The organism is Pseudothermotoga sp., from assembly GCA_025060105.1.
Taxonomy (GTDB): Bacteria; Thermotogota; Thermotogae; order Thermotogales; family DSM-5069; genus Pseudothermotoga_A.
The window spans coordinates 157624-272966 of record JANXCS010000001.1 but is presented as its reverse complement, the minus strand read 5'-3'; the positions used below and the strand labels follow the sequence as shown (position 1 = coordinate 272966).

Below are 115343 nucleotides of genomic sequence, written 5' to 3'. Positions count from 1 at the left end.
TGGTTTCTATGTGGGTTTCACGGGACATTTCATCAACGCTATAGAAAAGCACGTCAGAAGAATGCGAATGATGGGAAGTGCCGTGTTGGCAGCTTCTTATGTTGCATGTGGACGCTTCGATTTTTTCGTTGCAAAGCGTGCAAACGCGTGGGACGTAGCACCAGTTCTACTGATAGTTCCCGAAGCTGGAGGATGTGTAACCGATCTGAAGGGTAAACCTGCGAACCTGTCGAGTGGAGGATACCTCTTCAGCAACGGTAAAGTTCATTCCGAAGTTTTAAAAATGATAGAGAAAGCTGAAGAAAGTGCAAGATGAGAAAGTTTCTTGGCTGTTTTGATGAAAAAACGTTTGCCAAATTCGCACAAATATTCTCATCCTTTGTTCGACCAGGTATGGTGGTCTTACTCATCGGGGAACTTGGAACCGGTAAAACCACCTTCGTGAAACAGTGCGCGACTGGCTTGGGAATAGATCCAAATCGAGTGAGGAGTCCAACCTTCTCATTGATCAACGTTTATGAAGGTGACGTTAAAATTTTTCACGTTGATCTATATCGATTGAACAAAGATTTAGAAGTTGTAATGGAAATCGAAGAAATTATCGAACGCAAAGATAGCGTGATCTTCGTTGAATGGGCTGACAGACTCCAAAGTTTCTGGATTGGTTGGGAAATCAAATTGATGTTCGATTTCTGCGACGCAGGGAGAACCATCACAATTGAGTCAGAAAACGAACAGCTTATATCACAGTTGCAGGAGAGGTGGTCAGAATTTGCGCAAGTTTGAAAAGCTTGAAAAATTGGCAAGAGAAACCGCAGAAGAAAAATCCATCCCCACAACAATGCCTCTCATCAAGCTCGTCAATGGTCCTGTCATATTCCCACAAACGATGGTACCAGTTCATATCACTTCCGATGAAATTTTGACGGCACTCGAAGCTTCTGTTGAGTCTTATGACAAATACATCTTTGCAATTTTTCACGACGAAAATTTCGCAAACGACCAGAAGGCATCGTTGAATATAGGTACAGTATGTAACATCCTGCAAGCCGTTCAACTCCCAGACGGGAGTTTCAGGGTGTTGCTTGAAGGTAAAATACGCGCGAGAATAAAAAATCTCATTCAAGGACAATCAACTCTGGTTGAAGTGAACCTGCTGAAATCCAAATACAAAAAGACTAAGAAGATCGAAGCACTCATGAGAACCGTTCGTGACAATTTCCTTAAATACGCTCACTATACACAGAGATATTCTCCTGAGATGATAGAAAGCATTCTACGCGTAGACGATGCAGATAAGTTCTCAGATTTGGTAGCTTCTCTCATAATGATCACTAACGAGCAAAAACAGCAGCTACTGGATGAAACCCATCCTTCCAAAAGGCTTGAAAAAATCTTGGAGATCTTGATACGAGAAAATGAGCTTCTCGAAATAGAACGAGAGCTCGACAGTAAAGTCAGAAAAAGAATAGAAGAAACTCAAAAAGAGTTCTTCCTGAGAGAAAAATTGAAAGCCATAAGTGAAGAGCTAGGTGAGAAAGAAAATGAAGCAGTACAATTTAGGCAAAAGATAGCTTCACTCAAACTTCCCCCACACGTCGAGCAGAAGGCTCTCATTGAAATTCAAAGGCTGGAAAGAATGTCACCTTATTCAGCCGAAGCAACGGTAGTGAGGACTTACTTGGACTGGATCCTGAACCTCCCATGGCAAACCACGACTGAGGAAAGTGACGATCTATCCCATGCCAAACTCGTGCTTGAGAAGAGTCATTTTGGCTTGAAGGAAGCAAAGCAAAGAATTCTTGAATTTCTCGCAGTCAGAAAACGAAGCAAAAATATCAGAGCACCGATACTGTGTTTGATTGGTCCACCTGGAGTTGGCAAAACTTCTCTTGCTCGTGCCGTAGCACAAGCACTCAACAGAAGGTTCGTTAGAATGTCTCTAGGAGGATTGAGAGACGAAGCAGAGATCAAAGGGCACAGAAGAACGTACATTGGGGCAATGCCTGGTAGGATCATGCAACTCATTAGATCTGCACAATGTAAAAACCCTGTCATGCTCCTGGATGAAATAGACAAACTCGCCGTGAGTTTTCAAGGCGATCCAGCAGCTGCACTGTTAGAAGTTCTCGATCCTGAGCAGAATAAAGAATTTGTCGATCACTACATAGAACTTCCTTTTGATCTTTCACAAGTTCTCTTTATAACGACAGCAAACGTCGCTCACACGATTCCACCAGCACTCTTAGATAGAATGGAGGTCATAGAAATAGAAAGCTACACTGAACAGGAAAAATTCATTATAGCGAAGAATCATATCTTACCAAAGATTCTGAAAGAGCACGCACTCGATAATGATGTTTTCTCCATCAGTGATACCGCGATAGTGAAGATCATAAGATCATACACACGAGAGGCTGGTGTTAGACAATTAACAAGGAATTTAGAGAAAATAATTCGTTCAGCCATACTCAGTCTCGAAGAAAGGCAAAAAAAGTTTTCTGTGGGTGTTCGCACGTTAAAAAACATACTTGGTCCTGAGAGGAACGGAAATTTTGAACTGCTCCTCGAACCAGAGGTAGGGGCCGTTCAAGGTTTGGCTTGGACGGAGTACGGAGGAACCGTTGTTCTAGTGGAATGTGCTTTACTACCAGGTAAAGGGGAACTGATACTCACTGGTAGGCTTGGAGAAACTATGAGAGAGTCCGCTAGAATAGCGCTGAGTGTGGCGAGAGCCTTTTGTGGTTGGGAAAAGAAAGATTCGTTCGAGCTCAACGACATTCACATAAATGTACCCGAGGGGGCCGTTCCAAAGGATGGTCCGTCGGCTGGCGTGACGATGGCAGTCGCCATCATCTCAAGCGCGCTTGGAAAGAAAGTAAGGAACGACACTGCCATGACTGGAGAAATCACCCTGCGTGGCAAGGTATTGACCGTCGGTGGTATTAAAGAAAAAATCCTTGCGGCTCACAGATACCACATCAAACGAATTTTGATACCAAAAACCAACGAGAAAGAATTGCTAAAACTTCCAAAGGAAGTGTTGAATGACCTTGAAATATTGCTGATAGACAACATAGAACAAGCGGTGAGAGAATCATGTTTATAAAAGACGTTCGCTTTTTATTGAGCGTTCACAGAATCGAGCAATTTCCAGAGCCTCTTCAAGGTGAAGTTTGCTTCGCTGGAAGATCCAACGTGGGCAAATCGACACTTTTGAACGTTTTGTCCAGAAAGAAACTCGCTAGAGTGAGTAAAATGCCGGGCAAAACGAGGACCATCAATTTCTACGTGGTGAATGAAAAATACTACTTTGTGGACCTTCCTGGTTATGGATTTGCTCTGGTTTCGAGGCACGAAAGACAACAGTGGAAGAAACTCATTGAAAGTTATTTTTCACTCAGAAAAGATTACATCAAGCTGAGCGTACTTCTCGTTGACAGTCGACTTCCCGTTCAAGAAAGTGATAAAATCTTCGTTGAATATTGCAAGTATTACGGTTTGAAATCACTCATTGTTCTAAGTAAAACTGACAAGTTGAGCGATCACATGGTGAAAAAAGTGGTACAATACTTTTCAGATGAATTTAGGAGCGAAGTCATAGCCTATTCAGCTGTAACAAAAAGGGGAGTCAACGAAATCGTTGAAAAAATAGCGAATGCTTTAGAGTGAAGAAAACACCTGCCGGGGCTACCCCCTTAGCGGAGGATTAGCGGAGCCAGTCGATATAAAAAGACTGGGATGAGGGGGGATAGCCATGAAAAAATTGTGGAAAGTGTTACTCATCGCCGGTAGTTTCTTGGCAATGTTGATCTCCGCAGTTGGTAACATCGAAGTTTGGTGAGGCAATGGTAGGCGGGTTGAAACCCCGGCAGGAACGAGCGGAGTTGATCAGGTGAGAAGATCTTTTCTCATATATTCGTTGTTGCTTTTTGCACTCTATTTGATCTTCCTGATAGTTCTGTTTCGAGTGAGCTCCACAAGATTGAATTGGACCTTCTTTTTGTTCCTCGCTACAGGTCTTGCTTCTGAAGTTATTGGCTTTAGAGTGCAGACTAACACGAAACCTCAAGTGAGACTGACTGGTGGCATGCTTGTGAATGTATTCGCAGCGGTGGTTCTTCGTAATATCCTTGCCGTCATTATTGCCTCCTTCTCCGTGATTTTTTCTGGGTTGTTCTTAGTGAAAAGCAAGCGTTTTACGAGTTATCTTTTCAATGTATCACAGATAGGATTGAGCACGTCTCTAGTGGTATGGATGTACAATGTTTTTAAGACAGAGAACATTGTTGCTAACATGTGGCTCGTTCTTCTTTTGGGATTTTTTTACATGCTTTTGAACGCTGTTCAATCAACATTTGCAATATATTTCAATGCCAACACCAGCATCCTTGGGAGCCTCAAACTCGCGATTCGTTCTCCACTCTTGAGCGCGACTCTCATGCTCCCACTCGCTGCCGTTTCTTATTTACTTTATGAGTTAGCCGGAATTTCTGCGATACCTTTGGTTTTTGCAATACTCGCTGCCGTGCAGATCGGAAATATGTTTAGAAACGAGTATGAGCAATCAAAGCTGGATAAGCTTAAACTCATGGTGAAGAGCCTTGAAATGAGAGATTCATACACCAGTGGTCACAGCGAGAGAGCCTCCCAACTCGCTTATGATATAGGAAAAACTCTGGGGCTCAGTGAAAGACTGTGCGAGAGAATCAAAATGGCATGCATGCTACACGATGTCGGTAAGATTGGCATACCTGATTACATACTCGGAAAGCCTGAAAAACTTTCAGATGTCGAATTCGATATCATCAAAACACACTCGGTGAAGTCTGAAGAGTTACTCAAAAGCGTGAAGGGTTTGAAAGAGGAAGCCAAATGGGTGAGACACCATCATGAAAGATGGGATGGTTTAGGTTATCCAGACAATTTAGCTGGGGAGGAAATCCCATTACCTTCCAGGATCATCGCTATAGCGGATATATACGAAGCTCTCACGAGTGACAGACCTTACCGGAAGGCTTATACGAAACAGGAAGCAATTGAGATGATCAAACAAATGAGTGGAACTGTTCTCGATCCAAAAGTGGTGGATGCTTTCCTCAAAGTTATTGATGCAGACCATTCCGGAAGCGGAAGAGAGAAAGTACAAGGTTAACTTCACCTACACCGATGTTTAGCTCCTTCGCGATCTGTTGCTCACTTTTACCTTCTTGATACATCAATAAAATTTTTCTCTCTATTGATGTTTCGGATGTTTCTGCATCCTCCTGATTGTTTTTCACAAGTTCAACCGTCTTTTGAAGTTCCTCCGTTTGATCTTGTGATGCTTGCCGAACGCTTTGAACTTCATCCTTTTCAGTTTCACTGAAAGAATTCATCAATTCCGTCTCACGAACGCACAATTGACTGTAAAGAGAGTTGGCTTGCTTGATGAGCTTTCTCAGTTCTTCCATTTTCCTGTCCAGCATCTGCAACCTGACCGCAGACATATGCCGGAACTGGCCCATAAGTTCCAATATTCTCTCTTCAAACTTTTCATATTCTTCATCCAAACGAGTCTTTCTACGCAGCATCTGACTCAAGAATATCCCCCAGGCAAAAGCGAGAGTGGCTACTGTGGACAACACAACTAACCAATAAACAACGTCAAACAAAGCTTCACCTCCAGCATGTTTTAACTTTACACCTTGATTGTATACTTTAATTGTACGATTCTTTGATTCTAAAAAGTGAGGAGGTTTTTGCATGGAATACAGGAAAGTTGGAAAATGGGGGCTGAAAATCAGTGAACTTTCCTTGGGAAGCTGGATCACGTTCGGAAACCAGCTCGATCTCGAATCAGCGAAGACTCTTGTCAAGAAGGCTTTCGATAGTGGTGTGAATTTCTTCGATACGGCGGAAGCATACGCTGGCGGTATAGCAGAATCCATGCTCGGAGAGATATTCAAATCTTTCAGAAGATCCGATTTGGTTATATCAACAAAAATTTTCTGGGGTGGCAATGGCCCTAACGATAGAGGACTCTCCAGGAAACATCTTTTGGAAGGTACCTGGGCGTCATTGAAGCGCCTTCAACTCAATTACGTTGATATACTGTACTGTCACAGGCCTGATCCTGAAGTACCCATGGAAGAAATTGTCTGGACAATGGATCAGATACTCAGAGCAGGCCTCGCGCTGTATTGGGGTACATCCGAATGGAGTGCAGAGCAAATAGAATCGGCACAAGAAACAGCAAAAAGGCTCAACTGTATTCCTCCGATCGTTGAGCAACCACAATACAATCTGTTGGTGAGAAACAGGGTGGAAAAAGAATACGCACCTCTTTACGAAAAATATGGTATGGGCCTAACAACTTTTAGTCCCCTCGCATCGGGGTTACTGAGTGGTAAGTATCTAGAGGGTATCCCAGTTGATTCTCGCCTCGCAAAATACGAATTTTTGAAAAAAAGATTCGAAGAGACCGGTTTACTGAGTGAGAAAACGTTCTCGAAACTGCTGAAGCTCAGAGATTTGGCAAAAGAACTTGGTTGCACACTCGCTCAACTCTCAATCGCGTGGATTTTGAAAAATAAGAACGTTTCTAGCGTCATATTGGGTGTTTCAAAACCAGAACAGTTCGACGAAAACATCAAATCAGTAGAAATCAAAGAAAAACTAACGGAGGATGTAATGAAACAGATTGAAACTATACTTGCTTCCTAAGGATAGGTTCCAGGACTCTGTCCAAGACATTGTGAAGGCGAGATATCAACATACCGTAGTTCACAACGGGTAAAGTTAATCTTTTCGCCAACTTCATGCGCCTCATGAACGCAGATTTATTCAGTACACATCCACCACAATGGATCATCAACTTGCAGTTTGAAAGTTCCTCGAGATCGGGAAATTCCTTTCCAGCGAAGAACTTGTAGTTAAGGTCGAGTCCCAACTTTTCCTTGATCCATCTTGGTATTTTCACCCTTCCTATATCATCACACGTTGGAACATGCGAGCAAGCTTCCACCACCGCTACAGTATCCCCATCTTTCAATCTTTCAAGCGCCTCTAACCCCTCCAGGAATTGTCTCAAATCGCCTTTACTAACAGATTCGAGGATGGAGAAAGTGGTCAAGGGTATGTTTCTTGGTACGACTTTTTCCACTCTCATGATCGCTTGAGAATCGGTCACAACTAAATCGACTTTGAAGTTCAACTTTTCCAAAGCATTTATAAGTTCTGTATCTCTTGTGACGACAGCTGTACCGGCGTGATCAATTATCTCTCTTATCGCTTCAACCTGCGGCATGATGAGCCTGCCTTTGGGTGCCGCCGTATCTATAGGCACGACGAGAACCACGGTTTTGTGATCCCCCATCAAATGGGCAACCATCGTGCTGGATTCCTCATTCGGTAAGACTTTGCTGAGTGAATCGATTAAAGTTTGTATGTTTCTCCTCTCTTTGGCTGAAACCTCGACAATGGGAACACAAAAACCCTCATATAAACTCGCTACTTTGTTCTTCAAATCAACTTTGTTGACAGCTATAACAAATGGTATTTCAAGCTGTTTCAACAGCTCTACAGCGAAATGTTCATGCTCAGTTGGTTGATCATCGACAACGAGGATCGCTGCATCCGCACGATACAGAGATCTTTTTGCTCTCTCAACCCTTTTCTCACCTAAGAAACCCTCATCGTCAATTCCCGGTGTGTCTATGAATGTTACTGGGCCAAGCGGATGCAATTCAAGCGTTTTGTACACTGGATCTGTCGTAGTACCAGGCACCTCACTGACGATCGCCACATCTTGGCCGACGATAGCGTTGATCAGGGAAGATTTGCCAACGTTTCGCCTTCCCACAATGGCTATGTACTTCCTAAAGCCCGCATGAGGAACGTTCATAGATTTTCCTCCTATATCCAAAATCTTCACTCACCCTATAACCGGTGTTCTCCACCAACTTTCTCGTGCACTGACCGCAAGCTGTGTCATTCTCGAAGATACATATTTTGTTTGGATACAGTGCGTACTGAGCACGATAAGGCGAAGGAGTGAAATTAGGCATGATAACGTTAGCGCCACACTTCAAAGCGAGCTGTCTCCCCTGAGGATGTATGGTCCCCAACGCTGTTGTTGCGGGAATATTTGCATCCGGTAAAAACAATCTTGTAAGTGATATCAGTTTCAAAGTCTTGATGAGATCTCCAGCTTTTGAGTTTCCAAGAGGGGTACCCGGATGAGGTATGAATGGACCTATTCCAACCATATCTGCATCGAGCTGGTATACGAACAAAACATCTTTCGCCAACGAAAGATCAGTTTGATCTGGTAATCCAACCATGGAACCAGCACCCGTTTCGTAACCAAGTCTTTTGAGCTGTTTCAAGTGTTCCACTCTCGATTGGAATGAATCGTTAGGATGAAGTCTTGCGTAAAGTTCCTCATCGGCAGTCTCATGCCTCATCAAATATCTGTCGGCACCGGCCTCTTTCCAAATCCTGTACTCTTCAAAATCCCTCTCACCTATGCTCAAAGTTATAGCAACGTTCAATTTTTTAATCCTTTCTATGAGATCTGCTATCATTTGCTTTGTGTAATACGGATCCTCTCCAGACTGGAGCACGATCGTTTTAATGTTCATGCTTGCTATGATCTTGGCTCTTTCATAGATCTCTTCAAGACTCATTCTGTAACGTTCAACGTTTTTATTTGAGGCTCTAATACCACAATAGAGGCAATCATTCCTGCAGTAATTCGAAAACTCAATGATACCTCTCAAAAACACTTCATCACCCAAATACTTTCTTCTCACTTCATCAGCGAGAGAGAATAACTGTTCGTTCAGTTCTTCGTTACTGATTATCCACGCTACCTCTTCAACTGTTACCGCTTCCGGATGTCTTAAAATCTTTTGTAAAACCCCGAACACATTCGATCACCTTCGCACACAACTCTTTCAGCTCATTGCAAAGTTCTTCACTCTCCACAAAGACGATATATCGCTCATCTTCAAAAACTACGGTAGGTTCTATGTATTTTTCTTCACCAGCCTTCAAACCGCGCACGTGAGAAATTCGTTTCCCCATTTTCTCACAAACCCAGATTTTGCAATCGAATCGTTGGGCTATCATCCTCAGCAATTCTTCACAGTCTGACATCACGTTCTCCTGTTTCTAAACGAACCAAGAGTTTTTCCAATATCTTTTTTCTTTCGGGTGGCATTCTATCCAATTCATTTTTGATCAACTCTTCGCCGATCTTTTTAGTCTCTTCAGAAGCGTAATCGAGTAAGTACTCCTTGAACGTCAAAATAGCATTTGGAGTGCAAAATTCCCTCACAAAGCCAGGTATCGCGAATTCCATGAAGTGTTGGCCTGTCCTTCCAGCCCGATAGCACGCCGTACAGAAAGAAGGGATATGACCGTTCTGCGAGAGCTCTTTTATTACTTCGTCCAAACTCCTAGTGTCCCCGAGGATGAACTGACTCTTTTTTACGATCTCGGGATCTTGTTGAGAGTAAGAACCGACACCAATGCTCGATCCAGCATCAATTTGAGAAACTCCAAGTTTCAGTCCCTCACGTCTTACCTCTGGGCGTTCCCGAGCGGTCAGTATGAGACCCGTGTATGGCACGGACAACCTTATGATAGCTATCACACGCTTGAAAGCCTCATCACTCACAGGATGAGGAGGAGTTTCAGCGAGAGGAGTGTTGAATGCAGGCTCAACCCTAGGAAAAGATATCGTGTGTGGTCCGACACCGAATCTTTCTTCAAGGTGCTTAGTATGATACATCAACCCCATAACCTCAAACTTCCAATCGTACAGGCCAAACAGAGCTCCTATACCTACATCGTCTATCCCAGCAACCATCGCTCTGTCCAAACCAAACAACCTGTAAACGTATGAAGATTTCGGACCGCTTGGATGCAACTTTTTGTACGTCGGAAGATGGTACGTCTCTTGAAAAATTTGAAAGGTTCCAATGCCAACTTCTTTAATGATCTTGTACCCTTCCACCGTTTGTGGAGCTGCGTTCACATTCACACGTCTTATCTGACCTGTACCGTTTTTGTAGCTGTAGATCCTCTCTATAGTTCTAGCTATGAACTTCGGCGAGTACATAGGATGCTCTCCAAAGACCACTATCAATCTTTTATGACCCTTCGAAGTGAGTGCGTAAAGCTCGGCTTCAAGTTCTTCATCGCTTAAAGTTTTCCTCACAACAGCCGTGTTCTCCGTTCTGAATCCACAGTACTGACAGTTGTTTACACACCAATTACCGATGTACAAGGGCGCGAAAAGTACAATTCTATTACCATAGATTTCTTCTTTCAACCTTCGAGCGGCATTCACTATGAGATCCACTTGTTCTGGCTTATCTGCATTCAACAAAACTGCTGTTTCTTCAGGACTGAGCCTTTCTTTCTGCAGAGCTTTGTTGACAATGATTTCAACCTTCTTGTTCTCAGGATTTCTTGTTTTCTCAAGCAATTCTTCTATCTTCTGATGAGGTATAAAAGATTCTTCTTCCTTGATCTTTTTCAACAGCGTGAACATTGAGATACCACCTCACTTTATGACCGTGCTCTTCACACGCACGCTCTTGATCTGTCCCAGTTTACCCGTCAAGCTACCTACCTCGTCATTAGTGGCTTTCACGACCAACAAAATGATCGCTATATTCTCTTCTGGCACGGGATAGCCCACCCTCAGTCTTATGAGGTCGGCAAAATCGTGTAAAAGTTCATTGACAGGTTTGTAAGCTGTTTGCCTATCTTCAACTATGATGTTCACTATGTACAAACGCTCCAAAATGAAAACCCCCTCTCTCGAACACCGAGAAAGGGGGTTAATTGTGCACGTGTTCTCCCCTTCCTCGGTGTCAGATTGAACATCCTTCACCTCAGAAGGTTGTTCTAATTTTATTTTAACACCACAAATGGTAAAATTCAATTAACAGAAATCAAAAAGAAGGCATTTTTATGGATTGGCAAAGTTACCTTGCAAGACAAATCTCTTCCATGGGACACTTCCCAGAACGCGTGATCGAAGCGTTCACCAAAGTGCCACGCGAATTGTTCAGTGAATATTATTATCCCCTAGAGATCGTCTACTCAGATGATGTGATAGTGACTTCGAAGAATGGGAGCGAATATACCACTTCGAGCCAACCTTCACTCATGGCCCTCTTTATGACTTCTGTCGGTTTGAAACAAGGATCCAAAGTTCTCGAGATAGGTTCTGGCACGGGTTACAACGCTTGTGTCATGGCACATGTAGTTGGAAGAGATGGCCTTGTGGTGGGGATCGAATTCAATAGGCGCTTCTTTGAGAAAGCAGTCGAAAGCGCTTCAAAACTTGGTCTTGATAACGTTATTTTCGTGAATGATGATGGGTACTATGGCTTTGAAAAGTTCGCACCTTACGACGCTGTAGTGGTCACGGTTGCTGTAGAGAGGATATCGCCACGATGGATAGATCAAATCAAGCTGGGAGGGAAGATAGTCGCTCCCATACACATATACACCGTTGAAAGGCAACCTGCATTCGTGTTCGAAAAAGCAGAAAGCATCATGGCGAAGCACCTTGTGGAGACCAGATTCATAAAAGCGAAAGGATTACTTGGAAACCTCAATGAGATCAACCTGAAGAAGCTCGAAAGGCTCGAAAGTCTGTACACCAAACCAACGAGCTTTTTGGAATTACACTCGAGTCAGTACGAAGCTATAAGTGTTTTCCACCTCGCGAGCTGGGCACTGTGTGAGAAGAACGGCTTCATCTATCTTGTAGAAGACGAAGGCTTCGCACGGTGGAAAGGTGGCTGGGAGATTTTTGGAAAATCAAATTTGACAAGACAAATTGCTGAAAATTGGTCTAATACCTGCTTTACCCCCATGACGCTTTTAACTTTCATCTACGACCATGGAATGAATTTCGAAAGACTAGAAAGGTGGGATGAACCGTGAAGAAATTTTCCTTTTTCTTCTTGATATTCGTGCTGGCAGCCACGATCTCCGCAAATTATGCCTTCTTCAACAGCTCAGGCTTGATGATGAAGGGACAGGAGTTGAGTTTCACAGTCTATGGGAAAGATCTTAAAGCTGTTACACTGATCATTCGGGAGGTAAAAGATGACAGTGCCTTGTTGTCCAAGCTTATGGGTGATGAGAAAGAAATCGGTTCGTACCTCGGAGCAATCGTTGTGCGTAGGACTTATACACCCACGAAAGATTGGGAAACTTTCTCTCTCAAATTGGATAGATTGGGTCTGTATCATGCGAGTTTGACAAGTCGAGATGAGCAAGGAAGAGAGGTTCTGTTGGATGAAACTTTTTTGGTCGTGACTGACATGGGAGCGATTTATTTCACAGATGATGAGAGAACGATCCTTTGTGTACTGAGACAAGATGGTGGCTTTGTCTCGGGTGCAAAAGTTCTTTTTTACAGAGATTCAAAGCTCGTTTTTGAAACTCAAACTGACTCAAGGGGATTAGCTATCTGTGAAGTTTCGTGTGACTTTTTTTACGTTAAGAAGGGAACTTGTACGTTCGGTGAGATTTATTTTCCTTATAAGGAGGAATACGCAGATGAAAAACTTTTTCTGATCACGGATCGACCCGTATACAAACCTAACGACTCAGTTCGATTCCGTGGCCAGCTGTTCAACAAGCATGGCAATTTTTACAGAGCACTTGGAAATAGCTCAGTTTCAGTGATCGTGAAAGATCCCAAAGATAATGAAATCTACAAAAAATTTTTAGTGACCGATGAACTAGGGGGATTCTTCGATGAATTCAAACTCCCACAAACAGCGAGTGTCGGTATCTATGATATCACGATCCTTCATGCTGATAAATCGTACTACAACTCTTTCATCGTGGAAGAATACAGAAAGCCAGAATATAAAATCTCGATCCAAACCCCAGAAGAGCCCCTGTTTTCGGGTAAAACTTTACGCTTAGAAATCTCTGTACGTTATTTCAACGAACAGCCTGTCGCGCGTGCGCAAGTTGCTTATTATGTTCATGCGAAACCCATCTACGAAGAACCTTTTTTGGCCTATAGAGGTTTAGATTTCACTGATGAAGAGGGTAAATTGATAGTGGAAATCAAAACCGAGGAAGGTTTCGATGGATACTATACGATAGAAGCCATAGCTACCGATGAGAGTCAACGTCAAGTGGAAGAAACTGAGTCCGTGCGAGTGTGGCCAGACGATGTGAAGATAGAACTCGAACAAGATGAGATATGGACCAGCCCAGGAGAATCACTGAAAATAAGCGTTTCTGTGATGAGAGTATCTGGTGAACCGATCGACGGTGAGTTGAAGATCAAAGTCGATGCAACTCAGCAAAGCGCTAAAGTCGTGAACGGCAAAGCTGAATTCACTTTCTCTCCTTCACAATCAAAGACGTACCAAATTGAACTAGCGTTTGGCAAAGCGAAGCGAAAACTTCAAATCCACGCTTATGGAAAAGGATACAAACCCAGTGAACTGACTTTACTTTGTTCCGAAAGAACCGTTCAACCAGGTCAAATGGTCCTGTTGAATGTGATATCGGCTCATCGCGCAACGGGCTTACTCACCTTAATTGCAGAAAAAATTTATGAAGTTATACCTATTGATCTCATTGGTACCGCTTCGATCACCTTACAAGTACCTGAGAACGTGGTCGAGAGAAATCTGTTCATTGTTTTTCTGGGATTTGAGAACGGTAGACAAGTAGAAAAAAATCAAACCATCTCCGTGAAACGTCAGATCAACTTCTCCAAGCTCAAAATCTCCTTTGACAAGCTTCAGTATGAACCAGGTGAAATGGCTACTTTATCGATCGAAGGAGAAGCGGACAACGCTTGCTTAGCATTGATCGATGAAGCGATCTATGCAATGTTGAAACAAGCTCCTCCAAACCTTGAAGAGTTCTTATACCCTGAAAACCTTTATCCTTCTGTCTCTTATGGTTTCGCACACACTTGGAAGCTTTACTCTTTGAGAGACACGATTTATGCTCGATTGGTTTCAAAGGAAACCTCCTTCGAGAATTTCAAGAAGAACGCGGTGATGGAGAAGATCAATGTGAGGGAGTATTTTCCTGATACTGCCCTGTGGATTCCTTCTTTACGTTTAGAGCGAGGATATGCAGTATTGCAATTCAAGGTTCCAGACAGCATAACTACTTTTCGCGCAACCGTGTATGGATTCTCGCCTCAGCTTTTTTCACAAGGCTTTGGTTCCATGATCGTGAGTAAGTCTTTCTATGTCAGACCTCATCTACCATCCTTTTTCAGAGAGAATGATTTGCTGCAGATAGGTGCAACCGTTTTCAATCAGACGAATGAACCGTTGGAAACAAGGTATTGGCTGGAAATCCCTAAAACTTTAAGATTGATTGAACCAGAGGCCTCAAAAGAAGTGCACATTCCACCGAATTCATCGATCACGCAAAAATGGTTTGTTCGAACGGTTCAGCCTTCGGATCCATCCACGATCACCTTCTACGCAGTTTCAAAGTTGACAGATGCGGTGGCTTTGAATGTACCAATAAAGCCTTTCGCTTTCGAGAGGGAATATTACTTCTTGGAAAAAGTCAACGGTATCAAGAACTTCAGGTTACCAGAAGGGGAATATATCCAAGCGAAATTAAAAGTTTTGACGAGCATCGTGCCTATTGTCAAGGAAAGTATAGAAAAACTCATCCATTATCCGTACGGTTGTACCGAGCAAACCATGAGCAGTTTCTTTCCCGCAGTCATTGCTACGAGGTTGGGATTAGATTTTCCTGAACTTGAAGAGATCGTCCAGAAAGGTTTGGTGAGGCTGTACAATTATCAGCATTCTGATGGAGGTTGGGGTTGGTGGGAAAAGGATGAAAGCCATCAACTGATGAGTGCTTACGTGATGGAGGGTTTATACCACGCAGTCAGAGCAGGCTACGAAGTGTCAAGAGCAACCCTTGAAAGAGGCATCGATTATCTCAAGAGCAATCTTACAGGGTACGGCGCCTATGTTCTCCATCTATATGGAGTGAAATGTGAATTTGAACCGAAGGACGATATAGACTTCGTTTTCGATGCATTAGTATCGAGAAACTCACTGCAGAAAGCCATAAACCTTTTGAAGCAAACTGACAGGATGGCTTATTTACAACTAGATTATCAAGATCAATTCATAAGTGATGTTCAGCTCTGTGGAATTCTGCTGAGGGCCATACTTAAATGGGAAAAGGATTCACCCATCGTTGGAAAACTGATCAACTATCTAATGAGCAAGAAGGATGGCTACTTCTGGTACTCTACTAAAGACACTTCTTATTCGATTCTTGCCCTACTCGAAGCATTACCTCAGTTCGATAGACCCAACATCTCGGTGAAAAACAACGACAAAAGTTTCTATTTCGATACCGAAGCCGAGATTTCTCTCGACAAGGGTTCACTCGAGATCGAAGGTGAAGGATTGGTCGAGGTACATGTGGTTTATCTCGATCGCCCAGCTTTCGCGGTAAGCGAGGGATTGAAGATCAACAGGCGTATTTATAAACGCTATGAACTTTACTTAGAGGAAGACAAACAACTCATTGATGCATTCATTCCATTGGATGCACATTTAGCACCGGTTCGTATCAAAAGGATGGAACCTGAAAAAACCGTGCTGTACGTATCTGCTTTTGAATACGAAGAGCCAAGGAAATTCGAATATGGTGGTGTGAGATTTTCAATTCGATCAAACCAACTCGAATTGTTCAATTCGAACTATAATTTTGAGAAATTGATCGCATCTTCCGATTTCATTGTGGCAAAACTCGAAAACAACACCGCGTTGGTTTGTGATGTCAAAAGCAAAATCATCATGATCTATCAAGACGTGAAAGATGTGACGGTCGTTGGTTCGAACATCGCTTTTCTCAGGGGAAAAGGCCTTTGGTTGAACAACGTTTTTCTTGCATCACTGCCAGAAGAAGCAGAAGAATTGATTTGTTCTAACAAAGAAATCCTACTGAAAAGTAAAGACAGCTCGTACTGGTTTAAAGAAGGTTCTTTTGTGGAGCTTCCGTTCGTTGCACGGATTGTTCACCAGTGGGACGGAAAACGTTTGGTGGCAGATGGTGTGAAATTTTCTGGAAACGATTCGTACATCGGAGATGGGACTTTCGAAATCATGTTTGCGGATGAAACAGTGAAACTTGAGGCTGGAAGTATAGCAAAAACTGTTTTGAAACTCGACAAAAACGGAGGCCAGTATCTCGTCGTTGAAGATTTCTTCGCCTCCTGCGCGCAAGTGATAACGAACTATCGTGAGAAAAATTTTGGCTCAGCATATTTGAAGTTTGACTACGGTTGGTACAGACCTTGGGATGTTTGGTATTCTGCACGTGAATTGCACGAAGATAGGATTGCGTTTTTCGCGACGTTCTGCAGTGGTGACACTTTCAGTTACGTTTGGAGGGCTACTGGAAATGGAATTTATCATCTTCTTCCGGCGAGAGCTTTTTCGATGTATAAACAGGGTTTGTACGCTCATTCTGATCCTTGTGTGCTTCACATCGGGATGGACAGCGAAGATTTGGAGCATCGGTGATCTTCCCTTGGCAGGGTCTTTGAGTTCTGTTCTGATGAACTTAAAAAAGATATGCGACTTTTTACAAGTAGAGTTGGACATGAATGTAAGGATAGTTGAGTGTGAATCTCTAGAAGAGTTTCACAAACTCACGGCTAGACCTTACAGCATCGCGGCGGTCTACTCAATGGGAACTATCTGGATGCAACCTTTCAACATTTTAAGGTCCAAAGATCTACTCGAGGAGACTCTTTTACATGAGCTTTTACATCACATCCTTTCACTCAACTTCGACTTGCCTATGTGGGCACAAGAAGGCTTGATACTCTATCTAACAGGTGTGAAATCTGAAGATCTATCTGGTCATCACAAAAGTTACCTTTTGAGATTTTTGAGAGAGGTGCATCATGAAGAAATATCTTCTTTTATCAATCGTCATAGGCGTGTTCTTGCTGATCAACCTCGTTGATTATCTTTCTTTCTCTGTCGAGATCCATCAAACCAGTTTCAAGGTCGATTCCATTCAGGATCTTTTCATTCATGGAAAGTTCGTTTCAGCTCAGATAATTAGTAGCAAAGAAATTCAGAAAATCAATGGAGGAATCATCGTCAAACGTGTTAAACCCAACGAGAAAATCAAGTTGATTTTTATGAATCGTGGGATTTTCAAAAAGAAGATCGCTCACACGATCTTAGCAGAACCAAGCGGATTCGACAGCGATATGGATGGTTATCCAGACTGCTTAGAGCTCGACAGCGAAGACAGTGAAAGATTCAGAAGATGGTTCATTTGGATTGCTATCTCTGCACTCGAAAACGACCCGGCTCTCTGGAGTACAAAAGAAAGAGATTGTGCCGGTTTCATTCGTTACTGCGCTCGAGAAGCTCTCAGAAAACACGATGAGTGGTGGCTTAGGGTTACCAAGTACGTAGGCCCAATCTTCGAAGATGTTCAAAAATACAATTATCCCAATTTACCTCTAGTTGGTGAAAAGCTTTTCAGAATAAGACGTGGAGAATTCAGCAGTGAAGAAGAATTTTCCAGTTTCGCCATAGCAAGAATCTTGGTAGAATGCAGTATGAATTTTGTAACCAAAGATGTGAAAGAAGCTTCACCTGGAGATATTTTGGCTTTCTTCCACCCACAAGATTTTGAGTTCCCCTACCACCTCATGATTTACGTTGGAACTCTAAACCCGATGGGAAAGGATGGTTGGCTCGTTTACCACACAGGTCCCATCGCAAATAAACCTGGTGAACTGAGAATCGTGAAACTTGGAGAATTGATGAATTATGACCCAACTTGGATGCCGATCGAGAAAAATCCACACTTTCTAGGTTTCTACAGGTTCAAATTTTTGCAATAAAAAATGCCGGAGCGAGAGCCCCGGCCAATGGGTGGGTCTATCTCATCCGCCTACGTGTGCCATACCTGCCTCAATAGCCTTGATGTTGAGTTCTAGTAACCTTGAACCTTTCTCACCGAGTTTGTAGGATAAAGCTTCAATGACCGATTCTTTTTTCACACACCGAATTTCTGCAATAACGGAACCAAGCATCACCATGTTTGCGATTTTCGAGTTTCCAATCCTTTCAGCTATTTCATTCGCTGGAACTTCAATCACGGAAACATTGTTCCTACTTGGTTTTCTGTCGATTACAGAGATGTTTAGAAACAAGAGCCCACCATCTTTCAGTCTCGATTCGAACTTCAAAAGTGATGGTATGTTCATGGCCACAACAACGTCAGGTGTATCAACAATTGGGGAAGCAACTGGTTCGTCACTGATCACCACCGTGCAGTTTGCAGTACCTCCGCGCATTTCTGGTCCGTACGAAGGGAACCATGTAACGTGCTTGTTTTCTATCATCCCCGCTTGGGCGAGAATCTGACCCATCAGCATGACACCTTGACCACCGAAACCCGAGAGGATAAAGCTCAGCGTCATTTCTCTTCACCGACCTTATCGACGAATACTCCAAGGGGGTACTCTTTGACCATACTTTCATCAACCCACCTACCCGCTTGCAACGGATCCATACCCCAGTTCGTTGGACAAGTAGACAGGACCTCAACCAAACCGAAGCCCACATCTTTCAACTGAGCGAGGAAAGCTTTCTTTATGTGTTTTCTCGTGTTGATGACGTCTTTAGGAGTATTCACTTTCGTTCTTGCAAGGTAGGCGACTCCTTTCAATTCTTTCAAAACTTCACAAACGTGAATTGGGTAACCTTCCCTCTCCGCAGTTCGGCCGTACGGAGACGTGGTGGTTTTCATACCAAGAAGTGTCGTGGGTGCCATTTGTCCCCCAGTCATACCATATATCGCGTTGTTGATGAAGATCGTCGTTACTCTCTCGCCACGATTTGCTGCGTGGATAGTCTCAGCCGTACCTATAGCCGCTAGATCTCCATCTCCCTGATAGGTGAAAACCACTAAATCTGGTCTTGCCCTCTTCATTCCGGTGGCCACCGCTAAAGCTCTACCGTGAGGTGCAACAGTTCCGTCGAGTTCAAAGAATTCATACGCAAAAACAGAACAACCAACAGGCGCAACGACAATCGTTCTTTCCCTTATGCCAAGTTCATCGATGACTTCAGCGATCAGCCTGTGTACTATTCCGTGATGGCAACCTGGACAGTATGTGAACAATTTTCCACTCAACGCTTTGGGCATCTTGTAGACTGCTTTGTATTCCATCCTCAATGCCTCCCAACGAGCTGCTTCAACCGTTCGAAAACTTCCCCAGGTGTTGGTACAACACCACCCATACGCCCGTAGAATTCCACACGAGTCAATCTCAATGCTGCGAGCTTCACATCTTCAAACATCTGACCTGAACTCATCTCAACTGTGAGAATGATAGAAACCCGCTTGGCTATTCCTTCAAGTGGTTCATATGGGAACGGATACAGAGTAATCGGTCTAAAGAGTCCAACTTTCATCCCCGCTTCCCGCGCCATCTTCACAACACTTTTGCAAATCCTGCCCATAGTGCCATACGCTGCGAGTAGTATTTCGGCATCCTCTGTGCTGAATTCTTCCCAGCGCGGTTCCTCGATCTCCATCTTTCTGTACTTTTCCTGAAGATTCAGATTCATCTTCTCCAACTCGTGAGGATCTATATTGAAAGAGGTCACTTTTCTCGGTGGCCTACCGTTCGCACCAGTCAAAGCCCAGCTGCTATTATCGTAAGTCAGCTGTTTTTCTCGCAGCTCAACTGGCTCCATCATTTGGCCAAGCAAGCCATCTGCAAGGATGACTGCTGGGTTTCTATATTTGTCAGCCAGTTCAAAAGCAAGCTGAGTTAATTCAACCGCTTCCTGAACAGTGGAAGGTGCAAGCACGATCAATTTGTAATCGCCATGTCCCCCACCTTTCGTCGCTTGAAAATAGTCCCCTTGGGAAGGTTGTATGTCACCCAAACCTGGTCCTCCACGCATTACATTCACAAAAACAGCTGGTAACTGAGCACAGGCCATGTAAGATATTCCTTCTTGCATGAGGCTGAAACCTGGGGAAGAAGTGGAAGTCATCGCTCGCTTCCCGACGCTGGCAGCTCCATAGATCATATTGACAGCTGCCACTTCACTCTCAGCTTGCAAGAAACATCCCCCAACCTCGGGTAAACGTCTAGCCATATACTCCGTCAATTCATTCTGGGGTGTTATGGGATAACCGAAAAAGTTCCGGCAACCTGCCATTATGGCAGCTTCCCCGATGGCTTCTACTCCTTTCATCATCAGTTTTTTCATCGAATTTCACCTCTTGCCGTAGCAAGCCTATAGACAGTGATACAAACATCTGGACACATCATATAACAAAACCCACATCCACTGCACTTGCCGTCAGGATCGTATTGCTCTGCGGGATGATAACCTTTGCTGTTGAATCTCTCCGAAAACTTTATGACCTTCTGTGGACAAACGCTGATACATAATCCACAGCCTTTACATCTTTCTTCATCTATTTCAATGTAAGCTTTTTTCAAACTAGTTCCTCCTTTCTTATGAGAAATCTTTTTATTTTGAACGTTTCAAATTCACCTGTGTAATCCAGAGGTTCCGCTACCACGTTGAATGCGACAGGAATGGACATAATCTTTGACACTTCTTTCACTATCCGTTCCCCTTCTTTGATCACATCCAAAGTTGTTTGAACACCGAGGTTCGTATTGTTCACCAGATAATTCACAAATATTGATGCCGCCCGACTGATCCTCTCTATGTGCCTACAGATTTTATCTGCACTCTCACAGAAAGGTCTTTTAGTGTTGATCACAAAGTATACGTCTGAATCCGAAAGGTATTTCTTTATCGATCCAAGCACAACGCTTCCTTTTTCATCGCCTCCCACATCCAATAAAACTGAATAATCTGGATTTTGCAAATAACCTACCACACTCGCATCGATCAATGGGATATCTGCTCTCATAACGTGCTCAGCTGGTGCCACAACATGTACACCTTTTTCTCGGAGCAATTCTTTGAAATCCCGAACTCTGAAGTAACTCGCAGTCACATCGACGTCAGCAATAGCAACGCGTGATCCATTGTCACTAGTTTTTATTGCAAGATTCATAACTATTTCCGTTTTTCCAGATCCATAGAGACCTATGAAAACTTTGTTCTTTGCCATTTGTTTGCCTCTTCCGTATAACTTTTACTCTTTTCCTCCCCTCTCAAAACCCTGAGAACACCCAAAGCTAAGGCCTTTTCTTCGTCCCCACCGGGGTACACCAAGACAGGTGCTAAAAACGAAACATACTCTTTGAGCCACTTCACCATGTAACGTTCATCGTACGCAATGCCACCTGTCAAGACTATGGCATCCACCTCTCCCTTCAACGCTGCCGCCATTTTACCTATCCATTTAGCGATCTGAAAAGCCATAGCTCTGTAAACCAATTCCGCTTCTTTATCACCTTTGCTTATCCTTTCTTGCACAGCTGCAGCACTGTTAGTTCCAAGATACGCAACCAATCCTCCATTACCTTTTATTCTCTTAAGAATCCATTCTTTCGTGTATTTACCACTGAAACATAAATCGATCAACTGGGTGAGAGGCAATGTACCACTGCGCTCAGGGGTGAACGGACCATCACCATCCAATGCGTTGTTCACGTCAACGACTCTGCCTTTCATGTGTGCACCTATCGATATACCTCCACCCATGTGCACCACAACCAAATTTGTTTCTTCATACCTTTTTCCAAGCTCTTGTGCTGCGCGTCGAGCAACAGCTTTTTGATTGAGTGCATGAAAAATCGATTTTCTTGTTAACTCTGGATGACCAGAGAGCCTTGCAACATCCCACATCTCATCGACCACAACAGGATCAACTATATAAGCCTTCACTCCCGCGATGCTGGCGATTTCGTGTGCCAAAATTGCTCCTAGATTCGAAGCGTGTTCACCGTACTTCGCTTCCTTAAGTTCCTCGAGCATCGTTTTATCGACTTCATAAGTTCCTGATGGAATGGGTCTGAGCAATCCGCCACGACCAACTATCGCTGAAAAATCCACAGGTTTATAACCAGCTTTTTCAAGAAACTTGAGAATAACATTTTTTCGAAATTCATACTGATCAAAAAGTGTTTTGTAGCTTGAAAGCTCTTCAGCACTGTGATAAAGAGTTTCTGCTACCTTTTGCTTCTCATCCTCAAATATCGCAAGTTTAGTAGAGGTAGAACCAGGATTGATCACGAGGATTCTGAACATCTTCTACACCTCTTCAGCAAAGATTTACCGCGAGTGCTATCGAATAAAGTTTGGTTTTATCTGAATCTGCCCTTGAGGTGAGCACTATGGGGATCTTCGCACCAACTATCACTGAAGCTACTGTGGCGTTTGCCAGGAAGACGAGAGCTTTGTACAACACGTTACCAGCTTCAATGTCCGGCAAAATGAGTATGTCGGCATCCCCAGCGACAGGACTTTCGATCTTTTTATGCTTTGCAGCTTCCTCAGAAATCGCGTTGTCGAGTGCGAACGGACCATCAACTATACAATCTTTTATTTGACCTCTATCGTTCATCTTACTCAGTATTGCGGCATCGAGTGTGGCAGGCATTTTCTGGTTTGGAACCTCTATAGCACCTATGATTGCAACCTTGGGCCTCTCAACACCCAATTTTTTCATGATTTTCACTGCAATATTGATCATGTCGATCTTTTGTTCCAAAGTCGGCGCTATGATCATACCAGCATCACTTATTGCTAGCAGTTTGTGATAAGTTGGAATATCGAAAATACTTACCATGGTGATGGTGGAACCAACCTTTAGCCCATACTGATCTTCGAGCACTATTTTCATTAAGTCTCCGGTTTTCACAGAACCTTTCATGAGAAGGGATCCATCTTTCGAAACTATTTCAACGGCTTTCCGAGCAGATTCTTCTTTCGAACAATCGACCAATTGACATCGCTGCAAATCTAAACCTACTTGAACGGCGAAGAGCTGTGTTTCTTTCGAAGGCCCCACAAGGATTGGATCGACAATGCTATGTTCCAAAGCCATCTTTAAAGCGCTCAGCACCACATCGTCATCCGATCCAGCGACAACCAACTTTTTCCTTAACCCGCGTGCTTTATCCACTAAAAAAGCAAGCCTATCCATTGGGACCACCCCAAATTTTGACTCGTTCCTCCCCTCTCAACACTCTCAAAGCACCAAGTGCGAGTGCCTCCATTTCGAATTCGCCTGGTAAAACAAAGACGGAGGCGAATCTGTAAATGTGTTCGTTTATCATCTGTACGAACTCGTTGCTGTACGACATACCACCAGTCAGGATGATTGCATCCACTTCTCCTTTCAAGATCGCACACATACCACCTATTTCCTTTGCGATTTGGTAAGCCATAGCTCTTACGACAAGCGCCGCATACCCATTCTCTTTGGCCATTTCAAGCGCTTTTCTCAGATCGTTCGTACCAAGATAAGCCACTAATCCTCCTTTTCCAACGAACTTTTTTTTCAACTCCTCTCTGGTATGATTGACACTGAAACACAAACGAACCACGTCACCAACGGGTAACTCTCCCGTTCTCTCTGGACTGAATGGTCCTTCATCGTTCGCGTTGTTCACATCGATGATCTTTCCACCCTTCACTGCGGCAATTGATATACCACCACCTAGATGAGCAACCACTGCGTTCAGTGCTTCAAAGGGCTTACCGAGCTCTTTTGCAACCTTTCTACATACCATCTTTATATTGAGCGCGTGAGAAAGGCTTTTTCTCTCAATCTCAGGAATTCCAGAAAATCTTGCCTCTGGCACCATTTCATCAACAGAAACAGGATCAGTTGTGTAGACGGGTATTCTGCCGTTAGAAATCGAATGAGCAATGACACACGCAAGATTCGAAACATGTTTGACAGGAGACTCGTATTTAAGATAATCCACCATACGTTCGTCCACCAGATAAGTACCACTTTCCACGGGTGGTAAAATTCCTCCACGCGCAGCGATGGCATCGAAATCTTCAAGTTTAAAACCAGCCTTGCTCACAGCGGAGAGAACACATTCTTTCCTCAGAGGTTCTTGATCCAACAACGTTGCGCATTTAGTTAGCTCTTCCACACTGTGCTCAAATTTCTCCGAGTAGATGCACTTTTCATCCTCATATATGGCTACCCGCGTTGAGGTAGAACCTAAATTTATGACAAGAATCCTCATCTGCACTTCAACCCTTTCGCCTCTACATAGTCCAAATAAGCTAATTTCAATCTGTGAACACCTTCTTTTATTTGATCAAAACTCGGCAAGCAAAAGGACATTCGCATAGAGGACGATGGTTCTTCGTACGGCTTGAAAGCTTCTCCAGGTATGTAGAACACTTTCCTCTGCTCGGCGTATTTGAACATCTCCATGGTGTCGATATCTGGAAGCGTTGTCCAGACGAACAACCCCCCATCTGGATCAGTCCAATCCACATCACAAACGTCTGAAAACTCTTCTTTGAGTGCTTCAATCATTACTTCTTTTTTCTTTTTGTAAAGATCTATCGCAGGTTTAACTTGTTCAAGAACATCGTACCTCTCAAGATACCGCGCTGCTAACCTCATGGTCAACGAAGAACTGCACAGATCCGATCCCTGTTTGGCTAGAACCAGTTTTCTGATGATCTGCTTGTCTGCAACCACGATACCTATCCTCAAACCTGGACAGAGTATTTTACTGAATGTATTGAGAAGAATCACCCGATCTGTTCCACCGAAATTCATGATTGAAGGTAAATGCTCTCCTTTAAACCTCAGAACACCATAGGGATCATCTTCAACTATGAGTACATCGTACCTCTCTGCAAGTTCAACTAATGCTCTTCTTTTTGCGAGAGAAGTGGTTATACCTGATGGGTTCTGAAAGTTCGATACAACGTAAATGAACTTCACTTTAGATAATTCACCTTCTTTTTGCATGCGTTTCAGATGGTACTCTATTTGGTCAAGGTTCGGTCCATCTTTTTCGAACTTTACAACCAAAAATTTTGCTTCCCTCATCCTGAAAGCACTCAGAGCACCAAGGTATTCAGGATCACCTACAACCACATAATCTCCTGGATCCAAAAGGACCTTTCCCACAAGTTCCAGCGCCTGTTGCGAACCGACTGTGATGAGTATGTTCTCAGAAGAAAGCCCATCGAGACCATAGATCCTTCTGAGTAGCAACAACAGCTGCTTGATCAATTCTGGATCCCCTTCAGTGGTGGCATACTGCAGAGTATACTTATACTCTTTTTCAATCACTTCGCGCGCAATCTCTGCAAGCTGGTGTCTTGGGAAAGTTTCAGGGTCAGGAGTGCCCCCTCCAAAGGAAACTGCACCAGGTACATTCGCATATTTGAGCAACTCTCTTATCATTGAAGATTTCAATTTCTGTGCCAATTTCGAAAAACGAAATTCCATTGAATTCACCCCAATTTCATTGTATCAAATTCGTGCCAAAAACATGAAATAGATTGATTTCCTCTTCAAATATGAAAAAGCTTCTTCTGCAAAAATTTGCATGATGCAATTTATTGCACGCAAACTCTTGCTGAACAAAACTCAAAAAGGGTTTCACACCTGGTGGTAAACTAACCAAGGAAAACTCTCAACTGGGGGGATGTACATATGATCAAGCTGAAAAAACACTATATCATGGCACCTGGTCCAACACCAGTACCTGTGGATGTACTTTTGGCTGGTGCGAAAGAAACCATTCACCACAGAACACCACAGTTCCTTGAAATAATGGAAAAAACTTTAGACGAAGCACGCTATTTGTTCCAAACGTCAAACCGTGTCTATGCTTTCGTTTCTTCGGGAACAGGTGCAATGGAGGCTGCTGTGACAAATTTGCTCAATCCCGGAGAGAAAGCGATCGTTGTTGTGGCTGGAAAATTTGGCGAACGCTGGAAAGAGATATGTGAATCTTACGGTATTGAGGTCATCGAGATAGCCCTCGAATGGGGAGACGCCGTCACACCTGAGCAAATCGAAAAAGCGATGAAAGAACATCCTGACGCAAAGGTTATCCTGACAACTCACAGTGAAACCTCCACAGGAACCGTGATAGACCTTCAAGCTATAGCTAAGTTGACAAAAAACACAGATAGAGTTTTGGTGACTGATGAGATCAGCGGCTTACTCGCCGAACCGTTGAAGATGGATGAATGGGGTGTTGACGTAGTTGTCGCTGGCTCACAGAAAGGTATTATGATGCCTCCTGGATTAGCTTTCATCACACTCAGCGAGAAAGCGTGGGAACGAGTGAAGAACAATAAATGCCCCAAATACTACTTCGATCTAAGGTATTACGAAGAGAATTATCCAGACAATCCTTGGACGCCGGCGGTGAATATGATATACATGCTGAATCAGAGCATCAAGATGTTGAAAGAAGAAGGTATAGAAAATGTTTGGGAGAGGCACAGAATTTTGGGTGAAGCCACGCGTAATGCTATTAAAGCCCTCGGACTCGAGCTATTTTCGAGACGACCTGGAAATGTTTGTACGGCTGTTAAGGTCCCTTCTGGTTTGGAATCAAAAAAGATCACAAAGATCATGAGAGATAAATATGGTGTGACGATCGCTGGCGGTCAGGGGAAAATAACGAACACGATATTCAGAATAGCACATCTTGGATATGTCTCGATCTTCGACACCATCGCTGCCATTTCTGCTTTGGAATTCACTTTACACGAACTCGGATATCCTGTTAAATTCGGTGAAGGCGTCAAAGCCGCCATGGAAACCTTTCACCGTGAGGGGGTTGCAGGATGATAAGAGTACACGTGAACGACCCGCTGGAAAAAGAAGCAATTGAAATGTTGAAGGCAAAGCCACAACTCAATGTCACTTGTGAGCATCTTGAGAAAGAAAAGCTGTTAGCAATGATACCAGAAATAGAAGTACTCATAGTTAGGAGTGCTACGAAAGTCACAGCTGATGTGATAGAAAGAGGAACCAAGCTGAGGCTGATCTGCAGAGCCGGTGTTGGCTTGGATAATATAGATGTCGAAACAGCCCAAAAGAGAGGTATCAAAGTTTTGAATACGCCCGGCGCGAGTGCCATATCAGTTGCAGAGTTGACCTTCGGTTTGATGTTGGCAGCTGCGAGACACATAGCGAGAGGAACTCTCGATCTCAAAAATGGGATCTGGACGAAGAAAGATCTCGAAGGTGTTGAACTGTTTGGCAAAACACTTGGCATCATCGGGATCGGAACCATCGGGAGAGAGGTAGCTAAAAGGGCGATCGTCTTCGGTATGAACGTTGTAGCTTACGATCCATACGTACAAAGATTCGAAGGTGTTAGGATCGTCAACTTGGACGAGCTCTATGCTGTGTCAGATTTCATCACATTACATGTTCCTTTGACGAAGGAAACAAAACATTTGATAAACGCAGAAAGCATAGCAAAAATGAAGGACGGGGTCATCATCGTGAATACATCACGTGGTGGTGTGATAGATGAAGCCGCACTGTACGATGCGCTTGTGAAGAGAAAAGTTTACGCCGCTGCACTCGATGTGTTTGAAGTAGAACCGCCAAATGATGAGCTTAGAAAAAAATTGCTGCAACTCCCATACATTGTAGCCACACCTCACATAGGTGCTTCAACTATCGAAGCACAAACAAGGGTAGCTAAGGAATTACTCCAAAGGCTTTTTGAAGAACTTAAAATTAGCTGATACAAAAAGCCCAGCGCGCGCTGGGCTTTTTAGTTAACAAACTCGAGTGAAGAAGAATAGCTGAATTATTGGAGAAAGCGATATTTTCGCTTTTTAAACAACTATCAACCTTTGGCCTGTTTCAAAAGCCTTTTTCACAAACTCTTCTAACCTCGCCAGTAATTCGCTTGAATCAGAATCCGAAGTTGTTTGCGTTACAGAAACGACAATTTCTGGGATTTTCCCACCAAAATTGATCATTTTCGATCTCCTCAAAATCCTACGAGCAAAGATCTTTGCGCCATCTAAATCCGTGTATGGAAGAACTATGATTATGGTAGCAGCGTCATAGATGAAAACCTTATCGGATTCTCTCGCTTGATTTTTAAGAACACAGTATATCCTCTGTAGCAGATGCGTATTTGAATTCACCAAGCGTAATAAAATGACGCACAACGGGAAGTTATATCTATGAGATTTGTAGATTTCCTCGTCCAAGAAATCTTCTAAGCCCAGTCCATGAACGAAATGACAAAAGATCAAGCTGAATTTTTTCAAATAATACTGGAGTGACTGTGAAGGTAAAATAACATCTATCACGTTTGAAAGGTCTTCCGGTATGCTGCTAGAGACAAGAACAGTCCTCAGAAAAGGATGAACCTTTTCCCCGACGAAAAAATCCGCATCAATTTCCCGGGAGACAACAACTCCACCTGAAAGAAAAATCGCTGAACAAATCTTATCAAAAGTGTCTCTGCCCGAAAAATCAACGTACGCTCTCATATCGATCAGCTACCATTTTGACGAAGTATTCATGTATCTTCAAATCGTCTGTTAACTCTGGATGGAAAGAGCTCGCTAACAGATTACCCTGTTGGACTAGCACTGGCGTACCTTCGTAGGTTGCCAAAACTTCTACATTGCTACTCCATTCCAACACTTTAGGGGCTCTTATGAAAACTGCTTTCACTTTACCTATTTTTGCAACATCCAGATATACTTCAAAACTTTCAATCTGCCTACCATATGCGTTGCGCTTCACAGCGATATCCATCAACTTGAAAGTGTACTGATCCGGATGATCAACAATTTTCTTTGCAAGGAGTATCATACCAGCACAAGTACCATATATGGGTAGACCATCTTTCGCAAGCTGCACAATCTTATCACCGACTCCAGTTACTTTCGCTATCTTCCCGATGCTCGTTGATTCACCTCCAGGTATCACCAAACCATTTATCTTTTCTAGATCTGAAACGGTTTTCACTGCAAAAGCTTCCACTCCAAGTCTTCGAAGTGACCAGATATGTTCTCTGAAATCTCCCTGTAGTGCGAGTACACCGATCAACAACTTTTACCACCCTCTCTCTTGCATATGAACTTCAAGCGTCGATATTTCCAATCCCGGCATCGGCTCACCTATGTCTTCACAAACTTTGAGCAGCATTTCCGGGTCATTCCAATAGGTAACTGCGAGCACCATAGCACGTGCCATTTTTGCAGGTTCTTTCGATTTGAATATGCCAGATCCAACGAACACACCATCAGCACCAAGCATCATCATTAGCGCAGCGTCAGCTGGCGTTGCCACACCACCAGCTGCAAAGTTCACAACTGGTAATCGACCAAGCCTTTTGACTTCTTTCACGAGTTCAACTGGTGCTCCTATCTCTTTAGCATAACTGACTAGCTCCTCGTCTGCCATGGTTTGAACTCGTCTGATCTCGTCCATGACTTTTCTCATGTGCTTCACTGCTTCAACTACGTTCCCGGTACCGGCTTCCCCTTTAGTTCTAATCATAGCTGCACCCTCGGCAATCCTCCTCAGAGCTTCTCCTAAATCTCTGGCCCCACACACAAACGGTACTTTGAACTCATGCTTGTTGATGTGAAATCTATCGTCCGCAGGCGTGAGCACTTCAGATTCATCAATGAAGTCTACACCGAGAGCTTCCAAGATTCTGGCTTCTGCTATGTGACCAATCCTGACCTTTGCCATAACTGGTATACTCACCGCTTCCATGATCTCTCTTATCTTCGATATGCTTGCCATTCGCGCGACACCACCAGCTTTCCTTATATCCGCCGGAACTCGTTCTAAAGCCATGACTGCGACTGCTCCTGCTTCCTCAGCTATTTTCGCTTGCTCGGCATTCGTGACGTCCATGATGACGCCACCTTTAAACATCTCAGCGAATCCTTTTTTCACAAGCCACGTACCTTTTTCTATCATGTTCACACCTCCTCCCAATACCGCTTTGGAACTATCTCAAGACGAGACAGGTCACGCTTGAATCTGCCAGCCTTTGCACAGGGTTTACCATTGACCTCAACTATGTCAGCCGTGATGTCCACTTTCTGCCTCAACAGTTTCGAACCAACTGCATAGACGTCCGCGGGGACATTGAGTTTTTCAAAAAGTTCTATCTTCTGCGCATCGAATCCGCCAGAAACGACTATCTTTAGATTTTTTAAGCCAAATCTATCGAATTCTTGTCGTGCACGCCAAACCAACTCTGGACATACTCCAAGGGATGATTCGTCTCTCGGTACAACTGAGACATCCCTCATGTTGCCGGAAGTGTCAAACCTGACTCCCCATATCTTACCTTTACCCTCACCTATTATTGGTGATGGATCCGTCTCACCAAGTTTGAAAGGTCTTTTCATATGGTATTCATAGAAAGCCTTGACAACTTTGAAAGTCGTGCCTATTACGTCGTTGTCCCAATCAACCAATATGATTCTCTTCACGTTCTCTGGCATGTGTTTGTCGAAAGCTATAGCTGCGGCTTCTGTGCTTCCATCGTATGCAGCTATGAGCGCATGCGGCATTGTTCCCATGGATTCTACACCCCAATAATCAGCATTGGCATCAGTTGAAACTCCAAACGCTCCAGCACATAAAGCAGCGTAACCATCCGTTGCTTGGACCCAATAATGATCAAAACGGGCGCTGAAATAGAGCACGGGTTTTCCACGGGCAGCCTTCACCACTTCCCTCACAGCAGTTGCCGTGCTTGTTGCGCGTGCTATAACACCTAAAAGAACTGTTTCTAGATATCCAAAATATGTCGGATCTCCCTCTATAACCATTATGGGTTCCCACTCTTTTGCCTCGTCACCATCGTACAGAGCCCGCACCTCTATTTCGTCCCATTTATCAATCCAAAGTTCATCTAGTTTTAGCCTCAGATCCCATTTTCGCTTTGTGCAACTGAGGACAGTCTCCATGTCCATCTCCACTGAAGCAGCCTGTATTGCACGATCTAAATTCAAGATCTCCCTGAAAAGCTCTCTAGCTTTAACTTCATCTTTGTAATAACCAGTTGCGAACCTCAATATTGCCAACGCCTCATCTATACCAACGACAACGCAGTCTTTCCTTGGAAAGAATTGATAAAGCACCCTTGGATGCCTGTTGTCCTTTTTGAGAACTTCCACGTATCTGACGAAATATATGTCAGAATAATAATTTCCCCTGATCCTGTCAATTGGGACTTTGAAAACCTTAGGATCGAGTCTTCTTTTTCTCATTAGATCACCTCGGCTCTGAGGACCTCTTTCATCAACCTCAACGCGCATCTATGGAACTCCTCATCGTAAGAAGCTACACCATCCTTTCTAACGATCACTTTGATACCCCTATTTCTGAGCTCTTCTACAGTGAAAAGCACGCAAATATGAGTGACAACACCACATACTTCTACTTCACTGATTCCCTTGGACTTGAGGATCTCTTCAAAATTCGTTCCATAAAATGCGCTGTAACGAGTTTTGCGTATAGCTATATGGTTAACATAACCAGTCAAGAGTTTCTTCAAAGGCTCGGTCAATTCCGCTCCTTTGCTTTCCTTAACGCAATGCTTAGGCCAAACTTTGAACTCCTCATCATTTTCTTCATGCCAATCCTGCGTAGTGATGATTGGAAAATTTTTTCGTTTGTAATCCTCAATCAATTCTGAAACGGGTGAAAGCACCCTTTCCGCCCCAGAAAAATAGAGTGCCCCACCCGCTTCCACAAAATCTTTCTGCAGATCAATCAAGAGCAAAGCTTTCACGGTTCACCACCTCCTCAAGGTGGAACCGTTTCATCTTATCGGTTTGTCCTTGGTCGCCTCCTCAAACGCCAACAATCTTTCCCAACGTCTATCAACGTACTGTTGCAATTCGTTCAGTATCTGCTCGGCATCTGATCTTTGTAACAGGAGCCTGAATCGACCTTGAATTTTAATGAAATCAGCAACCGGTTTAAAGCTAGCAGGCTTTCTGGTTACTCTGTACACTCCCCTGTCGACTTCATACAATGGCCAATACTTCGTTTGAACCGCCAGCTTGGTTATGTCAACAGCTTTGTCATCGTCGACCCTCCAATACCTCACACAAGGACTGAGAGAAGCAATGAAAGCAGGACCGTCAAACTGCAGGGCTTTTTCAATTTTGTTGATGAAATCCATTGGTTCACCGGGTGTCACGGTTGCTGCATAAACATACTCATGACCAGCGACTATTTCAACGATGTTCTTTTTCAACTGGAGCTTTCCAGGAACTACCTTTCCCACCGGCGCTGTTGTTGTGTCTGCACCTGGCGGGGTCGACCCCGAACGTTGGTTTCCCGTGTTCATGTAACCTTCGTTGTCGTAGAGAACATAAAGCATTTTGTGTCCTCTCTCTATTGCACCCGAGAGGGCTTGCAAACCTATGTCATATGTTCCTCCGTCTCCTCCGAACGCTATGAAGGCATACTTCTTATCAGGGGGAATTTTTCCAGCTTTTTTGAGTGCTCTGTAAGCCGTTTCAACGCCACTGATCGTTGCCGCAACATTTTCAAAGGCATTGTGAATGTATGGTACAGACCACGATGTGTAAGGAAATATGGTAGATGAAACTTCCATACACCCAGTTGCAAAGCCTATGATTGGTTCATAGCCTAACGCTTTAGCTGTCATCAACACCATTTTTACCGTCATTGGTGCGGCGCAACCTGGACACATCCTATGACCTTGCGTGATACCAATTTCTCTATTAGTGAAAATCTCTGCCAACTTTTTCATCGTCAACGGCATATTGGACACCTCCTCACTCTCTCAGACCCAGGTACTCTTCCCTATCGGCGACTAGGTCAAGTGCCATGGCTCTTTCGAAGGCATATCTGACGTGTTCTGGTTTCAGATCTCTTCCTCCGAGCCCATAAACGAATGATCCCATCAAAGGTCTTACTGCAACCTCATAAAGTGCAGATTTCACTGCTTCATACAGTGGAGCCTCCGCCCCAAAGGATGCAGCCCTATCGAGCACAACGACGGCTTTACGCGCAGTGAGATATCTTTGAATTTCAGCTTTTGGGAAGGGTCTGAACATCCATATCTTCAAAAGACCGACTTTCTTTCCCTCACTTCTCAATTCATCCACTACATCTTTTATTGTTCCGTTGGATGATCCAAGGGCTACGATGACGAATTCTGCGTTTTCCATCTTATAGGGCTCGACATAGTTGTACCTACGACCACTAATTTTGTAAAATTCCTCAGCCACCAATGGGAAAATCCTATAAACATTCTTCATGGCTTCTATTTGTTGTCTTTTGTGCTCAAAGTAATAATCGTACAGATCGAGCGCACCGTAGGTCACAGGATGGTCGGTGTCCAACAACGGGTATATCGGCTTATAACTTCCAACGAATTTCTTAACGACTTCATCCGGTAACACCTCAACCGGCTCGACTCCGTGCGACAAGATAAAACCATCTTGATTCACCATCACCGGTAATCTGACATCTTCATGTTCTGCAAGCTTCACAGCTAATATTGTCAGATCGTAAACTTCCTGAACATCTTCACAAAAGAGTTGAATCCATCCGGAATCTCTTTCTGACATAGCATCGCTGTGGTCACAGTGTATGTTGATGGGAGCGCTCAAAGCCCTGTTCACAACTCCCATGACTATTGGCAACCTCATTGAAGCAGCGATATATACTATTTCATGCATCAGAGCGAGTCCTTGAGCACTCGTAGCAGTCATCGCTCTCGCACCCGCTGCAGCGGCACCAACCACTGCACTCATCGCAGAATGCTCGCTTTCCACCGGTATCATCTCTGTTCTGACTTCACCATCCGCTACATATTTAGCAAAATACTCAACGATCGGTGTCTGAGGGGTTATAGGGTAAGCCGCCACGACATCGGGTTCTATTTGCTTCATCGCGTACGCAGCAGCTTCTGCACCTGTTATGGCCAGTACTTTTTTGCTTGCCATCGCTCAGTCCTCCTTCCCAATGAATTCAGTCTCTGGACGCATTTCAATCGCGGACTTTGGACAAACGTTTGCACAAACACCGCAACCTTTGCAGTAGAAATAGTTTATACCCTTCATGATGCCGTTCTCTTGGATGATCGCTAGATCCGGACAGTAGAACCAGCAAATCATACAATCGATACACTTAGATCTATCGTATATCGGCCTTTTGACTCTCCAATCTCCAGTTTTATATTTGCGTGCAGTACCAGGTTCAACGATTAAACCAGCTATAGGTAACTCATACCATTTCTTCAGCTCAGCCACTGCACTGCACCTCCTCAAAACCACGTTTGAGCGCTCTGATGTTAGCTTGGATCATTTCCTCTGGTAATTTCCTGTCGAACATCTCTCTTATCTTTTTTTCAACAACTTCAATGTTCACCAGTCCTGTCACACGTGCCAAAGTCCCAAGCATAACTGTGTTTGGAACCCCTCTCTTGATCTCTTGAAGGGCTATATCTGTTGCATTAACCAAGCATATCCTACCGCTGAAATTCGTCTTTTTCCTCACGTAATCGAGTGTGTGTTTCGTATTCACTATGAGGACTCCTTCTTTCTTTAAACCAGCAGCTATGGCCGGAGAAAGTAATGTTTCATCGATCACCACAACTACATCGGGATTTTCAACCGAATGATGAACACGTATCTTACCTTCACTTATCCTGTTGAAAGCTCTCATAGGCGCTCCTGATCTTTCAGCACCATACTCCGGGAATGCTTGGGCGTACTTACCTTCCTCAAGAACAGTTTCAGCCAACAACTGAGCTGCACTTTTAGCACCTTGACCTGCTCTCGAGTGCCATCTGATTTCGAAATACTTTGCAGGCACTTTATCCCTCCTTCCTCGGTTGTGAACCTGCGTAGACCCTATAATCCACCCAAGGGAAAATGTCGTCTTCTCGCTCAATCCTTGTGAGAAATTCCTCATCTATATTATCCCTCACGAGTTGACTCTCCAGATCTAAAAAGCGTTTCACGTGAGTTTTGATTCTGTTAACTGCATATTCAACGCTGGTTCCTGTGGTCATGATGAAAGGCCAATCGCTAGACTCAGCCAGTAATAACTCTCTGAGCATCTGATTCAATGCTCTAACTTTCAATGGATTTTTCTCCTCGAAATAATTTTCAGCGAGTTTTTTCATTCTGTCCCTGATTTCAATGAGATGCAAGTGGATCCAATCGTTCTTACCGTTCAACCATGTGTCAAAATAACCTCCATTGCCCCAGGAAGTATCGGCTGGTGTTATTACTTGGTAAGTATCAAACTTCTCTATCAGTTCAGAAGGAGTTACAAACTTGATGGTTTTATGTTTTGCGGCTTCAACAAAAAAATTTTCGAGAAACTCAGGACCTTCAAACCACCAATGTCCGAAAAGTTCGGTGTCGAAAGGAGCCACGATCACAGGTGGTTGACCGAACACGTCGATCAACTTTGATATTTGAGCTATCTTTTTGTTTAAAAAGTCCACGGCGTGTTCGTGAGCGGCAACGAGTGCCTGTTCCCTATCGTAAAACTCTTTTCTCTCCAGAGGAGTCTCTTTGGTGGTTATTCTGTGGTACTTTATCCCAACGTTTGTCCTCACACCACTCGGGTCAATGTAAGGTTTGATGTATTCATAATCTCTATCGAAGCCAATGTCTCTGTAAAACTCTCTGTATCTACCATCACCAGGATAACCTGTACTGGCGCTCCAAACTTGTTCACTGGATTCTGGATCTCTGGCAAAAGCGAACACTCCGGAAGGAGTCATAATTGGTCTGTAGACACCATACTTGGGTCTCTCATCAGCATACCAGAACGCATGCGAATCAACGAAGAAGAATTCCACCCCGTGCTTTTTCAGAATCTCGTCCAAGCCCGCATAATAACCACATTCAGCAAGCCACATACCTTTCGGATAAAAGCCAAAATGTTGTTTAAACGCTTCCACACCGAGAGCAACTTGGGCATTAACCGTGAAAGGCTGGTAACGCGCGAGTGGTAAAAAACCGTGAGTTGCGTTACACGTAATGAGTTGAATGTGACCGGATTCGGCATGTTTTTTGAAACCTTCCATCAGCTTTCCGTTCACAGACTCTAGATAGCTTAGACATGAGAGAAACCTTTCTCTATAGAAGCTAACTAAGTCTTTCTCTCTTTGCGTATTCACTTTGGTGAGTTCTTTGTCGCACAGTTCTAGAAGTTTTCTAGTGTAATCCTTCACTTTTTCGTTCAATACGTCATTTCTGAACATTTCAAGTAATGGTGGACTGATAGACACCGTAACTTTGAAAGGCACTTTCTTTTCCCTCAATCGATCGAATACTAAGAGTAAAGGTATATAACATTCCAAAACTGCTTCTGTGTACCATCTTTCTTCCAAGTAAAGTTTGTGATTGGGATGATTCACGTACGGTAGATGCGTATGGAGAACAAGAACGAAATATCCATTCATCTTCGACCACTCTCCATGTACGATGAGGTATAGATTCTCTCGATGGGTTTCAAGAGGGGTTCTCCAACTTTCACTGTATATTTACCCTTGGTGAACCATCTCTGTCGAACCGATGAGGAAGGGGTGTCTGATGGTGTGTGTACAACGTTGGATCTGAGCAATGAGAAAAACTTTCCTTCCACTTTGAAACCAAGTTCCGCCAGATAATCGGCGTTCGATGATGGCACATGAAAGTAATAATTTCTCGTTGTTGCAAGATGTACACCTGCTTCGAATATACGATGAGCGTTCGTTCCATCGAAATTTATGTACGTCACATCGTACAATCGCAACACCACTTCCGGTTGACTTGAAAGTTTCGAGTAAGTTTCTTTTGAAAGATCCCAACACACGAACACCAAATGAGGATTGATGGGTAGTAAAACGATCCTATCGGATCCATAGGATTCTGGTAATTCTGAAGGTTTTAAAGGTTGACTGATCGTTGCTTGTTCCTGACTGACCTTGGTTTCAGTCTTCAAAGATTTAGCAAATTCTTCAAGAAGTTTCAAGATCTCAGTTTTCTTCATCCGCTTTTTTACTCTCAGACCGATTTTCTTAGCGAGGGATTTGGCTTCCTGAATGGTGGGATTCTGTGAAAGGAAAGCTTGGAGTTCCTCCCACGTCATGTTCGAGCCTCCTTTTCAAAATTTTCACAAATTATTCTATCATATTCTCATAGTGTTGTAAAATGTTGTGAAAAGAAAAAATCCCGCCTTTGCGGGGAATAATTCGCCAAAATGATTGAATTTTGGTAAAAATTGCTAAAAACTAGTTATAATACATCTACACCCCTCATTCTAGCTATCTGCTTGAGGAGTTCTGCTTCTTTCCCAGAGATATCATCCGGTATTTTCACATTCACCGTGATATACAGATCGCCGCGCCTGCCAGTTCTCAATGATGGAGCACCTTCACCTTTCAGTCTAAACATGGTCCCAGGCTGTGTACCAGGTGGTATTCTCAGCATCGTCGAACCACCATCTGGAAGATCAATACGAACGGTCGTGCCAAGGATGGCCTGCAAGTAATCTATCGTTATCTCCGCGTAAATATCGTCGTCTTGACGTCTGAATTTTTTGCTTGGTTTCACATGCACGATCACATAAAGATCACCGTATGGACCACCACCGTATCCTGCATTGCCCCCACCTTCTACTTTGAGCTTTGTGCCATCGGTGACACCAGCAGGTATATTGACCACCGTTCGTACCCTCTTCTTCAACCTCCCAGTTCCCCCACAAACGTGGCACTTTTCTTTGATAACACGACCGCTACCACCACACATCGAGCATGTCCTTGTGCTCACGAACACTCCAAAAACACTTCTCCGTTCTTCTCTGAGTATTCCAGATCCGTGGCACCTCGGACAGGTTTGATAACCGCTTCCAGGTTCTATACCTTCACCGTGGCAATGGTCGCACATTTCATACCTCTCGTACTCGATCGGTACTTGCTTACCAACGAGCGATTCAGAAAAATCTATTTCGACCGTGATACTGATATCTTCACCTGCCCTACGTCTTGCAGCTTTCTGAGCCTCTTGAGTCGATCCTCTCTCACCGAAAAAAATATCGAACACATCACGACCAAAGAAACTCTCAAAATCTCTGAATATGTCCTCGAAGGTGGTGGATGAAGCCTGCTGTGAAAAATCATGTTCACCAACGTAACCAAATCTATCGTACATAGCTCGTTTCTGAGGATCACTCAAAACCTCGTAAGCTTCCTGGATCTCCTTGAATTTCTCCTCGGCTTCTTTTTTATTCTCAGGATGCAAGTCTGGATGCCACTGTTTTATCAGCTTTTTATAGGCTTTTTTTATTTCCTCCTCAGAAGCGTCCCTAGATACTCCCAAAATAGCGTAATAGTCTTTATACTGCCTTGGCACTTTCTTCACCTCTTATAGGTTTTACCGAAACTTTGACTTTCGCAGGTTTTAGGATTTTAGTGTGATACTTATAACCGCTTTCAACAACTTCGAGGATATCGTATTCTTCTCTCTCGTTGCTCTCTATTCTCTCGACAGCTTCATGTTCAAAAGGATCGAATTTTTGACCCACTTCTATTTTGAAGAAGCCCTCATCGTTCAGAACTTTCCATAATTTTCGGTGAATCATTTTCATACCTTTGTAGAAATCTTCATAAGATCCACCTGATTCGACTATTGAGAATGCTCGATCCATGTCATCGAGCACAGGAATAAGCTTTGCAAGCAAGTACTCATTGGCATTTTTGAGGATCATCTCACGCTCCCTGAGCGAATCTTTTCTGAAGTTCTCAAACTGAGCTTTCAGTTCTTTAAGATGCTTTAACAATTCTTCCTTCTCCTTTGAAAGCTTTTCGATCAAATTTTCTTCTGTTAGAGCTTGCTTTTTATCTTCAATCATTCCGTTTGCTTTTTCGTTCTCAATCATCTTTCCACCTCCCTTGTCACAACGGTGAAGTACTCAGTGAGTCTACTTGTGACATATGTCAAAACGTTCATTATTTCTTCGTACTTTACCACCTTTGAGGTGATTATCAAGACCTTGCCCATAGGCTCATCCGCCTTGCGATAAGAATCGACGAAAACAGAAAATCTTTCCATTCCTTCTATGCCGTGCTCGCTTCCTATGAAGACCGCGGGAGTCTCACTAACTCTCGACAAGAAAGATTTGATCGAAGTATCATCCGAAAAAAACTTGGACAAACTTCTGATCTCATCTATGTTAAACTTTTCACTACTCACGAGAACGTCGAGTCCTACTTTTATCATACTGCTTCTGAGATCATCTCTCATCGAACTGATCAGTTCTTCCGAAAGATCTATTAGAGATTCATCCCAGTCATTTTCAAAAACACCTCCTAAAGGATTCTCGATACTTCGACCCTTTAACACGTGATTCAAAAGCGCCTCAAGCTTTGTATGATCAATACTTTCAAAAGTACGGAACGGCATAAACTTTATCAATCCCAGTTCCGTCACCACCGATACTAGGTAATGATCGGAAGTAATCGGAGTTACAATCGCTCTAAGCACTTTCAATCGTCCTGTATCTGGCTTCTCCAAAATCACAACTCCTTTAGTCATACGAGCCAGAGCGATTGTAGCTCCTTCCAGTATCTTCTCCATATCGCCGTAGGTCATCGGATAGCGTACGTCCACTTGGTGAGATTTTTGTGCGTAATCTTTGGCAATTTTCAGGGTTTCATCAACGTAGAATCTGAAACCTTTATCTGTTGGAATTCTGCCAGCTGAAGTGTGCGGTTGATACAAGTATCCCAAGTATTCAAGTTTTCTCAAATCGTTTCTCACCGTCGCACCACTGCACGACAAATTTGACACGTTCAGAACGTGTTCCGAACTGATCGGTTTTCTAGTCAAGATGTATTCCCTCACGACACAATAGAGTATCTTCCGTTGCCTTTCGTTTACTCGGGATTCTCTCCTCATATTATCACTCACATATGTTGAGTGCTAATTTCAGCATAACATATCTCATCGTCCTTGTCAAGGCGATAAGAAGGTATTACAATTTCGAGTAGAGGTGATTGGGTGCAAATTGAAAAAGTGATCGAATCGTTGAGGCCTATACTCGTAGATATCAAATTCAACGGCAAGCTGGTTGATAGTGTCACTGATATAGTGAACAACTCCAGTCAAGTCAAACGAGGTTGTTTATTCATATGTCATCGAGGCAAAAAGTTTGATTCACACGAGATAGCTCAAGAAATTTACAACAAGGGTGCCGCTCTGCTTGTATCGGATCGCCCTCTCAATTCAACGATACCACATTTGATAGTTAGCGACACAAGGCTCGCTGAAGCGATCCTCGCAGATTGCTTTTACGATAGACCGTATGTTAAACTTCTGGTTGCTGGTGTTACCGGAACCAACGGTAAAACAACCAGTGTTCATTTGTTCCATCATGTACTACGTAGCCTATCGAGTGAAGGTAGTCTACTTGGAACTGTATATTACGATATTCTGGGAGAACCGAGATTTCACCACGATAATACCACACCGAATGCCATTGAAATCTTGAAGGCGATGCGTAAGACAGTCGACAGGGGTGGTACTCATTTTGCGATGGAAGTTTCTTCGCACGCATTGGCGTTGAAACGCGTTGAAACTGTGAGATTTGATATAGCTGCTTTGACAAACATAACGAGAGATCATTTAGATTTCCATCAAACATTTGAAGAATACGTACAAGCAAAATTACACATCTTTGATCTGCTAAAGGAAAGTGGAATCGCATTGATCAGTGATGATTATGCTCACCTTTTGAAAAGAAAAGTCAGAAAAATTGTTTATGGCGTCTCGCAACAAAGTGATTATCGCATTCAGAACGTCGAAATCAGTAAGCATGGAACGAGGTTTGAAATAGATTGCCGTGTGGGAAAATACAAGCTTTGGATACGGATTCCAGGTTATCACAACGCGTACAATGCTACTTTAGTCTTCGCTGGTTTAGTGGAACTTGGTTATGACCCCAACGATGTCTCAAACGCAATTGCTTCGTTTGAAGGAGTAGATGGTAGGTTTCAATTCATACAGGAGGGTGCACTTTTAGGTATAGATGTCGTTGTGGATTTTGCACACAGTCCAGACGCTCTTGAAAAAACTTTGATTACCGCGAAACATTTAGCGAGCGGTAGGATCATCACTGTTTTCGGCGCAGGCGGACAAGCTGATAGAGGTAAAAGGCCAATGATGGCTCAAGTGGTGTGTGCTTACTCGGATGTGGCCATTATAACTACAGACGATCCGAGAGGTGAAGATCCATACGAAATTCTTGCTGAAGTGGAACGGGGTGTCCCACCAGGGGCTGCGTACTTAGTGATACCAGATCGCCGTGAAGCTATCGAAACGGCCATCACGCTCGCCAACAGAGGCGACATGGTTATCATCGCTGGTAGGGGACATGAAGAGTACCAGATTTTCACCGATGAAAGAAAGGTGCCATTTAAGGATGCAGATGTCGTGAGAGAATTGATTCTTCAAGAGTATCAGAGGGAAAAAAGACATGTTTGAAAACGCAAAATTCGTTATCGATTCACGTGAAGCGTTTGAAGGATGCGTTTTTGTAGCGCTCAAAGGTGAAAAAACGGATGGACATCTCTACGTTAATGAAGCTCTCGGCAAAGGAGCTGTTCTGGCTGTAGTAGAACGTGAAGTTGACGTACCAAAAGAAAAATTGTTCTTTGTGAGAAATACGAGAATCTTCCTTCAAGAACTCGCGGCGCAGAAACTGAGTCGTTATAATCCGACCATCGTCGGTATCACTGGTTCGAACGGCAAAACCACAACAAAGGAAATGATCTACAAATGTCTCGACAGTGGCCTCGCCTTCAGGAATCCTGGGAATTTAAACACGGAAATAGGTCTGCCCTTGGCCGTGCTCAACGATTATGAAGGTCAAAAATATGCGATTCTGGAAATGGCGATGAACAAGCCAGGAGACATAACCACTTTGTGTCGAATCGCTCAGCCGCATGTTGCTGTTCTTCTGAACGTTGGTACAGCACACAGAGGTGTCGCGGGTGGTACTGAGCAGATATTGACTGGAAAGCTCGAAATAGTTCAGAATATGCACAAAGATGGTATCGCCATTGTGCACAGTGATCAAAGGATTCTTGAAAGAATTAAGGAACGGAACGTCATAACCTTTGGCTTTCAAAAAGGTGATTACTATCTCGACAATTACACGTATGAGTCCCTTTCTACAGTGGCATTTTATCGAACTCCAAATGGCTCGAAAGTGCTGCGCTTTTCGACCATTTTCAACGTAGGACAACTGATCAATGTCGCTGCAGTTCTCGCAGTTTTTGATGTGTTAAAGCTAGAAGTTGACCTCTCTAAACTGGAGAACTTCGTGCCCGTAACTGGTAGGTTCAAAGTTCAACAGATTGAAGGAGTTTATATCATCGATGATACTTACAATGCTAGTTTAGAGTCATTCAAAGTGGCGGTAGAAACTTTGAAAAAACTTGGGAAGAAAACGTATGCTGTTGTTGGCTCGATAAAGGAACAAGGTAGTTTCTCCGAAGAAACACACAAAGAACTCGGCAAGATTCTTGAACAACTCGATGGTGTGTTTGTGTATAACATCGATCACGAAATTGATACCATGGAATGCTCCAAAATTGTTCTGAGGAGTGATCAACCAGATGTCATAGTTTCGAAACTAAGGAGCTTACTTAATCCAAAAGATGCCGTACTTTTCAAAGCATCACGTGCGATCGCCATGGAGAATGTTTTGAAACTTTTTACAGGGGGAAGTACAGTATGAAATATTTTCTTGCCACCTTTCTTCCATGTGTTTTGTTATACCCACTTTTGATAAAGCTTTTTAAAGCACTTCACGTAGGTCAGTTCATTAGAGAAGAAGGGCCAGATCTGCATGGTTACAAGGCTGGCACTCCAACTATGGGTGGCATACTGTTCGCAATCTTTGGCGCCACTTCTTGCTTCATATTTGGATATCACATAGATGCCCTCGCAATCATACTGTTTTCAGCCATAGGGTTTCTAGATGATTTGCTCAGCGTGATAAAAAAAAGATCGCTCGGTTTAAGAGCTTGGCAGAAGTTCTCACTTCAAGTTCTTTCCGCGATAGTTCTTTTATTGCTGATTAAACCAAGCAATGCTGGCATCGTCATTCCGTTTATTGAGAAACGCTTAGAGCTTGGGGGCTTCTACTGGGTATTTGCTATTCTGTTGATAACGGGTCTTAGCAATGCATCGAATCTGACTGATGGTTTGGACGGTCTTGCGGCGAGTGTGTTCCTCACGATAGCCATTCCGTATTGGTTCTTAGTCGGAAAGCATGCAGATTCACTGATTTTACTCTCGTTATGTCTCATGGCGTTTCTCTTTTACAACATCAAACCTGCGAAGATAATCATGGGTGATACAGGCTCATTAACGCTCGGCGCTCTGATAGCCGTTGTCTCCATCAGAACATCTACTGAGATGATCGCATTACTTTGCTCGAGCGTTTTTATCATTGAAACTCTCAGTGTGATGATACAAGTGAGCAGTTACAAGTTGTTCAAAAAAAGAGTCTTCAAAATGTCTCCGATCCATCATCATTTCGAGCTGATCGGTTGGCGCGAGGAGAGAATAGTACAGATTTTCTCACTAGTTAATTTGACAATCTCAGTTTTTGTTCTGCTTGGAGAAAGGTTGGGATGAAAAAACTCGTTCTCATCTTCCCCCTTTTTTCGTGTTTTCTCTTCGCACACGAGATCATACCAATTGGTGTGGGTTACGGATATACAAAGATGACCCTCAACGAGGGTATCATTTGCCTAGTTAGATCTAGGCCAGCTTCAGTTTTGATCCTCACCGATACGGGTCAGTTCCTTTCAGAAATATCGTCAGGTCTTTCTTACCCAACCTGGGCGGTTCACCATGCTGGAAACGTATATGTGAACGATTACCATAGAGAAAGTGTGGTCGTTTACACAATCTTTGGAAAATTTGTGAAACGAATCCAAGTTGGAAACTATCCCACAGTAGCAAAAATAGCTCAAAGAAACCTCTACGTTGTGTGTTCTAAGGAACCTAGCTTGTATGTGATAGATCTTGAAACACTACAGGTAAAGGATAAATTCGTTTTTGATTCTCCCACACTGTACTTTGAAATAGTGGGAGAAAATATTGTGTATCTTTACTATTATGCTATGGACAAGACGCTCGAATTTATCGGTTCGGAGAGGAAGATTGTTTCTATCAGAGATTTCAGAACCCCAATCAAATGTGTACAAAAGCTCGGAAAAATTTATTTACTTGGGTATATGGACGGTAAACTCGCCTGTCTCGATTCATCTGGCAGAATACTCTGGCAGCAAAACTTGGACGATTTAGCTCGTGATATGCTCGTCACGGAAGATTTCATAGTAGTCACAAGCCTTGCACAACCAAGAATAACCCTGCTTGACCATTCTGGAAAGATCAGAAAATATCTAGAATTACCCAATCCAACACATCGATTAGAGCAAATACGTGGTACGATTATTGCACTCAACCATGCACCTGGCGAACTCTACCTCGTTGATTCCGGATCTGGAAAAATCGAAACAATAAAGATTGGTGATTATGCTGTAGAGATGTGCAAAACAGCTGATGAAAGACTAATTGTTCTATGTTCTGATTCTGGAGAACTTTATTTGATCAAGCTTTCGCTTTGACTATATAATCAACTATATCTTTCACTGTAGAAATTTTTTGAAGCTTGTCATCGGCGATTTTAACACCAAATTCCTCTTCGAAGGCCATAACCAGATCAACGAGATCCAAAGAATCTGCTCCCAGGTCATCGATAAGCTTACTTTCTTCTTTGATCTGGCTCTCTTTGACTCCAAGCTTATCCGACAATATTTTGTTTACCATTGCAAGAATTTCTTTTCGGTCCATTTTTCCGACCTCCCAATAACCGAGTGTTCAGCAGAAATTATAGATTGGGAGCAGAATTCCGTCAAATGAGTTTTTTTCTTCCTTTGTATTTTTTATGACAGTAGAAAGATAGAGGGTAACACACATCACCTTTTGCGAGGAAATTTCAAGTTCGACACAGCATTGAAAGTGTCAGAATCAGCTTTCAAAAAGAATGTTTTCAATGATATGACGCAGGTTTATAGCATCTCGAACGGCATTGCCCCGATAGCAGTTGTTGAAAAATACGAAAACATCCGAAGCTCTCTGCGCCAGTCTGATGACATCTTTCGCAAAATTGCTGATCTCTTCCACACTATATTTGTAATTGTAACGTTCCCCTTCAGTTGCTGTGAACCAATTTTTGTTTCTCCCATGGAACCTGAAATAAGCTTTATCACTGGTGGTAATAGGAACGTATGGAAACAATTCACGCAAGTTTGGTTCGTCAACAACCACGAAAGTAAAACCGCAGGATTCCAATAATTTGTATATTCCTTCGTTGTTCCAAGAAGAGTGTCTGAACTCGACAGCCGTCGGTAGCCCTATCTTCTCACGAATCAGCTGCAGATATTGTCTATTTTCAGGTGTGTCCCTGAATGAATATGGAAACTGTGCGAGTAACATTTTCAATCTGTTTTCCTCGACCATGGGAATTAAGGCGTCGAGTAATTTTTTCACATCGTCTTGTGGAAAACTTTGTGATTTCCAACCTTCATGCGTGACCGAGGCTGGTAATTTAACGGAAAAAACAAAGTGACTAGGTGTTCTCCTAAGCATCGATACGATTGTTTTGTAACTAGGTGATGCGTAATAAGTAAAGTTCAGTTCTACAGCGTTGAAGCTCCATACATGACAGTAGTATTTCAGCATATCAGGTTTAGAAATGTCCTTTGGATAAACCTCACCTATCCAATCTGGGAAAGAATAACCACTTGTACCTACGTATATCAATGTAATACCTCCAGGGACTATGTTATCATTCTCTACAGGTGATGAATTTGATAAAGATCGGCGCGCACATGCCAATTAGTGAGGGATTTGAAAAGGTTCCAGAGTTAACAGTACAGATAGGTGGCAATTGTTTTCAAATATTTCCGCACAGCCCACGAATGTGGAGCGCCAGAATACCTTCGAAAAGGAGCTGTGAACTTTTCAAATCTGCTATGGAAAAATATGGTATCGATTTCAACGATGCTTTTTGCCACACAGGTTATCTCATAAACCTTGCCAGTCCCAACGATGAAAATTGGACCAAATCAGTTCAACTACTGATAGTGGAAGGTAAGATTTGCGAAGCTCTAGGTATAAAATTTCTCAATGTGCATCCTGGTAGTCATACTGGGGCAGGTGAAGAATTCGGTTTCAAGCGCATCGTAAGTGCGATTGATGAGTTTTTAAGGAACACAGAACAAACGATGCTACTTTTGGAAAATGTATCCCCAAAGGGTGGAAACATTGGATACAATTTCGATCAAATGAAGAGAATCATAGACTCATCGTGCGATCCTAGCAGGATCGGCATCACCTACGATACTTGCCACGGATTTGACTCGGGTTACGATATCACCACCAAAGATGGTGTCCAGAGACTATTGCATGAGATCGATGTCAAAATCGGGCTTAACAAATTGAAAATGATCCACTTAAATGATTCCAAAGCACCACTTGGTCAGCCCACAGACAGGCATGAAAACATAGGGAAGGGATTCATAGGAGAGAGAGGTTTTAAAGTTTTTCTGAGCTTCGAAGAGATCCAGAAAGTTCCATGGATACTAGAAACACCGGGTGACGAAACCGAACATGCTCAAGACATAAACAAAGTCAAAGAAATCATAGGACTGGTATGAATGATCGACGCGTTCGTACTTCGAAAATTAGTTTGCGAATTTTCCAATCTGAGAGGAGAAACTCTTAGGCAAATCCATCAATCCGGGCAGTTCTGTATCTATTTGATCTTTCAACATGCCACGGTGAGGATCTGTGTTGAATCTGGCTTTACTCATGTATGTCTCGCAGAGAAAGAAGATTTTTCTAACCAGAATCTATCTACCTTCGTTACATTTGCACGAGCGCGTCTTAGAAACGCTAGATTGAAAGATGTGAGGCAAGTAGATTTGGATAGAATAGTTTGCTTCACCTTCGACAAAATAGACGAGACAGGAAACAAGCACGAGTATGAACTTTATGTTGAACTTTTTGGCAGCCGATCGAACTTGATCTTGGTTGAGAATGGCTTGGTGCTCGACGATTTCAGATCTTTCGTAGAGAAAAACAACGCATATGTGCTTAAACCAACGAAAGTGAATCTTCTTGAAGAACGCGAATTGAAATTTGAAGGCAATACGATGCTATCCAAGTACATCGTAGAAAGCATTGCTGGGTTCTCTAAATTAACCGCTCAAGAAGTTCTTCAACGCGCGTTCGTTGATGATAAACCACTCAGTTCACTCAACGAGAAAGAAAAAGTAGCATTAAAACTGGCTATTGTTTCTATCATCGATGATTTTGAAAAATCACCATGTTATGTCTACGAAATCGATGGAAAGCGTTTTGTCTTCGCTTATCCTTTGAAAACCCTCGGGGAACCGCTTTCAGAATACAGTTCAGTTTCACGTGCTGTGGACGAAGCTTACAATTGGAATTTAAGGAAAACTAGGATGGACAGATTGCGCCAAAAACTCTTAAGAGTGATTGATGAGCAATTAAAAAAACAGCAGCGCTTACTAGATACCTTATTAGAAGAGCTGAAGGAGTGTGAAAAAGCAGAAATTTACAAACGATACGGGGAATTGCTCAAGTACGTGAGTGAAAAAGACAGAAAAGGTGAACAAGTCTTGTGTGTGGATTGGGAGACCAACCAGACCGTGGTTGTACCACTAATGGAGGGCAAGAATGTGAAACAGAGTGCACAAATGTATTTTGAGCGTTATAAAAAATTGAGAGAAAAGGATCAAATACTCAGAACAAGGATTCAGAAGCTTCAGAATGAAAATCAATATTTAGAGCAAATGCGTTACACAGTCGAAGCAGCTGAAACGTTGGAAGATCTTGAGGAGATAGAAGAAGAACTCGCCGAGGTCGATCTCATTCAAAAAAGTAGTATCAAGAGGGAAAAAACACAAAAAGAGACTAAGGAGACGCAATTCAGGAAGTTCATCTACGACGGTTTTACGATCTTAGTAGGTAAGAACAACAAACAGAATGAAGCGCTCATTAAAAAAGCTAGCGATTCTGATGTATGGTTACACGTTCAACAATCTCCTGGTGCCCATGTTGTGATACGCACAGAAGGAAGACAAGTGCCAGAGCATGTTCTCTTATGTGCAGCTTCTATTGCTGTTTATTACTCTAAAGCTCGATATTCCTCTAATGTGCCTGTTGATTATACTCTCATAAAAAATGTCCATAAGCCAAAAGGCTCACCCCCAGGCATGGTCCTCTACACCAACTATGAAACCGTCTTTGTGAACCCCCTCGATCCCGAATCAATCAAAATTTTTGAGTAGTATCTTGACAAATATGAGAAAAATGCTAATATATTTTTCAGAATCATAAGAGGGGGTTTAAAAATGTGGAGGGCATTTCTCGCAAACTTTGAAAAAAGTTTTGCAGAATTTCGAAGATATTACTTCAACTCCATCTCAAGCATAGCTACATTTTTGATATTTTTCTATCTACTCTTTTTCGGTGTGAAAGCTGTCGGCGGTTCAACGTTGAATTTATCTTCGACTTTAGATGGCATCATCGTCGGTTATTTCATGTGGATCATGTTCATCTTTTCTTTTCAAGGAGTCGCTTGGGGAATAATCGAAGAAGCGCAACGTGGTACACTAGAGCAAGTTTTTTCTTCCCCGATAGCCTTTGAGTACCAGATGTTTTTCAGAATGATTTGTGATTTTCTCTTCAACGTCGCGCTCGCCATTCCGCTTATGTACTTCGTGGCTTTCACAACTAACAGGAAAATAGGTTTCGATCTCCCAACGTTGCTTTATCTTTTGATAGCAGGAACTGTCTCGGCACTCGGTATCGGCATGGTACTCGGAGGAATTGCGCTCATCTTCAAAAGAATTTCTTCCTTCATTCAAATTGTGACTATCGGTTCGTTGTTCTTCACCATGTTTGAAACAAATTCTTTCTGGCACAGGCTGCTTCCAATGTCCCAAGCCAGCTCAATGATGCGAGCGCTAGCTATAAGCAACGTGAAGTTTTACCAATTCAATTTTGTGTCCCATTCGATACTATGGTGTACAGCTTTGGGCTATCTCACAATCGGTTTCATCTCCTTCAAATATTTTGAAAAGCGCGCAATGATTTCAGGAAGCCTCTCACAGTATTGAGGTGGTAATCGATGGTAGAAGTCCTCAATCTCGTTAAGAGTTATTTCAAGAGAGGTTCTAAAGAGAAAATTAAAGCTGTAGATAACGTGAGTTTCAATATCAAACTGAGGGAAATATTTGCTCTGCTCGGTCCGAACGGTGCAGGAAAAACAACGATAATCAAAAGCGTGTGTGGTTTGATCATTCCAGACTCTGGTGAGATAAGGATAAAAGGTCATAGCGTCCTCAAAGAGAGATCAAAGGCTCTTTCACAAATCAGTGCCGTTTTGGAAGGCAACAGAAATCTGTATTGGCGAATGAGTGTGTTGGAAAACATGAGATACTTTGCTGGTATCCGTGGAAAAAAACTGACTAAATCGAAAGCTCTCGAGATATTGTCAATAGTGGGTCTAGAAGAACAAGCAAATCAATTAGTTCACTCCCTCTCGAGAGGAACACAACAAAAAGCCGCTATTGCTGTGTGCCTAGCCTGCGATACCGAAGTTCTCCTGCTGGATGAACCTACTCTAGGCTTGGACGTTCACTCCGCTGTAGAATTCAGATCCATCCTGAGATCGTTGAAAGAGCAGGGCAAAACGATTCTGCTTTCCACACACGATATGAATCTTGTGGAAGCCGTTGCAGACCGCGTAGCTATAATGAACAAAGGAAAGATAGTGGTATGCGAAGAAAAACAAAAGCTTGTCGACATTTTTACCGCGAGAACTTATCGATTAAAATTATTCTGCGACAACGAGTCCAAGCAACGTCTCAAAGCATTAGGTTTCGATGGTTGGATTGAAGATGGAAATCTAATCGAACTTCAGATAAACCTCCCATCATCACGAAAGCTCTACGATTTGATCGACACTTTCAGATCGAACAACATTGAGATAGAGAGCATAGAAAAAGAGATGGTGAACTTCGAAAAGATATTCATCAGCTACACCCGTGAATAAGGCTCCTCAAGTGCATGGTATAATCCACGAAGGTGAGCAACGCAAATGAGGAGGGAATCGCATGCGTCATCCCATCGTCAAGAGTGCTGAGGAGCGAATGAATAAATCGATTGAAAAGATTTCCGAGGAGCTGAAGAGAATCAGAACAGGCCGTGCAAGCCCAGCAATACTGGAGGAGATCAAGGTTGATTACTATGGTGCCCCTACCTCAATAAACCAACTCTCAACAGTAAAAGTTGAAGAAAGGTCTCTCATCATACAACCCTGGGACAAATCGATGCTCTCGTCTATCGAGAAAGCTATTTTTGCTTCCGACATTGGTCTAACACCTATCAACGATGGTAACGTCATAAGACTCGTTTTTCCAACTCCCACCACCGAGCAAAGGCAAAAATGGGTCAAAAAAGCAAAAGAGATCGCAGAGCAAGGAAAGATAGCCATCAGAAACATAAGAAGAGACGTACTGAAAGAACTAAAACAAATGGAGGATAGTGGAAAAATTTCAGAAGATGATGCCAAAAGGTTGGAAAAGGAAATACAAGATCTCACTGATAAAAAAATAGAAGAAATAGAAAAACTGTTCGAGAAGAAAGAAAAGGAGATCATGGAAATTTGAAACCCATACACGTCGGCATCATAATGGATGGTAACGGTAGATGGGCGCAGAAGCGAGGCCTACCTAGAGTCGAAGGACATCGAAGGGGCGCTTTGAAAGCTGAAAAAGTTGTGGAATGGGCTGCAGAGTTTGGAATAAAATACATCACGTTGTATGCCTTTTCTACAGAAAACTGGAAACGGCCTAAAGAAGAGGTTGAATACCTTTTTTCTTTACTCGTAAAACTTCTCAGGCAAAAGCTGAGAAAAATACTTGAACGAGGAGTTAGACTCAGATTCACCGGAGCTATTGACGAGCTACCTTCTTCGGTTGCAGATTTCTGTCGAGAATGCGAAGAGAAAACGAAACACAACAACGTGATCCAAGCGATTCTGGCTTTGAATTACGGTGGAAGAAGGGAAATCATAGATGCGTTCAACAAAGCTGTCAAACAGGGTGTGACACACTTCAACGAAGAACTGTTTCGAGATTGGCTATATCTCCCGGATGTACCAGATCCTGATTTAGTGATAAGAACTTCCGGCGAAATGAGAATAAGTAATTTTTTGCTTTGGCAAATCGCCTACAGTGAGCTGTACTTCACGAAGGTTCTGTGGCCAGACTTCACGAAGCAGGATTTTTTAAAAGCTATCGAAGATTATGAAAAGCGTCAAAGGAGGTTCGGGGGGTTGTGACCGTCGAGACAAAAACGAGGTTGATCACCGCGCTGATTGTAGCACCCTTTGTAGTACTTTGTTTCATCAGTTACAAAAGTCTCATAGGTTTGGTTGCGGCCGTGGTACTCCTCGCCTCTTATGAACTTTTGAACATGGCTAGTCGAGAATCTAACGAAAGAACCTTTGTGAAATACGGTGTGGCTATCTCGGTTGGGTTTGTGGTCATACATGGCATCACGGAAGCTCAAAAAGGATTGTTACTCCTTAGCTTGGCATTCGTTCTAACCAACGTACTTGTAATTTTGACACAAAAGAGCATAGAGACAGTTTGGTCAACTGTCATTGCAACCAGTCTTTCTCTCACGTATGTGGCCGGCTGTTTATCGTTTTTCTTCCCAATCTACCTCGAATTTGGCGCAGCCAACGCTTTGCTCAATTTGACTGCAGTGTGGTTGTACGATACTTGCGCTTACTTTGTAGGAACGAGGTGGGGAAAAACCAAGATTTCGAGAAAATTCAGTCCAAACAAAAGCTTGGAGGGAATCATTGGAGGTTTCTTGGGTGCGCTGGTGTTTTCATTCTTGTACAAATTCATCTTTGGCTTCGTTTTCAAAGCGAGAGTTATGCCCTTTTCCTCTCTCGTGATTTTTTCTGTGATCGTCGCTGTGTTCGGTACCTTTGGGGATCTGTTTGAATCCGCATTGAAGCGTTACTTTAAAGTCAAAGATACCGGTAACGTGTTGCCAGGCCATGGAGGTATGCTGGACCGAATAGATGGCCTTCTCTTCGTTACCCCCATTACCTATTACCTTTTATCAATCGGTGTTTTGTGAGGTGATGGAATCTTGACCTCCGATGAGATCAGATCGAGTTTTCTGAGCTTCTTTGAAGCAAAAGGCCACAAAGTGTTGCCGAGCGCATCACTTGTACCAGATGATCCACAACTTTTGTTCACTGTGGCTGGAATGGTACCGTTCAAACCTATCTTCTGGGGTAAAGTTGAACCAATCTACACGCGTGTGGCAACGTGTCAAAAGTGCCTTAGGACTAACGATATAGAAAACGTTGGCCGAACACCACGGCATCACACTTTTTTTGAAATGCTGGGTAATTTCTCCTTTGGAGATTACTTCAAGGAGGAAGCTATACTTTGGGCATGGGAATTCGTTACGCAGGTTCTTAAATTGAGCGAGGATAAACTCTGGGTTACGGTGTATGAAGAAGACGATGAGGCCTTCGAAATTTGGCGAGATCTGGTCGGTGTTCCAGAAAGAAAGATCATTCGAATGGGTAAAGATACCAACTTTTGGGGACCTGCTGGACCAACGGGACCATGTGGTCCTTGTTCAGAGATACATTACGATCTCGGTGTTATGAACGATCACTCAAAGGATGTAGAATGTACGCCTGCAAACAATGACAAAAGATTCCTAGAAATCTGGAACCTCGTCTTCACCGAGTTCTATCAGGACGACAAAGGCAAGTTGCATCCACTACCAAAGAAAAACATCGACACTGGTGCAGGTTTGGAGAGAATATCGGCAGTCGTGCAAAATGTAAAGAGTAACTTTGAAACAGATTTGTTCAAACCCATCATCGAAAGAGAAGAAGAATTGTTTGGTGTCAAGTATGGAAAAGATGAGAACATAGATGTGTCTCTAAGGGTGATCGCAGATCATGCACGAGCGGTTGCCTTCCTCATAGCGGATGGAGTTTTTCCTTCGAACGAAGAGAGAGGTTATGTACTCAGAAGGATACTCCGCAGGGCGGTACGGCACGGTGTTCTGCTGGGAGCAAACAAGCCATTCCTTCACAAAGTGTGCAGAACAGTTATTGAAAGAATGAAAGAAATCTATCCTGAGGTAGAAAGAAAAAGAAATCTCATCGAAGAAATCACAAAATCTGAAGAGGAAAGATTTTTCAATACGATTTCCCAAGGTATACAAATGCTGAATGAAATCATAGAACGTTCAGAAGGATTCATCAGTGGAGAACAATTGTTTAAACTGTATGATACCTACGGATTTCCTCCAGACATAGTTGTCGACGTGGCTAAGGAAAAAGGGTTAAAGGTTGATCTCGATGGTTTCGAAAGATGGATGCAACAACAGAGGGAAAAATCTAAAAGTGCTAAGTTCGATGTTGAGTATGCAAAAGCTGTAGGAGATTATGAAGAACTTGCCAAGGTTCAAAAAACAAATTTCGTTGGATACCAAACTTTAGAGCATGAATCTGTTGTCCTGATGCTTCGCAAGGAAAGAAAAGTTGATTCCGCAGAAGCTGGGGACAAAGTTGAACTTGTAACTGTTGAGACTCCTTTCTACGCTGAACGTGGTGGTCAAATCAGTGATACAGGTCGTATCGTTTGGGATCATGGAGAAGCCTTCGTAGAACATGTTTTTATTCCAACAGAAGGCATCATAGCACACGTGGTGAAAGTAGTTAGAGATACGCTTCGAGTTGGCCAAAGGGTAAAACTGATCGTCGATGAAGGAAGAAGGAAAGCTACCGCAAGGAATCATACGGCGACGCATCTGCTACACGCGGCATTGAGGAGAATATTGGGTGATCACGTCAGGCAGTTCGGCTCGCTGGTCACTCCCGATAAACTCAGGTTTGATTTCACTCACTATGAAGCTTTAACTGAAGAACAGTTGAAAGAAATTGAAGATCTCGTGAACGAAGTGATCCTTAAAGCCGTTCCGGTGAAAATTGAGGAAAAAACTTACAAGGAAGCTGTTGAAGAAGGTGCCACAGCTCTATTCGGGGAAAAGTATGGAGACATCGTGAGAGTAGTAAAAGTTGAAAATTTCAGTGAAGAACTTTGTGGAGGAACCCACGTTTCCAATACGGGCAATATAGGCCTTTTCAAAATAGTTTCAGAAAATGCTGTTTCAGCTGGGGTACGTAGAATCGAAGCTGTAACAGGTTTAAATGCCTTAGGATATGTGAGAAAATTGGAAATAACACTTCAACAAATAGCGGGGTTGATCCAATCCTCAGTGGATGAAGTTCCAAATAGAGTGAAAAATCTACTCAAAGAAAGAGAGCTTCTAGAGAAAGAACTTGAACAGATGAGGACAAAAACTTTGACTTTGCAAATCAAACAATCACCATTCGAGAAAGTGAAAGATGTCAACTTCAAAGCGATCATTCTTCACGATGTAGATCCCTCAACGCTCAGAAACCTTTCTGATGTTGCGATCTCCGGCCAAGATCGAGCTATCGTGGTCATTATTTCAATCCAAGATGAAAAAGTGAACTTCGTCGTGAGGGTATCGAAAGATTTAACGAACAAGATCTCTGCGAATGAACTAGCCCGAATGGGAGCGAGTTTACTGGGTGGCGGTGGTGGTGGACGAGTAGATTTCGCGCAAGCAGGTGGAAAAGATACCAGCAAAATTGAGCAACTTCTACTCCAAATGAAGAAATTGATTCTCGAAAAAATTTGAAAGGGGCCTTTCGGCCCCTTTTTAAGTTTTACATCAGTATCTTTCTTGTTCTCCAACCATGCATCGCGAGTGCGAACGCGATGACTGCATATGCGAGAAACTCTCTAAAGAATTCGCCAACTTGCGGTTGACCAAAAAGCTTGTTACCAGCACTCGGTGCTACAACGAAGAGTGTGTGAAAGAGTAGTACACCAATTATCGCATTCCATATTGTTGCTTTTCGAGTCGACGCTCCTCCCACTAACAAAGCTGCGATCGAAAAGAGACCTATTTGCTCATGACTGTTGTAGGTGTTGATAGTTCCTATATCCTGAAGATAAATGATTTGACCTATGGCTGCCAGAACAGTGGACATGATCACAGCGATGATCCTCACTTTGTTGACCTTTATACCGGCCACCTCGGCGATGTGCATGTCCTGTCCAACAGCTCTGATATCTTGTCCAAGCTTTGTCTTGAACAAAAATGTGATCAGAAAGCACAGAGCAACCACTATCAATAAAGGCACAACAAAAACTCGAACTGTACCGAAACGAACGATCCAAATGTTGTTCAGAGCGGAAGCCAACGTTCCAAATAGATCGACTGTGTTCCTCAATCCGACCCCTTCAGGAAGCAAGAACTGTTTCGTTCTGTACGGTATCAGCGAACCTACGAAGAAGAGAAAAATGAGCTGGTATATTCCATTGGCAAAGAAACCTAAAATCATCGATGTGATCATCTCTCTACCCTTTGCTTTGTTGAGAGTTAGTCCTGCAAGCCAACCCAGAAGTATCGAAATCGCGCTGGCAATGATACACGCGATCAAGATCCCTAAAACACCTTTCACCTTCCAGTCAACCACGAAAAAGAGAGCAGCTTGTCCTGCCATGGCTCCCAGAACGATCCCAAAGTTGAGACCCAAACCGGCGATTATCGGAATGATGAGGGAAAGCACCAAGAAGGTGTTTCTGCTAAGCCTTCTAACTATTTCACTAGCCAAGAAGAGTGTTGGAATTCTCGCTATCAGCACAGCAGATACACAAAGGATAGTGAAAACTATGGGAACTGCGTAAGAGATCAAAATTCTTTTCCATCTCTCCATCTCAGCTCGCCTCCCTTGGTGCTCGCGTGAGTGCGTACAGTATCATACCGTTACTGACGATCAACCTCATCACTTCAGTGATATCTCCACGCGTTACTTGACTGAGAACTGGCAATGCTATCGTCAAAAGCGTTTGGAATACGACTGTACCAACAACAACGTTACGTATGCTTGCCCTCTTTATAGATGCTCCACCGATGAGTATCGAAGCTACAGCAGGGAAAGTCATGAACAAAGGAGCTTGGTAAAGTTGGAGAAAACCATAACTTTGAGCGTACACTATGATCCCAACACCTGCGATCACAGTGGATAGGACAACGGCCATCAATCTTGCTCTCCTTGGGTTAACACCAGAGCTGATCGCGTATCTTTCATTTTGACCAACCAGATCTATTGCGAGTCCCACTCTCGTTCTGAAGAACAAATACACTACAAGACAAGAACCTGCAAAAAAGAGGAGTAAACCTGTCGGTATCTCAAAACCACCGATCTTGAATTTCAGGAAATTGTTGAGTATATGTCCAAAATACCTATCGAGAGCGAGAGTGTATCTCAAACCCCTACCACCTATTGCCCAAATCATGTCGGGGTTCGTGAACGGAAGCATCAACCAGAGAATCGACATGAATGCGACTATCGAGTAACCCATGTACGTTCCCACCATCATCTCTTGTCCTCGCACCTTTTCTAGCAACCAAGCGTAGCCTAAACCTATCACAGTACATATCAATATCGCCAATAGAACTGCGATCCAAAGACCAGCAAATCCTGCCAAGCCAAGCTGCATACTTATCAGAGCGCCCAAAAGTCCCCCTATGATTCCAACAGGCAAACCAAAGTTTGGTCCAGTTCCAACTCTGATCGTTGGAACCATTGCAAGAACAAGAACCCCATTCATGCCAATACGTCGGATCGAGTCACTCAACAAAGAAGGAATGGAAACGTTTGTAAAAGCTGCGAGAATGAACAAGGCTATGAGAAACAAAAAGATGATGAGCGTTGGTATATCAACTTTCTTGATCCACTCGATGAATTTATCCACGATGTGTCACCTCCTGCAGCTCCCCAGCCATTGCTAAACCAAATTCTGCATCACTTGCTTTTGGAGAAAGTATCGCAGAGAGCCTTCCCTCAGCAACTATAGCAATTCTATCGCAGATGGTTCTCAATTCCGCAAGTTCACTCGAGGTCATGACTATCGTGATACCGTATTCCCTGTTCATGTTGATCAAGTAATCCAACACGAGTTTCTTTGCACCGACATCGATACCCCTAGTAGGTTCAGAAACAAAAAGTATTTTCGGTTTTAGAGTGAATGCCCTCGCCAGGCAAACTTTCTGCTGATTACCTCCACTGAGTCTCCTCACAATTTGCGTCGGTGATTTGCAACGTATATCAAGCTTTTTGATCATTTCAAGCGCATGTTGTCTGATTTTCTTCCTGTCGTACAGAGTGAGAAACAAAAACTTTCTGGTAAAATCTCCGAAAGCTTGTATGGCCGTCGCGGTTATATTCATTTCCACAGATTCATCCAACAAAAGTCCCACACCTCTTCTATCCTCAGAGAGATAGACAATGCCGTTTTTCAAAGCGTAAGAAGCATCGTTCAATCTGTAGGGCTTTCCTTCAAGATAGACTTCACCCTCTGCAGGATACATTCCCGCTATTCCATTGGCCACACCGAGTTTTCCATGACCTGCCAAGCCTCCTATACCAAGTATTTCTCCACGACGAATATCTATACTGAAATCTTTCACACTCTCACCGGGCATGTAAACTTTGAGATTTTTTATAGACATGATGATATCTTCATCGGAAGGTTCCTTCGACCTAGGGGGCAGAGTCAAACCTTCAAGCTTTCTACCAACCATTTTTTCAGCGATTTCTGAGAGTGTGAACGACGACGCAATCTTACTATCAACTACAACGCCGTCTCTGAGGATCGTTATTCTGTCTGAAACTTTCAACACTTCACTCAGTCTATGAGAAATGAAAAGTATGGCAACACCCTTTCTGGCAAGATAACGAACAACGTCCAACAATTTCTCTGCTTCAGCTTCGGAAAGTACAGCGGTGGGTTCGTCCAGAACCAATATCTTGAGGTTTTTCTTGTCGATTTCTCTGGCGATTTCTATGAACTGTTTGTGAGCCACAGGTAGGCCCGCAACCACTGCCCACTCATCGATAGACATACCGATCGTATTGATCGCTTGTTTTGCTTCATCTCTCATGGTCGCAAAATCAAGGGTATTCAAGGATTTGCCGAACACTTTACTCAACAAGTTGTTCTTAGTTATTTCCCTGTTCAACTTTATGTTTTCAGTAACAGTAAAACCAGGTATGAGCATGAATTCTTGATGTACCATTCCTATACCGTATTCCATAGCTTTTCTTGGGCTGTCTATAACTACTCTTTCACCATTGATCAGAATCTCTCCTTCAAAACCTCCCGTACTGTGGATGACAGGCATGCCAAAAAGAATGTTCATAAGGGTGGTCTTTCCCGCTCCGTTTTCACCTACAAGACCATGAATTTCGCCCTCAGATAGAGTGAGATTGACATTCTTGAGGACCTGATTACCATAGAACGATTTGTTTATGTTCCGCATTTCTAAAACCTTTGGCATGATCACCCTCCCCATCTCAAAAAAGATGTCGGCGTCACCGCCGACATCTTCTTTCATTTTTTCCACGTAATCACATCAAAATTGAGTCACGCCGAATATAACAGAATCCAGAGTGACCATGTAATAGTTCCCTGCTTTCGGATATCTCTTGATCGTTTTGATACCATAACCAGATATCTTACTCGAAACCACCCTATCGAGTACCGACTTAACTGCGTTCATGTCATTGGACTTGATCTTCTTTTGAACCAACTCTATAGCTACCTCCACACCAGCTTCAGTGAACACCATGTTGATCGGCACCGGCCAAGTTGCAAACCTTCCAGCAGCGCCTCTTTCAATAACCTTTTGGTTGATAGCTTTCAGTATGTAATTGTAGTCACCTTTCTTTTCTGCAGGTATCTCAATACCGAGTGCTCCGGGATAACCGTGCGTCGGTGATGGACAACATTGCTCTGGATAAATTCCACCGTGTTGAGCTATGGCTTTGATCAACGGTTCCTGCATACCACAGTTAGTTGAGAAGAAAGCCGTGTCTTTTCCATACTTCGCAATTTGCCTTGGAACATCTTCAAGGATGAACTGCTGAGCCCCAGTTAAACCTTGCTCACCGAGTGGATCTGGTGCGGAAACGAAGATGAACTCTATGCCGAGTTCTTTACAACGTTGTTCCATGATGTTCCTTCTTTCAGCGAGCAGTTTGTAACTCATGTGTCTGGGGAAGGAATAATGTATGAATCTCTTGGCACCCATTTTGTAAGCAAGATCAACTATCGTGATTCCACGACCCGGAGTGTCTGTCTCGAATATAACATCTGCAACGGCACCTACAACTTCTGGGTCTTCGTGAGGTACACCCACGACAAAGATCATGTCAGGCCTGAACTCTTTAACTCTCCTGATCGCAGCAACAGTTCCAGGAACACCTTGACAGATCACAATAGCTTTCACTTTGGGATCATAAGCAAGTTCGACGATTCTTGAGATCGTTGTTTCTTGCTCCTGCATGAACTTGTCTGGATAAGTCACATGGATGATTTCGTTGCCGTACTTTCTAACGACGTTTTCGCCTCCACGATATTCGTCCTCACCCTGCGACACAGTGCCTGTGACAAGGCCGATTTTAAATCCAAGAGCTGCAAAACTCATGAGTGAGAAGAGTAAAACAGCGACTATGAAAAGTTTCTTCATAACCGAACACACCCCCTCGAAAGGATTTTGTCTTTTATGATTTTATCATAAAGCAAATCCGAGTCAACGTACTCGAAAATAAAGCTCCAGCTTTTGATTCGTTTCATCGTAATCTATTCTCAAAGCTTCCAACAACATCGCGATCACTGTGAGATCTTCTTCCGAGCCGTATTCACCCACTAATGGTAGATAATAATAACCTATTTCTTGAGGCTGAACACTCAGATAATTTTTGAGCAAGTTCAGTTCCTCTTCACTCAATGAAACTCGTGATTCAATCTTAACTTCATATTTTTGACCACGAGAGATCGAGATGTTCACATTTTCTGAAAACTTTTCGAGTAAGTATTTAGTCAGTTGTGCACATACGCGAATCACTATTTCCCGATCGAGAGCCATCACAGATCCTCCCTCTTGTGAACTGCCTTGATGATCGGTATCAGTATTATGGTTACTAATCCCCCTGCAAAACCGTTGTTGTAGAGGTTGAAACCTGCGTGGAGAAAGCCTACGTTGTTCACCATGGCGTTGTGCACGAAACCCGCAACGGCACCCCAAATGATTCCAAACTCACCAGCTATCGGTGCAACTGTGGTTCCAAACAAAGCAGCAAGTACATTGTTGGGACTTCCCAATTCATAACTGTTTGTCAAACTTGCTATCGTCACACCAACCATCACTGGCATGACATTTCTAAGATGTTTTCCGAGAGCAGCGAACCCCGCCACGGTCATTATTCCTCCAACCGTCGGGCCATTCAACTGACTCTTGGTCAAAAGGACGTAGATCGTCGAAATCGCACCGAGAAGTCCTATGTTCATCAATGTAAATGGTAAACCCTCCAAAACGATGAAATCAGTTAACAATCTTCCTGAGTGTCTCAACAATTTTTTATATCCACGCCAACTCCTGCCGTTCAGCAACCAACCACACAACCAAACGAAGAAAAATAGCGATATTAAAAATAACGACAAAATCAAATTGTTCCCGGAACTCCATACTATTTGAATCGGAATTTGAATGCCGTAGACCCTCAAAAAAGCTGCTGCCACGGTCCCGATCAAACCACAGGTGAATCCGACATTATATAAGTTGTAACCCTTGTGCAGCGTTAGAAAGTAACTCGCCATAGATGGTAAAAAGAAACCAACTAAGATACCAACACCGTACGAAATTGCAAACCGTATTGAATGATCGAACGGCGACGAAAAGGCCACAAAAGAAACCAAAGGTGAGATTGCCGTTCCAAAATAAGCCACGTAAATGTACCTTTGAACTGGTTCTTTTTTATAGAGAGAATAAAGAACCACTCCAAGGATGATTGGCCATACATTGAAAATGTTTTTACCGAAGAGCGCAAACCCCCCAACCGTCAACACCGAGGCGTAGGAGAGCCCCGTGATGGGCACTTTCAAAAGCTGTAGAATCAACGTGAAGAATAACATGAGTATACCTGAGTTGAAAAAAGCTGCGGATAAACCACCGATTTGAATGTAATCAGTTAGCAAATAATCTGGCGTTCGGATTATCTCAAGTAAATCATTCAAAAATTCTGTAGGGTGCCGTAAACCGTTAGAAAAAATTCCGAACAAAGTGAAAGAGAAACCAAAGAAGTAAAGTATGCTCACTTTGAACTTTTCCTGATCTTTGGGAAAAAACTTTTTCAATAAGGCTCGAAAAACTTCAAAGAAAATGTGCATGGCTGATCTCCCCTTCCATTGATTTTCTGAGATATAATTTACACGACTAATCATTGATTTTGGACACTTGCATTGTGTGTTCGCTTGTCGAGAATCATCTGTAATTTTTCCGTAAAGTCTTGACGGTTAGAATCTTTTGTGAATTCTGCCACGAGTGGAGGAATTCTATGGAACAAGGAAAAGTTAAGGATGTGCTGGAACTAATCAAAAAAAGGGAAGAAGAAGTACAAAGCGAACTTTTGAACGCCGAGGAAGATGCCAGGCGAAGACTTCAGAAGAAGTTGGAAGAACTCAAATTGCAGCTCGAGAATGAAAAAGAATTGTTTGAAAAGGAGTTAGATCAATCGCTGAAGGAACGAATGGCGGAAATAGACCTGAAAAAACGAAAGTTGGCGGAAGAACATCAAAATCAATTGCAAGCGTACAAACGTAAATTGCTTGAGAATGTTGAAAAGGCTGTCAAATTCGTGTTGAAATCGTTCGTAAAAGAGTGAGTGAAAGATCATGGCAGTGCTCAAAGTCGAACGCTTTTGGTTGGTCGTTCCAAGAGAAGAAGAATCCAAGCTCTTAGAGATTTTCAAACTCTTTCCCCGAATCCATTGGGAGAGAACCAGCTATGTTGATACTCAACCTTCGAAGTACACCTCAAAGTTGAACAAGATAGAGGAAACATTCAAAATCACGATGGAGCTTTTCCCAAGCAAAAGAGGGCTTTTAGAAAGTTTCTTCTCAGGCAGAGAAGAGATTGATCAGCAGCATCTTCATAATCTGCTCAGTGAAATGAGTTGGAAAAAACTTTACCACATTGCAAAATGGTCGGAGCGATCTCTCGAGAATCTGAAAAGGCGTAAAGAAACAATAGAACAAATCAAATCTGAGGTGAAATTTTGGAGTGAACTCAACAGCAGTTTCAACTTTCCAAGACAGTTTGAACGTTATCAATTTTATTCGGGAACCCTAACGAGGAAAAATTTCGATCTTTTCCTAGAACAGGCGAAAGAATTTCTGGAGGATGGATGGGTTTGGTCCAACCAAAGCAAGAAAGATGTCAAATGCATCATAGTTGTGAGGAAAGAAAATGCTGACAAGATCGAAAAGATGTTGCAGAAATATGAGTTCAACCACAGAAGGATACCTTATTTGAAGTCAACGCCATCGGAATCATTGAAAAGGCTGGAAAAAGCTTTACAGAATATTGAGAAAATGAAAGAAAAGGTTTTGAAGAAAGCTTCAATAATCAGAGAGAAGATCAAGAACTTGCAAGCGTGGTACGATTATTTTCTCATGAAATCTTTAGAAGAAAAAACCGTTGAGTTCCAACACAGAACGAATTATTTCGTCGCTTATACAGGATGGATACCAACGATAGATAAGCAAGAATTCACTGGCTTGCTTGAGAATAAACTTTCACAGTTTGGTTTTGAAAGCAGAGACCCATTACCCGATGAAGATCCACCGGTGATTTTGCACAATCCTCGATTCTTAAGGCCATTTGAGTTCTTGACGAAATTGTATGGTATGCCAAAATACGGTGGAATCGATCCTACCCCATACGTTGCGCCTTTCTACCTGATCTTTTTCGGCATATGCCTCGGCGATGTCGGCTATGGTTTGACGCAATTTCTCCTTGTGAGCTGGATAAGAAAGAAGTTCAAACCAGAAGGCGGAGCAAGGGAACTACTCGATTTGTTAAGAATTCTCAGTTTTCCGTCCATCTTGGTTGGCCTTCTGACATGGAATTTCTTTGGAAGTCAACCGTTCCTTGGTCCTGATGGAAAGTTCCTTGGTATATTCCCTGTGGTTAACCCAACAGCAGAGTTGATGAAAGCTTTAGCTATAGCTTTGTTCATAGGTGTTTTTTCACAAATGTATGCTCTAGTGCTGAGATTCATTAGTGGTTTAAAGACAAGAGATTACAAAGCTGCCGTTTATGATGGTTTGCTTTGGCTTTTGTTCTTGACCTCGATGTTGATTTACTTCGGCCTACAGTTGCTGACCGGCAAGGCTCACAGGATTTTCCTGTACATGCTGTTCGTGTCTGGGATCGGTTTGATCCTTACCCAGGGTCGGGACAAGAAAAACTTTTTCTCGAGGATCGTTGTGGGCATCATAAGCTTGTACGGCATTGTGGGGGCCTACGGAATCTCTTCGTTCGTTGGTGACGTACTTTCGTATTCAAGGTTGTTCGCTCTGAACTTAGTTGGCAGCGTCTTCGGTTCGGTCATAACACAACTTGCCCAAATGGTCAAAGGATTGCCAGTGCTCGGTTGGGTGATGTTCGCGCTCATATGGGTCGGCGGACAACTTCTCAATTACGTACTCAGTGCGCTATCTGCATTTGTACACTCAACGAGGCTGCAGTTTTTAGAGATGTTCGGTAAATTCTACAGCGCGGGTGGAAGGCGCTTTACACAATACAGTTTCGAAGGTAAGTACTTCAAAGTGAGAAGATAGAAGAGGAGGTAGATAAGATGCTCGGATTAGCTATCGCCCTAATTGGTGCTGCACTTGGTGCTGCTTTTGGTGCCATAGGCTCTGCAAAAGGTGTTGGAATGGCCGGCGAAGCCGCTGCAGGAGTTTTGGCAGAAAAACCAGAGTTGTTTGGAACAGTCTTGATTCTTCAAGCGTTACCAGGCACCCAGGGTTTCTATGGTTTCATCGGAGCTTTTTTAATACTCCTCAGGCTCGGTATCCTCGGCGGTAATTTTCCCGAGTTAACGATCGCCCAAGGTCTAACAGTTTTTGCTGTCAGCATCCCACTCATATTCGGAGAATTCGTGAGTGCTATTTGGCAAGGCAGAGCGAGTGTGGCTGCACTTCAGATGATCGCTCAAAAACCACAGACGACAGGACAAGCGATCATAATCCCCGCGCTCGTTGAAACGTATGCAATTCTATCACTAATAACATCCATAATCTTGCTATTCTTCGGAGTGAAACTGTGATGTCTCTGCAAAAGATACTTGAAAAGCTTGAACATGAAAAAGCGGAAAGAATAAGACAAATAGAGCAAGAATATGAGGAAAAGTTTGAAAAACTCGCCCAAATAGAAAAGGAAAAATTCAATGCATGGAAAGAAGAAAAACTCAAGAAATTTGAGCAAACAATCGCTGCTGAAGAATATGCGGTTCTTTCGAAGGAAAGATTGTTTTTCAAAAGCGAAATGACCAGAATTGAAAATGAAGCCATAGAACTCGTCAAACGAAAGTTAATCGAGGTTCTGTTGAATCTTCCAAAAGATACTTACACATCCATATGGGAAGAACTGATCGAGAAAGAGAATCTCTCAGGGGCGAAGTTGATTCCAGCTAAGGGCGAATCAAAACTAGATTTCGAAAAACTCAAGAAGAAATACAAACTTTTTGTCGCAGAAGAAAAGGTTGATGGTGAGGGTGGATTCATAGCTGAGAAAGGACAATTCCTGTTAGACCTAACCCTCGATACTTTGGTCAAAGAAGCGATCGAGAACAACTTATCTCAGATTGCTCAAATCCTGCGCGGTGAGACATGATGTACGAAAAGTATCTGTTTTCATCGACGAACTTGAAGGCCAAATCGATCAAACTCATTGACAAAGCACAGTGGCAATGGTTAAGCGACGCGAGTTATGAAGATTGCGTTGATTGGTTGAAAACCACCTGGTACAAACCGATCGTTGATCAATCCGTAGAATCGGCTTTCTATGGCATCTTGCTGGATGATCTGAAATTTCTTTCAAAAAATTTGAGCGAAGAGTATCTCAAACTTCTTGTTTGGGACAGTTGGTTTCACGCTCAAAGATACAAAAGAGAAGGTATCATGGTGAATCCTCTGGCAGATTTTGCAGAACGGATGGAATGGCAATTTGAAACGCGGATGCTCAAGGTACTTGAGCAAATTCGATCATTGAAAGAATCAAATCTGAAAATTGATCTGATCAATTTGGATGTGTCTTTCGACTATGAAAAATGTCTTAAGAGCGAGAATGTCAGATCTTTTTGGAACCTGAGGAATCAGCTTTTGTTGGTGAAAGTTTTGCTGAGATGCAAGACTCTCAATTTACCCTGCGATGAACTTGGAAAATTTCAAGTTTTGAAAGTTAAAGATTTGCTTGAAAAATCATTCGATGATTGGCATACTTTGGTTCCATCACACATCAAAGGTTCTGTGCAAATGATGCTCAAGGGAAAGGACACAGACTTAGTTATTAAGCTGGAATTGTATCGTTACGCAGAAAGTAGTTTCAAAAGGATTGTGAGTGGTCCTGAGATTTTGGTGTACTATTTCTATCAGAAGCTCTGGGAATTGGAAGATCTGATAACTTTGCTCGAATGTAAGAAAAACAACGTACCGAAAAACATCTGGCAAGAAAGGATGCTGAAACTCAATGTTTGAAAACGACATAGCCGTGATAGGTCCAGAAGCATTAATAAACATATTTTCCTTATTTGGGGTTAAGATCTATCCAGTTTCAAACGCGAGAGAAGCGTATGATGTCTTCTTGAAAATCCAGAACCAACACCCATTGATCATCATTCTTGAAAGTGTATCGGATAAAGTCTTGGAAAATGTGAGAGAAAAATTGCCTTTAGTGCTGCCTGATACTTTTTGTTATGAAAAGAAAAGCGAGAAAACTTTGAGAAAACTATTTGAGAAAATCCTCGGAGTGGATTTGCTCGCCGAAGGAGAGGGATACTATGGAAGGTAAGATCATCCGAGTAGCTGGTCCACTCGTGGTAGCGAAAGGACTCCACAACGTTAAGATGTATGAAATGGTTAGAGTTGGAGAGCTGAAACTGTTTGGAGAGATCATAGGTTTGGATAGAGACATCGCATACATTCAAGTGTACGAAGAAACACAAGGCGTTGGGCCAGGTGAACCAGTGTACGCACTAGGAGAACCACTCAGCGTTGAGCTCGGACCGGGTATCGTCGGGCAAATATACGATGGTATTCAACGTCCGCTGAACAAGTTAGCAGAACAATCCGGAGATTTTCTCAGCAGAGGTCTCTCGTTACCAGCGTTGGATAGGACCATCAAATGGGAGTTCGAAGCTTTGGTCAAACCAGGTGATGAAGTTGTTGGTGGTGATATACTCGGCGTCGTTCAAGAAACATCAGCTCTTCAGCACAGGATAATGGTTCCACCTAATTTGCGAGGAAAGATCCTTGAAATACGAAGTGGTTCCTACACTGTTGAGGAAACGATAGGTCTTCTACAAGATCCAGAGGGTAGAAAAATTGAGTTGAAGCTTATGCACAAATGGCCGGTTAGATACCAAAGACCTGCGAAAGAGAAAATGCCTCCCAGTATGCCGTTGATAACAGGTCAGAGAGTTTTAGACACGTTCTTCCCAGTTGTCAAAGGTGGTACAGCGTGTGTGCCAGGACCGTTCGGGAGCGGTAAGACAATCATACAGCATCAACTTGCAAAGTGGGCAGATGCCGATGTGATAGTCTATGTCGGTTGTGGTGAACGTGGTAATGAAATGACCGAAGTGCTCATAGAATTTCCAGAGCTCACTGACCCAAGGACAGGCAAGCCACTCATGGAAAGAACGATACTCATAGCGAACACATCGAATATGCCAGTTGCAGCGAGAGAAGCATCTGTTTTTACAGGCATAACTATCGCGGAGTATTTCAGAGATATGGGGTATCATGTGGCATTGATGGCTGACTCTACTTCCAGATGGGCTGAAGCAATGAGGGAAATATCTGGGCGACTCGCTGAAATGCCAGGTGAAGAAGGATATCCGGCTTATCTTGCTTCCAGAATTGCGAGTTTTTATGAGCGTGCAGGATACGTGAAGTGCATAGGTAGCAAGGAACGAACGGGTTCAATAAGTATCATAGGCGCGGTATCTCCTCCCGGTGGTGATCTATCAGATCCTGTAGTCCAAGCAACACTCAGGGTTGTGAAAGTGTTTTGGGGTCTCGATGCCAGTTTGGCCTTCAGCAGACACTTCCCCGCTGTGAACTGGTTGATCAGTTATTCGCTCTATTTAGATGTCGTTAAAGATCATTGGGCTAATACAGTTGCGCAAGATTGGTATGAATTGAGACAAGAAGCTATGAGTATTCTGCAAAGAGAGGCAGAACTTCAAGATATAGTGCGGCTCGTGGGAATGGAAGCTCTCTCACCTCAAGACAGATTGATACTCGAAACGGCCCGTTCAATCAGAGAAGACTTTCTCCACCAAAACGCTCTCCATGAGGTGGACACATATACTTCTCCAAGAAAGCAGTACCTGATGCTCAAGAACATAATGAACTTTTACAGAATAGCTTCCAAATTACTCGAAGAAGGAGTGAGTTTACAAAGCATACTGAAATTGCCAGAGCGCGAAAAAATCTCGAGAATGAAGTTCATCAGCGAAACTAGGATCTCAGAAATAGAACATCTCCTCGAAGAAATTAAAGCGAAGCTCCTTTTGCTGAAGAAGGGGGCTGAAGAAGTTGCCTAAGGAATACACAAATGTTTCCAAAATCAGCGGTCCTCTCATGCTCGTCGAGGGTGTTGAAGGTGCCAAGTACGGTGAAGTAGTTGAAGTAAGGCTTGCTAACGGTGAAATCAGACAAGGACAAGTACTCGAAGCTCACGAAAATGCGGCATTGGTACAAATGTTCACAAGTACGCAGGATCTGTCGCTTAAAGGTATGCGAGTGAAATTCTTGGGACGAGTTCTAGAAGCAAACCTTTCCCCAACGATACTCGGTCGAACTTTCGACGGTCTGGGAAGACCTAGAGATGGTGGACCACAAATCATTCCCGAGAAAAGACTTGATATCAATGGAAGTCCGATAAACCCTTATGCTCGCGCCTACCCAGTTGAATTCATTCAGACGGGTGTTTCAGCCATAGATGGTATGAACACCCTCGTCAGGGGACAAAAACTCCCCATCTTCTCGGGTGCAGGTTTGCCTCACGCGATGCTTGCCGCACAGATCGCAAGACAAGCTAGACTGCTCAAGGAAGAAGAAAAATTTGCAGTTGTTTTCGGAGCGATGGGGATCACCTTTGAAGAAGCGAACTTTTTCATAGAAGATTTTAAGAGAACTGGTGCTATAGAAAGAACCGTCCTATTTGTGAATCTCGCCAATGATCCAGTCATAGAAAGAATCGCAACACCAAGGTTTGCATTAACTGCGGCTGAGTACCTTGCTTTTGAACTTGACATGCACGTACTTGTCATTCTCACCGATATGACGAACTACGCTGAGGCTCTTAGAGAAATCTCAGCAGCAAGGAAAGAGGTTCCTGGCAGACGGGGTTATCCTGGCTATCTTTACACTGACCTCGCAACGCTCTATGAAAGGGCTGGAAGGATAAAAGGAAGAAAAGGTTCCATCACGCTCATACCGATCCTCACGATGCCGGAAGATGACAGAACACACCCAATACCTGACCTCACAGGTTACATCACGGAAGGTCAAATTTTCCTGAGTAGAGATCTTCACAGGAGGGGTATATATCCCCCCATAGATGTGTTGCAATCCCTTTCAAGATTGATGCGCGGCGGCATTGGTGAAGGTAGAACAAGAAAAGATCATGGAGATCTTTCAAACCAGCTCTACGCAGCTTATTCCAGAGGTCTTGAAGCGAAAGAACTTGCTGTCGTTCTTGGTGAAGCGGCTCTAACAGAAGAAGACGTATTGTTCCTGAAATTTTCTCAGAGGTTTGAGGAAGAGTTCATCAAACAAGGAGAATACGAAAACAGAAGCATCTTTGAAACTCTCGAGATAGGCTGGAAACTCTTGAGAATGTTGCCAAGATCCAGTTTAAAACGCATCAGACCAGAGTTCATTGAAGAATTCCTTGGAAAGGAGTAAAAAAGATGCCTCTGAGAGTCAATCCCAACAGAATGGAGCTTCTCAAGCTAAAGAAACGCTTGACGCTTGCGCGCAGAGGACATAAACTCCTTGAAGATAAGCTTGAAGGTTTGATACAGAGATTTATCCAGGAAGCTAAAGACTACAGGACTTTAAGACAGGAAGTAGAATCAGAGTTTTTGACATTCCTTGCTATCGGAGTGTATGCAACTACGAGATTAACAGGTACCTCATGGCAATCCTTGATACAAAATTCAAAAGCGTCGGTCAAATTGAAACAAAAAATCGAAAAGCGCATGAACGTTCCTGTTGAGTTCTTGCATTTAGAGGGAGTTTCATTACCCATATATAGTCTTATCGAAACACCCACAGTTTTAGACGAACTTGTTAGAAAGTGGGACAATATGCTCAAAAAGATGGTAGATTTGACCAACAAAGAACGTTATTTAATTGCTCTCGCTATGGAGATAGAAAAAACAAAGAGGAGAGTCAACGCTCTTGAATATAAACTCATACCTCAACTTCAAGAAACGATAAAGTTCATAAGTACCAAGCTTGAAGAACTCGAAAGGAGCAATTTCTTCAGACTATTGAGGCTAAAAGAATAACTTTTCTGCACAAAGCATTGATGGTTCATCCTTCACTTGAAGTTAAACTTTTTCGCGGTGGAATAAAAGTACAAAAAAATAAGGGGGAAGCTTTTGGCTTCCCCCTTGAATCCCCGGGCACTACCTACTCTCGCATGGGGCTGCCCCCATACTACCATCGGCCCAGAGCGGCTTAACGGCCGGGTTCGGAATGGGACCGGGTGTTTCCCGCTCTGGTATCGGCACCCGAGGAAATCTTGAAGAGTCTTTCAAAACTGCACAGGAAGCTACGAGGTCAAGGCCTCGGCCGATTAGTACCGGTTGGCTCAACACCTTACGGTGCTTACACCACCGGCCTATCAAGGTCCTATTCTCGGACCGGCCTTACTCCCTTAGCGGGATGGGAGGTCTAATCTTGGGACGCGCTTCCCGCTTAGATGCCTTCAGCGGTTATCGCTCACGGGCATAGCTACCCGGCGTATGCCCCTGGCGGGACAGCCGGTACACCAGAGGCCCGCTCTCCCCGGTCCTCTCGTACAAGGGGAGACCTCCCTCAAACCTCCTACGCCTGCGGCCGATAGGGACCGACCTGTCTTGCGACGGTCTGAACCCAGCTCACGTACCCCTTTAATAGGCGGACAGCCTAACCCTTGGGACCTGCTTCAGCCCCAGGATGGGATGAGCCGACATCGAGGTGCCGATCCTCGCCGTCGATGTGAACTCTCGGGCGAGACTAGCCTGTTATCCCCGGGGTAACTTTTGTCCGTTGTCGACGACCCTTCCACCCGGAGTCGTCGGGTCACTAGGGCCGGGTTTCCCCTCTGCTCGGCCCGTCGGCCTCACAGTCAGGCCGGCTTGTGCCCTTGCACTCAACGGTGGATTTCCAACCCACCTGAGCCGACCTTCGCGCGCCTCCGTTACTCTTTAGGAGGCGACCGCCCCAGTCAAACTGCCCACCTGGCACTGTCCCCAACCTGCTCTTCACAGGTTCAGGTTAGAATTCCGACGCACCGAGGGTGGTATCCCACCGGTGGCTCCCCCGACCCTGGCGAGCCGGGTTCACAGCCTCCCACCTATCCTGTACACGATGCGCCAGAATCCAATACCAGGCTGCAGTGAAGCTCCACGGGGTCTTTCCGTCTAACCGCAGGACGAGGGCATCTTCACCCCCACTGAAATTTCACCGGGCCCCCCGCCGAGACAGCGCCCCAGTCGTTACGCCATTCATGCAGGTCGGAACTTACCCGACAAGGTATTTCGCTACCTTAGGACCGTTATAGTTACGGCCGCCGTTTACCGGGGCTTCGGGTCGGAGCTACGCCTTACGGCCTCACCCCTTCCCTTAACCTTCCGGCACTGGGCAGGCGTCAGCCCCTATACATCCTCTTTACGAGTTTGCAGAGGCTTGTGTTTTTGGTAAACAGTCGCCAGGGCCTGGTCTCTGCGACCGCCTCGGGCTCCCCCAGTTTCCAGGTTGCCCTTTCCCCTGGGTTCACCCTACTGCGGCACCCCTTCTCCCGAAGTTACGGGGTCAACTTGCCGAGTTCCTTGGCGAGGGTTATCCCGCTCCCCTGAGCTTTCTCAGCCCGCCCACCTGTGTCGGTTTGCGGAACGGTCACCTGCAATCTCAAACGGTGCACGAGGTTTTTCTCGGCAGTGTGGGGTCGGCACCGTTGAACCCTCACGGGTTCTCCCCATCACGGCTCAGACTCCGGGTGCGGGTTTACCTACACCCATCAACGTCCTAACCGCTTGGAAGGGAATGCCACTTACCCTCGGCGCCTACCCTCCTGCGTCACCCCTTGCACCTCGATTGCAGATGGCGCTGGAATATTAACCAGCTTCCCTTCGGCTACCCCTTTCGGGTTCACCTTAGGGTACCGGCTAACCCTGGGAGGACGACCCTTCCCCAGGTACCCTTGGGCTTACGGGGGGAGAGATTCTCACTCTCCTCTCGCATACTCATGTCCGCATTCTCACTTCCGCCTCGTCCAGCAGCCCTCGCGGGTCTGCCTTCACCCTACAGCGGAAAGCTCCCCTACCGCCTGCACCTTGTGGTGCAGACCCGCGGCTTCGGGGGGTGGCTTGAGCCCCGTTACATCTTCGGCGCAGCGCACCTCGACTGGTGAGCTGTTACGCACTCTTTAAAGGATGGCTGCTTCTAAGCCAACCTCCCAGTTGTCTTAGGTGCGCCACATCCTTTACCACTTAGCCACCTCTCCGGGCCCTTAGCCGGCGGTCTGGGCTGTTCCCCTCTCGACCATGGAGCTTATCCCCCACAGTCTTCCTCCCGGGCTTTATGTGCAGGGATTCGGAGTTTGACAGGGTTCGGAGGTTACCCCCCTAGCCCTATCAGTGCTCTACCCCCTGCACAGACCACCCGAGGCCGCACCTCAATGCGTTTCGGGGAGAACCAGCTATCACCGGGTTCGGTTAGCTTTTCACTCCTACCCCCAGGTCATCCGAGGACTTTTCACTGTCCACCGGTTCGGACCTCCAGTGGGGTTTAGCCCACCTTCATCCTGCCCAGGGGTAGCTCACCCGGCTTCGGGTCTGCCGCCAGTGACTAACGCCCTATTCGGACTCGCTTTCGCTACGGCTACGCCTCAATCGGCTTAACCTTGCCACTGACGGCAACTCGCGGACTCATTAAGCAAAAGGCACGCCGTCACCCTTTCGGGCTCCGACTTAGTGTAGGCATGCGGTTTCAGGTTCTGTTTCACTCCCCTTCCGGGGTTCTTTTCACCTTTCCCTCACGGTACTAGTGCGCTATCGGACGGCGGGTAGTATTTAGCCTTGGAGGGTGGTCCCCCCAGATTCCCGCAGGATTCCACGGGTCCCGCGGTACTCGGGGTCGCAACCCAGGAAGTCCTCTGCTTTTTGTCTACGGGGCTGTCACCCTCTTCGGCGTGCCATCCCAGGCACTTCGACTAAGCAGAGGATTTGTAACTTCCCGGCGAGTCCGTGGCCTCGCCCAGTTGCGCCCCACTACCCCAGTGCAACAACGCCCACGGGCTTGAGCATTGCACTGGTTTAGGCTCTTCCCCTTTCGCTCGCCGCTACTCAGGGAATCTCGTTTGATTTCTTTTCCTCGGGGTACTGAGATGTTTCACTTCCCCCGGTGTCACTCAGCCTTTCGGCTGTGACCGATCTTACGATCGGCCAGGTTTCCCCATTCGGGAATCCCCGGATCAACGCCTGTTTGCGGCTCCCCGGGGCTTATCGCAGCTTACCACGCCCTTCATCGCCTCCCGCCGCCAAGGCATCCACCGCATGCCCTTAGTACCTTGACCTCTTCGCTTCCTATGCAGTTTTCAAAGACCCTTCCCTTGGTGGAGACGAGGGGATTCGAACCCCTGACTTCCTGCTTGCAAAGCAGGCGCTCTCCCAGCTGAGCTACGTCCCCGCCATGGTGGGCTCGGGAGGACTCGAACCTCCGTCCTCACGCTTATCAGGCGTGCGCTCTGACCACCTGAGCTACGAGCCCTCTCGAGTCACTCAAAGATGGATAGCAGTCCCGCTCTTTCTCCCTAGAAAGGAGGTGATCCAGCCGCACCTTCCAGTACGGCTACCTTGTTACGACTTAGCCCCCCTCACCAGGTTCACCCTCAACGCCCTCCCTCCCTTTCGGGTTAGGATGAGCGTCTTCGGGTGCCCCCGACTCGGGTGGCTTGACGGGCGGTGTGTGCAAACCCCGGGAACGTATTCACCGCGGCGTGGCTGATCCGCGATTACTAGCGATTCCGGCTTCACGCAGGCGGGTTGCAGCCTGCGATCCGAACTGGGGGTGGTTTTAGGGATTGGCTTCCCCTCGCGGGGTTGCAACCCTCTGTACCACCCATTGTAGCGCGTGTGTCGCCCAGGGCATAAAGGGCACGAGTACCTGACGTCGTCCCCTCCTTCCTCCGGCTCGTCGCCGGCAGTCCCCTTAGAGTGCCCGGCCGAACCGATGGCAACTAAGGGCAGGGGTTGCGCTCGTTGCGGGACTTAACCCAACACCTCACGGCACGAGCTGACGACGGCCGTGCACCACCTGTGCAGGCTCCCCACCCAAAAGGATGGGGTCCCTTCCCTTTCGGGTCGGTACCACCTGCATGTCAAGCCCTGGTAAGGTTCTTGGCTCAGCATCCAATTAAACCACGCGCTCCACCGCTTGTGCGGGGTCCCGCCAATTCCTTTGAGTTTCACCCTTGCGGGCGTACTCCCCAGGCGGCCCACTTAACGCGTTAGCTCCAGCACGGAGGAATTACTCCCCCACACCTAGTGGGCATCGTTTACGGCTAGGACTACCCGGGTATCTAATCCGGTTTGCTCCCCTAGCTTTCGGGCCTCAGCGTCGGGCGCGGCCCAGGAGACCGGCTTCCCCACCGGCGTTCCTGCCGATATCTACGGATTTCACCCCTACACCGGCAGTTCCGTCTCCCTCTACCGGCCCCAAGCTCGGCAGTTTCGGGCGCAATTCCACAGTTGAGCTGTGGGATTTCACACCCGACTTACCGAGCCGCCTACACCCCCTTTACGCCCAGTGAATCCGGGTAACGCTCGCCCCCTACGTATTACCGCGGCTGCTGGCACGTAGTTAGCCGGGGCTTTCTCGCGAGGTACAGTCATCGACTTGGCATTTCCTCCAAGTCTTATTCCTCCCTCGCAACAGGGGTTTACACCCCGAAGGGCTTCTTCCCCCACGCGGCGTCGCTGGATCAGGCTTTCGCCCATTGTCCAAGATTCCCCACTGCTGCCTCCCGTAGGAGTAGGGCCCGTGTCTCAGTGCCCTTGTGGCCGACCACCCTCTCAGGCCGGCTACCCGTCGTAGGCTTGGTGGGCCATTACCCCACCAACTACCTGATGGGACGCGGGCTCATCCCTCGGCGGAGCAAACGCCCCTTTCATCCGATAACCACCGTTACCGGATCGTATGGGGTATTAGCTGAGGTTTCCCCCAGTTATCCCCCTCCGAGGGGTAGATTACCCACGCGTTACTCACCCGTTCGCCGCTGGTATCCTTGCGGATACCCGCTCGACTTGCATGTGTTAGGCACGCCGCCAGCGTTCACCCTGAGCCAGGATCAAACCCTCCACAAAATCTAAACAGAAGGTTTTAGATCCTTAGCTCTTTGATTTGGCGGGACTGCTATCCATTTTTCAATGACCCGAGGACAAAGAAACTCGAGCCTTTTATTAGACTCTCTTTGGATTTATTCAGTTCTCACCGAAGACCTCTTTTGTCCTTACGACTGCCGATACACATATTAGCATCGACACCAAGCCATGTCAAGTTACAAGAAGGTAAACCACTTTGAGACTACCTCACCAGCGAGCTCGATGTTCTTCCGACCAGCCAAGCGCGTCCTCAACGATGTATAGACTGCCGTTCTCAACCCTAACGAAACCTTTGAATTTACCTATCATTTGATGTGTCTCTGAAGACACAAGTATTAGATTATTCTTTGATCTTCTCTCAAATATCGGGTAAAATTCTAACTCGACTTCGTCGCTCGATTTCGTGTATATATGCCAGGGCTTGAACAAATCTTCGACGTCATAATCAAACGCAACATCACTCTTTATTTTAAAGACTCTTCCGTTCACAAAAATTGCGTTCTCGTTTGTTCCTGTTCCGTCCGTCCATCCTGCACCCAAGTTGATTCCTACAACGTTTTTATTGACAATTGTTGCAAAGCTCGCCCAATTCCAGAAAGTTCTATACTTCCACACACCCCTTCCGAAATCAAGTGTGGCGAACGACCTGCTCACATCGAACTCATAGATTCTGTTTCCAACAATCACTGTACCTTCTACAGGTAACCCAACACATTTAGTTGTTAACTGAAATTTCCTCCAGGACCACGGTACAACTACTGTTAAAGACTCGTACGATGACCAGTAAACCTTAAGTTGTGCATCAACTCGTCCAAGATTGGTATTTGCGACCGAAACATTCATCGAAACACTTTCCTGGTCTGATTGAAGTTCGAGTATTAACCTTCTTGAACGGAACGATACACTTTCATAGATGGTCTCAGGTAAATCACAACCAATTCCAAACGGTGTGATAACCTTCTCTTCGAAAAAAGCCTTACTCTCTAAATCGAGAAAGAAAACAGAAGCTAGCCCAAGATAATCTATGTTAGAAATTGTCACTGAGAAGAAGCACACGTCGTTCATCACAGCCCAGTAGTTCCATTTTTTCTTTCTCAGAAAATGACCACTGACATTTGGACGAATCAAAGGTCTTCTACTCCAACCTAAAGCGGTGGGATTCAGTTTTCCACCAACACATAGATCTACATGATGGGTTATTTCATTGTTAGTTTTGCTAGTTTTCTTCAACCACACCACTCCTGAAAGATTGAAGTATTGAACATGCCGTTTTGGTACCAGCTATGCCACCGCGGCCTGTTTCTCTCAGTTCTTCAGGCAAACTTTTTCCCACTTTTGCCATGGCTTCTACAACTTCATCAAAGGGTATCACACTTTTGATGCCAGAAAGTGCCATCTCTGCTGAGGCTATTGCGACAGCGACAGCTACTGCATTTCTCTTGACACACGGTACTTCTACATAACCACCAATAGGATCACACACTAATCCCATGAGCGATTTCAAACACAAAGCTGCAGCATGAGAAGATTTTTCAGCATCCTGAGTCAACACATAAACGATCATCGCACTCGCCATCGCAGCGGCTGTACCTATCTCAGCTTGGCATCCCGCTACAGAACCAGATATCGAAACAGTTTTAGCAATGATATCTCCAAAGATCCCGGCCACTATTAAACCGTTCACTAGTCGATCTTCATCTATTTGCGTGACTTTAGCAAGCGCATAGATCATCCCGTGCATAACACCACACGATCCAGCAGTTGGACACGCAACAATTTTTTTCATCGAAGCGTTTGCCTCTGCGACTGATAGAGCTGCTACCATAGCTGTGTGCATGAACTCACTCATGACCTTAGGTTCATAAAGTGAGAGAAGATACGCGTTGTTGCCACACAATCCAACCAAAGTCTTTTGAATCTTACCGTAATTATATTCGGCAACTTCTAACATGGTATGTAAAAGCGAACGCACTTTTGATTTCATTTCGAGCGGATCTGAGCCATCTTCTAACATTTGTTCAACCAACACTACCTCATGAAAAGGTTGATTTGCTTTTTGAGCCACGTTCAACAACTGTAAGAATTTCATCTTCTCAATCAACTCCCCATAAGATGATCTTTAGGAACAAAATAGTATTCAAAAACCACATCTAAATTGCGGATTTTCTCGACATTGAATTTGGATTCGTCGAGTTCTATGATGGTCACAGCTCTTTGCTGCAGCATGTTGATTCGCCTTAAATACAGGTTAGCTATGTTCGCATCCACGCAGCTGAGAATCCTCATCAACGCTTTTGGTTCATCTTTATTTATGATGATCAAAGTATCGTAGTTCCAATTCAGATCACAATCAACATCATCTATTTTTTTGATTCTTATTGCACCCCCACCTATGGAACAACCTTCTATTTCATGATAAAGTCCATTGTGATGGAATTTCACACGCACAGTATTCGGATGGACATCCCCAAGGTCAGCCACTTCAAAACTGAATTTCAAACCGATTTGTTTTGCCAACGTGTAAGACTGAGCAATTCTTTCATCATCATAATCTAGATCCAGAATACCCGCCAGCAAAGCCTTCTTCGTTCCATGTCCTTCAGCAGTCATCGCGAACGATCCGTGAAGGACGAAATGAACCTCATCCGGTAGATTTGATATGAACTTTCGTACGAACTTTGCTATTCTCATCGCCCCAAGTGTATGCGAGCTTGAAGGACCAACCATCACAGGTCCAAGTATTTGAAGCAACCCCAAAGGAACCACCTCAGTAAAAGAGTTTGACAAGTACTTTCAGGTAGTCTTCAACAGCTCTGATATTCAACATAGTTTCAGAATACGGTGCTTCCGTCACAGTCAGACCTTTCATACCTACTGCATGGTACACTTTAGCCACTTTAATCATCTCCACAGCTCTGGTAGCCATTAACGTGGCTATCAAGCGATCCATTGCCACTGGGCTACCACCACGTTGCAAGTATCCAAGGTTGGTGTATCTCCACTCCACCCCAAGTTCTTTGAAATTTTTCTCCACAAATGTACCTATAGCTTGCGATGCTGGTGTATCCTTCGAGAGGTTTAAGTTTTCATAAAAATCCTCGGGTAATTTGACACCACTCTCAACAACGATGATGGAAAATTTCTTATGACCTTCGTAACGTACTTTTATTCTTTTGAGAAGATCCATCGGTTCAAAGGGTTCCGCGCTGGACACAACGTAATCTGCTCCGCCTGTTAATCCTCCAACGGTGGCTATCCAACCTCCCGGCCTACCCATGGTTTCAACTATCATCACTCTATGGTGAGATTCCGCAGTAGAATGAAGTACATCCAAAGCATTCTTAACATTTTCAACTGCCGTGAAGAAGCCTATCGAAAAATCACTGAAGGCAAGATCATTGTCTATAGTCGCCGGAATGAGCACAGAAGGCACTCCATACTTTGCAAGGTTCAATGCAGACCTTGCCCCAAGTCTGCCCCCAAGAATCAACAATGAAGTGATCGCATACTGCTCTACTTTCCTCTGAATGGATTTGATCTGTTCTTCAGTTTCTGGTATCAGTAACGATGTACCTAAAATGGTGCCTCCTCTGTGTAAGATTCCAGACACGTTCATCTTAGTCAATACATCAAGATTGTCTTTCAAGAGTCCCTCAAAACCATCTCTGACACCGAGAACTTCAATCCCAAGCTCTGTACTCTTAACTACTATAGCTCTGATGGCTGCATTCAAACCGGGACAGTCATTACCCACGCAGAGAACGGCCGCTCTTTTCATACATCCTTACCTCCCCATCATTGTAGCTATCACTACTGATGTGATTGCCATGAGCTTAATTAGAATGTTTATTGATGGACCAGCGGTGTCTTTGAATGGATCTCCCACAGTATCACCGATGACTGTGGCTTTGTGCGTTATAGAACCTTTACCACCAAAGTGTCCATCTTCAACGTATTTCTTCGCATTATCCCATGCTCCACCCGAATTAGCCATAAAAATCGCAACCATCACACCACACACCGTGGCACCAATTAATAGTCCTGCGGTCCCAATGACACCGATTGTTAAATAAGCCAGGGTGGGTGAACCAATTGCCAGCAGGGTGGGAACCACCATTCTCTTGAGAGCGCCTCTGGTCGCTATTTGAATACATTTAGCGTAATTTGGAAGAGTTTCACCAGATATGATGCCTGGTATTTCCCTTATCTGTCTTCTGATTTCCTCAACCATTTCGTCTGCTGCGCAACCTACAGCTTTCATTGCCAGGGCGCTGAAAAGGAAAGGTAACATTGCCCCGATCAAAGCGCCAACAAAAAGGGTGGGTTGCCTTATATCCAAATTTCCCATGTGAGATACACTGGCAAAATTAGCAAAAAGTGCCAAACTCGTCATGGCAGCGGAAGCTATGGCAAACCCCTTGCCCATCGCTGCAGTGGTGTTACCCACAGCATCAAGCTGATCTGTCACTTTCCTGACTTCTTCTCCCAAACTCGCCATCTGAGCTATACCACCGGCGTTGTCCGCTATGGGACCATAAGCATCTATTGAGAGACTCATTCCTAAGGTGGCAAGCATTCCAACTGCAGCAAGAGCCACTCCAAACAAACCAAGTAACCAATGACAAAAAATCACACCAGCAGCTATCATGATAGTCACAATGAGCGTTGACTCCATACCAAGAGCTAGGCCATTGATCAAAAGATTTGCAGGACCCATTAAAGCGGATCTTGCAAGTTTTTCTATTCTAGCACCAGAAGTGTAATACTCCGTGAGTAAGCCGATCGTGATACCAATGATGATACCAACTAGCACAACAAAAAATTCTTTGAAGCTCTCCTGAATGATCGAGTAAAACATGAGACATACAGCTAGAACTATATTTGCCATGAGTGTACCAATCCTTAGAGTCGAAGCAACATTCTTTGTTTTATCACTGAGAAACCTTGTCAACCACACTGAAAACATGGATGACAACAAACCCATGGAAACTGTGAACATGACGAAGTTAAGCTTACGTTCATCACCTAAAGCGGAAGCCAGAGCGAGGGCGGAGAACATTGAACCAACATACGATTCAAACAAATCTGCTCCCATACCGGCCACGTCACCCACATTGTCACCAACGTTATCTGCAATTACAGCAGGATTCCTCGGATCGTCTTCGGGAAGATTGGCCTCAGTTTTTCCAACAATATCGGCACCCACGTCGGCTGCCTTTGTGAATATACCCCCTCCAACCCTTGCAAAAAGGGCAACGAAAGAAGCTCCCAACGAATAATAACTAGCTTTTGAAACGTCCTTGGCCAATATGTACACTAATACCAATCCCAGCAAACCAAGCGATGAAACTGTTAAACCCATGACGGCTCCACCACTGAAAGAAATTTTCAAAGCTTTTCCAAGACTGGATCTCGCTGCCCAACTCGTTCGAGCATTCGCTTTCGTGGCCACCGCCATACCGAAGAAACCGCTGAGCGTTGAGAGAATTGCACCAACGGTAAAAACTGCCGAAATATACCAATCCAATGAGATACCAAGTAAAATGGATAGAGCAAGAACGAACGGTAAAAAGACCTTGTACTCTTGAAACAAAAAAGATCTAGCGCCTTTTTGAATGATCTCTGAAAGTTGCATCGTTTTTTCATTGCCAGGGCTACTGTCCAAAATCTTCATGGAAAGGAGCAGCACGTAAGCTAATCCCAAAAGTGAAGCAATGAATGCCAAAAACAAAGGGGTGCACCTCCTCTTGTCGAATGTTTCCTGATAGTTATATCATAGCTGATCTTTGCACAATGAATCAAGAATGCCTGTCAAAAAGTCTCCTGCTAGAGGTATCAATTCATCGCTTGGTAAAAACTTTGCGGAGTGCAACCCCTCAATGTGAGAACTTTCTCTGACGCCAAACCAAAACATCAAAGTCGGGAAATGTCTGGAGAAATAACCAAAATCCTCTGCGGTGAGTTTCACTTCACACTGTAGACATTCGATCTCATACTGCTTTGAAATGTTCTTTAGAATTACAAACAAATCTTCGTTAACGTTGACTTCGGGACATTTGGCTCCAAGATCCACATAAACTTTTAATCCTGTTTCTTGTTCGACCATTCTTCCAAGTTCACGTATCCCTTTTACGATTTCTTCTACCTTTTCAAGACTGCGGGCTCTGATAGTTCCCTCAAGGAGTGCTTCGCCAGCCACCACATTCCTTGCTTGTCCTGCGGAAAGTTTTCCAAAGTAAACGAGCGAGTCCTCCCAATCAGAGTTGTAAATACCTTTCAGAAATTCAATGGCTCCACGCAGTGCATCTTTACCAAGTTTGTGCATCGCCACATGAACGGGTTGACCTTCCACTCGAACATTTGCCTCACAAGAAGCACTGAAAAGAACCCCCGGCTTACTCGCAATGACTCCCACTGGATATTCATCCGTAACATGCATTGCCAGTGCAGCCTTTACCTTGAAATCCCACTGAAGTATGTGTTCAACGATGATCTTGGCACCAGCGCCGCTTTCCTCGGCTGGTTGAAAAACAAACAAAAAGTTTCCTCGAAGTTTTTCTTGTATGACACGTCTAACGACACGGCAAACTGCTGCAATATGAAAATCATGACCACACGCATGCATCTTTCCATTTTTTGAGCGGAAAGCATAATCTGTTTTTTCTTCGATAGGTAGGGCGTCCATTTCTGCCCTCACGATGATGAAAGCCTCATCCTTAGCCCTAACAACGGGAGCTAAAACACCCGTACCGATCTTCACAAAATTGTTCATACCCAATTCACGCAAAAATTCAACGATCAATCTCTGAGTGTTGTGTTCTTCGAACGCTAGTTCAGGATTTTGATGAATCAACCTTCTCAGCGTGATCTCGTCCATAGTTCACCTCATCCAAACTCCTTTCGAGCAGATCTACCATCTCTTTAATCTCCTCTAAGGTGATATTGAGAGCTGGAAGGAGCCTCACGATGTTGTTGGAAACAATATTCAGCAAAAGCCCATTTTTCATGGCAGTTTGCCTCAGAAAATTGGTATCCACTCCAACTTCAACGCCCAGCATTAGGCCGAGACCTTTGATCTTTTGAATCAATCTCGGGGTCATTTTTAAAAGTTCTTTCTTGAGGAAATCACCTTTTTTCGCAACTGATTCTATGAAATCATCGCTCAATTTTGACAAGACCACCTTTGCACCTGCAAGTGCAATGGGGTTTGGAGCAAAGGTGGATCCATGATCTGAATAACCAAATACATCTTTCACTTCATCGAGAAACAATGCAGCACTGAGAGGTAAACCTCCTCCCAGTGCTTTTGCAACAGTAACAATATCAGGCTGTAAATCAAAATGCTGATAGGCAAAGAATTTGCCCGTCCTACCAAGGCCGGATTGAACCTCATCTGCGACCAGCAGATACCCAAAATCGATTTTCGCCTGCATGATGAGCCTGGCAATATCCTTACTCAGGACATTCAAACCACCACTGCCCTGGATACACTCAACAAATACAGCTGCAATTTCTGTTCCTCTCTTTTCAAGGAAAAATTCAAAGGATCTCACATCGTTGTAAGGTAAAATAATCACTTCTGGAACGAGGGGTTCAAATGGCTTCCTCAAATTTTCGAATCCTGTGAGCGAAAGTGTGGCAATAGTCCTACCATGAAAATTCTTTTCGAAGGATACTATCAAACCCTTCCGCAATTTTTTAACAGCCTTCAATGCCGCTTCATTAGCTTCAGCACCGGAATTTGCAAAAAATACTCTGCCAGTTCTACCTGTCTTTTTAACTAACTTTTCTGCTACTTCTTCGGCGTCTTCATCGAAGAAAAAATTCGATGTGTGTATATAACGTTCCATTTTCTCGATCATGACTTTCTTGATGTCTTCATCACCATGTCCGAAGGCTAAAACACCTATGCCTGAAAAGGAATCAAAATAACGTTTACCGTCCTTAGAGTATATGTAAACCCCCCTCGCACGGTCTATCTGTATAGGGAAAGGCTTGTAAACCTGACAGATGTGCTCCATACACGATCACCTAATAGTTGTATTCAAATGCCTGAGTGCTTCAACTATTTTAGTCTTTTCTCTTGTTCTCTCGTCGACCCTTTTAACGAATCGCGCAGGTACACCAGCAACAACCGTGTACGGCTCCACATCATTGATGACAACTGCCCCTGCAGCTACCACGGCTCCTCTACCAACTCTTACACCTTCAAGAACTACAGCGTTCGCACCAATCATTACATCGTCCTCCACCACTACTGGTACTGCAGAAGGCGGTTCTAAAACACCCGCAATGACAGCTCCTGCACCAACGTGACAATTCTTCCCAATCACAGCCCTCGCCCCCACAACGGCGTTCATGTCAATCATGGTTCTTTCACCGATCGTGGCTCCAACGTTGATGACAGCACCCATCATGATCACAGCTCCATCCCCAATCTTTACCATGTCCCTTATAATCGCACCGGGTTCTATTCTCGCATTGTACTTCGTTAGATCAGCTAGAGGGAGCGCTGAATTTCTTGCTGTAACCTGCAGATGAAAATCTTCGATGAATTGACGGTGGTTTTCGATCAAATTTTTGAAATCTTCGTAATCTGCTACGACAATACCGAATTCATGGGTGCCAAAAAAGCGTACCGATGAGAAATCAACTCGATCTAGTCTTCCCTTCACATAAGCGATGATCGGTGTTTTTTTCTTTGACTTGCTGATCATTTCGATGATCTGTTCCGTACTTTGAAACTCCACACTCTCGGTACTAGTAATTTCTGCAGGTTCACCCACCATGCTTTCACCCCTCCTATAAAAAAACCGGGCTACCTTTTTCGGTAGCCCGGTGATCTTTCTCCTCCGACTGGTGTGCTACAATGAGCACACACCGCCACAGATCACCGGGCGGTTGCACTTCTTCTCCATCTTCATTTGGACCTTCAAAAACGTTCCAATAAGACCTTCGTTCAACATGTCACAAACACTACCTCTCTTTAGTTTGAATTCTAACCTCATCTAGAACACCAATTGCTGAACAAATAAATAAAACTCTCTGACGAAATTGTTAACCACACGGTCGATACCGAGCACATTTATAATTTTGAAGAGGAGGTGTAGTGAGAATGCCAGAACGTGTTGCAATCTTGGTCGGAGGAGGACCTGCTCCTGGTATAAACAGCGTCATAAACGCCGTAACTATTGAAGCTACAAACAATGGGCTTGAGGTGATAGGAATATACGATGGATTTGAGCATCTCATGAAGGGCAGAACGGATATGATAAGATCGCTCAGCATCTCGGATGTGTCACGAATTCACACTGAAGGTGGCTCGATCCTCAGAACTTCGAGGGCGAATCCAACTAAGAATCAAAAAGATCTTGAGAGCGTTGTCGAAACTTTGAAAAAACTCAACGTGAAGTATCTTGTGACCATCGGTGGCGACGATACCGCCTTCTCTGCATCGGCGGTTTCAAAATTATCTGGGGGTTCAATCCGCGTGGCTCATGTTCCTAAGACCATTGATAACGATCTGCCCTTGCCCGGTGGTATGCCGACCTTTGGGTACGAAACCGCTCGCCACGTGGGTACAGAGCTTGTCTATAATCTGCTTCAAGATTCAAGAACTACCAACAGATGGTACTTCGTAGTGGTCATGGGTAGGAAGGCCGGACACCTTGCGCTCGGAATAGGAAAAGCTGCCAGCGCAACTGTAACGGTCATCGCAGAAGAATTCCGAAAGGAGAAAGTGAGCTTGTCTGAAGTTTGCGATGTACTCGAAGCAGCGATAATAAAACGAAGGGCGCTTGGAAGAAATGATGGTCTTGCTGTGATAGCTGAAGGAATAGGTGAGATACTCGACAAGCAGGAACTTGCGAGGATACCCGGTGTGATTGTTAAAGAAGATCCACATGGTCATATCAGATTGAGTGAAATACCACTCGCTACAATATTGAAAAGAGAAATCCAGAAAAGATTCGCTGAAAGAGGCGAAGAAATGCCAATCGTTGATGTCACACTAGGCTATGAACTGAGATGCGCTAGACCCATTCCGTTCGATATTGATTACACAAGAACACTGGGATACGGTGCGGTTCAATTCCTGCTTGGAAAAATAGAGCCAAAATTGAGTAACGGTATGGTTTGTGTGGACCAAGGCAGAATAACTGTTTTACCCTTTGAAGAACTGATAGATCCTAAAACTGGAAGAACCAAGGTACGCTTAGTAGATCTAAATTCTGAACATTACAAGGTTGCGAAGAGTTACATGATAAAACTTACAAAGAGAGATCTGGAAGATCCCACTATGCTCTCTAAACTGGCTTCAATAGCCAAAATGACTCCGGAACAATTCGCACAAAAATTTGCAAACATAGCGGATTGAACCCCGGCTTCAAGCCGGGGTTTGTTCATTTCTTGCCCTTCTTTTCTTCTTTCTTTGGAGCTTCTTGTTTCTTTTCTTCCTTCTTCTGACCGCAAGCCATCTTTTTTCCCCCCTTTCCCGTTCTAAGCAGTCAGGCGTGAAGAAGTTTTATTGTGAATGCTCGATATCAATCAAAAAACCACTCACGTGGATCTTTTTTACCATCTTGAGAGAAGAGCTCAACTGGTTTATATTTCATGCCAATGCTAACACAAGATCCATCGAGAAAATCGTCGTTGCCAACCATCAAACAATCCTTCGGCTCTATAGATAAGACCTTGCAAATCTCTAAGTAATACCTCGGATCGGGTTTGCAATAGTGCGAGTTCTCCATGAAACTGATGTGATCAAAATTTGTGGCATCCAAGCCAATCCAGTTCAACTGCTTTTCTACAGCTATTTTCGGAAAGATAGGATTCATTGCTAACACTGTATATAAACCAAATCTCCTGGCTTTTTTGGCAGACTCTACGACCTTTTGATTCGGCTTAACCAAACTTGCGAGCTCATCGAATTCACCGCCGGCATAGAAATCTTCAAAAGCTTCTCTCCAATCCACCTTCTCAACCTTGCTCGATAAACACTTGAGAAGCCTTTCATAATTATTTGTGAACCCATCGGCACACTTCGTTATATGTACTATGCAATCTAAAAGATCAGCTTGGTCTAAAGCCACTTTGTACCTCTCAACGAGAAAAACGTTCAGCATGAAAAAATAATTCTCCATGAATCGATCTTCATCAATGAGTGCAAGCGTTCCACCATAATCTAGCAGCAGAGCTTTCATTCGTATCACCTCACTTTTCCCTCTCTCGCCCCCTCTTGAACAAGTTTTTTGAACGATCAACGGTGTCTGTAGATCGGATTTTTAGTTGCCCCGGTATCGTCCAATCTCTTTACAGGAGTATTGTGTGGAGCATTCCTAACAAGATCAGGAGTTCTAATCGCTTCATCAACAATTTTACCCATAATTTCTGCAAATTGATCAAGAGTTTGTTTGCTCTCTGTTTCGGTAGGTTCAATCATCATGGCTTCGTGAACTATCAGTGGAAAATAAACCGTTGGTGCATGAACGCCGTAGTCCAACAGTCGCTTAGCTATGTCTGAAACACGCACACCAGTTTTTTTCACAAACTCACTCCCGTCAACCACGAACTCATGCATACAAACTCTTTCTGAAGCCATTTTGAAGTATTTGGAAAGTAACTTTCGTAAATAATTAGCATTCAACACTGCCATTTCACTAGCATGCTTTAACCCATCTCTTCCCATCATCAATATGTATGAATAAGCTTTCACTAAAACTGTGAAATTACCATAGAAACTCCTCATTCTTCCGATACTATCTGGTAAATTGTAGTCGAGGTAGTATGATCCATCCTCAGATTTTCTGATCACCGGAATCGGTAAAAATCTCGCCAGAAATTCCTTAACACCTACAGGTCCACTGCCAGGCCCCCCCATTCCGTGAGGAGCAGAAAAGGTCTTATGGAGATTCAGATGTACCACATCGAAACCCATATCGCCTGGCCTGAACCTTCCCATAATGGCGTTCAAATTTGCTCCGTCGTAATAAAGTAAAGCGCCAGCTTCGTGAACGAGTTGTTCAATCTTGAAAATATCTTTTTCAAACAAACCAAGTGTGTTTGGATTAGTGAGCATGAGAACGGCCACTCTTTCATTCAAGTATCTTCTGAGTTCCTCGATGTCCAAGAGACCTTCTTTAGTAGATTTCAACTCTAAAACTTCGAATCCAGCCATAGCTGCAGAAGCTGGGTTTGTTCCGTGGGCCGAATCCGGTATCAAGGCAACCGTTCGTTTAGTATCTCCTTTTGAAAGATGATAAGCTTTCACTATGAGCAAACCAGTCAATTCACCGTGAGCACCAGCAGCTGGTTGAAGCGTCATGTCATCCATGCCAGTTATTTCACACAGAGCTTTCTTGAGCTCATACATCAGTTCTAGAGCGCCTTGCACTGTTTCGAGTGGTTGGTATGGATGTAACTCAGTGAAACCCTCCAATGAGGCGAGAAACTCGTTCAATTTTGGATTGTATTTCATTGTACACGATCCTAGTGGGTAAAATCCTTTATCGACAGAGTAGTTCTTTGAAGCAAGTTCGGTATAATGCCTCACCACATCAACCTCATTGAGTTGCGGCAAACCTAAATTTCGAGTTCTAACTAAATTCCCTGGCAAATCCATACTTTGAAGGTTCACGTCAGATTCGGGAAATTTGAAACCAATTCTTCCATTCACAGATTTCTCGAACACCGTCATTTCAAACCACGCTCCAGCATATTCACCATCGAATCTATACTCTCCTTCGTATTCACTTCAGTTGCGCAAGCGAGCGCGAGACTTTTGTATCGCTCATCGAACCACCCGAGAGGTAGAGGTCCCAAAAATCCTTCCTTGAAGATCTCTTTCCAAACTTTCTCATAATTTTCGCCGACTACAACTACAAATTCGTTGAAAAAAGACCCTCCGAACTTTAACTTGAACCCTCTTTCTTGAAGTTTCATTGCAAAATAATGCGCGTTTGCATGGCTTCTCCTTGCTACTTCACGCAAACCTTCTGGTCCCATGAGACTCATGTAAACCGCATTCGTTAAGGCCATCAAAGCGTGGTTGGTGCATATGTTAGACGTAGCTTTCTCACGCCTGATATGTTGTTCTCTGGTTTGAAGTATCATCACATAACCTGTCTTACCTTCCACGTCTTTGGTCCTGCCTATGATCCTACCAGGCATTTTCCTCACGTGTTTTTCCAGCGTCGCGAAAAAGCCAACTGTTGGACCTCCAAAATTTGGCGGTATCCCCAACGGTTGACCATCCCCCACTACGATGTCCGCACCAAAACTCCCTGGTGGTTCGAGCAGCGCAAGTGAGATGGGTTCTGCAATCACTATGAAAACGATATCTTTTGCAATTTCTCGAATAGCTTTTAAATCCTCGATGATGCCGAAAAAGTTTGGATACTGTACTGCTACTGCGGCAGTATCCGCATCAAGAAGCTTCGAGATAATGTTCAGATCTGTTGTACCTCTCTCATCAACTGGAACAAGCTCAAGTTTCAATCCAACACCCTTGGAGTACGTTCTACACGTTTGAATGTACTCCGGATGGATGCCTTCACTCAACAGTATCTTAGTTTTACCGTTTATTCTGTAAGCCATCAATACTGCTTCAGCGAAAGCACTGGCACCATCGTACATAGAAGAATTTGCAACTTCCATTCCAGTAAGCTCACAAATCATCGTTTGATATTCAAACAAAGCCTGCAGAGTACCTTGAGAAACTTCAGCTTGGTAGGGAGTGTAGGCTGTTACAAATTCTGGCTTTGAAACAATGGCTTTCACAGCATAAGGGATATAATGTACATATACACCAGCCCCGGCGAATATTTTTTCTTTCTCCAATATCACATTCCTGTCAGCCAATTCTTTCAATCTCTTGGCTACAGTGAATTCATCTTGACTTTTTGGAAGGTTCAGTTGATGCACTGTAACTGGCACATCTTTGTAGAGTTCCTCTAAAGAATCAACACCTATGGTTCTTAGCATTTGTTCTATCTCTTCTTTCGTGTGAGGAATGTATGGAAACATAATCAACCTTCCTCCTCGCAGAACCTCCTGTATGCTTCATCATCAAGGAGATCCGATAATTCTTTTAGATCAACAATCTCGATCTTCACCAACCATCCTTCTCCTTCTGCATCTTTGTTGATCAACTCAGGTTGATTGGAAAGCTTTTGATTCACTTCGACGATTTTTCCACTGACGGGCGCATAGACATCGCTTGCCGCTTTAACTGATTCGATACTCATGAAAGCTTCACCTTTTTTCACGATTTTACCAACCTGTGGTAGCTCAACATAGACCACATCACCCAGTTTTTCTTGTGCATGGTTGCTTATGCCCACAATCGCTATCTTGCCTTCAACTTTAACCCATTCGTGCGTCTTTGTGAACCTCATCATCTGCGCCACCTCCTCAAATTGATGTGCTCTTTACGGACCCCCTGTAAAAAGGAAGTTTCACAATTTCCGCCTCAACCTCTGTTCCTCTAAGATCAACTGTCACTCTTTCTCCCAGTTTTAGGGAAGCATCTAGCATAGCCAGCGCGATAGAAGCTTGCAGTGTGGGAGAGAAAGTACCACTTGTGATCATCCCAACTTGATTACCGTTTTTTAAAACACGCATACCATGCCTTGCGATCCGTTTACCTTCAAGTTTTAAGCCCCTGATACGTCTCGTTACACCATGTTCCTTTTGCGCAAGTAATGCTTCTCTCCCCACGAAATCTTTGTCAAACTTCACCACCCATCCGAGTCCAACTTCGAGTGGGGTTGTATTTTCGTCCATATCACTGCCATACAACATGTAAGAAGCCTCTAATCTGCAGATGTCCCTCGCACCAAGTCCAGCGGGTTTCAATTCGAATTTTTCACCTATCCGAAAAAGATTCTGCCAAATATGTGGGGTGTCTTGCCAAGAGCAACAAACCTCAAAACCATCTTCTGCTGTGTAACCCGTCCTGCTGACCATGCATTCTTTCCCAAAAATTACAGACTTAGTGAAGTGGTAGTATCTCAAAGAGGTTACCTCCGAAGACACGCAAGAAAAGAGTGCTTCGCTCTTCGGCCCCTGAACTGCGATGAGACCGTAGCGATCGGAAACATTCTCGACTTTGACATTGAACCTCTTTGCACATGAACTGATCCAATTGAAATCTTTCTCAACGTTTGCAGCGTTTACGATCAACAATGCTTCGTCTTCGGCTATTTTGTAAGCAATTAAATCATCGATTATACCTCCATTTTTGTTGCAAATGACTGAATACATGGCTTGTCCGACAGTCAAAGTACTGAACGCGTTCGTCAACAACCAATCTAAAAACTTTACCGTGTCTGGTCCCACTATCGATATCTCACCCATGTGAGAAACATCGAAAATTGCTACGTTCTTCCTCACAGCTTCAACTTCTGATACAATATTTTCATACTGAAGAGGCATCATCCAACCTGAAAATTCAATCATCCTTGCTCCAAGTTTTATGTGTTCATCATACAACGGTGTCCTCTTCGCCACTTTTCTGCGCCTCCTCGATCAAAGAACGTGCTTCTTCAAATTTGTCTTCCAGCACGAGTAAATCCACAGTACCACCTTGACCGAATATAACTGGATCGAACAGTTTTGAAGGTCTCGTCAGAACTTGAATACCATTTTGTTCAAGGATGGATTTCATCATACTCGCAAGAGGGATATTCACACCTTCAACAAGTACCTTCCACAACTTCATCACCTTCGACTTGGTATAATTCTTCCAGTGATAATTCTAACACCTGGGGGTATCAGCATGAAAACAATAGGCGTTTTGACAAGTGGAGGAGATTCACCAGGCATGAACGCAGCAATTAGAGCTGTTGTACGCTATGGGGTCAGAAATGGACTGAAAGTTTTTGGAATTGAACGAGGTTACTGTGGTTTGATCGATGGAGCCATCAAAGAATTGAACTTTGCGTCCGTCGCTGGTATCATGGAGAAAGGCGGGACAATTTTGAGGACGAGTCGCTGTGGAGAATTCTTTACAAGAGAAGGTCGAGAGAAAGCGGCCAACCAACTTGCGAAATTCGGTATAGAAGGCTTGGTCGTAATAGGGGGCGAGGGAAGTCTGACAGGTTCCGTAACGTTCCACAAAGAATTCGGTGTGCCAGTGATAGGTGTACCAGGTACGATAGACAACGATATCGCACACACCGACATGTGTATTGGTGTTGATACTTGTCTCAACACAGTCGTCGATGCAATACAGAAGCTTAAAGACACGGCCACCTCACATGAGCGCGCGTTCATAGTGGAAGTCATGGGAAGAGAATCTGGGTACATCGCACTCATGTCGGCCATCGCCACAGGTGCAGAAGCAGCGATAATCCCAGAAGTGCCCATAGATTTTGACCAACTCGCAGAGAGATTACTTGAAGAACGAAAGAGAGGAAAATTAAACTGCATAGTCGTCGTCGCAGAAGGTGCTGGAAAAGCAGAAGAAGTGGCACGCAAGATTTCGAACAAAATCGGTTATGAAACGAGAATATCTATATTAGGACACATCCAAAGGGGTGGAAGTCCAACGGCTTTTGACAGATTGCTTGCCACGCGCATGGGTGTACGAGCTGTACAAGCTCTGCTTGACGGAGAAAAATGTGCGACAACTGTCCTCAAATCTGGGCAAATAACATTGATTGATACTGAAGAAGTAATTTCGACCAAGAAAAAATTGGACCTATCACTTTATGAGATGTGCATGACGCTATCCTGAGGGATCAACATGACGAAGACAAAGATCTTGTGCAGTTTGGGTCCAAAGAGTGAAAACGTTACTACCATAAGGGAACTGCTGAAGGCTGGCGTGAGTGGTTTCAGATTGAGTGCAACACATTATGAACTGGATAGGCTGATCCAGTTGGTGAATTTGCTCGATGAAGTCAGGATGGATTCTTCTAAACCTTTCTCAATCATTGTAGACCTACCTGGTTCCAAACTGAGAATTAAGCTCCCTGCAAGCTTGGAATTTTTGGAAGTCCGGGACGGAGAAAATGTTTTAGTGAGTGAAGCCGAGTTACAAACCAGCAAAAAATATGTCATTCTAAGCGAATCGAGGGTGATTCAGCAGATCAATGAAGGTGATGTTGTACTTTTAGATGATGGCAGATTGCAGTTAAGAGTCGTTAAGAAGTACGGGAAATATGTTGATTGCTTCGTTGAAAGAGGAGGAAAGATCAAGAAAAACAGCGGTGTGAACTTACCGACAGTGAAGCTATCGATTCCTTCTATCACTGAAAAAGACAGATACGTTATAAAGTCCACTTCGAATCTTAGAATAGATTATTATTGTCTCTCCTTCGTTAGATCTTCCAAAGATGTGTATGAACTCAAGAATTTACTCGAAACGTTAGATTCTCCTTCTGCCGTTCTGGCGAAAATTGAAACCAAAGAAGCTTTAGAAAATTTTGAGGAGATATGTAAAGCAAGCGACGGCATCATCATCGCGAGAGGCGATCTAGCTGTCGAAACCTCGTTGGAGAATTTACCGATTTTACAAAAAATGCTGATCTCGAGGGCTTCAAGATTCAGAATACCCATTATAGTTGCCACGCAGCTGCTCGAGTCGATGGTCGAGAACACTCAACCAACTCGTACTGAAGTTACCGATATAGCCAATGCCATTCTAGATGGAGCCGATGGTTTGCTGTTGACCATAGAGACTGCTATCGGTGAAAGACCAGTTCTAGTAGTAGAAACGATGAAAAAAATATTGAAAAGTGTGGAAGAACACTTGGACGAACTTGGAATTTGGTTTGAAGCTAGGCGACGTGAGCAATCAACTGATACTTCAGACGCCATCGCAAAGAGTTCGTACGAAATCGCTAGGGAAACTCACGCAAAACTAATCATCGCGTCCACCGCTTCTGGAAGCACCGCACGACGAGTTTCTTACTTCAGACCAAATTGTCCCATTTTAGCTACTACACCAAAAGAGTCAACGTATTTTCAACTCCCCATCGTGTGGGGTGTGGTGCCTGTGCTTGTCCCAGAGGCTTATTCGGTGGACATCGTGTTACACGTTGCTGTTGAAAAAGCGAAAACTTTAGGTTATGTGGAACCATCCGATGTTGTCATCATAACACTTGGAACCCCATGTGGAGTGGTGGGCACAACGAATATGCTCAAAGTTCACATCGTTGAATGACTGCTTCTTGAAGTTCGAAAACAATGCGGTTGAATTTTCGTAAAAAAATTTAGACGGTGCTTTTTCTAAAACTGACTAACATTTGCTTCTACTTTCACGTTGCGAAAGTTCACTGACGATCTCACAAGCTAGCGAGACGTTGTTTTTCAAAAGCTCGATGTTGCTTCTCACCGTTTTCCCATTAGAAACTTCGGCGAGCTTTGATAACAAAAATGGGGTTACCATTTTACCCTCGATTCTTGCTCTCTTAAGTTCTTCCTTGGCAACTTTCTCCCACTCAGCGAATTCCCTATCACTTATTTCATGATCCAAAGGGATGGGATTGAGGACCAAAACAGAACCAGATAAGTTCAGCCTACATTTGGTAAGGTAAATCTCGGCTATTTCCGAAACACTATCCACCCTTTGAACGGGTATATCAGTTTGGCGAACGAAGAAGGCTGGTAATTTGTCAGTTTTGTAACCCAGAATCGTGACTTGCAGAGTTTCGAGCATTTCAACGGTTGCTCTAAGATTGAGCACTGACTTTGGACCAGCACAGACAACGATCATACGGGTTCTTGCAAGCTCTATCAAATCCTGGGAAACATCCCACTCTTTCGTATCATGCACACCACCGATCCCACCAGTAGCAAAGATCTCTATACCGTGCATCGAGGCAATGCGCATCGTGGCACTAACCGTAGTGGCTGCCCACGCCTTCTTTACTACAGCTATTGGGATCTCTGCAACACCAACTTTCATGACGTCATCTCTAAGGCCCAGTTGAACTATTTCTTCCTTGGTCAACCCTACTTTCACATTGCCAGCTATTATTGCAACAGTCTTCGCTTCACACCCCTTTTCTTTTGCTATTTCCTCCAGTAATTGTGCTATCTGAACGTTCAAAGGCTTGGGAAGGCCATGTGCTATGACCGTCGATTCGAGTGCAAGAACCTTCTCGCTCATTTTCTCACCACGTTTCGAAATGAATTCTCTCTGGCTTGAAACGATCAACCGGTTTTGGCACCTCCGCGGGGTAACCTACAGGAACGAGAGAGAAAGGTATAACGTTCTCAGGTAAACCGAAAAGTTCTTTGAAGGCTCTAACGCGCGCTTCATCCGGGTAGATACCACACCACACAGAACCCAATCCCAGCTCTGCCGCTCTGAGCAAAATATTGAGTGTAGCTGCTGAACAATCTTGAACCCAAAAACCTTTGTACTTCTCAAGGCTCAAATCACCACAGACTAGAATTGCCACAGATGCTTGCAAAACCATTCGGGCGTACGGGTGGATCTCAGCTATTTTTTGTCTTTTGTCCTGAGATTTGATCACAACAAAGTGCCATGGTTGCTCATTACCAGCAGAAGGTGCATGCATGGCTGCTTTCAAAAGCTCAATCACAAGTTCTTCACCCACATCTTTCGGTTGATATTTTCTAACGCTTCTTCTCAGATAAATAATGCTCACAAGATCACCTCCTTTTCATTTTCATATTTCCTAAAACAGATGCTACAACAAGAACGATCATGCCTAAAAACTGTGTCGTTGTGACCTTCTCTGAAATCAAAAAGAAGGCGAACAGAGAAGCAAATACCGGCTCGGCTGTGTAGATGAGCGCCGCAGAATTTGAACCAACGCAAGCTTGAAATTTCAGCTGAGCCCACAGTGCGATCACCGTTGCAACGATTGAGGTGAAGAGAAGAGCTATGACATAGCTTACTTTGAATCCAAACGAACCTCCAAGTGGAGATAACAACAAGTTAAAAAGAGCCGTCAATAACAGTTGTGGCAATAGCAGAGTGGATTCTTCATATTCCTTCCGATTCGTGTAGTGGGTAACGAGGACAATTTGAATCGCAAAAGCTATCGCGCAAAACAGAGTCAAAAGATCGCCTAAATTGAAGGGATCATTTGAAGGGCTGCTTAGAAGATAAAGTCCTATTATGGACAAGCAAAAAGAAATCATTTGAAGTCGCGAGGGTTTAACCCTCTCAATCAACAAGGAAAAAACCGGCACAAACGGTATGTACAAAGACGTAATGAATCCACTCTTAGTTGAACTAGTCAACTTCAACCCACTGGTTTGTGTGGCATAACCTATACCCAAAAAAAGTCCTAGGATTAACCCTTCTTTCCAACGTGGTTTTCCCCTGAGGATAAAAAAGGTGAGCGCACTTGCGAGAGCAAATCTCAAGAAGTTATAAAAAAAAGGATTCGATCCAATCAACGCTACTTTCTGAACTGGAAACGTCAAACCCCAGGCTACAGTGATAGAGAGTAGCACCAAGATGGCTTTAGCTCTTCCCATGATCTTCACAACTCACCTCCAAAGTCAATGCTACTAAAAATAAGAGCCACACCGAATGTGTGGCTCCGAAGAAGCTTTCTGGTTGATCAATCTCTTCTAGTGAAAGCGCCAGCGATGAGCAACATTCTCAAAAGTTGTAGAATCGCTGTTGCTGTAGCAGCAACATATGTCAAGGCAGCGGCGGAGAGAACTTTTCTTACCCCTTTCAATTCTTCCTCAGACATCAGTAAGTTCTCTCTCAACAGCTTGAGAGCTTTCCTACTGGCATCGTATTCGATAGGCAGCGTGATCAAACTGAAGAGCACAGCCAGTGAAAATAAGACTATTCCAAACTGCCACAGCCCAGGTAGCGCAAATATGATACCCATGATGAAGAGTATCCAGGCCAATGAAGAACCAAGGCTTGCGACCGGTGCTAGAATCGTTCTGAAAACCAGCAAAGGATTTCTCTGTGCATCTTGTATAGCATGCCCTATTTCGTGTGCGACGACGCCGAGGGCCGCAACCGACTGGCTCGCATATGTTGAGGAGGATAACCTTACGACCTTTTTCCTTGGATCGTAATGGTCTGTCAGGTGACCGGGCATGGCCTCAATGTGAACATCGTAAATTCCTGCTATTTCGAGCAACCTCATCGCAAGTTGACTTCCAGTCAAGCCTACAGAGGCTTTGACTCTTGAATATTGTGAAAAAGCCGAACTCACTTTGATCTGAGCCCACAACGCGAGTATCAACGCAGGTATGAGTAACAAGAACGTTGGATCATAGAAGAACACGACACACCACCTCCTTCATACCAAATTCTAAGACGGCCTTGTAAAGCTTACTGTTCAAATCAAATGAACAAAAAGACCACATTTCAGTTTCGGTTCGAACCAAGTCGATTTCGGCGGCATTATAAAACCAGCATCGGAAACCATCATCATTTCGTCCACCGAGGTTGGATAAAGGGCGAATGCAACGGCCCAACCTTTGTTTTTAACATAATCTTCGAGCACTTTTAGCCCATGAACTCCTCCTATGAAATCTATCCTCTTATCTGTTCTTGGATCTTTTATTCCCAAGATCTTATCCAAAATCTCATTCTGCAGTATCGAAACATCTAAGCTCGCAATCGGATCTGAACCAACTTTGCTCAGTACGGAGTTTTTAACCTTCAACCTGTACCAACCATTTGAAAAGAACATACCGAATTCATGCTTCTCCCTAGGTTTATACGGTTGAATCGAAGCTTTCTCAACAATGAAGGAATTTTGAATGGCCTCAAGGAATTGCTCTTCAGTGAGACCGTTGAGATCTTTTATTATCCTGTTGTAATCGTATATTTTGACCTGATCGTGTGGAAATGCAGCTGCGGCAAAGTAGTTATATTCCTCGAAACCTGTGTGGTTTGGGTTCTGACGCGACATTTTTTCTGCAACTTTGACAGCGGCAGCTGCTCTATGATGGCCATCCGCGATGTAGAGAGCTGTCAATTTTTCAAACTCTTGTTTGATTTGCTTTATGAGTGATGGTTCACTCACAACGTAGATGATTTGCCTCACTCCATCTTCATCAACAAAATCGTATTCGGGTTGAACTTGCATCGCCAAGTCAAGCAAATTGTGTAACTGCTCGTTAGATCGATACACCAAAAAGACCAGCCCTGTTTGGGCTCTCAGATACTCGATGTGCTTAATTCGTTCTTCCTCTTTATCTTTTCTTGTTAATTCATGCCTCTTTATTTTAGATTCAAGATATTCTTTCACCGAAAAAGTTGCCACTAAACCAGTTTGCACATGATCGTGTGCTATTTGCTTATAAACATAGAAGCATTCTCTATCCTCTAGGAAAAAAATTCCCTTTTCTATATATTCTTGCAGATTGTTCTTGGCTGTTTCCAAGGCCTCGGGAGAATCTGAATCAACAAGTTTCTCAAAGTTTACTTCTGGTTTGGTAACTTTGTAAAAGGCCAAAGGATTCGCAAGTACAACTCGCCTTGCTTCCTCAGAACTTATTACATCGTATGGTTTCACAGCCACTTTACTTGCAAATTCTTTTCTCGGCCTTAAAGCCCTGAAAGGTCTAACGATCATGTCTCTCTACCTCCCTGAGATATTCTTCTTGCTTTCGAAACATCTCTTCTGATCCTTTCTCATCTAACTCATGATCAAAACCTGCTAAGTGCAAAGCGGCGTGAACCACGGTTCTGAGTAGTTCCTCCTCAAAGCTACAGCCAAATCTTGTTGCGTTCTTTTCGACAATCGTTGGGCAAATGAATATTTCCCCGTAAAGTTCTTCCTTATAAACGAAAGTGAGCACATCGGTTGGTCCCTTAATTTTTCTGAAGGTTTGATTCAACTTGGCCATAGTTTTCTCACCAATGAAGAAGATATCAACTGTCACGTTACCTATCTCTTTTTTTATGATCTCTCTAAGGATTGCTCGAATTCTCTTGATCGATAGCTTTCTTCTTGTCCTGTTTTGAATTCGAATTTTCAGCAAGTACGATCACCCGTTTTATCTCTTCTTTTGGATACTCTATGCGAGATCTGAACATGTTGAACAAGACTCTGGTGAATTCCTCGGCTATTGCTTCCAAATCTTGGAGCGTTAAACCTGATTCATCGAGCTCACGTTCATTATAAATACCTGAAACGATTTCTTCAACAACCGATTTTATACGACTTGCACTGGGATTCTTCAAACTCCTAAAAGCTGCTTCAACAGCATCTGCAAGCATTATTATGCCTGCTTCCTTGAATTGAGGTTTGGGACCAAGATATCTGAACTCATCAGCACTGAGGCTTTCTCCCATTTCCTTCGCTTTGTGATAGAAATACTTTTGGACACGCGTACCATGATGCTGCGGTATAGCATCTTGTACCAACAAAGGTAGCCTGTAACGACGAGCCAATTCAAGTCCGTGTTTGACATGATCCAAAACTATCAAGCGACTCAGTTTGGGACTGAGTTCATCGTGAGGATTTTTGTCCTCTATGTTCTCAGTATAAAAATAAGGCCTTTTCACTTTTCCCACATCATGAAAATAAGCAGCTGTTCTCGCGAGGATAGGATTCGCACCGATCCTTTCTGCGGCTGCCTCCGCCAAATTGGCGACTACTGTTGAGTGATAGTATGTACCTGGAGCGCGAAGCGAGAGGAGTTTGATCAATGGATGATTCATGTTTCCAAGCTCCACCAAATCCATATTTGAGTATATTAAACTTGCATATTCAATGAACGGTAGTAACCCTAGATCCACTATGGAGAATAAAAAGGGTGTGAAAACCGCCAAAGCAAGATTGCGATTCGTAGATGCTCCTCCATCCATGAGCAGGTTGATAAGAAGAAAAACAGCATTGCTTGCAGTCGCAAAAAACGCAGGTCTAATCACTTGAAGCCTTTTACTCAAACCATAACTAGAAACAGCTGTCAACAAATTGGTCACCAGCACCGAAGCCATGGCAAGGGGTGTGAATTCAGAGCTTATGAACGTCAGAATCGAAAAGAATATAGCCACATTAACAGTCATTCTCCTGTCTGTGAGCAAGCCCAACAAGAGAAGCGGTGCAAAAAACGGTGAGGAAAACGGCCCGAATCGACTGAGAAGCAATTTAGAAAGAAATGAACCAGCAACTACGGTGCCCAAAACAAGTACAGAATAAGCTTTATGTAGAGAAAAAGGTTTCCTCTCAAATTCTGGTGAGATGAGAGTCAACCAAAGTACAACCAGCGCTACATACTCTATCAAGAATTCTGCTGGCTTACGAAAGTTTGGGATATGCATGAACAGCAGAGTAACCAATACGACTACGGTTTGATACCATTTATCTGATCTTCTAGCTGTTAAAGCCATTTTTCTTCCTCTCGTATTCTTCGTAAGCCTTTATTATGTTCTTGACGACTGGATGCCTAACCACATCAGCGTCGCTGAGATAAACGAAACCTATACCTTCTATACCCTTCAGTATTTTCTCACATTCGATTAATCCAGACTGCTGTCTATCTATGTCCACCTGCGTCACATCGCCTGTTATAACTGCTTTGGAATTGAATCCGATTCGAGTCAAGAACATTTTCATTTGCTGATGTGTAGCATTTTGAGCTTCATCTAGAATTATGAAACAATTATTGAGCGTTCTGCCCCTCATGAATGCCAATGGAGCAATTTCGACTATACCTCTCTGTCTGTAAGTGTAGAATTTGTCAGCAGGTATCATGTCTAAAATAGCATCGTAAATTGGCCTTAAGTAGGGGTCAACCTTTTCGACAAGATCGCCGGGGAGGAATCCAAGTTTTTCTCCCGCTTCAACTGCTGGTCTTGTGAGAACGATCCTTTGCACCAACCCATTTTTTAAATACTCGAGTGCCATGGCGACAGCTAAATAGGTCTTACCAGTTCCGGCAGGTCCTATGACGAAAACAACGTCGTATTTCTTCATAGCTTCGATGTAATCAGTTTGTCCCTTGGTTTTAGGGCGGATTCTCCCAACGAGTGGAGGTGAATGTGAAAGCTCCATTCCTCTCGCAGCATCTGTGTACAAATTCACGAGTGCTTCAAACTCCTGCCAATCAAGAGCATAACCTCTTCTTGCAGCCGCAATCACTTGAGATATAATGTTCTCGACAATTTCAACTGTTGATTCATCGTTTCCAGCCACAACAATTCTCTTGTCTGAGACGTCAATACTCACAGGAAAACGCTTTTTCAAAAATCTCAACCTGTTATCATATTGGCCAAGCACGATGACCATATCAACGTTATCAGGAATCTCAACGGTTCTAGTTGCCAGCTTAGCACCACCTCCGAAAATTATAGTTAACACCACTATTTTTCATGATCATCGAGTAGTGTTATCAGAGATTTTAGATACTTGCTCCGCGATGGATGCCTCAACTTTCTGAGAGCCTTCACTTCGATTTGTCTGATCCTCTCCCTCGTTACATTGAAGTATTGGCCAACTTCCTCAAGTGTCTTAGCTTTGCCATCCAACAATCCATATCTCATCTTCAGAACCATGGCTTCTCTTGGGTTAAGCGTCTTCAAAACTTTTTCCAGCTCTTCCCTTATAAGCATTCTCATAGCCTCTTTCTTAGGAGACGCTATGCTCTCGTCAGCTATGAAATCTCCCATAACCGAGTCTTCATCTTCTCCAACAGGAGATTCCAATGACACCGTTTCACGAGATGCTTGAAGTACTTCTTCTATCTTTTCAACAGGTTTGTTCATCATCTTGGCTAGTTCCTCTACCGTGGGTTGCTCACCGTACTTTTGGTAATACTCTCTGCTGACTCTGTTCAGTTTATTGATCGTTTCCACCATGTGTACTGGTATCCTGATAGTTCTTGCTTGATCAGCTATGGCACGCGTGATGGCTTGCCTTATCCACCACGTTGCGTAAGTGCTGAATTTGTATCCCTTCCTCCAATCGAATTTTTCCACGGCTTTCAAGAGACCTATGTTACCTTCCTGAATGAGGTCAAGGAACGACAAGCCTCGGCCTATGTACCTTTTGGCAATACTAACAACGAGCCTCAAGTTGGATTCGATCAACTTCTTTTTTGCTCTTTCGCTACCCATTTGTGCTCTCCTTGCTAGTTCCCTCTCTTGAGAAGGAGTTAGCAAAGGTATCTTACCGATCTCCCTTAAATACATTTTGATCGGGTCTTTCAATGAGACATTATCGTATACCTCGGGACCTTCTTCTTCGGCACCAGGAATTTCTTCTACTTCGGTCTCGATTTCCTCAAGGGTCTCAGGTTCAGTGTCCTGTATGGTTATTTTGTTCTTCTCAAGTTCTTCGTAGATTCTCTCTATGAGCGACGAATCGAAGCCATCGTAATCTGGTGGAAATGCCCTGTCTATGTCATCATAAGTGATGAAACCCTTTCTTTTTCCAAGCTTGATGAGATTTTTAATTTTCTTTTCGATTTCCTCGTGTGAGAGCGTTTTCACAGATTTTTCTTCTTCTACATCTAAAACTTTTTCTTCCTGCTCGATCGTTTTTTCCTTTTCAAGTTCCATTCCGCTCACCTCCCAGTGATCTGATCTGGGAAACCAGTTCAAGCCTTCGTTTCAAAAGATAAGCGCGTTCTTCATGACTCTGACAAAAGGTCAGTTTACTGTCAATCTGTAACAATTCTTTTTCAATCACCTTTCTTAAGTATCTCCTCTTCACATCGTTGAACATCTTCTCCGGATCTCCTTCCGGGATCCTCGCCAAGACCGAGAAAGCATATTCCCTCAAATCTGAACTCAGCTCAGACACATCTTTCCCTTGACGCAGAAATTCCAACAATCTTCTCGCGTTTTCGGAAATCAAACTGAAATCTATCTTATCGATTTCTTCCCTAAATTTTTCAGCGGTTATGTACAAATAGATTATGTAGTCATCTTCACTTGGAAGGGATGACCTCAAAGTTTTGACTGCCACGGGATTTTGGAGCCTGAACATCTCGTTCAACTGTGCTACAGACAATCTAGTCTTCCTCGAAGTGGCTTCTACGAGACTTTCATATCTATCCATCCTTCTGTCCCTCAAAAGGATCTGTGCCCAATTCCTCAAGGCATTAATATACTTCTCTAGACCGGCACTCGTAGTAATGTTGAAGAACTTCTCGTACACTTCGGCTAAATACTCTTCGAACGGTATCGCTTCTGAAAGAGCTTTCCTCAAACCTTCGGAACCGTACTTTTTGTGAACCTCATCTGGGTCTTTCTCAGAAAGTTTCACTACTGCCACGTCGAAAGAAGATTCGATCAAGGTTTTGAGTGATCTCAATGTGGCTTTGATTCCAGCCTCATCGTTGTCAAAACATAAGATTACGTTCTTACTCAGGGGTACGAGCTTTGATACGTGCTCCTTCGTCAAGTTCGTACCCAAAACGGCAACAGAGTTGGTGATGCCTGATCTATGAAACGCTAGGGCATCAAAGTAACCTTCACAGACAACAACAAAATCTAGTGCTTTGATCGCCTTCTTAGCTGAGTCAAACATGAACAGCACAGACTTTTTTGAAAAAAACTTAGTTTCTGGAGAGTTCAAATACTTAGGCTCTCGATCGTCCAAACTCCTACCCGCGAAGGCGATTATCTTCCCAACCTCGTCTTTTATAGGGATTATCAATCGGCCTTCAAAAAGATCGACACCATTGCTAGGTTTGTAAAGCCCATACTGGAGTGATTTCTCCATTGGTATTGATAAAATCTGTGCGATTTTTTGAGCAATGCGGGAATCATTAGGACAATAGCCAAATTCATAAGTTTTTACTTCACTCTCAGAGAAACCTCTCTTATTGAGATATTCAAGCGCTTGCTTGCTTTTTTCAAGTTGTTTCTTGTATTCCAGAAACACTTTAGTTAAATATTCAGTATAAAGATCCTTTTCAGATTGAGTCGCTGATAACTTCAATTCAATACCCACCATCTTTGCGAGTCTTTCGAGTGCCTCTTGAAACGAAATGTGCTCTATCTCTTGTAGAAATTTGATTACATCACCCGCTGCACCACAACCAAAGCAGTGGTAGAGTTTGAGTGTTGGGTTCACGAAAAAAGATGGGGTCTTCTCAGCGTGAAACGGACATAACCCCCTGTAGCTGGAACCAACTTTTTGTAGAGATACATACTGAGAAACGAGTTCGACGATGTCAATGGACTGTTTGATCCTTTCTACCAGATCCCTACTCACCATTGTGTGGATACCTGTAGAAGTACCACTGCCTTGGTTTGACTGCTCCACATTGAGATGAGTTCAAAGGGGGCATGTGCCCCCAGTTGTTTCATCGCTTCGAGTACTGCGGAGCCCTACGAGATTTCTTGAGACCGTACTTCTTCCTCTCAACCATCCTTGGATCTCTTGTTAGCATACCTTTCTCCCTGAGTACTGGCCTCAAATTCTCGTCGAACTGAACAAGCGCTCTTGCAATACCAAGTCGAACTGCACCGGCTTGTCCTGACAGCCCACCACCTTCTACGTTAATGAAAACGTCGAACTTACCAACGTTGTTGGTCACAACGAGTGGTTCCATCGCATGTTTGGCTCTGACTGAATCTTTAAAATATTCTTCAGCACTGTTGTATTCCTCGTCGTTTATGACCAGTTTACCATTACCAAGTTTCAAATGAACACGAGCAACAGAAGTCTTTCTTCTCCCAACACCATGGTATATAACTTGCTGAGTGGTCGTCGCCATCGCTCACCCTCCCATCATACTTCAATTGGAACAGGATTCTGAGCTTCGTGCGGATGCTTGTCAGAAGCGTACACCTTGAGCCGTTTTAGATATTTTTCACCAAGCGCTCTTTTTGGAAGCATCCTCTTGACAGCCAAATATATCAAACGCTCTGGATACGTTTGGAGTATCTGCTTTGCTGTCTGCATTTTTATTCCACCGGGATACCCACTGTGTCTGTAGTAAATCTTCTGGTCGAGCTTTTTCCCTGTCAATACGACTTTGTGAGCATTGATGACTACCACATAGTTACCGTTGTCAACTCCTGGAAAGAAAGTTGGCTCGTTTTTCCCCATTAGATACTTCGCTATCTGACTCGCCAAACGTCCCAATACTTTACCAGAAGCGTCCACCAGATACCACTTTCCTCCGCGATTTCTCACAATCGTAGTTTTCTGTATAGGCATAGGACGTGCCATAAGCTGACCCTCCTCATTGCTTTTGTGGAATCACTTTGACAAACTTTCTGTTTCTACTAACGTAGAATTTGACCGTTCCGTCAGTGAGAGCAAAAAGCGTGAAATCTCTACCACAGCCAACATTTTCACCAGGGTGTATCTTCGTCCCTCTTTGCCTCACTATTATGCTTCCTGCACTCACCAACTGGCCATCTCCAACCTTCACACCTAAGTACTTTGGATTGCTGTCTCTGTTACCTATCGATCCACTCTTCCTACGACCGAACAACTGTATGTCGATCCTCATTGATCACCACCTCCACAGACAAATTTTGTGGATACTGTGAACGGATATCTTCGATGCTTTCGTGAAGCTCTCTCACAAAGATGTCAGAAAATTCACTTGGTCGAGGGAGCATCACGTTAAGTTTCGCTTGTTTTTTCTCAACGATAGCACCACAATACTTGGTAAGAGAACGTGCCGTGTGTTGCGCAAGAGCACTCACAGCAGCACAAACTATGTCTTTGCCTTTGATGTCATAGCCACTGTGGCCTTCAATACAAAAAGAAACGTAATGGCCATTTGACGAGAAAAATCTCGCTCTTATCACGAACTTTCACCAAGCTCGATTTTTTCGATCTTAACTAGTGTATACCATTGTCTGTGACCACGTCTCCTTCGAACGTTGTCTTTAGGTCTATAACGTATCGACATGACCTTTCTAGCCTTCTCATGCTTCAACACGATGCCTTTCACATTGCAACCTTCCACATAGGGTTGTCCTATCTTGACTAGTTGATCGGCAGAAACATGAACAACTCGGTCGAAGATGACAGGCTCTCCCTCGGTTTGCGGTAATTTTTCCACCGCGACTATGTCGCCTTCACTGACACGGTACTGCTTTCCACCAGTTTCTATAATGGCGTACACGAACACACCTCCTTGGTAAACAAGCACTGAAAAACGTAGTTCCACTCACCGTGGAACCTTTTTCACGTTTTTCAAGTGCTATGAATTTTTTCAGCGGCATTATTGTATCATCCGTACCATTAAGATTAAGAAAATAAAACATTACACCACTGTCGATTCACTCCAACGTATCCTTATAACAACCCTTTCGTCGTTGGACCACTTTGGCAAAAAAATCTGAACTAGAACTTGATAAATTTGAAGATATGATTTACAATTTTTTGGGGTGGGAACGTGCTATTGGCCATCATACTGATACTTGCAGGGACAGCTTTGATAGTTTTCGGTGCTAGAGTATTCTTCGGTATCTTGTTCCTAGCTGCCGGAATTTATCTGATAGTTACCCTCTCAAAAATCGCACTTCGTGCTAGGAAAAGGCAAAAGAACGAACTATTTTTTCTTAAAGAACAACTGAAAGGTAAAATTGATGAAGAAGATCTTGAATGGCTTGAAAGCTTTTTTACAGCACCAGTTGGCAGAAAGATCATCGTCTGGATTAGAGGAGGAAAAAAAGAAGTTGACATCAAGATATCGATACCGATATCCCTAATTCTGCTGGTGAGGCCTTTTTTGAACTCCCTTTCTTCTTTGTTCATCAAGCATCTATGCAAAAAATCTGGTTCTTCATTGTCTGAAAACGAAGTAAGGTCGATCCTCACGCTGGTAAACTCTTGCCTTGATGAACTTTTCACATACAAGGGAGACTTCGTTCACATTGAAACCGAGGACACAACGGTGAAAATCGGTGTTGTATGAGAGGAGGAAGATCATGAGGGAGGAACTATTGAAGTTGTTCAAGCTCGTCAAGGAAGGCAAGATAAGTCCGGAGGAAGCTTTGGAGATAGCTGAAACAGTAGGAATTTTTTCACCGTCTCAGCAACATGCGAGAGAAAAAACTTCGGGAAAGAAAATGCTTTACATTCAAATCAGAAGCGCTCAAGGCGAAAAAGTTGATGTGAAAATACCTGTGAGCATGGCACAACTTTTGAAACTCTCGTTGCCAGCCTTGAAAGAGAAGTTACCAAACGTTGATCTACAAATGATCGCTCATCAGATCGATCAAGTTCTAAGCAGTTTAGAAGAGTTAGAAGGTGACATTGTGAATATATCGAGCAACGATGGCACAACGGTTCGCATTTTTGTGAGCTAACGCTGTGATAAAATTTGTTGAAAGGAAGCCACTGGAGGTGCTGAAAAGGATGGATCTTGGCACACGTTATGCTCCCGAGGCGATCGAAAGAAAATGGTATGAATTCTGGGTGAACAAAGGTTACTTCACCCCGAGTGGTGTTGGAGAAACATTCGTGATAGTCATACCACCTCCAAACATCACTGGGCGTATCCATATGGGACACGCTTTGAACATAACTCTGCAAGATATCCTCGTGCGTTATAAGAGGATGAAGGGATACGATACGTTGTGGGTTCCTGGAGAAGATCATGCAGGTATTGCAACTCAGAACGCGGTGGAGAAATATTTGGCGTCCCAAGGAAAAACGCGTGAACAACTCGGTAGACAAGAATTTCTCGAGGTAGTTTGGGAGTGGGCAAGAAAGTATAGAAAAGAAATCAGACAACAGATAGAAACTCTTGGCGCTTCCGTAGACTGGACGAGGGAAAGGTTCACGCTCGATGAAGGTTTGTCTCGCGCTGTTCGAAAGGTATTTGTGGAGCTCTACAAGAAAGGTCTCATTTACAAAGGAAAATACATGGTGAACTGGTGTCCAAGGTGTAAAACCGTACTAGCCGATGACGAAGTGGAACACGATGAAGTTCAAGGGAAACTGTATTATGTGAAGTACCCTCTGCTTGACTCACAGGATGAATACGTTGTCGTTGCCACAACGCGACCAGAAACAATGCTCGGTGACACTGCCGTTGCAGTCAATCCGAAAGATGAGAGATACACACACTTGATAGGAAAGAAAGTCGTCCTGCCTTTGATGAACAGAGCTTTGGAGATCGTAGCCGACGAATACGTTGATCCGGAATTTGGAACAGGTATTGTGAAGATCACGCCAGCACACGATCCCAACGATTTCGAAGTTGCCAAGCGCCACAATTTGCCTCTGATAGACATTTTCGACGACGACGCGGTTGTTAATGATAATGGAGGAAAATACAAGGGTTTGAATAGATATCGAGCCAGAGAAGCCGTTGTGGCTGACTTGGAATCCGGTGGTTATCTTTTGAAGATTGAAAGTATCTCCCACTCGATTGGTCATTGCTACAGGTGCGAGACAGTCGTGGAACCAAGGTTGATGGATCAATGGTTCGTTCGCATGAAACCTTTGGCAGAGAAGGCCATAGAAGCCGTTGAAACCGGACAGATCAAGTTTGTTCCAGAAAGATGGAAGAAAGTTTATCTACATTGGATGTACAATGTGAGGGACTGGTGCATCAGTAGACAACTTTGGTGGGGCCATAGGATACCAGTCTGGTATTGCGAAAATTGCGGCCAGATTATTGTAGAAGAGGAAGAACCGAAAATTTGTTCAAAGTGCGGCTCGAACTTGTTGCACCAAGATGAAGATGTTCTGGACACGTGGTTCTCCTCCGCACTTTGGCCTTTTTCAACGTTGGGTTGGCCAGAAGAAACAGATGATTTGAAGAGGTATTATCCCACCACCGTTCTTGTAACAGGATTTGACATCATCTTCTTCTGGGTAGCACGGATGATCATGATGGGGTATGAGTTCATGCACGAAAAGCCCTTCAGCTATGTTTATATACACCAGCTCATCCGAGATAAGTTCGGCAGAAAGATGAGCAAGTCATTGGGAAACGGTATTGATCCTATCGATATGTCTGAGAAGTATGGAACTGATCCGGTGAGGTTCACCCTTGCAATTCTCGCAGCACAGGGTGTAGATATAAAACTCGATGAGAAATACTTTGATACATACAGGAAATTTGCAAACAAAATTTGGAACGCAACGAGGTTCGTACTCATGAACCTTGAAGGTTTTGAGCCGTATGCTTTGGAAGACCTAGATGTGGCCGACAAATGGATCCTTTCAAGATTACAGAAAACCGTTCAAACCGTGACGAACGCTTTGGAAAACTTTGAATTCAACATCGCGGCAAGAGCTCTTTACGATTTCTTCTGGGATGAATTCTGCGATTGGTACATCGAGTGTGCAAAACCAAGGCTCTCGTCAAACGATAGGAAAACTGTCCAGAACGTACTTGTTAATGTTCTCAACATCAGTTTCAGATTGCTCCATCCGTTCATGCCGTTCTTGTCTGAGGAACTCTGGCAGAAATTGCCCATAGCTAAAGAATCCATAGTGATAGCTTCTTGGCCTGACGTAGAAAGACAATTCATCAACGAGGAAGCAGAGCGTTCATTTGTTAAAATTCAGCAGATTGTCAAAGGTATAAGAAACATCAAAGCAGAATTGAATATTCCTATCAAGCGAACGGTGGAACTATTCACAGTTGGTAAAGAACTATCTTCAGAGGAAGAACTTTATGTGAAACACCTCGCGTTCGTTGATAAAATAGTCCATTCGAATGCAAAGCCATCCAGATGTGCAACAGCCTATGTTTCAAACGAACTTCATGTGTACGTGAACGTGGAGGGTTTGAACGTTGAAGAAGAAATCAAAAGGCTTCAGAAAAACATTTCTAAACTCGAACAGGACAAAGAATGGCTCCAGAGAAAACTATCAGATGAAAACTTTTTAACGCGTGCGCCTGAAGACGCCGTGAACGAAACGAAGGAAAAATTAGTCCAAATTGAGGAGAGACTGGCTATCCTTAGACAAATTTTGGGGGATCTATCATGAATTATCTTGAGATGCTCGCGTACATCTATAGAGAAAGACCTTCAGGGAAAATCACACTGGGACTCGATAGGATCGCAAAGCTTTGTGACTTTTTGGGAAATCCTCAAGATAAATTTCGCAGTGTTCACGTCACTGGCACGAACGGTAAGGGATCCGTCACCAAACTTCTGAGTAATCTCATGATAGAACATGGCTTTAAAACCGGTGCTTATTATTCACCACACTTGTCAACCTTTAAGGAGAGAATCTTAGTCAATGAACAATTCGTGCCAGAGCAACTGTACTTAGAATGTTTCAAACAAGTTCAAAAGTTTGCCGAGATGATGGATCAACTTGGTGAAAGTAGTAAACCGAGTTTCTTCGAATTCACTACGGCGATGGCATTCTGTATTTTCGAACGCATGGGTGTTCAAACGGGTGCAATAGAAGTCGGGCTCGGTGGTAGGTATGATGCAACGAATATTCTAAAGAGCGATGTGGCTGTTATAGTCACAGTAGATTACGATCACATGCACATTCTCGGTGACACAGTTGAGAAGATTGCCTTTGAAAAAGCTGGCATAATAAAATTCTCAAATCCCACCGTGTGTGGAGAGACTAAATTGGGTCCCCTAGAAGTCATACAAAATGTTTGCAAAGAGAAAAAGAGCGAGCTCCACTTGATTGGCAGGGATTTCGAGTTTGACAAAGTGCAATTGAAACTCAATGAGAATAAGTTCAGTTTCAGAGGTTTGCGAAATTTCAAGGATCTTGAGTTAACGTTGAACGGTGAACATCAGTTCTTGAACGCTTCGGTGGCCCTCCAGGCGTTTCTGCTTTTTGCAGAGAAACTAGGTTTTGAGGTGAGAGAAGAAGCTGTACGAAAAGCTCTGAAGAAAACAATTAATCCAGGAAGGTTTGAAGTCATCGGTGATAACCCAAGATACATTTTTGATGGGGCACACAACACACCAGCCGCAGCCACTTTGAAGAAAACGATAATGACTTATTTGGCGAACGAGAAGCTCGCTGGGATAGTTGGTATACTCGATGACAAAGACAAAATCGGTGTTTTGTCACACATAGCACCACTTTTCGAAAGGCTGATCATCACACGACCAATTTCACACAGAGCCGTGAAACCGGAAGAAACGTATGAATTGGCGAAACAGTTCAACAAGAATGTTTCTTTTGAACCCGATCCGATCAAGGCTTTGGAGATCCTCAAGAAAGAAAGATGGCCGACGATAATAATAACAGGCTCACTGTACCTAGTCGGATACCTGAGAGACTACATCCTAGACGGTACACTCGAACCAGAATGGACAATATCGGGGTGAGCCATGTTAGCTGCCGTCTATGGGTGTGTGGAGACGATCAAGAACAATGTAGTTTTCCTTCGTGTACTGGATTTTGTATTGGAAGTTCACTGTGATAAAAAGACTTTAGAATCCCTGAAGATAGGTGAGAAGACCAAGCTTTACACACGGCTTGAATTCAATCAAGATGGATTCATCCTTTATGGTTTTCTGGAGGAAGAAAAAGTTGAAATCTTTGAAAGAATCACAAAAGTTTCGAAAGTTGGTCATAGGACAGCATTGAAGATACTTTCTTCCGTAGAACCTGACGAACTCATTTACATGATCAAAAGTGGTGATGTGGACAGGTTATCTCAAATCCCTGGTGTCGGTCGAAAAACAGCGGAACGGTTGATATCTGAGTTGAAAGATGAGGAATTTTCTGTGGCACTCGTCATGAACAGAGAATATCTTGACGCCATAGAAGCTTTGACAGTGCTTGGTTTTACGAAGTCCGACTCGCGCGAGGCAGTTAGAAAAGTTTTCAAACCGGGCATGAGTGCGGAACAAATCGTTAAAGAAGCTTTGAAAAAGCTTTCAAAGAGGGTGTGAAGCATGCCAGAGTCTGTGGCGAACCCAACCCTCGGTTACAAACTTGATCCCGGTGAACTTGGTTTGTGGAACTCGGCTCCAGCGAGTCGCAGCATTCTGCGTGTACTTTCTCAAGAGATCAGCAACTGGTTGTACTTCAAAAGGAAGGTTGAACGAGAAGGTGGCGTAATCATCCAGGGGGGTATAAGTCTCGATCTGAGAAAAAGGGGCTCTTTTCTTGCCGCTGTCGCCGGTCGAACCAGCGTATGGGTGTATTATCCTGGCGAAAGAGCTCAGTCGAACGAGTTTTCAGAACAAAGTTACAAGCAATACATTGAAGAGAAGATAAGACAACTTGAAAGCCAGCTGGCGTTCGCAACCCCTGAGGAAAAAGAAAAATTGGAGCAGCAGATTCAGCTTCTCGAAATAGCTATGAATTTGCCGCTCCAACTCATAAAGATGCTCTTTGAACCTTTGGGATTATTCCTCAACGCAGTCGTCTGAATCTTTGGATCTTTTCATCTGTAGGAAGATTTCCACCAATCTTGGGTCGAACATCTTTCCACTTTGAGCTTCGATCATGGTTAGTGCTTCAGATTCAGTTTTTGGTCCAGTACCCCATTCAGATGTGACAAAATGTGTTAGTTCATCGAAATAATCACAGATACCTATGATCCTTGCAAACAGAGGAATTTCTTCTCCTTTCAAACCGTCAGGATAACCTTTTCCATCCCATCGTTCGTGGTGTGACCTAACGGCAGGTACAATGTCCCACAGGTACTCAATTGACGACAAATAAACTGCGCCCATCACAGTGTGATCTTGAGGCATATTCTCGAATATTCTTATTCGCGTTGGTGTATACATCATGAGCTGTTCTATGCCAATTTTACCTACGTCATGAAGCATCGCACATTCTCTTAAAAGATTCAATTCATTGCTACTTAAACCCAATTTCTTACCCACTCTCACACATAAGCGGGCAACTCTCTGGGAATGACTGAAACCTTGTTTGTCTTCAACTTCCATCAAAACGACCATAGCTTGCAGAATCCCACTGACGATTTTCCTGGCGAATCTGTAACTCGTCAAAGCAGACTTCGCGTCTTCTTTGTCAACAAAAGATTTGACGAACGTCCAGATTGAATCGTAAACGCTTGGTTCATTCACAAACTGCGCGACCAGCTTCCCAGAATCGTACAATTCCACTGAATTTTTCTTCACTACTAGCAATGGTGAAAGATCTTCGCGAAAAGTATCAGTTATGAACAAATTTGTGGAAACTGGTTCCTCAGCCGAACAGAGTTTTTCAAAACGTTCAACCAAGGCATCTTTTTCCTTCATTACTTTACACACCATGCTCATCCCTCTAACAAGCTCTTCAACGAGCGCGTTTTTATTTCTTGAAGTATCACGTTCAGAATCTCATTCACATCCTTCGCACCAAGATCGGTTCCCTTTCTGGTCCTAACAGATGCTTTTTTCTCATTCATTTCTCTATCTCCGACGATCAACATGTATGGTATCTTCATAGTCTGAGCTTCTCTCACCCTGTAAGAAAGTGTTTCATGGCGCGCATCGAGTTTGACTCTTACACCGCTTTGAGAGAAATTTTCAACGAGTTGCTCGGCATAATGCCTGTGTCTATCTGAAATGGGTAAAATCACAACCTGAACTGGAGCAAGCCATGTTGGGAAAGCCCCAGCGAAATGTTCGATGAGTATGCCGAGAAACCTTTCCAAACTCCCGTACTTCGCCGTATGTATCATCACCGGTCGAACCTCAGAACCATCTGCATCTACATAGTATAGATCAAATCTCTGTGGCATAAGAAAATCGAGTTGAACCGTGGCGCATTGCCAAGTTCTGCCGATGGAATCTTTCACATGGAAATCTATCTTCGGCCCATAGAAGGCTCCTTCACCTTCTTTAATTATGTAGGGCAACTTGATCGAGTCTAAAGCGTTCTTGAGAGATTCGGTGGCCATGTTCCAAGTTTCCACATCACCCATATGGTTCTCCGGCATAGTGCTCAGCTCGACGGAATATTCAAAACCAAATTGGGCATATATGCGTTCTATCAATCTTATGATTCCCACAATCTCTTGTTCTATTTGGTCGGTTCTACAGAAAATATGGGCATCGTCTTGTGTGAAACTTCTAACTCGGAGCAATCCGTGAAGCACTCCACTTCTCTCGTACCTATGAACTCGTCCAAACTCGAAATACCTCATCGGCAAATCTCTGTACGATACTGTTCTGCTCTTGTAAATCAGTATGTGCCCTGGGCAATTCATCGGTTTTATTGCGAAATTCTGATCTTCTTTCGAAGTGAAATACATGTTTTCTTTGTAGTGATCCCAGTGCCCAGACATCCTCCAAAGTTTTTCGCTCATCACCAACGGGGTCATGACCTCTTGATATCCGCTGTTCAAGTGCAATTCTCTTGAGAAATTCATCAACTCGCGCAGAATAATCGTTCCTGCTGGAGTGAAGATAGGCATACCAGGTGCGTAGTCATAGTCAATGAAAAATATTCCCAGCGCTGGTCCCAGTTTTCTGTGATCCCTTCTCTTGGCTTCCTCAAGCATTTCCACATATCTGTTCAATTCTTCCTCACTTGCAAAGGCTGTGCCGTATATCCTTTGAAGCATAGGATTGTTCTCATTCCCTCTCCAATACGCACCGGAAATCGAGAGCAACTTGAAATGTTTCACAATTCCTGTAGATGGCAAATGTGGTCCTTTACACAAATCGATGAATTCACCCTGCTTGTAAAAGGTTACGACCTCTTCTTCCATCTCATGCAACAATTCAACCTTGTACTTCTGTCCTCTCTTCTTCATGAACTCTATGGCTTCATGCCTCCTCATGGTGATTCGTTCTATGGATAGATCTTCGTTGATAATTTTCCTCATCATTTCTTCGATCTTCGGTAAATCTTCTTCCACAATCCTTCCAGAGGCAATCTCAAAATCATAATAAAATCCGTTTTCGATCACCGGACCTATACCAAGCAGGACTTTATCCTCACCAAATATTCTCGTCACTGCGTGGGCCATGATGTGGGACATCGTATGACGATAAATTTGTGGCGCGAGGGGATGGTTGATCGTTATGAGCTCAATTCGCCCAGCGTTCAATGTGTCGCGAATGTCAAGCAACTTTCCATCTTGAATCGCAGCTATGACATCATTTCTACCCATCTTCTTCGCAACAGTCTGAATCGTTATAGGTCCATCCAAATCTATCTCGCCAACATCTTTGATGAAAAGCTTCATCTCGACACCTCCTTTTTTAAGTTAATATTACCACACAAGTGTTATCATAATCAAAGGAGAAGTACAAATTTTCTGGAGATTCAAGACCATACGGGAGTTGATAAATTTGAAACTTCGAGCCAAACGGTTGTTCACACCTCTCAGAGAATTTGAGGAGGTTTGTGTAACGATCAGAAACGATAGAATAGTCTCGATTGAGAAAGATAACCTTGTCGCACAACGAAGCTATCCAATTTTAGCTCCAGCGTTCATTGACAGCCACACACACGGTGCGATAGGTATCGATGTGATGAGGGCAAAGATTGAAGATCTCGCACGGCTTTCCTTATTTTACGCCGAACATGGAGTCGGTTGCTTCTTTCCAACGACCGTTTCAGACAGTTTCGAGAACATATCGAAGGTCGCCTCCACCGTTAGAGAAGCTATGGATAACCGTGAGCTCGCTTCCAAAATAGGTGGATTGTACGTTGAGGGACCTTACTTAAACCCAACAAAAAGCGGTGCGCATAAACGTGAAATGATCAAACACCCAGATCTCGACGAACTAGAACACTTCTTGACAGGATTCGGTGATGTTATAAAAATTTTTGCTATCGCCCCAGAGCTCAATGGCGCAAAAGAAGCTATCAATTTACTACGAAGACACAAGGTAATCGTCAGCATCGCACACACAAATGCTACGTATGACCAAACTATGGATGCCATCAGAGCTGGAGCTAGAAGAGCAACGCACGTCTTCAATGCTATGAAACAGTTCGACCATAGAGAACCAGGTGTACTGGGGGCTGTCTTGACGAACGAAAAGATTTATTGTGAATTGATATGCGACTTTGTTCATCTTCATCCCACGACAGTTAAGCTTGCTATGAAAATTAAAGGTGTTTTCAAATCTTTTTTGGTCAGCGATTCGATATCAGCCACAGGTTTGAACAACGGTGTGTACGAGCTCGGTCAAATGAACGTTGAAGTCCGAGATGGTGTTGCAAAACTTCTCGGTAAAAACACGCTCGCCGGTAGCACGCTCACGATCGATCAAGCTGTAAGAAATCTGGTCTTCAAGTTGGATGTACCGCTCAGATCCGCCTTGATAATGGCAAGCTTCACACCAGCTAAGGCGAGCGGTTTGAGTGATGGATTCATCGCGGAAGGGCAAGTCGCGAATCTCGTCGCTTTGGATGATGAGTTGAACGTCGTTGCCCTTTATGTGGAGGGACGCTTGGTTTATAGTGTTTGAATAGGGGGCAAAAAAGTGCGGCTCAAGAGCATGCTCCTACATGGTTTTAAATCCTTTGCAAAACCGACAAGGTTGAGCTTCGCAGAGGGAGTGACAGCAATAGTTGGACCCAACGGGGGAGGCAAGTCCA

At 43.9% G+C, this 115343-nt stretch carries 112 protein-coding genes, 2 tRNA genes and 3 rRNA genes (2 of these 117 only partly in view); 44 read left to right on the top strand and 73 right to left on the bottom strand.

The window, feature by feature from the left end:
* From NZ875_01380 to NZ875_01360, 5 genes are all read left to right on the top strand, one after another.
* Positions 1-316, top strand: the final stretch of a protein-coding gene (locus tag NZ875_01380; protein ID MCS7174390.1) for an inositol monophosphatase. Its footprint begins 449 nt before the window's first position; 316 of the gene's 765 nt are visible here — the last part of the coding sequence; the start codon falls outside the window, past its left edge; its stop codon occupies positions 314-316.
* On the top strand, positions 313-786 hold the full coding sequence (gene tsaE / locus NZ875_01375; protein ID MCS7174389.1) for a tRNA (adenosine(37)-N6)-threonylcarbamoyltransferase complex ATPase subunit type 1 TsaE: 474 nt from the start codon (positions 313-315) through the stop codon (positions 784-786). The genes NZ875_01380 and tsaE overlap by 4 nt, the downstream gene beginning before the upstream one ends.
* A 55-nt stretch (positions 787-841) precedes the next feature.
* On the top strand, positions 842-3109 hold the full coding sequence (gene lon, locus NZ875_01370; GenBank protein ID MCS7174388.1) for an endopeptidase La: 2268 nt from the start codon (positions 842-844) through the stop codon (positions 3107-3109).
* Positions 3100-3672 carry a ribosome biogenesis GTP-binding protein YihA/YsxC gene (gene yihA, locus NZ875_01365; protein MCS7174387.1) on the top strand — a complete coding sequence of 191 codons (573 nt, stop codon included), beginning with the start codon at positions 3100-3102 and terminating at the stop codon, positions 3670-3672. Before lon ends, yihA begins: the two co-directional genes overlap by 10 nt.
* Positions 3673-3895: 223 nt before the next feature.
* Positions 3896-5155 (top strand): HD-GYP domain-containing protein, encoded by a 1260-nt coding sequence (locus NZ875_01360; protein ID MCS7174386.1) that lies wholly within the window; start codon positions 3896-3898, stop codon positions 5153-5155.
* Here the strand turns inward: NZ875_01360 and NZ875_01355 are convergent.
* Entirely contained in the window at positions 5106-5654 is a 549-nt protein-coding gene (locus NZ875_01355; protein ID MCS7174385.1) for a hypothetical protein, read from the bottom strand. The genes NZ875_01360 and NZ875_01355 overlap by 50 nt on opposite strands.
* Positions 5655-5745: 91 nt before the next feature.
* On the opposite strand from NZ875_01355, the gene NZ875_01350 reads away from it, so the two are divergent.
* Positions 5746-6705 carry an aldo/keto reductase gene (locus tag NZ875_01350; protein ID MCS7174384.1) on the top strand — a complete coding sequence of 320 codons (960 nt, stop codon included), beginning with the start codon at positions 5746-5748 and terminating at the stop codon, positions 6703-6705.
* On the opposite strand, the gene hydF is transcribed toward NZ875_01350, so the two are convergent.
* The 5 genes from hydF to NZ875_01325 all read right to left on the bottom strand — a co-directional run bounded on the left by hydF (position 6689) and on the right by NZ875_01325 (position 10801).
* Positions 6689-7885, bottom strand: coding sequence for a [FeFe] hydrogenase H-cluster maturation GTPase HydF (gene hydF / locus NZ875_01345; protein ID MCS7174383.1), 1197 nt, complete (start codon positions 7883-7885; stop codon positions 6689-6691). The genes NZ875_01350 and hydF overlap by 17 nt on opposite strands.
* Positions 7860-8912, bottom strand: a complete 1053-nt coding sequence (hydE, locus tag NZ875_01340) for a [FeFe] hydrogenase H-cluster radical SAM maturase HydE (GenBank protein MCS7174382.1) — start codon at positions 8910-8912, stop codon at positions 7860-7862. Before hydE ends, hydF begins: the two co-directional genes overlap by 26 nt.
* A complete protein-coding gene (locus tag NZ875_01335; protein ID MCS7174381.1) occupies positions 8860-9048 on the bottom strand; it encodes a hypothetical protein in 189 nt (62 codons plus the stop codon). Before NZ875_01335 ends, hydE begins: the two co-directional genes overlap by 53 nt.
* Positions 9049-9127: 79 nt before the next feature.
* Complete coding sequence (hydG, locus tag NZ875_01330; protein MCS7174380.1) at positions 9128-10543, bottom strand: [FeFe] hydrogenase H-cluster radical SAM maturase HydG; 1416 nt, start codon at positions 10541-10543, stop codon at positions 9128-9130.
* Between the two features lie 12 nt (positions 10544-10555).
* Complete coding sequence (locus NZ875_01325; protein MCS7174379.1) at positions 10556-10801, bottom strand: iron-only hydrogenase system regulator; 246 nt, start codon at positions 10799-10801, stop codon at positions 10556-10558.
* A gap of 167 nt (positions 10802-10968) precedes the next feature.
* Between NZ875_01325 and NZ875_01320 the strand changes: the two genes are divergently transcribed.
* From NZ875_01320 to NZ875_01305, 4 genes are read left to right on the top strand one after another with little or no spacing between them, the layout of a single operon-like run.
* The gene (locus NZ875_01320) at positions 10969-11952 is read left to right on the top strand and encodes a methyltransferase domain-containing protein (protein ID MCS7174378.1); all 984 of its coding nucleotides are present in this window, start codon (positions 10969-10971) and stop codon (positions 11950-11952) included.
* On the top strand, positions 11949-16562 hold the full coding sequence (locus NZ875_01315; GenBank protein MCS7174377.1) for an MG2 domain-containing protein: 4614 nt from the start codon (positions 11949-11951) through the stop codon (positions 16560-16562). The genes NZ875_01320 and NZ875_01315 overlap by 4 nt, the downstream gene beginning before the upstream one ends.
* Before the next feature lie 34 nt (positions 16563-16596).
* Positions 16597-17010, top strand: coding sequence for a hypothetical protein (locus NZ875_01310; GenBank protein ID MCS7174376.1), 414 nt, complete (start codon positions 16597-16599; stop codon positions 17008-17010).
* Complete coding sequence (locus tag NZ875_01305) at positions 16949-17908, top strand: DUF1175 domain-containing protein (protein ID MCS7174375.1); 960 nt, start codon at positions 16949-16951, stop codon at positions 17906-17908. Before NZ875_01310 ends, NZ875_01305 begins: the two co-directional genes overlap by 62 nt.
* A gap of 42 nt (positions 17909-17950) precedes the next feature.
* On the opposite strand, the gene NZ875_01300 is transcribed toward NZ875_01305, so the two are convergent.
* Genes NZ875_01300 through NZ875_01260 form a run of 9 tightly spaced genes read right to left on the bottom strand, consistent with a single transcriptional unit; the run spans position 17951 to position 25449 of the window.
* Complete coding sequence (locus NZ875_01300; GenBank protein ID MCS7174374.1) at positions 17951-18490, bottom strand: 2-oxoacid:acceptor oxidoreductase family protein; 540 nt, start codon at positions 18488-18490, stop codon at positions 17951-17953.
* Positions 18487-19242, bottom strand: a complete 756-nt coding sequence (locus tag NZ875_01295; protein ID MCS7174373.1) for a thiamine pyrophosphate-dependent enzyme — start codon at positions 19240-19242, stop codon at positions 18487-18489. Before NZ875_01295 ends, NZ875_01300 begins: the two co-directional genes overlap by 4 nt.
* A 2-nt stretch (positions 19243-19244) precedes the next feature.
* Entirely contained in the window at positions 19245-20297 is a 1053-nt protein-coding gene (locus tag NZ875_01290; protein MCS7174372.1) for a 3-methyl-2-oxobutanoate dehydrogenase subunit VorB, read from the bottom strand.
* Positions 20294-20533, bottom strand: coding sequence for a ferredoxin family protein (locus NZ875_01285; GenBank protein MCS7174371.1), 240 nt, complete (start codon positions 20531-20533; stop codon positions 20294-20296). The genes NZ875_01290 and NZ875_01285 overlap by 4 nt, the downstream gene beginning before the upstream one ends.
* On the bottom strand, positions 20530-21180 hold the full coding sequence (locus tag NZ875_01280; GenBank protein ID MCS7174370.1) for a cobalamin biosynthesis protein CobQ: 651 nt from the start codon (positions 21178-21180) through the stop codon (positions 20530-20532). The genes NZ875_01285 and NZ875_01280 overlap by 4 nt, the downstream gene beginning before the upstream one ends.
* On the bottom strand, positions 21156-22262 hold the full coding sequence (gene buk / locus NZ875_01275) for a butyrate kinase (GenBank protein ID MCS7174369.1): 1107 nt from the start codon (positions 22260-22262) through the stop codon (positions 21156-21158). Before buk (NZ875_01275) ends, NZ875_01280 begins: the two co-directional genes overlap by 25 nt.
* A gap of 13 nt (positions 22263-22275) precedes the next feature.
* On the bottom strand, positions 22276-23160 hold the full coding sequence (locus NZ875_01270; protein ID MCS7174368.1) for a bifunctional enoyl-CoA hydratase/phosphate acetyltransferase: 885 nt from the start codon (positions 23158-23160) through the stop codon (positions 22276-22278).
* Complete coding sequence (buk, locus tag NZ875_01265) at positions 23153-24220, bottom strand: butyrate kinase (GenBank protein MCS7174367.1); 1068 nt, start codon at positions 24218-24220, stop codon at positions 23153-23155. The genes NZ875_01270 and buk (NZ875_01265) overlap by 8 nt, the downstream gene beginning before the upstream one ends.
* The gene (locus NZ875_01260) at positions 24217-25449 is read right to left on the bottom strand and encodes a PLP-dependent aminotransferase family protein (protein MCS7174366.1); all 1233 of its coding nucleotides are present in this window, start codon (positions 25447-25449) and stop codon (positions 24217-24219) included. Before NZ875_01260 ends, buk (NZ875_01265) begins: the two co-directional genes overlap by 4 nt.
* 207 nt (positions 25450-25656) lie before the next feature.
* Between NZ875_01260 and NZ875_01255 the strand changes: the two genes are divergently transcribed.
* Positions 25657-26808: an alanine--glyoxylate aminotransferase family protein gene (locus NZ875_01255; GenBank protein MCS7174365.1), complete on the top strand. Its 1152-nt coding sequence runs from the start codon at positions 25657-25659 to the stop codon at positions 26806-26808.
* Positions 26805-27719 (top strand): D-2-hydroxyacid dehydrogenase, encoded by a 915-nt coding sequence (locus NZ875_01250; protein MCS7174364.1) that lies wholly within the window; start codon positions 26805-26807, stop codon positions 27717-27719. Before NZ875_01255 ends, NZ875_01250 begins: the two co-directional genes overlap by 4 nt.
* Positions 27720-27812: 93 nt before the next feature.
* Here the strand turns inward: NZ875_01250 and NZ875_01245 are convergent, their stop codons facing one another.
* The 14 genes from NZ875_01245 to hrcA form a co-directional block, all read right to left on the bottom strand.
* On the bottom strand, positions 27813-28481 hold the full coding sequence (locus tag NZ875_01245) for a hypothetical protein (GenBank protein ID MCS7174363.1): 669 nt from the start codon (positions 28479-28481) through the stop codon (positions 27813-27815).
* Complete coding sequence (gene pdxT / locus NZ875_01240; protein MCS7174362.1) at positions 28465-29049, bottom strand: pyridoxal 5'-phosphate synthase glutaminase subunit PdxT; 585 nt, start codon at positions 29047-29049, stop codon at positions 28465-28467. The genes NZ875_01245 and pdxT overlap by 17 nt, the downstream gene beginning before the upstream one ends.
* A gap of 3 nt (positions 29050-29052) precedes the next feature.
* Positions 29053-29931, bottom strand: coding sequence for a pyridoxal 5'-phosphate synthase lyase subunit PdxS (gene pdxS / locus NZ875_01235; GenBank protein ID MCS7174361.1), 879 nt, complete (start codon positions 29929-29931; stop codon positions 29053-29055).
* A 2-nt stretch (positions 29932-29933) separates the two neighbouring features.
* Positions 29934-31235: a nicotinate phosphoribosyltransferase gene (locus NZ875_01230; protein ID MCS7174360.1), complete on the bottom strand. Its 1302-nt coding sequence runs from the start codon at positions 31233-31235 to the stop codon at positions 29934-29936.
* Positions 31235-31759 (bottom strand): cysteine hydrolase, encoded by a 525-nt coding sequence (locus tag NZ875_01225; GenBank protein MCS7174359.1) that lies wholly within the window; start codon positions 31757-31759, stop codon positions 31235-31237. The genes NZ875_01230 and NZ875_01225 overlap by 1 nt, the downstream gene beginning before the upstream one ends.
* A gap of 30 nt (positions 31760-31789) precedes the next feature.
* Complete coding sequence (locus tag NZ875_01220; GenBank protein ID MCS7174358.1) at positions 31790-32764, bottom strand: thiamine pyrophosphate-dependent enzyme; 975 nt, start codon at positions 32762-32764, stop codon at positions 31790-31792.
* Between the two features lie 13 nt (positions 32765-32777).
* On the bottom strand, positions 32778-33953 hold the full coding sequence (gene porA / locus NZ875_01215) for a pyruvate synthase subunit PorA (protein ID MCS7174357.1): 1176 nt from the start codon (positions 33951-33953) through the stop codon (positions 32778-32780).
* Between the two features lie 3 nt (positions 33954-33956).
* Positions 33957-34259, bottom strand: a complete 303-nt coding sequence (gene porD / locus NZ875_01210; protein MCS7174356.1) for a pyruvate synthase subunit PorD — start codon at positions 34257-34259, stop codon at positions 33957-33959.
* The gene (locus NZ875_01205) at positions 34252-34824 is read right to left on the bottom strand and encodes a 2-oxoacid:acceptor oxidoreductase family protein (protein ID MCS7174355.1); all 573 of its coding nucleotides are present in this window, start codon (positions 34822-34824) and stop codon (positions 34252-34254) included. Before NZ875_01205 ends, porD begins: the two co-directional genes overlap by 8 nt.
* Position 34825: 1 nt before the next feature.
* Positions 34826-36430, bottom strand: a complete 1605-nt coding sequence (locus NZ875_01200; protein MCS7174354.1) for a DUF1957 domain-containing protein — start codon at positions 36428-36430, stop codon at positions 34826-34828.
* Positions 36427-37098, bottom strand: coding sequence for a DUF4912 domain-containing protein (locus tag NZ875_01195; protein ID MCS7174353.1), 672 nt, complete (start codon positions 37096-37098; stop codon positions 36427-36429). The genes NZ875_01200 and NZ875_01195 overlap by 4 nt, the downstream gene beginning before the upstream one ends.
* A gap of 146 nt (positions 37099-37244) precedes the next feature.
* Positions 37245-38360 (bottom strand): molecular chaperone DnaJ, encoded by a 1116-nt coding sequence (gene dnaJ / locus NZ875_01190; protein MCS7174352.1) that lies wholly within the window; start codon positions 38358-38360, stop codon positions 37245-37247.
* Positions 38344-38859, bottom strand: coding sequence for a nucleotide exchange factor GrpE (locus tag NZ875_01185; protein MCS7174351.1), 516 nt, complete (start codon positions 38857-38859; stop codon positions 38344-38346). Before NZ875_01185 ends, dnaJ begins: the two co-directional genes overlap by 17 nt.
* Positions 38860-38882: 23 nt before the next feature.
* On the bottom strand, positions 38883-39905 hold the full coding sequence (gene hrcA, locus NZ875_01180; GenBank protein ID MCS7174350.1) for a heat-inducible transcriptional repressor HrcA: 1023 nt from the start codon (positions 39903-39905) through the stop codon (positions 38883-38885).
* A gap of 102 nt (positions 39906-40007) precedes the next feature.
* On the opposite strand from hrcA, the gene NZ875_01175 reads away from it, so the two are divergent.
* From NZ875_01175 to NZ875_01160, 4 genes are read left to right on the top strand one after another with little or no spacing between them, the layout of a single operon-like run.
* A complete protein-coding gene (locus NZ875_01175; GenBank protein ID MCS7174349.1) occupies positions 40008-41489 on the top strand; it encodes a UDP-N-acetylmuramoyl-L-alanyl-D-glutamate--2,6-diaminopimelate ligase in 1482 nt (493 codons plus the stop codon).
* On the top strand, positions 41482-42747 hold the full coding sequence (gene murF / locus NZ875_01170; GenBank protein ID MCS7174348.1) for a UDP-N-acetylmuramoyl-tripeptide--D-alanyl-D-alanine ligase: 1266 nt from the start codon (positions 41482-41484) through the stop codon (positions 42745-42747). The genes NZ875_01175 and murF overlap by 8 nt, the downstream gene beginning before the upstream one ends.
* Positions 42744-43652, top strand: a complete 909-nt coding sequence (gene mraY / locus NZ875_01165) for a phospho-N-acetylmuramoyl-pentapeptide-transferase (protein ID MCS7174347.1) — start codon at positions 42744-42746, stop codon at positions 43650-43652. The genes murF and mraY overlap by 4 nt, the downstream gene beginning before the upstream one ends.
* A complete protein-coding gene (locus NZ875_01160; protein MCS7174346.1) occupies positions 43649-44650 on the top strand; it encodes a hypothetical protein in 1002 nt (333 codons plus the stop codon). The genes mraY and NZ875_01160 overlap by 4 nt, the downstream gene beginning before the upstream one ends.
* Here NZ875_01160 and NZ875_01155 read toward each other — a convergent pair.
* Complete coding sequence (locus NZ875_01155; GenBank protein MCS7174345.1) at positions 44634-44876, bottom strand: acyl carrier protein; 243 nt, start codon at positions 44874-44876, stop codon at positions 44634-44636. The genes NZ875_01160 and NZ875_01155 overlap by 17 nt on opposite strands.
* Before the next feature lie 177 nt (positions 44877-45053).
* Entirely contained in the window at positions 45054-45848 is a 795-nt protein-coding gene (locus tag NZ875_01150) for a DUF72 domain-containing protein (protein MCS7174344.1), read from the bottom strand.
* A 47-nt stretch (positions 45849-45895) separates the two neighbouring features.
* Between NZ875_01150 and NZ875_01145 the strand changes: the two genes are divergently transcribed.
* The 8 genes from NZ875_01145 (at position 45896) to alaS (ending at position 54896) form a co-directional block, all read left to right on the top strand.
* Positions 45896-46744, top strand: coding sequence for a deoxyribonuclease IV (locus tag NZ875_01145; protein MCS7174343.1), 849 nt, complete (start codon positions 45896-45898; stop codon positions 46742-46744).
* On the top strand, positions 46745-48403 hold the full coding sequence (locus tag NZ875_01140; GenBank protein MCS7174342.1) for an NFACT family protein: 1659 nt from the start codon (positions 46745-46747) through the stop codon (positions 48401-48403).
* A 63-nt stretch (positions 48404-48466) separates the two neighbouring features.
* On the top strand, positions 48467-49234 hold the full coding sequence (locus NZ875_01135; protein MCS7174341.1) for an ABC transporter permease: 768 nt from the start codon (positions 48467-48469) through the stop codon (positions 49232-49234).
* An 11-nt stretch (positions 49235-49245) separates the two neighbouring features.
* Positions 49246-50172, top strand: coding sequence for an ABC transporter ATP-binding protein (locus NZ875_01130; protein MCS7174340.1), 927 nt, complete (start codon positions 49246-49248; stop codon positions 50170-50172).
* Between the two features lie 61 nt (positions 50173-50233).
* Positions 50234-50788 carry a ribosome recycling factor gene (frr, locus tag NZ875_01125; protein ID MCS7174339.1) on the top strand — a complete coding sequence of 185 codons (555 nt, stop codon included), beginning with the start codon at positions 50234-50236 and terminating at the stop codon, positions 50786-50788.
* 23 nt (positions 50789-50811) lie between these two features.
* A complete protein-coding gene (uppS, locus tag NZ875_01120; protein MCS7174338.1) occupies positions 50812-51462 on the top strand; it encodes a polyprenyl diphosphate synthase in 651 nt (216 codons plus the stop codon).
* A complete protein-coding gene (locus tag NZ875_01115) occupies positions 51459-52277 on the top strand; it encodes a phosphatidate cytidylyltransferase (GenBank protein MCS7174337.1) in 819 nt (272 codons plus the stop codon). Before uppS ends, NZ875_01115 begins: the two co-directional genes overlap by 4 nt.
* 12 nt (positions 52278-52289) lie before the next feature.
* Entirely contained in the window at positions 52290-54896 is a 2607-nt protein-coding gene (gene alaS / locus NZ875_01110) for an alanine--tRNA ligase (GenBank protein ID MCS7174336.1), read from the top strand.
* Positions 54897-54924: 28 nt separating this feature from the next.
* Here alaS and NZ875_01105 read toward each other — a convergent pair whose 3' ends face one another.
* The 6 genes from NZ875_01105 to NZ875_01080 all read right to left on the bottom strand — a co-directional run bounded on the left by NZ875_01105 (position 54925) and on the right by NZ875_01080 (position 61498).
* Positions 54925-55980, bottom strand: coding sequence for an ABC transporter permease (locus NZ875_01105; GenBank protein ID MCS7174335.1), 1056 nt, complete (start codon positions 55978-55980; stop codon positions 54925-54927).
* Between the two features lies 1 nt (position 55981).
* A complete protein-coding gene (locus NZ875_01100; GenBank protein MCS7174334.1) occupies positions 55982-57022 on the bottom strand; it encodes an ABC transporter permease in 1041 nt (346 codons plus the stop codon).
* Entirely contained in the window at positions 57015-58664 is a 1650-nt protein-coding gene (locus tag NZ875_01095; GenBank protein MCS7174333.1) for a sugar ABC transporter ATP-binding protein, read from the bottom strand. Before NZ875_01095 ends, NZ875_01100 begins: the two co-directional genes overlap by 8 nt.
* Before the next feature lie 18 nt (positions 58665-58682).
* Positions 58683-59798, bottom strand: a complete 1116-nt coding sequence (locus NZ875_01090) for a DUF3798 domain-containing protein (protein MCS7174332.1) — start codon at positions 59796-59798, stop codon at positions 58683-58685.
* Between the two features lie 63 nt (positions 59799-59861).
* On the bottom strand, positions 59862-60197 hold the full coding sequence (locus NZ875_01085) for a hypothetical protein (protein ID MCS7174331.1): 336 nt from the start codon (positions 60195-60197) through the stop codon (positions 59862-59864).
* Complete coding sequence (locus tag NZ875_01080; GenBank protein MCS7174330.1) at positions 60197-61498, bottom strand: DUF1576 domain-containing protein; 1302 nt, start codon at positions 61496-61498, stop codon at positions 60197-60199. Before NZ875_01080 ends, NZ875_01085 begins: the two co-directional genes overlap by 1 nt.
* A 167-nt stretch (positions 61499-61665) precedes the next feature.
* On the opposite strand from NZ875_01080, the gene NZ875_01075 reads away from it, so the two are divergent.
* From NZ875_01075 to NZ875_01035, 9 genes are read left to right on the top strand one after another with little or no spacing between them, the layout of a single operon-like run.
* Positions 61666-61992: a hypothetical protein gene (locus NZ875_01075; GenBank protein ID MCS7174329.1), complete on the top strand. Its 327-nt coding sequence runs from the start codon at positions 61666-61668 to the stop codon at positions 61990-61992.
* A 10-nt stretch (positions 61993-62002) separates the two neighbouring features.
* On the top strand, positions 62003-63952 hold the full coding sequence (locus NZ875_01070; protein MCS7174328.1) for a hypothetical protein: 1950 nt from the start codon (positions 62003-62005) through the stop codon (positions 63950-63952).
* Between the two features lie 17 nt (positions 63953-63969).
* Positions 63970-64443 carry a V-type ATP synthase subunit K gene (locus NZ875_01065; GenBank protein MCS7174327.1) on the top strand — a complete coding sequence of 158 codons (474 nt, stop codon included), beginning with the start codon at positions 63970-63972 and terminating at the stop codon, positions 64441-64443.
* Positions 64443-65009, top strand: a complete 567-nt coding sequence (locus tag NZ875_01060) for a hypothetical protein (GenBank protein MCS7174326.1) — start codon at positions 64443-64445, stop codon at positions 65007-65009. The genes NZ875_01065 and NZ875_01060 overlap by 1 nt, the downstream gene beginning before the upstream one ends.
* Complete coding sequence (locus NZ875_01055; GenBank protein ID MCS7174325.1) at positions 65006-65872, top strand: V-type ATPase subunit; 867 nt, start codon at positions 65006-65008, stop codon at positions 65870-65872. Before NZ875_01060 ends, NZ875_01055 begins: the two co-directional genes overlap by 4 nt.
* Positions 65865-66185 carry a V-type ATP synthase subunit F gene (locus NZ875_01050; GenBank protein MCS7174324.1) on the top strand — a complete coding sequence of 107 codons (321 nt, stop codon included), beginning with the start codon at positions 65865-65867 and terminating at the stop codon, positions 66183-66185. The genes NZ875_01055 and NZ875_01050 overlap by 8 nt, the downstream gene beginning before the upstream one ends.
* Positions 66175-67944 carry a V-type ATP synthase subunit A gene (locus tag NZ875_01045; GenBank protein MCS7174323.1) on the top strand — a complete coding sequence of 590 codons (1770 nt, stop codon included), beginning with the start codon at positions 66175-66177 and terminating at the stop codon, positions 67942-67944. The genes NZ875_01050 and NZ875_01045 overlap by 11 nt, the downstream gene beginning before the upstream one ends.
* The gene (locus NZ875_01040) at positions 67937-69310 is read left to right on the top strand and encodes a V-type ATP synthase subunit B (protein ID MCS7174322.1); all 1374 of its coding nucleotides are present in this window, start codon (positions 67937-67939) and stop codon (positions 69308-69310) included. The genes NZ875_01045 and NZ875_01040 overlap by 8 nt, the downstream gene beginning before the upstream one ends.
* Positions 69311-69315: 5 nt before the next feature.
* Positions 69316-69918 (top strand): V-type ATP synthase subunit D, encoded by a 603-nt coding sequence (locus NZ875_01035; protein MCS7174321.1) that lies wholly within the window; start codon positions 69316-69318, stop codon positions 69916-69918.
* Between the two features lie 112 nt (positions 69919-70030).
* Here the strand turns inward: NZ875_01035 and rrf are convergent.
* The 13 genes from rrf to dapD form a co-directional block, all read right to left on the bottom strand.
* A 5S ribosomal RNA gene (gene rrf, locus NZ875_01030) occupies positions 70031-70147 on the bottom strand.
* Positions 70148-70188: 41 nt separating this feature from the next.
* Positions 70189-73190 (bottom strand): 23S ribosomal RNA (locus tag NZ875_01025).
* Positions 73191-73227: 37 nt separating this feature from the next.
* A tRNA-Ala gene (locus NZ875_01020) sits at positions 73228-73303 on the bottom strand.
* A 4-nt stretch (positions 73304-73307) separates the two neighbouring features.
* Positions 73308-73384: transfer RNA gene (locus tag NZ875_01015), tRNA-Ile, on the bottom strand.
* 47 nt (positions 73385-73431) lie between these two features.
* Positions 73432-74979 (bottom strand): 16S ribosomal RNA (locus NZ875_01010).
* The 16S, 23S and 5S rRNA genes sit together here with 2 tRNA genes alongside, the layout of an rRNA operon.
* A 225-nt stretch (positions 74980-75204) precedes the next feature.
* On the bottom strand, positions 75205-76227 hold the full coding sequence (locus NZ875_01005) for a DUF2804 domain-containing protein (protein MCS7174320.1): 1023 nt from the start codon (positions 76225-76227) through the stop codon (positions 75205-75207).
* Positions 76214-77086, bottom strand: a complete 873-nt coding sequence (locus NZ875_01000; GenBank protein MCS7174319.1) for an L-serine ammonia-lyase, iron-sulfur-dependent, subunit alpha — start codon at positions 77084-77086, stop codon at positions 76214-76216. The genes NZ875_01005 and NZ875_01000 overlap by 14 nt, the downstream gene beginning before the upstream one ends.
* Positions 77087-77094: 8 nt before the next feature.
* A complete protein-coding gene (sdaAB, locus tag NZ875_00995; GenBank protein ID MCS7174318.1) occupies positions 77095-77754 on the bottom strand; it encodes an L-serine ammonia-lyase, iron-sulfur-dependent subunit beta in 660 nt (219 codons plus the stop codon).
* A gap of 10 nt (positions 77755-77764) precedes the next feature.
* Positions 77765-78775, bottom strand: coding sequence for a 6-phosphofructokinase (locus NZ875_00990; GenBank protein ID MCS7174317.1), 1011 nt, complete (start codon positions 78773-78775; stop codon positions 77765-77767).
* Positions 78776-78781: 6 nt separating this feature from the next.
* Positions 78782-80728, bottom strand: a complete 1947-nt coding sequence (locus NZ875_00985; protein ID MCS7174316.1) for a sodium-translocating pyrophosphatase — start codon at positions 80726-80728, stop codon at positions 78782-78784.
* 42 nt (positions 80729-80770) lie between these two features.
* A complete protein-coding gene (locus tag NZ875_00980) occupies positions 80771-81874 on the bottom strand; it encodes an amidohydrolase (protein MCS7174315.1) in 1104 nt (367 codons plus the stop codon).
* Positions 81831-83018 carry an aminotransferase class III-fold pyridoxal phosphate-dependent enzyme gene (locus tag NZ875_00975; GenBank protein ID MCS7174314.1) on the bottom strand — a complete coding sequence of 396 codons (1188 nt, stop codon included), beginning with the start codon at positions 83016-83018 and terminating at the stop codon, positions 81831-81833. The genes NZ875_00980 and NZ875_00975 overlap by 44 nt, the downstream gene beginning before the upstream one ends.
* Positions 83019-83024: 6 nt before the next feature.
* Complete coding sequence (dapD, locus tag NZ875_00970; GenBank protein MCS7174313.1) at positions 83025-83786, bottom strand: 2,3,4,5-tetrahydropyridine-2,6-dicarboxylate N-acetyltransferase; 762 nt, start codon at positions 83784-83786, stop codon at positions 83025-83027.
* 326 nt (positions 83787-84112) lie between these two features.
* On the opposite strand from dapD, the gene pfp reads away from it, so the two are divergent.
* Positions 84113-85372 (top strand): diphosphate--fructose-6-phosphate 1-phosphotransferase, encoded by a 1260-nt coding sequence (gene pfp, locus NZ875_00965; protein ID MCS7174312.1) that lies wholly within the window; start codon positions 84113-84115, stop codon positions 85370-85372.
* 166 nt (positions 85373-85538) lie between these two features.
* On the opposite strand, the gene NZ875_00960 is transcribed toward pfp, so the two are convergent.
* The 6 genes from NZ875_00960 to NZ875_00935 are packed head-to-tail and all read right to left on the bottom strand — an operon-like array spanning position 85539 to position 90715.
* The gene (locus tag NZ875_00960) at positions 85539-86198 is read right to left on the bottom strand and encodes an HAD family hydrolase (protein MCS7174311.1); all 660 of its coding nucleotides are present in this window, start codon (positions 86196-86198) and stop codon (positions 85539-85541) included.
* Between the two features lie 56 nt (positions 86199-86254).
* Positions 86255-87691 (bottom strand): aminomethyl-transferring glycine dehydrogenase subunit GcvPB, encoded by a 1437-nt coding sequence (gene gcvPB, locus NZ875_00955; protein ID MCS7174310.1) that lies wholly within the window; start codon positions 87689-87691, stop codon positions 86255-86257.
* The gene (gcvPA, locus tag NZ875_00950; protein MCS7174309.1) at positions 87688-89019 is read right to left on the bottom strand and encodes an aminomethyl-transferring glycine dehydrogenase subunit GcvPA; all 1332 of its coding nucleotides are present in this window, start codon (positions 89017-89019) and stop codon (positions 87688-87690) included. The genes gcvPB and gcvPA overlap by 4 nt, the downstream gene beginning before the upstream one ends.
* 2 nt (positions 89020-89021) lie before the next feature.
* On the bottom strand, positions 89022-89393 hold the full coding sequence (gcvH, locus tag NZ875_00945; protein ID MCS7174308.1) for a glycine cleavage system protein GcvH: 372 nt from the start codon (positions 89391-89393) through the stop codon (positions 89022-89024).
* 13 nt (positions 89394-89406) lie between these two features.
* Positions 89407-90504, bottom strand: coding sequence for a glycine cleavage system aminomethyltransferase GcvT (gene gcvT, locus NZ875_00940; GenBank protein ID MCS7174307.1), 1098 nt, complete (start codon positions 90502-90504; stop codon positions 89407-89409).
* Positions 90479-90715: a DUF2007 domain-containing protein gene (locus tag NZ875_00935; protein ID MCS7174306.1), complete on the bottom strand. Its 237-nt coding sequence runs from the start codon at positions 90713-90715 to the stop codon at positions 90479-90481. The genes gcvT and NZ875_00935 overlap by 26 nt, the downstream gene beginning before the upstream one ends.
* Positions 90716-90772: 57 nt before the next feature.
* Between NZ875_00935 and pfkA the strand changes: the two genes are divergently transcribed.
* Together pfkA and pyk are read left to right on the top strand one after the other, a co-directional pair.
* The gene (gene pfkA / locus NZ875_00930) at positions 90773-91732 is read left to right on the top strand and encodes a 6-phosphofructokinase (GenBank protein ID MCS7174305.1); all 960 of its coding nucleotides are present in this window, start codon (positions 90773-90775) and stop codon (positions 91730-91732) included.
* Positions 91733-91741: 9 nt separating this feature from the next.
* Complete coding sequence (pyk, locus tag NZ875_00925) at positions 91742-93163, top strand: pyruvate kinase (GenBank protein MCS7174304.1); 1422 nt, start codon at positions 91742-91744, stop codon at positions 93161-93163.
* Between the two features lie 75 nt (positions 93164-93238).
* Here pyk and NZ875_00920 read toward each other — a convergent pair whose 3' ends face one another.
* The 15 genes from NZ875_00920 to rplU form a co-directional block, all read right to left on the bottom strand.
* A complete protein-coding gene (locus NZ875_00920) occupies positions 93239-94111 on the bottom strand; it encodes a pseudouridine-5'-phosphate glycosidase (GenBank protein MCS7174303.1) in 873 nt (290 codons plus the stop codon).
* A gap of 4 nt (positions 94112-94115) precedes the next feature.
* On the bottom strand, positions 94116-94616 hold the full coding sequence (locus NZ875_00915) for a nitroreductase family protein (protein ID MCS7174302.1): 501 nt from the start codon (positions 94614-94616) through the stop codon (positions 94116-94118).
* A gap of 4 nt (positions 94617-94620) precedes the next feature.
* Positions 94621-95457, bottom strand: coding sequence for a DMT family transporter (locus NZ875_00910; GenBank protein MCS7174301.1), 837 nt, complete (start codon positions 95455-95457; stop codon positions 94621-94623).
* Positions 95458-95543: 86 nt separating this feature from the next.
* On the bottom strand, positions 95544-96233 hold the full coding sequence (locus NZ875_00905; GenBank protein ID MCS7174300.1) for a zinc metallopeptidase: 690 nt from the start codon (positions 96231-96233) through the stop codon (positions 95544-95546).
* A 54-nt stretch (positions 96234-96287) separates the two neighbouring features.
* Positions 96288-97532 (bottom strand): DUF1015 family protein, encoded by a 1245-nt coding sequence (locus NZ875_00900; GenBank protein MCS7174299.1) that lies wholly within the window; start codon positions 97530-97532, stop codon positions 96288-96290.
* On the bottom strand, positions 97522-97926 hold the full coding sequence (ybeY, locus tag NZ875_00895; protein ID MCS7174298.1) for an rRNA maturation RNase YbeY: 405 nt from the start codon (positions 97924-97926) through the stop codon (positions 97522-97524). The genes NZ875_00900 and ybeY overlap by 11 nt, the downstream gene beginning before the upstream one ends.
* Entirely contained in the window at positions 97871-99295 is a 1425-nt protein-coding gene (locus tag NZ875_00890) for an HDIG domain-containing protein (protein ID MCS7174297.1), read from the bottom strand. The genes ybeY and NZ875_00890 overlap by 56 nt, the downstream gene beginning before the upstream one ends.
* Complete coding sequence (locus NZ875_00885; GenBank protein ID MCS7174296.1) at positions 99279-100193, bottom strand: PhoH family protein; 915 nt, start codon at positions 100191-100193, stop codon at positions 99279-99281. Before NZ875_00885 ends, NZ875_00890 begins: the two co-directional genes overlap by 17 nt.
* A 74-nt stretch (positions 100194-100267) precedes the next feature.
* Positions 100268-101464 carry an RNA polymerase sigma factor RpoD gene (rpoD, locus tag NZ875_00880; GenBank protein MCS7174295.1) on the bottom strand — a complete coding sequence of 399 codons (1197 nt, stop codon included), beginning with the start codon at positions 101462-101464 and terminating at the stop codon, positions 100268-100270.
* Complete coding sequence (gene dnaG / locus NZ875_00875; GenBank protein MCS7174294.1) at positions 101454-103178, bottom strand: DNA primase; 1725 nt, start codon at positions 103176-103178, stop codon at positions 101454-101456. The genes rpoD and dnaG overlap by 11 nt, the downstream gene beginning before the upstream one ends.
* A 40-nt stretch (positions 103179-103218) precedes the next feature.
* Complete coding sequence (gene rpsI, locus NZ875_00870; protein MCS7174293.1) at positions 103219-103632, bottom strand: 30S ribosomal protein S9; 414 nt, start codon at positions 103630-103632, stop codon at positions 103219-103221.
* A gap of 14 nt (positions 103633-103646) precedes the next feature.
* A complete protein-coding gene (gene rplM, locus NZ875_00865) occupies positions 103647-104090 on the bottom strand; it encodes a 50S ribosomal protein L13 (GenBank protein MCS7174292.1) in 444 nt (147 codons plus the stop codon).
* A gap of 13 nt (positions 104091-104103) precedes the next feature.
* Complete coding sequence (rpmA, locus tag NZ875_00860; protein MCS7174291.1) at positions 104104-104376, bottom strand: 50S ribosomal protein L27; 273 nt, start codon at positions 104374-104376, stop codon at positions 104104-104106.
* Positions 104345-104680, bottom strand: coding sequence for a ribosomal-processing cysteine protease Prp (locus NZ875_00855; GenBank protein ID MCS7174290.1), 336 nt, complete (start codon positions 104678-104680; stop codon positions 104345-104347). Before NZ875_00855 ends, rpmA begins: the two co-directional genes overlap by 32 nt.
* On the bottom strand, positions 104677-105000 hold the full coding sequence (rplU, locus tag NZ875_00850; protein ID MCS7174289.1) for a 50S ribosomal protein L21: 324 nt from the start codon (positions 104998-105000) through the stop codon (positions 104677-104679). Before rplU ends, NZ875_00855 begins: the two co-directional genes overlap by 4 nt.
* Positions 105001-105273: 273 nt before the next feature.
* On the opposite strand from rplU, the gene NZ875_00845 reads away from it, so the two are divergent.
* Genes NZ875_00845 through NZ875_00820 form a run of 6 tightly spaced genes read left to right on the top strand, consistent with a single transcriptional unit; the run spans position 105274 to position 111202 of the window.
* Complete coding sequence (locus NZ875_00845; protein ID MCS7174288.1) at positions 105274-105795, top strand: hypothetical protein; 522 nt, start codon at positions 105274-105276, stop codon at positions 105793-105795.
* A 13-nt stretch (positions 105796-105808) separates the two neighbouring features.
* A complete protein-coding gene (locus NZ875_00840) occupies positions 105809-106189 on the top strand; it encodes a hypothetical protein (protein MCS7174287.1) in 381 nt (126 codons plus the stop codon).
* Positions 106190-106238: 49 nt separating this feature from the next.
* Complete coding sequence (locus NZ875_00835; protein MCS7174286.1) at positions 106239-108830, top strand: valine--tRNA ligase; 2592 nt, start codon at positions 106239-106241, stop codon at positions 108828-108830.
* Positions 108827-110149 carry a bifunctional folylpolyglutamate synthase/dihydrofolate synthase gene (locus tag NZ875_00830; GenBank protein MCS7174285.1) on the top strand — a complete coding sequence of 441 codons (1323 nt, stop codon included), beginning with the start codon at positions 108827-108829 and terminating at the stop codon, positions 110147-110149. The genes NZ875_00835 and NZ875_00830 overlap by 4 nt, the downstream gene beginning before the upstream one ends.
* Before the next feature lie 3 nt (positions 110150-110152).
* The gene (ruvA, locus tag NZ875_00825) at positions 110153-110719 is read left to right on the top strand and encodes a Holliday junction branch migration protein RuvA (protein ID MCS7174284.1); all 567 of its coding nucleotides are present in this window, start codon (positions 110153-110155) and stop codon (positions 110717-110719) included.
* A 3-nt stretch (positions 110720-110722) separates the two neighbouring features.
* Positions 110723-111202: a hypothetical protein gene (locus tag NZ875_00820; protein MCS7174283.1), complete on the top strand. Its 480-nt coding sequence runs from the start codon at positions 110723-110725 to the stop codon at positions 111200-111202.
* Here the strand turns inward: NZ875_00820 and NZ875_00815 are convergent.
* The gene (locus tag NZ875_00815; protein MCS7174282.1) at positions 111179-112057 is read right to left on the bottom strand and encodes an HD-GYP domain-containing protein; all 879 of its coding nucleotides are present in this window, start codon (positions 112055-112057) and stop codon (positions 111179-111181) included. The two genes, NZ875_00820 and NZ875_00815, sit on opposite strands and share 24 nt — an antisense overlap.
* Before the next feature lie 2 nt (positions 112058-112059).
* Positions 112060-113979 (bottom strand): threonine--tRNA ligase, encoded by a 1920-nt coding sequence (gene thrS, locus NZ875_00810; protein MCS7174281.1) that lies wholly within the window; start codon positions 113977-113979, stop codon positions 112060-112062.
* Positions 113980-114076: 97 nt separating this feature from the next.
* Here thrS and nagA point away from each other — a divergent pair, with 97 nt between their 5' ends.
* Entirely contained in the window at positions 114077-115213 is a 1137-nt protein-coding gene (gene nagA, locus NZ875_00805) for an N-acetylglucosamine-6-phosphate deacetylase (GenBank protein MCS7174280.1), read from the top strand.
* 15 nt (positions 115214-115228) lie between these two features.
* Positions 115229-115343: the 5' end (the start) of a chromosome segregation protein SMC gene (smc, locus tag NZ875_00800; protein MCS7174279.1), read on the top strand. Its footprint extends 3413 nt past the window's final position; 115 of the gene's 3528 nt are visible here — the first part of the coding sequence; it begins with the start codon at positions 115229-115231; the stop codon falls past the right edge of the window.

Excerpts from the sequence above, each read along its gene's own strand:
- NZ875_01000 (MCS7174319.1), bottom strand. The coding sequence starts at position 77,086 with ATGAAATTCTTACAGTTGTTGAACGTGGCTCAAAAAGCAAATCAACCT.
- NZ875_01045 (MCS7174323.1), top strand. The coding sequence starts at position 66,175 with ATGGAAGGTAAGATCATCCGAGTAGCTGGTCCACTCGTGGTAGCGAAA.
- pfp (MCS7174312.1), top strand. The coding sequence starts at position 84,113 with ATGCCAGAACGTGTTGCAATCTTGGTCGGAGGAGGACCTGCTCCTGGT.
- NZ875_01160 (MCS7174346.1), top strand. The coding sequence starts at position 43,649 with ATGAAAAAACTCGTTCTCATCTTCCCCCTTTTTTCGTGTTTTCTCTTC.
- pfkA (MCS7174305.1), top strand. The coding sequence starts at position 90,773 with ATGAAAACAATAGGCGTTTTGACAAGTGGAGGAGATTCACCAGGCATG.
- NZ875_01060 (MCS7174326.1), top strand. The coding sequence starts at position 64,443 with ATGTCTCTGCAAAAGATACTTGAAAAGCTTGAACATGAAAAAGCGGAA.
- NZ875_00890 (MCS7174297.1), bottom strand. The coding sequence starts at position 99,295 with ATGGCTTTAACAGCTAGAAGATCAGATAAATGGTATCAAACCGTAGTC.
- NZ875_00835 (MCS7174286.1), top strand. The coding sequence starts at position 106,239 with ATGGATCTTGGCACACGTTATGCTCCCGAGGCGATCGAAAGAAAATGG.
- pdxS (MCS7174361.1), bottom strand. The coding sequence starts at position 29,931 with ATGATAGAAAAAGGTACGTGGCTTGTGAAAAAAGGATTCGCTGAGATG.
- NZ875_00920 (MCS7174303.1), bottom strand. The coding sequence starts at position 94,111 with ATGAGCGAGAAGGTTCTTGCACTCGAATCGACGGTCATAGCACATGGC.
- NZ875_01260 (MCS7174366.1), bottom strand. The coding sequence starts at position 25,449 with ATGGAATTTCGTTTTTCGAAATTGGCACAGAAATTGAAATCTTCAATG.
- hrcA (MCS7174350.1), bottom strand. The coding sequence starts at position 39,905 with ATGAGGAGAGAATCCCGAGTAAACGAAAGGCAACGGAAGATACTCTAT.
- NZ875_01055 (MCS7174325.1), top strand. The coding sequence starts at position 65,006 with ATGATGTACGAAAAGTATCTGTTTTCATCGACGAACTTGAAGGCCAAA.
- NZ875_01200 (MCS7174354.1), bottom strand. The coding sequence starts at position 36,430 with ATGAATGGATATTTCGTTCTTGTTCTCCATACGCATCTACCGTACGTG.
- NZ875_01130 (MCS7174340.1), top strand. The coding sequence starts at position 49,246 with ATGGTAGAAGTCCTCAATCTCGTTAAGAGTTATTTCAAGAGAGGTTCT.
- NZ875_01320 (MCS7174378.1), top strand. The coding sequence starts at position 10,969 with ATGGATTGGCAAAGTTACCTTGCAAGACAAATCTCTTCCATGGGACAC.
- NZ875_01155 (MCS7174345.1), bottom strand. The coding sequence starts at position 44,876 with ATGGACCGAAAAGAAATTCTTGCAATGGTAAACAAAATATTGTCGGAT.
- NZ875_00815 (MCS7174282.1), bottom strand. The coding sequence starts at position 112,057 with ATGGTGTGTAAAGTAATGAAGGAAAAAGATGCCTTGGTTGAACGTTTT.
- NZ875_01255 (MCS7174365.1), top strand. The coding sequence starts at position 25,657 with ATGATCAAGCTGAAAAAACACTATATCATGGCACCTGGTCCAACACCA.
- NZ875_01245 (MCS7174363.1), bottom strand. The coding sequence starts at position 28,481 with ATGAGAGCGTACGTTGATTTTTCGGGCAGAGACACTTTTGATAAGATT.
- buk (MCS7174367.1), bottom strand. The coding sequence starts at position 24,220 with ATGAGGATTCTTGTCATAAATTTAGGTTCTACCTCAACGCGGGTAGCC.
- NZ875_00910 (MCS7174301.1), bottom strand. The coding sequence starts at position 95,457 with ATGGGAAGAGCTAAAGCCATCTTGGTGCTACTCTCTATCACTGTAGCC.
- NZ875_01095 (MCS7174333.1), bottom strand. The coding sequence starts at position 58,664 with ATGAAAGAAGATGTCGGCGGTGACGCCGACATCTTTTTTGAGATGGGG.
- NZ875_01305 (MCS7174375.1), top strand. The coding sequence starts at position 16,949 with ATGAAGAAATATCTTCTTTTATCAATCGTCATAGGCGTGTTCTTGCTG.
- NZ875_01035 (MCS7174321.1), top strand. The coding sequence starts at position 69,316 with ATGCCTCTGAGAGTCAATCCCAACAGAATGGAGCTTCTCAAGCTAAAG.
- NZ875_00935 (MCS7174306.1), bottom strand. The coding sequence starts at position 90,715 with ATGAAGTTGTGGAAGGTACTTGTTGAAGGTGTGAATATCCCTCTTGCG.
- NZ875_01075 (MCS7174329.1), top strand. The coding sequence starts at position 61,666 with ATGGAACAAGGAAAAGTTAAGGATGTGCTGGAACTAATCAAAAAAAGG.
- NZ875_01350 (MCS7174384.1), top strand. The coding sequence starts at position 5,746 with ATGGAATACAGGAAAGTTGGAAAATGGGGGCTGAAAATCAGTGAACTT.
- NZ875_01050 (MCS7174324.1), top strand. The coding sequence starts at position 65,865 with ATGTTTGAAAACGACATAGCCGTGATAGGTCCAGAAGCATTAATAAAC.
- yihA (MCS7174387.1), top strand. The coding sequence starts at position 3,100 with ATGTTTATAAAAGACGTTCGCTTTTTATTGAGCGTTCACAGAATCGAG.
- NZ875_01065 (MCS7174327.1), top strand. The coding sequence starts at position 63,970 with ATGCTCGGATTAGCTATCGCCCTAATTGGTGCTGCACTTGGTGCTGCT.
- NZ875_00960 (MCS7174311.1), bottom strand. The coding sequence starts at position 86,198 with ATGAAAGCTCTGCTGCTAGATTATGGTGGAACGCTTGCACTCATTGAT.
- NZ875_00820 (MCS7174283.1), top strand. The coding sequence starts at position 110,723 with ATGCCAGAGTCTGTGGCGAACCCAACCCTCGGTTACAAACTTGATCCC.
- pyk (MCS7174304.1), top strand. The coding sequence starts at position 91,742 with ATGACGAAGACAAAGATCTTGTGCAGTTTGGGTCCAAAGAGTGAAAAC.
- NZ875_00900 (MCS7174299.1), bottom strand. The coding sequence starts at position 97,532 with ATGATCGTTAGACCTTTCAGGGCTTTAAGGCCGAGAAAAGAATTTGCA.
- ruvA (MCS7174284.1), top strand. The coding sequence starts at position 110,153 with ATGTTAGCTGCCGTCTATGGGTGTGTGGAGACGATCAAGAACAATGTA.
- NZ875_01295 (MCS7174373.1), bottom strand. The coding sequence starts at position 19,242 with ATGGAATACAAAGCAGTCTACAAGATGCCCAAAGCGTTGAGTGGAAAA.
- NZ875_01140 (MCS7174342.1), top strand. The coding sequence starts at position 46,745 with ATGATCGACGCGTTCGTACTTCGAAAATTAGTTTGCGAATTTTCCAAT.
- lon (MCS7174388.1), top strand. The coding sequence starts at position 842 with ATGCCTCTCATCAAGCTCGTCAATGGTCCTGTCATATTCCCACAAACG.
- NZ875_01080 (MCS7174330.1), bottom strand. The coding sequence starts at position 61,498 with ATGCACATTTTCTTTGAAGTTTTTCGAGCCTTATTGAAAAAGTTTTTT.
- uppS (MCS7174338.1), top strand. The coding sequence starts at position 50,812 with ATGGATGGTAACGGTAGATGGGCGCAGAAGCGAGGCCTACCTAGAGTC.
- rplM (MCS7174292.1), bottom strand. The coding sequence starts at position 104,090 with ATGGCACGTCCTATGCCTATACAGAAAACTACGATTGTGAGAAATCGC.
- buk (MCS7174369.1), bottom strand. The coding sequence starts at position 22,262 with ATGTTCAGAATCCTCGTGATCAATCCTGGTTCTACCTCTACTAAACTT.
- hydF (MCS7174383.1), bottom strand. The coding sequence starts at position 7,885 with ATGAACGTTCCTCATGCGGGCTTTAGGAAGTACATAGCCATTGTGGGA.
- NZ875_01280 (MCS7174370.1), bottom strand. The coding sequence starts at position 21,180 with ATGGCAAAGAACAAAGTTTTCATAGGTCTCTATGGATCTGGAAAAACG.
- gcvH (MCS7174308.1), bottom strand. The coding sequence starts at position 89,393 with ATGATGAGGTTCACAAAGACGCACGAATGGGTTAAAGTTGAAGGCAAG.
- NZ875_01195 (MCS7174353.1), bottom strand. The coding sequence starts at position 37,098 with ATGACGTGGGAGGAACTCCAAGCTTTCCTTTCACAGAATCCCACCATT.
- NZ875_01070 (MCS7174328.1), top strand. The coding sequence starts at position 62,003 with ATGGCAGTGCTCAAAGTCGAACGCTTTTGGTTGGTCGTTCCAAGAGAA.
- NZ875_01220 (MCS7174358.1), bottom strand. The coding sequence starts at position 32,764 with ATGCCGTTGACGATGAAAAAGTTGGCAGAGATTTTCACTAATAGAGAA.
- NZ875_01290 (MCS7174372.1), bottom strand. The coding sequence starts at position 20,297 with ATGAAAAAACTGATGATGAAAGGAGTAGAAGCCATCGGGGAAGCTGCC.
- NZ875_01185 (MCS7174351.1), bottom strand. The coding sequence starts at position 38,859 with ATGATTGAAGATAAAAAGCAAGCTCTAACAGAAGAAAATTTGATCGAA.
- hydG (MCS7174380.1), bottom strand. The coding sequence starts at position 10,543 with ATGTTCACGCTGTTGAAAAAGATCAAGGAAGAAGAATCTTTTATACCT.
- NZ875_01250 (MCS7174364.1), top strand. The coding sequence starts at position 26,805 with ATGATAAGAGTACACGTGAACGACCCGCTGGAAAAAGAAGCAATTGAA.
- rpmA (MCS7174291.1), bottom strand. The coding sequence starts at position 104,376 with ATGAGGATCGACATACAGTTGTTCGGTCGTAGGAAGAGTGGATCGATA.
- gcvPA (MCS7174309.1), bottom strand. The coding sequence starts at position 89,019 with ATGTTTCCATACATTCCTCACACGAAAGAAGAGATAGAACAAATGCTA.
- NZ875_01105 (MCS7174335.1), bottom strand. The coding sequence starts at position 55,980 with ATGGAGAGATGGAAAAGAATTTTGATCTCTTACGCAGTTCCCATAGTT.
- NZ875_00990 (MCS7174317.1), bottom strand. The coding sequence starts at position 78,775 with ATGAAAAGAGCGGCCGTTCTCTGCGTGGGTAATGACTGTCCCGGTTTG.
- NZ875_01270 (MCS7174368.1), bottom strand. The coding sequence starts at position 23,160 with ATGGATAGGCTTGCTTTTTTAGTGGATAAAGCACGCGGGTTAAGGAAA.
- NZ875_01090 (MCS7174332.1), bottom strand. The coding sequence starts at position 59,798 with ATGAAGAAACTTTTCATAGTCGCTGTTTTACTCTTCTCACTCATGAGT.
- gcvPB (MCS7174310.1), bottom strand. The coding sequence starts at position 87,691 with ATGACGGTGTTCGAGAAATCTGTGAATGGAAGAATTGGTTTCAAATTT.
- NZ875_01230 (MCS7174360.1), bottom strand. The coding sequence starts at position 31,235 with ATGAGAAAAAGAAGACTCGATCCTAAGGTTTTCAAAGTCCCAATTGAC.
- NZ875_00830 (MCS7174285.1), top strand. The coding sequence starts at position 108,827 with ATGAATTATCTTGAGATGCTCGCGTACATCTATAGAGAAAGACCTTCA.
- thrS (MCS7174281.1), bottom strand. The coding sequence starts at position 113,979 with ATGAAGCTTTTCATCAAAGATGTTGGCGAGATAGATTTGGATGGACCT.
- rpoD (MCS7174295.1), bottom strand. The coding sequence starts at position 101,464 with ATGGAACTTGAAAAGGAAAAAACGATCGAGCAGGAAGAAAAAGTTTTA.
- NZ875_01300 (MCS7174374.1), bottom strand. The coding sequence starts at position 18,490 with ATGACGCTGAGCTTTATCCTCTCGGGTTTCGGTGGTCAAGGTGTCATG.
- tsaE (MCS7174389.1), top strand. The coding sequence starts at position 313 with ATGAGAAAGTTTCTTGGCTGTTTTGATGAAAAAACGTTTGCCAAATTC.
- porA (MCS7174357.1), bottom strand. The coding sequence starts at position 33,953 with ATGGCAAGCAAAAAAGTACTGGCCATAACAGGTGCAGAAGCTGCTGCG.
- murF (MCS7174348.1), top strand. The coding sequence starts at position 41,482 with ATGTTTGAAAACGCAAAATTCGTTATCGATTCACGTGAAGCGTTTGAA.
- rpsI (MCS7174293.1), bottom strand. The coding sequence starts at position 103,632 with ATGGCGACGACCACTCAGCAAGTTATATACCATGGTGTTGGGAGAAGA.
- NZ875_00980 (MCS7174315.1), bottom strand. The coding sequence starts at position 81,874 with ATGGACGAGATCACGCTGAGAAGGTTGATTCATCAAAATCCTGAACTA.
- mraY (MCS7174347.1), top strand. The coding sequence starts at position 42,744 with ATGAAATATTTTCTTGCCACCTTTCTTCCATGTGTTTTGTTATACCCA.
- NZ875_00840 (MCS7174287.1), top strand. The coding sequence starts at position 105,809 with ATGAGGGAGGAACTATTGAAGTTGTTCAAGCTCGTCAAGGAAGGCAAG.
- dapD (MCS7174313.1), bottom strand. The coding sequence starts at position 83,786 with ATGGTGGGTGAACCTGCAGAAATTACTAGTACCGAGAGTGTGGAGTTT.
- NZ875_01085 (MCS7174331.1), bottom strand. The coding sequence starts at position 60,197 with ATGGCTCTCGATCGGGAAATAGTGATTCGCGTATGTGCACAACTGACT.
- NZ875_00885 (MCS7174296.1), bottom strand. The coding sequence starts at position 100,193 with ATGGTCATCGTGCTTGGCCAATATGATAACAGGTTGAGATTTTTGAAA.
- NZ875_00975 (MCS7174314.1), bottom strand. The coding sequence starts at position 83,018 with ATGGAGCACATCTGTCAGGTTTACAAGCCTTTCCCTATACAGATAGAC.
- NZ875_01135 (MCS7174341.1), top strand. The coding sequence starts at position 48,467 with ATGTGGAGGGCATTTCTCGCAAACTTTGAAAAAAGTTTTGCAGAATTT.
- frr (MCS7174339.1), top strand. The coding sequence starts at position 50,234 with ATGCGTCATCCCATCGTCAAGAGTGCTGAGGAGCGAATGAATAAATCG.
- NZ875_01310 (MCS7174376.1), top strand. The coding sequence starts at position 16,597 with ATGAACTTAAAAAAGATATGCGACTTTTTACAAGTAGAGTTGGACATG.